The sequence below is a fragment of the Streptomyces desertarenae genome, from assembly GCF_042681365.1.
GTDB lineage: Bacteria > Actinomycetota > Actinomycetes > Streptomycetales > Streptomycetaceae > Streptomyces > Streptomyces desertarenae.
Genome location: NZ_JBHUFU010000013.1, coordinates 1 through 114185 on the forward strand (window position 1 = coordinate 1; position 114185 = coordinate 114185).

The 114185-nt window shown below is 74.0% G+C and carries 99 protein-coding genes and 7 pseudogenes (1 of these 106 running past the window's edge); 52 read left to right on the forward strand and 54 right to left on the reverse strand.

Going from position 1 to position 114185, the window contains the following annotated elements; all coding sequences use genetic code 11:
* Positions 1-143 precede the first annotated feature (143 nt).
* The 4 genes from ACFSJS_RS20735 (at position 144) to ACFSJS_RS20750 (ending at position 2989) form a co-directional block, all read left to right on the forward strand.
* Entirely contained in the window at positions 144-308 is a 165-nt protein-coding gene (locus tag ACFSJS_RS20735) for a hypothetical protein (RefSeq protein ID WP_380902895.1), read from the forward strand.
* Positions 309-436: 128 nt separating this feature from the next.
* On the forward strand, positions 437-1255 hold the full coding sequence (locus ACFSJS_RS20740) for an ABC transporter ATP-binding protein (protein WP_380902601.1): 819 nt from the start codon (positions 437-439) through the stop codon (positions 1253-1255).
* Positions 1242-2168, forward strand: coding sequence for an ABC transporter permease (locus ACFSJS_RS20745; RefSeq protein ID WP_380902603.1), 927 nt, complete (start codon positions 1242-1244; stop codon positions 2166-2168). Before ACFSJS_RS20740 ends, ACFSJS_RS20745 begins: the two co-directional genes overlap by 14 nt.
* Positions 2169-2176: 8 nt before the next feature.
* On the forward strand, positions 2177-2989 hold the full coding sequence (locus ACFSJS_RS20750) for a sirohydrochlorin chelatase (protein ID WP_380902605.1): 813 nt from the start codon (positions 2177-2179) through the stop codon (positions 2987-2989).
* Between the two features lie 123 nt (positions 2990-3112).
* On the opposite strand, the gene ACFSJS_RS20755 is transcribed toward ACFSJS_RS20750, so the two are convergent.
* Positions 3113-4366, reverse strand: a complete 1254-nt coding sequence (locus ACFSJS_RS20755; protein ID WP_380902607.1) for an SAV2148 family HEPN domain-containing protein — start codon at positions 4364-4366, stop codon at positions 3113-3115.
* A gap of 219 nt (positions 4367-4585) precedes the next feature.
* Here ACFSJS_RS20755 and glgX point away from each other — a divergent pair, with 219 nt between their 5' ends.
* Positions 4586-6700, forward strand: coding sequence for a glycogen debranching protein GlgX (gene glgX, locus ACFSJS_RS20760; RefSeq protein WP_380902609.1), 2115 nt, complete (start codon positions 4586-4588; stop codon positions 6698-6700).
* A gap of 129 nt (positions 6701-6829) precedes the next feature.
* Positions 6830-9277: a malto-oligosyltrehalose synthase gene (treY, locus tag ACFSJS_RS20765; protein WP_380902611.1), complete on the forward strand. Its 2448-nt coding sequence runs from the start codon at positions 6830-6832 to the stop codon at positions 9275-9277.
* A gap of 43 nt (positions 9278-9320) precedes the next feature.
* Here the strand turns inward: treY and ACFSJS_RS20770 are convergent, their stop codons facing one another.
* The gene (locus ACFSJS_RS20770) at positions 9321-9863 is read right to left on the reverse strand and encodes an FHA domain-containing protein (RefSeq protein WP_380902613.1); all 543 of its coding nucleotides are present in this window, start codon (positions 9861-9863) and stop codon (positions 9321-9323) included.
* Positions 9864-10215: 352 nt separating this feature from the next.
* Between ACFSJS_RS20770 and ACFSJS_RS20775 the strand changes: the two genes are divergently transcribed.
* Complete coding sequence (locus ACFSJS_RS20775) at positions 10216-11142, forward strand: GNAT family N-acetyltransferase (protein ID WP_380902615.1); 927 nt, start codon at positions 10216-10218, stop codon at positions 11140-11142.
* A gap of 101 nt (positions 11143-11243) precedes the next feature.
* Entirely contained in the window at positions 11244-12983 is a 1740-nt protein-coding gene (gene treZ / locus ACFSJS_RS20780) for a malto-oligosyltrehalose trehalohydrolase (protein WP_380902617.1), read from the forward strand.
* A 40-nt stretch (positions 12984-13023) separates the two neighbouring features.
* Here the strand turns inward: treZ and ACFSJS_RS20785 are convergent, their stop codons facing one another.
* From ACFSJS_RS20785 to ACFSJS_RS20805, 5 genes are all read right to left on the reverse strand, one after another.
* Positions 13024-13692, reverse strand: a complete 669-nt coding sequence (locus tag ACFSJS_RS20785; protein ID WP_380902619.1) for a LysE family translocator — start codon at positions 13690-13692, stop codon at positions 13024-13026.
* A gap of 144 nt (positions 13693-13836) precedes the next feature.
* On the reverse strand, positions 13837-14250 hold the full coding sequence (gene msrB, locus ACFSJS_RS20790) for a peptide-methionine (R)-S-oxide reductase MsrB (RefSeq protein WP_380902621.1): 414 nt from the start codon (positions 14248-14250) through the stop codon (positions 13837-13839).
* A 9-nt stretch (positions 14251-14259) separates the two neighbouring features.
* Positions 14260-15681: a UDP-N-acetylmuramate--L-alanine ligase gene (murC, locus tag ACFSJS_RS20795; RefSeq protein ID WP_380902623.1), complete on the reverse strand. Its 1422-nt coding sequence runs from the start codon at positions 15679-15681 to the stop codon at positions 14260-14262.
* Between the two features lie 286 nt (positions 15682-15967).
* A complete protein-coding gene (locus ACFSJS_RS20800) occupies positions 15968-16444 on the reverse strand; it encodes an indole-3-glycerol phosphate synthase (protein WP_380902625.1) in 477 nt (158 codons plus the stop codon).
* Between the two features lie 139 nt (positions 16445-16583).
* Entirely contained in the window at positions 16584-17480 is an 897-nt protein-coding gene (locus tag ACFSJS_RS20805; RefSeq protein WP_380902627.1) for a dihydrofolate reductase family protein, read from the reverse strand.
* A gap of 66 nt (positions 17481-17546) precedes the next feature.
* On the opposite strand from ACFSJS_RS20805, the gene zapE reads away from it, so the two are divergent.
* From zapE to ACFSJS_RS20820, 3 genes are all read left to right on the forward strand, one after another.
* Entirely contained in the window at positions 17547-18656 is a 1110-nt protein-coding gene (zapE, locus tag ACFSJS_RS20810; protein ID WP_380902629.1) for a cell division protein ZapE, read from the forward strand.
* A 179-nt stretch (positions 18657-18835) separates the two neighbouring features.
* A complete protein-coding gene (locus ACFSJS_RS20815) occupies positions 18836-20215 on the forward strand; it encodes an alkaline phosphatase PhoX (RefSeq protein WP_380902631.1) in 1380 nt (459 codons plus the stop codon).
* Between the two features lie 88 nt (positions 20216-20303).
* Entirely contained in the window at positions 20304-21434 is a 1131-nt protein-coding gene (locus ACFSJS_RS20820) for a polysaccharide deacetylase family protein (protein WP_380902633.1), read from the forward strand.
* Positions 21435-21487: 53 nt separating this feature from the next.
* Here ACFSJS_RS20820 and ACFSJS_RS20825 read toward each other — a convergent pair whose 3' ends face one another.
* The 3 genes from ACFSJS_RS20825 to ACFSJS_RS20835 form a co-directional block, all read right to left on the reverse strand.
* Positions 21488-21694, reverse strand: coding sequence for a hypothetical protein (locus ACFSJS_RS20825; protein WP_380902635.1), 207 nt, complete (start codon positions 21692-21694; stop codon positions 21488-21490).
* A gap of 63 nt (positions 21695-21757) precedes the next feature.
* Complete coding sequence (locus ACFSJS_RS20830; protein WP_380902883.1) at positions 21758-22426, reverse strand: ABC transporter; 669 nt, start codon at positions 22424-22426, stop codon at positions 21758-21760.
* A gap of 86 nt (positions 22427-22512) precedes the next feature.
* The gene (locus tag ACFSJS_RS20835; protein ID WP_380902637.1) at positions 22513-23433 is read right to left on the reverse strand and encodes an ABC transporter ATP-binding protein; all 921 of its coding nucleotides are present in this window, start codon (positions 23431-23433) and stop codon (positions 22513-22515) included.
* Positions 23434-23538: 105 nt separating this feature from the next.
* Here ACFSJS_RS20835 and ACFSJS_RS20840 point away from each other — a divergent pair, with 105 nt between their 5' ends.
* Positions 23539-24348 (forward strand): peptidyl-tRNA hydrolase, encoded by an 810-nt coding sequence (locus tag ACFSJS_RS20840; protein WP_380902639.1) that lies wholly within the window; start codon positions 23539-23541, stop codon positions 24346-24348.
* Positions 24349-24499: 151 nt separating this feature from the next.
* A pseudogene (locus ACFSJS_RS20845) lies at positions 24500-25856 on the forward strand (MbnB/TglH/ChrH family RiPP precursor modification enzyme).
* Positions 25857-25878: 22 nt separating this feature from the next.
* On the opposite strand, the gene ACFSJS_RS20850 reads toward ACFSJS_RS20845, so the two are convergent.
* Together ACFSJS_RS20850 and ACFSJS_RS20855 are read right to left on the reverse strand one after the other, a co-directional pair.
* A complete protein-coding gene (locus ACFSJS_RS20850; RefSeq protein WP_380902641.1) occupies positions 25879-26097 on the reverse strand; it encodes a DUF397 domain-containing protein in 219 nt (72 codons plus the stop codon).
* Positions 26094-26942, reverse strand: a complete 849-nt coding sequence (locus ACFSJS_RS20855; RefSeq protein WP_380902643.1) for a helix-turn-helix domain-containing protein — start codon at positions 26940-26942, stop codon at positions 26094-26096. Before ACFSJS_RS20855 ends, ACFSJS_RS20850 begins: the two co-directional genes overlap by 4 nt.
* A gap of 179 nt (positions 26943-27121) precedes the next feature.
* Between ACFSJS_RS20855 and ACFSJS_RS20860 the strand changes: the two genes are divergently transcribed.
* The 5 genes from ACFSJS_RS20860 (at position 27122) to ACFSJS_RS20880 (ending at position 33862) form a co-directional block, all read left to right on the forward strand.
* Positions 27122-27577: an ATP-binding protein gene (locus ACFSJS_RS20860; RefSeq protein ID WP_380902645.1), complete on the forward strand. Its 456-nt coding sequence runs from the start codon at positions 27122-27124 to the stop codon at positions 27575-27577.
* 189 nt (positions 27578-27766) lie between these two features.
* Entirely contained in the window at positions 27767-28171 is a 405-nt protein-coding gene (locus tag ACFSJS_RS20865; RefSeq protein WP_380902647.1) for an SseB family protein, read from the forward strand.
* Positions 28168-28809 carry a hypothetical protein gene (locus ACFSJS_RS20870; RefSeq protein WP_380902649.1) on the forward strand — a complete coding sequence of 214 codons (642 nt, stop codon included), beginning with the start codon at positions 28168-28170 and terminating at the stop codon, positions 28807-28809. The genes ACFSJS_RS20865 and ACFSJS_RS20870 overlap by 4 nt, the downstream gene beginning before the upstream one ends.
* Positions 28809-33515: a putative T7SS-secreted protein gene (locus tag ACFSJS_RS20875; RefSeq protein WP_380902651.1), complete on the forward strand. Its 4707-nt coding sequence runs from the start codon at positions 28809-28811 to the stop codon at positions 33513-33515. Before ACFSJS_RS20870 ends, ACFSJS_RS20875 begins: the two co-directional genes overlap by 1 nt.
* Positions 33512-33862 carry a hypothetical protein gene (locus ACFSJS_RS20880; protein ID WP_380902653.1) on the forward strand — a complete coding sequence of 117 codons (351 nt, stop codon included), beginning with the start codon at positions 33512-33514 and terminating at the stop codon, positions 33860-33862. Before ACFSJS_RS20875 ends, ACFSJS_RS20880 begins: the two co-directional genes overlap by 4 nt.
* Positions 33863-33875: 13 nt before the next feature.
* On the opposite strand, the pseudogene ACFSJS_RS20885 reads toward ACFSJS_RS20880, so the two are convergent.
* A pseudogene (locus ACFSJS_RS20885) lies at positions 33876-34213 on the reverse strand (transposase family protein); the annotation flags it as partial.
* A 78-nt stretch (positions 34214-34291) separates the two neighbouring features.
* On the opposite strand from ACFSJS_RS20885, the pseudogene ACFSJS_RS20890 reads away from it, so the two are divergent.
* From ACFSJS_RS20890 to ACFSJS_RS20910, 5 genes and pseudogenes are all read left to right on the forward strand, one after another.
* Positions 34292-34624 (forward strand): annotated as a pseudogene (locus tag ACFSJS_RS20890) (RHS repeat-associated core domain-containing protein); the annotation flags it as partial.
* A 327-nt stretch (positions 34625-34951) separates the two neighbouring features.
* Positions 34952-35542: a hypothetical protein gene (locus ACFSJS_RS20895; protein ID WP_380902655.1), complete on the forward strand. Its 591-nt coding sequence runs from the start codon at positions 34952-34954 to the stop codon at positions 35540-35542.
* 225 nt (positions 35543-35767) lie between these two features.
* Complete coding sequence (locus ACFSJS_RS20900; protein WP_380902657.1) at positions 35768-36109, forward strand: hypothetical protein; 342 nt, start codon at positions 35768-35770, stop codon at positions 36107-36109.
* 267 nt (positions 36110-36376) lie between these two features.
* Positions 36377-36794, forward strand: a pseudogene (locus ACFSJS_RS20905) (transposase family protein); the annotation flags it as partial.
* A 343-nt stretch (positions 36795-37137) separates the two neighbouring features.
* Positions 37138-37920 carry an SDR family NAD(P)-dependent oxidoreductase gene (locus tag ACFSJS_RS20910; RefSeq protein ID WP_380902659.1) on the forward strand — a complete coding sequence of 261 codons (783 nt, stop codon included), beginning with the start codon at positions 37138-37140 and terminating at the stop codon, positions 37918-37920.
* Positions 37921-38101: 181 nt separating this feature from the next.
* Here ACFSJS_RS20910 and hemQ read toward each other — a convergent pair whose 3' ends face one another.
* On the reverse strand, positions 38102-38818 hold the full coding sequence (hemQ, locus tag ACFSJS_RS20915) for a hydrogen peroxide-dependent heme synthase (RefSeq protein ID WP_380902661.1): 717 nt from the start codon (positions 38816-38818) through the stop codon (positions 38102-38104).
* Between the two features lie 34 nt (positions 38819-38852).
* Positions 38853-40232 (reverse strand): protoporphyrinogen oxidase, encoded by a 1380-nt coding sequence (gene hemG, locus ACFSJS_RS20920; protein WP_380902663.1) that lies wholly within the window; start codon positions 40230-40232, stop codon positions 38853-38855.
* Positions 40233-40424: 192 nt separating this feature from the next.
* Here hemG and ACFSJS_RS20925 point away from each other — a divergent pair, with 192 nt between their 5' ends.
* Positions 40425-41513 carry a DUF4349 domain-containing protein gene (locus tag ACFSJS_RS20925; protein ID WP_380902665.1) on the forward strand — a complete coding sequence of 363 codons (1089 nt, stop codon included), beginning with the start codon at positions 40425-40427 and terminating at the stop codon, positions 41511-41513.
* A gap of 76 nt (positions 41514-41589) precedes the next feature.
* Here ACFSJS_RS20925 and hemE read toward each other — a convergent pair whose 3' ends face one another.
* Entirely contained in the window at positions 41590-42666 is a 1077-nt protein-coding gene (gene hemE, locus ACFSJS_RS20930; RefSeq protein WP_380902667.1) for a uroporphyrinogen decarboxylase, read from the reverse strand.
* A gap of 63 nt (positions 42667-42729) precedes the next feature.
* On the opposite strand from hemE, the gene ACFSJS_RS20935 reads away from it, so the two are divergent.
* The 6 genes from ACFSJS_RS20935 (at position 42730) to ACFSJS_RS20960 (ending at position 49896) form a co-directional block, all read left to right on the forward strand.
* Complete coding sequence (locus tag ACFSJS_RS20935) at positions 42730-43398, forward strand: DUF3000 domain-containing protein (protein ID WP_380902669.1); 669 nt, start codon at positions 42730-42732, stop codon at positions 43396-43398.
* A gap of 184 nt (positions 43399-43582) precedes the next feature.
* Positions 43583-44251: a helix-turn-helix transcriptional regulator gene (locus ACFSJS_RS20940; protein ID WP_380902671.1), complete on the forward strand. Its 669-nt coding sequence runs from the start codon at positions 43583-43585 to the stop codon at positions 44249-44251.
* Between the two features lie 241 nt (positions 44252-44492).
* Complete coding sequence (locus tag ACFSJS_RS20945; RefSeq protein ID WP_380902676.1) at positions 44493-45764, forward strand: HRDC domain-containing protein; 1272 nt, start codon at positions 44493-44495, stop codon at positions 45762-45764.
* A 230-nt stretch (positions 45765-45994) separates the two neighbouring features.
* Positions 45995-47209 carry a thiolase family protein gene (locus ACFSJS_RS20950; RefSeq protein WP_380902678.1) on the forward strand — a complete coding sequence of 405 codons (1215 nt, stop codon included), beginning with the start codon at positions 45995-45997 and terminating at the stop codon, positions 47207-47209.
* Positions 47206-49332 (forward strand): 3-hydroxyacyl-CoA dehydrogenase NAD-binding domain-containing protein, encoded by a 2127-nt coding sequence (locus ACFSJS_RS20955; RefSeq protein WP_380902680.1) that lies wholly within the window; start codon positions 47206-47208, stop codon positions 49330-49332. Before ACFSJS_RS20950 ends, ACFSJS_RS20955 begins: the two co-directional genes overlap by 4 nt.
* Before the next feature lie 201 nt (positions 49333-49533).
* Positions 49534-49896 carry an NYN domain-containing protein gene (locus tag ACFSJS_RS20960; protein ID WP_380902682.1) on the forward strand — a complete coding sequence of 121 codons (363 nt, stop codon included), beginning with the start codon at positions 49534-49536 and terminating at the stop codon, positions 49894-49896.
* A 24-nt stretch (positions 49897-49920) separates the two neighbouring features.
* On the opposite strand, the gene ACFSJS_RS20965 is transcribed toward ACFSJS_RS20960, so the two are convergent.
* The 10 genes from ACFSJS_RS20965 to ACFSJS_RS21010 all read right to left on the reverse strand — a co-directional run bounded on the left by ACFSJS_RS20965 (position 49921) and on the right by ACFSJS_RS21010 (position 65669).
* Complete coding sequence (locus ACFSJS_RS20965; RefSeq protein ID WP_380902684.1) at positions 49921-51474, reverse strand: ArnT family glycosyltransferase; 1554 nt, start codon at positions 51472-51474, stop codon at positions 49921-49923.
* Positions 51475-51606: 132 nt separating this feature from the next.
* A complete protein-coding gene (dxs, locus tag ACFSJS_RS20970) occupies positions 51607-53544 on the reverse strand; it encodes a 1-deoxy-D-xylulose-5-phosphate synthase (protein ID WP_380902686.1) in 1938 nt (645 codons plus the stop codon).
* Between the two features lie 197 nt (positions 53545-53741).
* A complete protein-coding gene (locus tag ACFSJS_RS20975; protein ID WP_380902688.1) occupies positions 53742-55043 on the reverse strand; it encodes a sugar ABC transporter permease in 1302 nt (433 codons plus the stop codon).
* Complete coding sequence (locus ACFSJS_RS20980; protein ID WP_380902690.1) at positions 55040-55828, reverse strand: ATP-binding cassette domain-containing protein; 789 nt, start codon at positions 55826-55828, stop codon at positions 55040-55042. The genes ACFSJS_RS20975 and ACFSJS_RS20980 overlap by 4 nt, the downstream gene beginning before the upstream one ends.
* Positions 55829-55941: 113 nt before the next feature.
* On the reverse strand, positions 55942-57051 hold the full coding sequence (locus ACFSJS_RS20985; protein ID WP_380902692.1) for an ABC transporter substrate-binding protein: 1110 nt from the start codon (positions 57049-57051) through the stop codon (positions 55942-55944).
* Positions 57052-57411: 360 nt separating this feature from the next.
* Positions 57412-58632: an ROK family transcriptional regulator gene (locus tag ACFSJS_RS20990; RefSeq protein ID WP_380902694.1), complete on the reverse strand. Its 1221-nt coding sequence runs from the start codon at positions 58630-58632 to the stop codon at positions 57412-57414.
* 318 nt (positions 58633-58950) lie between these two features.
* Positions 58951-59937: a carbohydrate ABC transporter permease gene (locus tag ACFSJS_RS20995; protein WP_380902696.1), complete on the reverse strand. Its 987-nt coding sequence runs from the start codon at positions 59935-59937 to the stop codon at positions 58951-58953.
* 22 nt (positions 59938-59959) lie between these two features.
* Positions 59960-60988: a carbohydrate ABC transporter permease gene (locus tag ACFSJS_RS21000; RefSeq protein ID WP_380902698.1), complete on the reverse strand. Its 1029-nt coding sequence runs from the start codon at positions 60986-60988 to the stop codon at positions 59960-59962.
* 70 nt (positions 60989-61058) lie between these two features.
* Entirely contained in the window at positions 61059-62477 is a 1419-nt protein-coding gene (ngcE, locus tag ACFSJS_RS21005) for an N-acetylglucosamine/diacetylchitobiose ABC transporter substrate-binding protein (RefSeq protein ID WP_380902700.1), read from the reverse strand.
* Between the two features lie 357 nt (positions 62478-62834).
* A complete protein-coding gene (locus ACFSJS_RS21010) occupies positions 62835-65669 on the reverse strand; it encodes an aconitate hydratase (protein WP_380902702.1) in 2835 nt (944 codons plus the stop codon).
* 358 nt (positions 65670-66027) lie between these two features.
* Here ACFSJS_RS21010 and ACFSJS_RS21015 point away from each other — a divergent pair, with 358 nt between their 5' ends.
* The 9 genes and pseudogenes from ACFSJS_RS21015 to ACFSJS_RS21055 all read left to right on the forward strand — a co-directional run bounded on the left by ACFSJS_RS21015 (position 66028) and on the right by ACFSJS_RS21055 (position 71839).
* Complete coding sequence (locus ACFSJS_RS21015; RefSeq protein WP_380902704.1) at positions 66028-67557, forward strand: helix-turn-helix domain-containing protein; 1530 nt, start codon at positions 66028-66030, stop codon at positions 67555-67557.
* A 47-nt stretch (positions 67558-67604) separates the two neighbouring features.
* Positions 67605-68327 (forward strand): transposase, encoded by a 723-nt coding sequence (locus tag ACFSJS_RS21020; RefSeq protein ID WP_380902706.1) that lies wholly within the window; start codon positions 67605-67607, stop codon positions 68325-68327.
* Positions 68251-69000 (forward strand): transposase family protein, encoded by a 750-nt coding sequence (locus ACFSJS_RS21025; protein ID WP_380902708.1) that lies wholly within the window; start codon positions 68251-68253, stop codon positions 68998-69000. The genes ACFSJS_RS21020 and ACFSJS_RS21025 overlap by 77 nt, the downstream gene beginning before the upstream one ends.
* Before the next feature lie 9 nt (positions 69001-69009).
* A pseudogene (locus ACFSJS_RS21030) lies at positions 69010-69213 on the forward strand (tryptophan 7-halogenase); the annotation flags it as partial.
* Positions 69152-69544, forward strand: coding sequence for a flavin reductase (locus ACFSJS_RS21035; RefSeq protein ID WP_380902710.1), 393 nt, complete (start codon positions 69152-69154; stop codon positions 69542-69544). The pseudogene ACFSJS_RS21030 and the gene ACFSJS_RS21035, both read left to right, overlap by 62 nt.
* Positions 69541-69705, forward strand: a complete 165-nt coding sequence (locus tag ACFSJS_RS21040) for a hypothetical protein (protein ID WP_380902712.1) — start codon at positions 69541-69543, stop codon at positions 69703-69705. The genes ACFSJS_RS21035 and ACFSJS_RS21040 overlap by 4 nt, the downstream gene beginning before the upstream one ends.
* 51 nt (positions 69706-69756) lie before the next feature.
* Positions 69757-70872: a cation:proton antiporter domain-containing protein gene (locus ACFSJS_RS21045; protein ID WP_380902885.1), complete on the forward strand. Its 1116-nt coding sequence runs from the start codon at positions 69757-69759 to the stop codon at positions 70870-70872.
* Between the two features lie 5 nt (positions 70873-70877).
* The gene (locus ACFSJS_RS21050) at positions 70878-71162 is read left to right on the forward strand and encodes a chorismate mutase family protein (protein ID WP_380902714.1); all 285 of its coding nucleotides are present in this window, start codon (positions 70878-70880) and stop codon (positions 71160-71162) included.
* 95 nt (positions 71163-71257) lie between these two features.
* A complete protein-coding gene (locus ACFSJS_RS21055) occupies positions 71258-71839 on the forward strand; it encodes a hypothetical protein (RefSeq protein WP_380902716.1) in 582 nt (193 codons plus the stop codon).
* 81 nt (positions 71840-71920) lie between these two features.
* On the opposite strand, the gene ACFSJS_RS21060 is transcribed toward ACFSJS_RS21055, so the two are convergent.
* From ACFSJS_RS21060 to ACFSJS_RS21070, 3 genes and pseudogenes are all read right to left on the reverse strand, one after another.
* Positions 71921-72316, reverse strand: coding sequence for a response regulator transcription factor (locus ACFSJS_RS21060; protein ID WP_380902718.1), 396 nt, complete (start codon positions 72314-72316; stop codon positions 71921-71923).
* A gap of 97 nt (positions 72317-72413) precedes the next feature.
* Positions 72414-73229, reverse strand: a complete 816-nt coding sequence (locus ACFSJS_RS21065) for a hypothetical protein (protein WP_380902720.1) — start codon at positions 73227-73229, stop codon at positions 72414-72416.
* A 322-nt stretch (positions 73230-73551) separates the two neighbouring features.
* Positions 73552-73953: pseudogene (locus ACFSJS_RS21070) on the reverse strand (ATP-binding cassette domain-containing protein); the annotation flags it as partial.
* A 231-nt stretch (positions 73954-74184) separates the two neighbouring features.
* Here ACFSJS_RS21070 and ACFSJS_RS21075 point away from each other — a divergent pair.
* Complete coding sequence (locus ACFSJS_RS21075) at positions 74185-75135, forward strand: hypothetical protein (RefSeq protein ID WP_380902722.1); 951 nt, start codon at positions 74185-74187, stop codon at positions 75133-75135.
* A 32-nt stretch (positions 75136-75167) separates the two neighbouring features.
* Here ACFSJS_RS21075 and ACFSJS_RS21080 read toward each other — a convergent pair whose 3' ends face one another.
* The 8 genes from ACFSJS_RS21080 to ACFSJS_RS21115 all read right to left on the reverse strand — a co-directional run bounded on the left by ACFSJS_RS21080 (position 75168) and on the right by ACFSJS_RS21115 (position 82807).
* Entirely contained in the window at positions 75168-75830 is a 663-nt protein-coding gene (locus ACFSJS_RS21080) for a pentapeptide repeat-containing protein (RefSeq protein ID WP_380902724.1), read from the reverse strand.
* Positions 75831-75916: 86 nt separating this feature from the next.
* A complete protein-coding gene (gene argF / locus ACFSJS_RS21085) occupies positions 75917-76921 on the reverse strand; it encodes an ornithine carbamoyltransferase (RefSeq protein ID WP_380902726.1) in 1005 nt (334 codons plus the stop codon).
* A gap of 166 nt (positions 76922-77087) precedes the next feature.
* Complete coding sequence (locus tag ACFSJS_RS21090) at positions 77088-78329, reverse strand: arginine deiminase (RefSeq protein WP_380902728.1); 1242 nt, start codon at positions 78327-78329, stop codon at positions 77088-77090.
* Between the two features lie 64 nt (positions 78330-78393).
* The gene (mmuM, locus tag ACFSJS_RS21095; protein WP_380902730.1) at positions 78394-79314 is read right to left on the reverse strand and encodes a homocysteine S-methyltransferase; all 921 of its coding nucleotides are present in this window, start codon (positions 79312-79314) and stop codon (positions 78394-78396) included.
* Between the two features lie 12 nt (positions 79315-79326).
* Entirely contained in the window at positions 79327-80250 is a 924-nt protein-coding gene (locus ACFSJS_RS21100; protein WP_380902732.1) for an LLM class F420-dependent oxidoreductase, read from the reverse strand.
* Positions 80251-80416: 166 nt separating this feature from the next.
* On the reverse strand, positions 80417-80923 hold the full coding sequence (locus tag ACFSJS_RS21105; protein WP_380902734.1) for a DUF6099 family protein: 507 nt from the start codon (positions 80921-80923) through the stop codon (positions 80417-80419).
* Positions 80924-81095: 172 nt separating this feature from the next.
* Positions 81096-81521, reverse strand: coding sequence for a nucleotide pyrophosphohydrolase (locus ACFSJS_RS21110; RefSeq protein WP_380902736.1), 426 nt, complete (start codon positions 81519-81521; stop codon positions 81096-81098).
* Positions 81522-81568: 47 nt separating this feature from the next.
* The gene (locus tag ACFSJS_RS21115; RefSeq protein ID WP_380902738.1) at positions 81569-82807 is read right to left on the reverse strand and encodes an AAA family ATPase; all 1239 of its coding nucleotides are present in this window, start codon (positions 82805-82807) and stop codon (positions 81569-81571) included.
* Positions 82808-82961: 154 nt separating this feature from the next.
* Between ACFSJS_RS21115 and ACFSJS_RS21120 the strand changes: the two genes are divergently transcribed.
* Positions 82962-83375: a hypothetical protein gene (locus ACFSJS_RS21120; RefSeq protein ID WP_380902740.1), complete on the forward strand. Its 414-nt coding sequence runs from the start codon at positions 82962-82964 to the stop codon at positions 83373-83375.
* A gap of 159 nt (positions 83376-83534) precedes the next feature.
* Positions 83535-84557, forward strand: a complete 1023-nt coding sequence (locus tag ACFSJS_RS21125; protein ID WP_380902887.1) for a sodium:calcium antiporter — start codon at positions 83535-83537, stop codon at positions 84555-84557.
* A gap of 149 nt (positions 84558-84706) precedes the next feature.
* On the opposite strand, the gene ACFSJS_RS21130 is transcribed toward ACFSJS_RS21125, so the two are convergent.
* Positions 84707-85318, reverse strand: a complete 612-nt coding sequence (locus tag ACFSJS_RS21130) for a DUF4352 domain-containing protein (protein ID WP_380902742.1) — start codon at positions 85316-85318, stop codon at positions 84707-84709.
* Positions 85319-86035: 717 nt separating this feature from the next.
* Between ACFSJS_RS21130 and ACFSJS_RS21135 the strand changes: the two genes are divergently transcribed.
* Positions 86036-86590 carry a M23 family metallopeptidase gene (locus tag ACFSJS_RS21135; protein WP_380902744.1) on the forward strand — a complete coding sequence of 185 codons (555 nt, stop codon included), beginning with the start codon at positions 86036-86038 and terminating at the stop codon, positions 86588-86590.
* 93 nt (positions 86591-86683) lie between these two features.
* On the opposite strand, the gene ACFSJS_RS21140 is transcribed toward ACFSJS_RS21135, so the two are convergent.
* Entirely contained in the window at positions 86684-87706 is a 1023-nt protein-coding gene (locus ACFSJS_RS21140; protein ID WP_380902746.1) for a hemolysin family protein, read from the reverse strand.
* On the reverse strand, positions 87703-89043 hold the full coding sequence (locus ACFSJS_RS21145; protein ID WP_380902748.1) for a hemolysin family protein: 1341 nt from the start codon (positions 89041-89043) through the stop codon (positions 87703-87705). The genes ACFSJS_RS21140 and ACFSJS_RS21145 overlap by 4 nt, the downstream gene beginning before the upstream one ends.
* A gap of 447 nt (positions 89044-89490) precedes the next feature.
* On the opposite strand from ACFSJS_RS21145, the gene ACFSJS_RS21150 reads away from it, so the two are divergent.
* A complete protein-coding gene (locus tag ACFSJS_RS21150) occupies positions 89491-90312 on the forward strand; it encodes an inositol monophosphatase family protein (RefSeq protein WP_380902750.1) in 822 nt (273 codons plus the stop codon).
* Positions 90313-90391: 79 nt separating this feature from the next.
* Here ACFSJS_RS21150 and ACFSJS_RS21155 read toward each other — a convergent pair whose 3' ends face one another.
* From ACFSJS_RS21155 to ACFSJS_RS21170, 4 genes are all read right to left on the reverse strand, one after another.
* A complete protein-coding gene (locus tag ACFSJS_RS21155; RefSeq protein ID WP_380902752.1) occupies positions 90392-91078 on the reverse strand; it encodes a hypothetical protein in 687 nt (228 codons plus the stop codon).
* A gap of 487 nt (positions 91079-91565) precedes the next feature.
* Positions 91566-93482 carry a helix-turn-helix domain-containing protein gene (locus tag ACFSJS_RS21160; RefSeq protein WP_380902754.1) on the reverse strand — a complete coding sequence of 639 codons (1917 nt, stop codon included), beginning with the start codon at positions 93480-93482 and terminating at the stop codon, positions 91566-91568.
* A 170-nt stretch (positions 93483-93652) separates the two neighbouring features.
* Positions 93653-94216 carry an adenylyl-sulfate kinase gene (locus ACFSJS_RS21165; protein ID WP_380902756.1) on the reverse strand — a complete coding sequence of 188 codons (564 nt, stop codon included), beginning with the start codon at positions 94214-94216 and terminating at the stop codon, positions 93653-93655.
* A gap of 112 nt (positions 94217-94328) precedes the next feature.
* Positions 94329-95492, reverse strand: coding sequence for an NADH:flavin oxidoreductase (locus ACFSJS_RS21170; protein ID WP_380902758.1), 1164 nt, complete (start codon positions 95490-95492; stop codon positions 94329-94331).
* A 1863-nt stretch (positions 95493-97355) separates the two neighbouring features.
* Between ACFSJS_RS21170 and ACFSJS_RS21180 the strand changes: the two genes are divergently transcribed.
* The 3 genes and pseudogenes from ACFSJS_RS21180 (at position 97356) to ACFSJS_RS21190 (ending at position 99689) form a co-directional block, all read left to right on the forward strand.
* Entirely contained in the window at positions 97356-98192 is an 837-nt protein-coding gene (locus ACFSJS_RS21180) for an RHS repeat-associated core domain-containing protein (protein ID WP_380902760.1), read from the forward strand.
* Between the two features lie 677 nt (positions 98193-98869).
* A pseudogene (locus ACFSJS_RS28015) lies at positions 98870-98932 on the forward strand (hypothetical protein); the annotation flags it as partial.
* A 565-nt stretch (positions 98933-99497) separates the two neighbouring features.
* On the forward strand, positions 99498-99689 hold the full coding sequence (locus ACFSJS_RS21190) for a hypothetical protein (RefSeq protein WP_380902897.1): 192 nt from the start codon (positions 99498-99500) through the stop codon (positions 99687-99689).
* A 142-nt stretch (positions 99690-99831) separates the two neighbouring features.
* Here ACFSJS_RS21190 and ACFSJS_RS21195 read toward each other — a convergent pair whose 3' ends face one another.
* Both ACFSJS_RS21195 and ACFSJS_RS21200 read right to left on the reverse strand, forming a co-directional pair.
* Positions 99832-101223 (reverse strand): class I SAM-dependent RNA methyltransferase, encoded by a 1392-nt coding sequence (locus tag ACFSJS_RS21195; protein WP_380902762.1) that lies wholly within the window; start codon positions 101221-101223, stop codon positions 99832-99834.
* 67 nt (positions 101224-101290) lie between these two features.
* Positions 101291-103369 (reverse strand): APC family permease, encoded by a 2079-nt coding sequence (locus ACFSJS_RS21200; RefSeq protein WP_380902764.1) that lies wholly within the window; start codon positions 103367-103369, stop codon positions 101291-101293.
* A 118-nt stretch (positions 103370-103487) separates the two neighbouring features.
* Here ACFSJS_RS21200 and ACFSJS_RS21205 point away from each other — a divergent pair, with 118 nt between their 5' ends.
* Positions 103488-105134: an SDR family oxidoreductase gene (locus tag ACFSJS_RS21205; RefSeq protein ID WP_380902766.1), complete on the forward strand. Its 1647-nt coding sequence runs from the start codon at positions 103488-103490 to the stop codon at positions 105132-105134.
* On the opposite strand, the gene ACFSJS_RS21210 is transcribed toward ACFSJS_RS21205, so the two are convergent.
* Entirely contained in the window at positions 105019-105540 is a 522-nt protein-coding gene (locus tag ACFSJS_RS21210) for a MarR family winged helix-turn-helix transcriptional regulator (RefSeq protein WP_380902768.1), read from the reverse strand. The two genes, ACFSJS_RS21205 and ACFSJS_RS21210, sit on opposite strands and share 116 nt — an antisense overlap.
* Before the next feature lie 99 nt (positions 105541-105639).
* Between ACFSJS_RS21210 and ACFSJS_RS21215 the strand changes: the two genes are divergently transcribed.
* The 3 genes from ACFSJS_RS21215 to ACFSJS_RS21225 all read left to right on the forward strand — a co-directional run bounded on the left by ACFSJS_RS21215 (position 105640) and on the right by ACFSJS_RS21225 (position 109311).
* Positions 105640-107796: an MMPL family transporter gene (locus ACFSJS_RS21215; protein WP_380902770.1), complete on the forward strand. Its 2157-nt coding sequence runs from the start codon at positions 105640-105642 to the stop codon at positions 107794-107796.
* A 110-nt stretch (positions 107797-107906) separates the two neighbouring features.
* Positions 107907-108575, forward strand: a complete 669-nt coding sequence (locus tag ACFSJS_RS21220) for a potassium channel family protein (RefSeq protein WP_380902772.1) — start codon at positions 107907-107909, stop codon at positions 108573-108575.
* A gap of 49 nt (positions 108576-108624) precedes the next feature.
* On the forward strand, positions 108625-109311 hold the full coding sequence (locus ACFSJS_RS21225) for a potassium channel family protein (protein ID WP_380902774.1): 687 nt from the start codon (positions 108625-108627) through the stop codon (positions 109309-109311).
* A gap of 96 nt (positions 109312-109407) precedes the next feature.
* Here the strand turns inward: ACFSJS_RS21225 and ACFSJS_RS21230 are convergent, their stop codons facing one another.
* The 6 genes from ACFSJS_RS21230 to ACFSJS_RS21255 all read right to left on the reverse strand — a co-directional run bounded on the left by ACFSJS_RS21230 (position 109408) and on the right by ACFSJS_RS21255 (position 113470).
* Positions 109408-110181: a DUF3159 domain-containing protein gene (locus ACFSJS_RS21230; protein WP_380902776.1), complete on the reverse strand. Its 774-nt coding sequence runs from the start codon at positions 110179-110181 to the stop codon at positions 109408-109410.
* A 3-nt stretch (positions 110182-110184) separates the two neighbouring features.
* Complete coding sequence (locus ACFSJS_RS21235) at positions 110185-110595, reverse strand: OB-fold nucleic acid binding domain-containing protein (RefSeq protein WP_380902778.1); 411 nt, start codon at positions 110593-110595, stop codon at positions 110185-110187.
* Between the two features lie 133 nt (positions 110596-110728).
* Entirely contained in the window at positions 110729-111439 is a 711-nt protein-coding gene (locus ACFSJS_RS21240) for an ABC transporter ATP-binding protein (RefSeq protein ID WP_380902780.1), read from the reverse strand.
* A 117-nt stretch (positions 111440-111556) separates the two neighbouring features.
* Positions 111557-112336, reverse strand: coding sequence for a DUF3710 domain-containing protein (locus tag ACFSJS_RS21245; protein ID WP_380902782.1), 780 nt, complete (start codon positions 112334-112336; stop codon positions 111557-111559).
* A 1-nt stretch (position 112337) separates the two neighbouring features.
* Positions 112338-112889, reverse strand: coding sequence for a dUTP diphosphatase (gene dut, locus ACFSJS_RS21250; RefSeq protein WP_380902784.1), 552 nt, complete (start codon positions 112887-112889; stop codon positions 112338-112340).
* Positions 112886-113470 (reverse strand): PaaI family thioesterase, encoded by a 585-nt coding sequence (locus ACFSJS_RS21255; protein ID WP_380902786.1) that lies wholly within the window; start codon positions 113468-113470, stop codon positions 112886-112888. The genes dut and ACFSJS_RS21255 overlap by 4 nt, the downstream gene beginning before the upstream one ends.
* A 58-nt stretch (positions 113471-113528) precedes the next feature.
* Here ACFSJS_RS21255 and ACFSJS_RS21260 point away from each other — a divergent pair, with 58 nt between their 5' ends.
* Positions 113529-113984, forward strand: coding sequence for a DUF3093 domain-containing protein (locus ACFSJS_RS21260; protein ID WP_380902788.1), 456 nt, complete (start codon positions 113529-113531; stop codon positions 113982-113984).
* Between the two features lie 96 nt (positions 113985-114080).
* On the opposite strand, the gene ACFSJS_RS21265 is transcribed toward ACFSJS_RS21260, so the two are convergent.
* A protein-coding gene (locus ACFSJS_RS21265) for a hypothetical protein (RefSeq protein WP_380902790.1) crosses the window boundary here: on the reverse strand, positions 114081-114185 show its end. Its footprint extends 681 nt past the window's final position; only the last 105 of its 786 coding nucleotides appear in the window; its start codon lies beyond the right edge, outside the window — the gene reads right to left on this strand; it ends in the stop codon at positions 114081-114083.

Genomic DNA, 114185 nt, shown 5'->3' on the forward strand with positions numbered 1-114185 from the left:
ACCCTCTCCCGCCGCACCGGATCGTTCCTGCTGATCGACCCCGCCGACGGCGCCACCCTCACCGCCGGCATGTCCGGAGACGCCTTCGCCGAGGCCGCGAAGGCGGCCAAGGCCGCCGCGGAGGGCGAGACGGAGGACGACGGATGGGACTTCTGACCGCGCGGGGCACCGCGGCGGCGCACGCCGCCGCGGCCGCCCTCCCCGGCGGCGCCTTCGACGCCTTCTCCACCTTCGACCTCACCGGCGGCCGCATCGGCAGCGGAGCCCGGGGCAGCGGGCAGGGCGGACTGGCGGGCCGCCGCCGATGACCCCCAGGACCCTGCCGCCGCACACCGCTCGGTTCGCCCGGCACATCCCGTACGTCCCGGCCGTTCACGCCGGCTCGCCCCTGCCGTAGCCGCCCGCCCAGGGTGGCGAACCACGAGAGGACCCGACCGTGTCCACCGATCTCGCCACCCCCGCCCCGGCCCCGTCCGCCACCGGCGCCGGGACCGGGCAGCACCGCCCGTACGCGGTGCGGCTCGACCGCGTCTCGAAGTCCTTCGGGTCCTCCCCGCTCACCCGCCAGCAGGTGCTGGACGACATCGGCCTGACCGTGGCGCCCGGCGAGTTCGTCTGCCTGCTGGGCGCCTCCGGCTGCGGCAAGTCCACCCTCCTGAACCTGGTGGCCGGGCTGGACCGGCCCACCTCCGGCGAGGTGCGGGTGCCGCACGGCCGCCCGGCGCTGATGTTCCAGGACCACGCGCTCTTCCCGTGGCTGAGCGCGGGCCGCAACGTCGAACTGGCCCTGAAGCTGGCCGGGGTGCCCAGGGCCGAGCGCCGCGAGCGCGCCGAGGAGCTGCTGCGCCTGGTGCGGCTGCCGGACGCCTACGGCAAACGGGTCCACCAGCTCTCCGGCGGGATGCGCCAGCGCGTGGCGCTGGCCCGCTCGCTGGCGCAGGGCAGCCGGGTGCTGCTGATGGACGAGCCGTTCGCCGCCCTGGACGCCATCACCCGCGACCTGCTCCACGAGGAGCTGACCCGGGTGTGGCGGGAGCGGGAGCTGACCGTCCTGTTCGTCACGCACAACGTGCGCGAGGCGGTGCGGCTCGGCCAGCGGGTGGTGCTGCTGTCCTCCCGGCCGGGCCGTGTGGCCCGCGAGTGGGAGGTCGGCATCCCCTACCCGCGCCGCATCGAGGACTCCGCCGTCACCTCCCTCGCCCGGGAGATCACCGGCCACCTGCACGAGGAGATCGTCCGCCATGCCCGCCACTGACACCGAGGACTCCCGCCGGGACCTCCCGCGGTCCGCGGGCGGTGCCGGAAGCGGCTCCGGCGGTCCCGAGGGCTCCGACGAGATGGCCTCCGGGCTGGACGCCCTGGAGTCCTCCCCGTCCGCGACGGCGGCCACCTCGCGCCGGGTGCTGGCCAAGACCGCGCCGCCGCTGGCCGCGCTCGCCCTGGTGCTGGTGCTGTGGCAGGTGGCGTACGCCCTGGAGTGGTCGGCCTCCCTGCCCTCCCCCGCCGCCGTCGGGGACGAGCTGGCCGGCGCCTGGTCGGACGGCACCCTGCTGCCCTCCCTCGGCCACAGCCTGCTGCGCTGCCTGCTCGGCTTCGCCGCCTCCGTGGCCGTGGGCGTCCCGCTGGGGCTGCTGCTGACCAGGGTGGCGCCGCTGCGCACGGTGCTGGGCCCGATCCTGTCGGCCGTGCAGTCCCTGCCCGCCGCCGCGCTGGTGCCGGTGGCGGTGATCGCGCTGGGCAACTCCGAGGGCGCGGTGTACGCCGTGGTGCTGCTGGGCGCGGTGCCGTCCATCGCCGTCGGGGTGACGGCCGCCGTGGACCAGGTGCCGCCGCTGCTGCTGCGCGCGGGCCGGTCGATGGGCGCCACCGGGGTGCGCGGCGCCGTGCACGTCCTGGTGCCCGCCGCCATGCCCGGCTTCGTGGCGGCACTGCGGCAGGGCTGGACCTTCGGCTGGCGCGCCCTGATGACGGCCGAGCTGATCACGGCGACCCCGCTGCCCGGCATCGGCCGGATGCTGGACGCCGGCCGGCAGGGCGGCGAGATGAGCCTGGTGCTGGCCTCGGTGGTGCTGATCCTGGCCGTCGGCGTGGCGGTGGAGTCCGCGCTGTTCTCCCCGGTGGAGCGCCGCGTGCTGCACGGCCGCGGGCTGGCCGCGGCCCGGAGGTGAACGGACCCGTGCGCCCCCTCCGCCCGCGCTCCCCCGCCGCGCCTCCCGCCGCCGACGGCCGGCCGGCCCTGCTGGTCGTCGCCCACGGCAGCCGCGATCCCCGCCACGCGGCGACCGTGGCCGCGCTGTGCGCGCGGTTGCGGCGGCTGCGGCCCGGACTGCGGGTGGCCACCGGCCACCTGGACTTCAACGCACCGTCCGTGCCCCAGGCCCTCGCCGGCCTCCACGAGGAGGGCGCGCGGCAGGTGGTGGCCCTCCCGCTGCTGCTCAACCGCGCCTTCCACGCCAAGACGGACATCCCCGGGGTGCTGGGCGAGGCGACCGCCCGGCTGCCGCGGCTGTCGGTGCGCCAGGCCGAGGTGCTGGGCCCGGACCCCCTGCTGACCGCGGCCCTGGAGCGGCGGCTGCGCCAGGCCGGGCTGCGGCCCGGCGACGAAGGCTCGACCGGGGTCGTCCTGGCCTCGGCGGGCTCCAGTGACCCGGAGGCGATCGCAGTGATCGCAGAAACCGCGCGGGAGTGGCGGCTCACCACCGGTTGGTGCGCCGTGCGGCCTGCGTTCGCCTCCGCATCCCTTCCCCGCACCGCCGACGCCGTCCGGCGGCTGCGCGCGGAGGGCGTACGGCGCGTGGCCGTGGCCCCGTACGTCATCGCGCCGGGCTTCCTGCCGGACCGCATCGCCGCCGGGGCCCGCGAGGCGGGTGCCGACCTGCTGGCCCCGGTGCTGGGCGACGCCGCGGAGCTGGCGGAGCTGATGGGGCGCCGCTACGACGAGGCGGCGCGGCGGTGGCCGGCGTACGGGGACGTGCCCGTCAGCGCGTGACCCGGCGCAGCCCCGCCTCGATCAGGCCGGCGGCGCGGCGGGTGCCGCCCTCGGCGGCCGTCTCCTCCCGGGGCCGCCCGGCCGGTGCGCCCGTTTCCCGTCCCGCCGGTCCGCCGCCCCGCCTCAGGAGACCGGCCGCGAGTCCGACCAGACCGACTCGAACTCCTCCCGGTACAGGTGGAACAGCCCCTGCTCGCCGTCCTCCCCCGCCGGGCCGCCCTGGACCAGGTCCCGCCCGCCGCCGCGCAGCACGAACACCGGGGCCTCCATGCCGCGGGTGCGGCGCAGGTACGACTGGACCACCGCGATGCCGTCCGGCCCGTCGCCGTCGACGAGGTAGGCGGTGAAGCGGGGGGTCTCGTCGAAGACGTGGATCTGGAAGGCGTCGGTGTCGCGCAGCCGGGCGCGGACCCGGCGCACGTGGAGGATGTTCGTCTCCACCGAGCGGCTCAGCTCGCCCTTCTTCAGGCCCAGCTCCCGCTCCCGGCGCCGCACCGCGCTGCTGGCCGGGTTGAGGAAGAGCAGCCGCACCCGGCAGCCGTCCTCGGCCAGCCGCACCAGCCGCCGGCCGGAGTAGTTCTGGACCAGGAGGTTGAGCCCTATGCCGATGGCGTCCAGGCGGCGCGCCCCGCCGAACAGGTCCTCGGCCGGGAGCTGGCGCTGGAGGCGCACCCGGTCGGGGTGGACGCCGACGACGTCGGCGAAGCGGTCCCCGACCAGCTCCTCCACCGCGTCCACGGGCAGCCGGTGGGCCGAGGGGACGTCCCGGCCGGCGCCCAGCAGGTCCAGCAGCCGGGCGGAGATCCGCTCGGCCTGGGCGAGCACGGCCGGGGTCAGCGCGCGGTTGCGCGCCACGGCGCTGCGGGCCACCTCCAGCTCGTCCAGCGCCAGCTCCAGCTCGCGCCGCCCCTCGAAGTAGGGCTCGAAGCAGGGCCAGTGCTGCACCACCAGCTCGCGCAGCTGGGGCAGGGTGAGGAAGGACAGCAGCGTGTCGTCGGCCGGGTCCAGGAGGTAGCCCTTGCGGCGGCTGACCTCCCGTACGGCCACGGCCCGCTGCACCCACTCCTGGCCGGCCGGGCCGGCCGCCGCCACGACCCACTCCTCGCCGTGCACCGGCTCGTAGACCGGCCGCAGCACCGCCGCGACGACCGCGCGCAGCCGCTGCTCGACGAGGTTCAGCCAGATGTACGCCCGCCCCGCGCGCTGGGCGCGCTGCCGCACCTCTGCCCAGTCGGCGGCGTCCCACGCCAGGTCCGCCCCGATCTCCAGGGGACGGGCCAGGGACACCGTGCCGGGGGGCGCTCCGGGCGGATCGGCGGCACCGTTCCCGCCCCCGCCGCCCTCACCTGGGGGGAGCTCAAGCCCTCCCGAGCTCACCTGTGCACCGCCTTCCGGACCCGCTGTTCGATCAAGGAGCCTACTGCCCTCTCCGGCGGGACCGCAGCAGTATGCCCCGACCAAGTTCCTTTCCCCGTACGCTCATCCGGGGGAAGACAGATGGTGTGTTCGCCCTCGGCGTCCCACCTGCACGAGATCCTGCGCAAGGATTCAGCGAAAACGGGTAACGGGTACAAGACCGCGACAGGAAGAGTCGACATGCAGGTCTGGCCGGGACGGGCCTATCCCCTCGGAGCCACGTACGACGGGGCAGGCACCAATTTCGCCGTGTTCTCGGAGGCGGCGGAGCGCATCGAGTTGTGTCTGCTGCACGACGACGGGTCGGAGACGGCCGTCGAGCTGCGCGAGTCCGACGCGTTCGTGCGGCACGCCTATCTGCCGGGCGTGATGCCCGGCCAGCGGTACGGCTTCCGTGTGCACGGGCCGTACGAACCGGAGAAGGGCAGGCGGTGCAACAGCGCCAAGCTGCTGCTCGATCCCTACGCCCGGGCGATGAGCGGGGCGATCGACTGGAACGAGGCGGTCTACGGCTACCACTTCGACGACCCCGAACGGCGCAACGACCTGGACTCGGCGCCGCACACCATGGCGTCGGTGGTGGTGAACCCCTACTTCGACTGGGGGGACGACCGGCCGCCGCGCACGGACTACCACCAGACGGTCATCTACGAGGCCCACGTCAAGGGCCTGACCATGCTCCACCCGGAGCTGCCGGAGGACCTGCGCGGCACCTACGCGGCGCTCGGCCATCCGGCGGTGATCGAGCACCTGACGAAGCTGGGCGTCACCGCGCTGGAGCTGATGCCGGTGCACCAGTTCGTCACCGACCACCGGCTGGCCGACGCGGGGCTGGCGAACTACTGGGGCTACAACACCATCGGCTTCTTCGCCCCGCACAACGCCTACGCCTCCTGGGGCGACCGGGGCCAGCAGGTGCTGGAGTTCAAGCAGGCCGTCAAGGCGCTCCACCAGGCCGGCATCGAGGTGATCCTCGACGTGGTCTACAACCACACCGCCGAGGGCAACCACCTGGGGCCCACGCTCTCCTTCCGGGGCCTGGACAACGTCTCGTACTACCGGCTGGCGGACGACCCCCGCTACTACATGGACACCACCGGCACCGGGAACTCGCTGCTGATGCGGTCCCCGCACGTCCTCCAGCTGATCATGGACTCGCTGCGCTACTGGGTCACCGAGATGCACGTGGACGGCTTCCGCTTCGACCTGGCGGCCACCCTGGCGCGCCAGTTCCACGAGGTGGACCGGCTGTCGTCCTTCTTCGACCTGGTCCAGCAGGACCCGGTGGTCAGCCAGGTGAAGCTGATCGCCGAGCCGTGGGACGTGGGCGAGGGCGGCTACCAGGTGGGGAACTTCCCGCCGCTGTGGACGGAGTGGAACGGCCGCTACCGGGACACCGTGCGGGACCTGTGGCGGGGCGAGCCGCGCACCCTGGCGGAGTTCGCCTCCCGGCTGACCGGCTCCTCCGACCTGTACCAGGACGACGGGCGGCGCCCGCTGGCCTCGATCAACTTCGTCACCTGCCACGACGGCTTCACCCTGCACGACCTGGTGTCGTACAACGAGAAGCACAACGAGGACAACGGCGAGGGCAACCGGGACGGCGAGAGCCACAACCGCTCGTGGAACTGCGGGGCGGAGGGCGACACCGACGACGAGGACGTCCTGGCGCTGCGGGGCCGGCAGATGCGCAACTTCATCGCCACCCTGCTGCTCTCCCAGGGCGTGCCGATGCTCAGCCACGGTGACGAGTTCGCCCGCACCCAGAAGGGCAACAACAACGCCTACTGCCAGGACAGCGAGCTGTCCTGGGTGCACTGGCCCGAGCCGGGCGAGAAGCACCCGCTGTGCGAGTTCGTGCAGGCCATGGTGGGGCTGCGCCGCGACCACCCGGCCTTCCGGCGGCGGCGCTTCTTCCACGGGCGCCCGGTGGAGGGCACCCACGACGAGCTGTCGGACATCGCCTGGTTCACGCCCGAGGGCGAGGAGATGACGCAGCGGGACTGGCAGGAGGCGCAGGCCAGGGCGCTGACGGTGTTCCTCAACGGCAACGCGATCTCCGAGCCGGGCGAGCGCGGCGAGCGGATCACCGACGACTCGTTCCTGCTGATGTTCAACGCCCAGCCGACGTCGCGCGAGTTCACCGTGCCGGCCGACCACGGCAGCCAGTGGCAGGTGGTGGTGGACACCGCCCGGGAGGACGGGGTGCCGCCCGGCACCGGTCCCATGGTGGCCGCCGGGTCCCGCATCACCCTGGTGGACCGCAGCCTGACGGTGCTCCAGCGGCCCGCCTGACCGGCCGCGGCGGGGGCGGCCGGGCCGCCCCCGCTCACCCGTCCGGCGCAGCCGCCGCGGGACCGGGGCCGCCCGCGTCGCCCGACAGGCGGCGGGTTCGGCGTCCCCGGGCCGGGAACATGCTGCTGTATGACCTCCCCGCCGCCCGCCGTGCCGACCGCCACCTACCGGCTCCAGCTCCAGCCGGGGTTCCCGTTCGCCGCCGCCGAGGAGGCGGTGCCCTACCTCGCCTCGCTCGGCGTCTCCCACCTGCACCTGTCGCCGGTGCTGGAGGCGTCCCCCGGCTCCGCGCACGGCTACGACGTGACCGGGCACGCCCGGGTCCGCGAGGAGCTGGGCGGCGAGGAGGGGCTGCGGTCGCTGGCGCGCGCCGCCCACGGGCACGGGATGGGGATCGTCGTCGACATCGTGCCCAACCACATGGGCGTCCCCGCTCCCGAGGACCTCAACAGGGCCCTGTGGGAGGTGCTGCGCGACGGCCCCTCCTCCCCCTACGCCCGCTGGTTCGACATCGACTGGGGGGCGGGCGGCGGCCGCGTGCTGCTGCCGGTGCTCGGCGGGCGGCTGGGCGAGGAGGTCGGGGCGATGTCGGTGCAGGGGGGCACCCTGGTCTACCACGACCACCGCTTCCCGCTGCGCGAGGGCACCGAGCACCTGCCGCTGCCCGAGCTGCTGGACGCCCAGCACTACCGGCTGGCCTGGTGGCGCCTGGCCCGCACCGAGCTGAACTACCGGCGGTTCTTCACCGTCTCCGAGCTGATCGGCGTCCGCGTGGAGGACCCGGAGGTCTTCGCCGCCACCCACGCGTGCGTGCTGCGGCTGATGCGGGAGGGCGTCGTCCAGGGCCTGCGCATCGACCACCCGGACGGGCTGGCCGATCCGGGAGGGTACCTGCTGCGGCTGGGCGAGCGGACCGGCGGCGCCTGGACGGTGGTGGAGAAGATCCTGGGGCCCGGCGAGCGGCTGCCGGTCTCCTGGCCGGTCTCCGGGACCACCGGCTACGACGCGCTCCACCACGTCGACGGGCTCTTCGTGGACCCGGCGGGCCTGGCGGAGCTGGCCGACCGCTACCGCCGCTTCACCGGTGCCGCCCCCGACGCCGGCGGCGCCTGGGAGCCGACGGAGCGGCGGGCCGCGCGGGAGGTCGTCACCCACGACCTGGCCGCCGAGGTCGAGCGCCTGACCCGCACGGCGGTGGCCGTGTGCGCGGCGGCGCCGGACCCGGCCCTGCGCGACCACGCCCCCTGGGCGCTGCGCACCGCGATCCGCGAGGTGCTCGTGCGCATCCCCGTCTACCGGCCGTACGTCACCGCGGGCGGCCCGGTGGGCGCGGAGGACCGGGCGATGCTGGAGGAGGCCGCCGAGGGTGCGCGGGAGGCGTTCCGCGTGCCGGAGGAGTCCGCCTCGGTGGACGTGGTGCGGGACCTGGCGCTGGGCCGGCTGGGCGACGGCGAGGCGCAGCGCGACTTCTGCGCGCGCTTCGCGCAGGTCTGCGCGGCGCTGCGGGCCAAGTCGCAGGAGGACACCGCCTTCTACCGCTACACGCCGCTGCTGTCGGCGAACGAGGTGGGCGGGGACCCGGGGCGGCCGCAGGTGGCGCCGGAGGAGTTCCACGCCTACTGCGCCCGCCTCCAGCGCGACTGGCCGGCCACCGGCACGGTGCTGTCCACCCACGACACCAAGCGGAGCGCGGACGTGCGGGCGGCGATCGCGGTGCTCAGCGAGTGCCCCGGGCGGTGGGCGGAGCTGCTGGAGCGGGTGACGGAGGAGACCTCGCGCACCGCCGGGGTGGAGGCGCCCGACCCCCATCTGGCGTGGGTGGCCTGGCAGACGGCGTACGGGATGGGCTTCCCGTACCAGGAGCGGCTGGTGCCCGCCCTGCTGAAGGCCGTGCGGGAGGCGGGCCTGCGCACCACCTGGACGGAGCGGGACGCGGCGTACGAGGAGGCCGTCGAGCGCTTCGCGGTGGCCGGCCCGGGCGGGCCTCCGCTGTACACCGTCGCGGAGTTCGCGCGGGAGGTGGCGGGGGCGGTGCGGGCCAACGTGCTCGGTGCGGCGCTGCTGCACCTGGCCATGCCGGGCGTGCCGGACGTCTACATGGGCAGCGAGCGCCTCCACGTCGCGCTGGTCGACCCCGACAACCGGCGGCTGCCGGAGTACCCGCCCTTCCGGCCGGGTGCGCCGGAGAGCGCCGAGGGGCGCGAGGAGGCGCCCGACGGACTGTCCGAGCGCCTGTCGGAGGAGAAGCTGCGGCTGACGGAGGCGGTGCTGCGGCTGCGGCGGGAGCACCCGGAGTGGTTCGGGGCGGGGGCGTCGTACGAGCCGCTGCGGGCCGGGGGGCCGGCGGCCGGGCACTGCGTGGCGTTCGTGCGCTCCGGGGCGGTCGCCGCGGTGGCCACCCGTCTGTCGCTGCGGCTGGCGGAGGCGGGCGGCTGGCGGGACACGGCGCTGGAACTGCCGCCGGGCCGGTGGCGGGAGGTGCTGGGCGGGCGGAAGTCGGAGGGGCGCACCGCCCTGGCGGAGCTGCTGGAGGACCGCCCCGTCGCCCTGCTGGTGCGGGACCCGCTGCCCGGCTGACGCCCCGGCGGGCGAGGGGCCGCGGGGGCGCGGCGGGGACGGGTCAGCGGCCGCTCAGGCGGAAGCCGACCCGCCCGAACCGCACGTGGTCCCCCGGACGCACGCCCACCGCCCCGGTCACCCGGCGGCCGTTGACCCAGGTGCCGTTGGCCGACCCCAGGTCGCGCAGCACCCATCCCCGGGCCGAGCTGTGGAGCTGGGCGTGCGTGCGGGAGACCGTCTCGTCGGTGAGCCGGAGCACCGAGCCGGGTGCCCGGCCGATGCTCATCGGGTGCGGTCCGGGCGGCGGCAGGAGGAGCTCCGGCAGCCGGGCCGTCTGCCAGGCCCGCCGCAGCCGCCCCGGCAGTGCCGAGAACGCGCCGACGGCCCGCAGGACCGCCGGCTCGGGCGGAGCGGGCCGCAGGTCGTGGACCGCGGCCTCGATCTCGGCGGAGCTGCGGGCGGTGAGGACGGCCTCCATCCGGCGCTCGAACGTGTGCTGCGAGACCCGGCCCTCGGCCGCGCCGTCGCGCAGCACCTCCATGGCACGCTCCCGGTCCTCGTCCGACGGGCGCGGCGATACCGCCCGGAACTCCAGAGATGCCATGACCGGTCATTCTCCGGGCCCCGGCCGGGGCTGTCCAGAGCGGGCGGGGCCGCGCACCGCGACCGGGACACGACCGGTACGCGGGAGGGGCCGCCCCCGCTCCCGCGGGCCCGTGCGGTGCCGGAGGCGGCGGGGTGCCGCGGCTCCGCCGGAAAACCCCTGGCCCCCGCCGTCCCGCCCGGCTACGGTGGCGCTCCGACGCCCCGCCGCAGAGGGAGGTGAGAGCCGTGCGCGCCGTCAGTACGCACATCCGTGTGCCCATCCGCGCCGCCATGCGCTCCCGCCCCGTCCGCCGGGCGTCGTCCACCTGAACGGGAGCGCGGCGGTCCACGTCTCCTCCCGGAGGAACCCCATGACCGGTCAGGTCGCCTTCCGCGCACTCGTCGAGGACGAGGCGCGGGAGTTGTTCGCCTCCCTGCCCGACCCCACCGCCGCCCTGCTCGGGCGCTCCCTGCTGGGCCGCCCCTACACCACCGTCGCCGAGGGCGGCGAGTACCGTCCCGAGTGGACCTGGGTGGCCCTGCGCGACGGCGGCGTCGTCGCGCGCGCCGCCTTCTGGGGCGGTCCCGACGACACCGGACCGGTCGTACTGGACTGGTTCGACTTCACCGACGCGGACGCCGCCGCGGAGCTGCTGCGCCGCGCCCCCTTCCGGTGCGAGTACGAGCTGATGCTGCCGCCCGACTGGCGGGAGCGGGAGGACGTGCGCGCCGCCGCCGAGGCCCGGATCGAGGCCGCCCGGGCGGCCGGGTACGCGCTCCTGGTGGAGCGCCACCGCTACCTGTGGACCCCGGAGTGCGGGCTGCCCGAGCGGCCCGGACGGCTGGAGTTCCGCCCGGTGCCCGACGGCGGGGAGGGCGACGGGGCCGTCTTGGACGCGCTGCGCCGCATCCACTCCGTCACCCTGGACGTGCACGCCCGCCGCGCGATCGCCGAGGGCGGCGTGGAGCAGGCGGCGCAGGAGGAGCTGGACTTCTTCCGCTGGTGTCCCTCGCCGCGCTCGTGGTGGCGGCTGGCGTACGCGCCCGGCGGCGCCCTGGTCGGCCTCCAGGTCCCGGCGCGCAACCCGTCCGGCCCCTGTGTGGGGTTCATCGGCGTGGTGCCCGAGCAGCGCGGCCACGGGTACGCCTACGACCTGCTGGTGGAGTGCACCCACCAGCTCGTCGCCGAGGGGGCCGACCGCATCGCGGCGGCCACCGACGTGACCAACACGCCCATGGCCGCGCACTTCTCCCGGGCCGGCTACCCCGTGGTGCAGCGCCGCGTCTGCATGGGCTGACGTCCGGTCGGGGGCGGGCCGGCATCCGGTCGGGGGCGGGCTGAAACCCCTCGAAACGGGCATGCTGGGCCTGATGCGCCGTCGGCCGGAGGAGGGCACCAGTGCTGTTCGAGGTGTGGGCACCCCAAGCGCGACGGGTCGCGCTGCACGTGGAGGGCGAGGAGCACCCCATGGAGCGCGACCCGGAGCGCGGAGGGTGGTGGCGGGCCGAGGCGTCCGCCGCGCACGGGACCCGCTACGGCTTCTCGCTCGACGGCGGGCCCGTCCTCCCCGACCCGCGTGCGCGCCGGCTGCCCGCGGGCCCCGACGGCCCGGCGGCGGTGGTGGACCCCGGCGCGCACGTCTGGCGGCACGAGTGGGCCGGACGGGGGCTCGCGGGCGCGGTGCTCTACGAACTGCACGTGGGCACCTTCACCCGCGAGGGCACCTTCGACGCGGCGGCCGAGCGGCTGGGCCACCTGGCCGGCCTGGGCGTCACCCACGTGGAGCTGATGCCGGTCTGCCCGTTCCCGGGCGTCCACGGCTGGGGCTACGACGGGGTGGCACCCTGGGCGGTGCACGAGCCGTACGGCGGGCCCGAGGGCCTGCGGCGCTTCGTGGACGCCGCGCACGGCCACGGGCTGGGCGTGGTGCTCGACGTGGTCCACAACCACCTGGGGCCGTCGGGCAACCGGCTGCCGGAGTTCGGCCCGTACTTCACCGACCGCCACCACACCCCGTGGGGCGCGGCCGTCAACCTGGACGCGCCCGGCTCGGACGAGGTGCGGGCCTACTTCGCCGGCAGCGCACTGGCCTTCCTGCGCGACTACCGGCTGGACGGGCTGCGCCTGGACGCGGTGCACGCGCTGGTGGACGAGCGGGCCGAGCACTTCCTGGCCGAGCTGTCGGCCGCCGTGGACGCCTTGGCGCGGGAGCTGGGGCGGCCGCTGTTCCTGATCGCCGAGTCCGACCGCAACGACCCGCGCACCACCGCCCCGCGCGAGGCGAACGGGCTGGGGGTCCACGCGCAGTGGGACGACGACGTCCACCACGCCCTGCACACCGCCCTGACCGGCGAGGCGCAGGGCTACTACGCCGACTTCGCCCGCGCCCCGCTGGCGGCCCTGGCCAAGACGCTGACCGGCGCGTTCTTCCACGACGGCACCTACTCGTCCTTCCGGGGGCGCCGCCACGGCCGCCCGGTGGACCGCGCCGCCACCGGGACCCACCGCTTCGTCGCCTACGCGCAGACCCACGACCAGATCGGCAACCGGGCGCAGGGGGATCGGCTGGCCGCCCACCTCTCCCCCGGGCTCGCGGCGTGCGCGGCGGCGCTGGTGCTGTGCGGGCCGTACACGCCGATGCTGTTCATGGGCGAGGAGTGGGGGGCGCGCACCCCCTGGCAGTACTTCACCGACCATCCCGACCCCGAGCTGGCGGAGGCCGTCCGCCGGGGCCGGCGGCGGGAGTTCGCCGAGCACGGCTGGGCGGCCGAGGACATCCCCGACCCCCAGGACCCGGCCACCCGGCTGCGCTCCTGCCTGGACTGGGACGAGCCGCACCGCGAGCCGCACGCCGCCCTGCTGGCCTGGCACCGCGCGCTGATCGCGCTGCGCCGCGCCCACGTCCCGCCCCGGGCGCGGCTGGCGGACGTGCACGTCTCCTTCGACGAGGAGCGGCGCTGGCTGTACCTGCGCCACGGCGGGCTGCACGTCGCGGTGAACCTGGCCGGGGAGGGCACGGCGGAGATCCCGCTGACGGTGCACACGGCCGCCGAGCTGGCCTCCTGGGGCGCGTGCGAGGCGCCGGAGGGCGACGGGCTGCTGCGCCTGGGGCCGCACTCGGCGGCGGTGCTGCGGTAGGGGCGGCGGGGCGGGCCCCGCCGGTCCGCCGCCCGGCTCGTCAGCCCTCCAGGGCCATCCGTATGCCGAGGGCCACCAGGACGCAGCCGGAGACCTGCTCCAGGCGGCGGCGCACCGCCGCGCGGTCGACCAGCCGCCGCATCCGGTCCACGCCCCACACGTAGCAGGCGTAGTAGCCGGTCTCGAAGACCGCCCACAGCGCGGCCAGCGCCACCATCGAGGGAAGCTGGGGCGCCCCGGCGGGGACGAACTGCGGCAGGAAGGAGAGGGCGAACACCGCCGCCTTGGGGTTGGCGAGGTTGAGCGCGAGCCCGGCCCGGTAGGACCGCCGCAGCGGGCCGGCCGCCGCGGCGTCCCCGCCGGCGGGCGCCGCTTCCGCCCCGTCCTCGCGCTCCCCGCCCGCGCGCTCCCCGTCCGCGGTCTTCAGGCGCCGCGCCGCACGCAGCGCCTGGACGCCGAAGGCGACCAGCACCACCGCGCCCGCCACGCGCATCGCGTCGTAGGCGAGCCGGGAGGCGGTCAGCAGGGCGGTGAGGCCGAAGGCGGCCACCAGGCCCCAGACGAAGACCCCGGTCTCGTTGCCGAGCACCGTGGCCATGCCGTGGCGCCGGCCGGCCAGCGAGCGGCGGATGATCAGTACGGTGCTCGGTCCCGGCGACGCGGCGATCAGCAGGCAGGCGCCCAGGAACGGCAGCAGTGTCTGGTGCATGACCGCCATGATCCGCCCTGCCGGGCGCGGCGGGCCGGCGGGTTCCCCCTGCCCCGGCCGCCGCCCCGGGGAGCCCGGACGCGCGGGGAGCCCGGACGCGCGGGGAGCCGGGGCCCGTCCGGCCCCGGCCCCCCGCGCCCGCCCTCAGGCCCGGTCCTCCTCGGGGACCAGCCGCAGCGAGATGGAGTTGATGCAGTAGCGCTCGTCCGTCGGCGTCGGGTAGCCCTCGCCGCGGAAGACGTGGCCCAGGTGGGAGCCGCAGCGCGCACAGCGGACCTCGGTGCGGACCATGCCGTGGGAGCGGTCCTCCAGCAGTTCGACCGCCGAGGAGTCGGCCGGGTCGAAGAAGCTGGGCCAGCCGCAGTGGGACTCGAACTTCGTGTCGGAGCGGAACAGCTCGGCCCCGCAGGCGCGGCACTCGTAGACGCCGGCCGCCTTGGTGTGGTTGTACTCGCCGGTGAAGGCGGGTTCGGTGCCCGCCTCGCGCAGTACGTGGTACTCGGCGGGGCTGAGCTCCTGCCGCCACTGCTCCTCGGTCTTGTCGATCTCGTACCCCATGGTGCCTCCTCAGTTCGCCGGGCGGTCCGCCAGGCGGTCCAGGACGACCGCGCCGAGCTCGGTGACGTCGCCCGCCCCCATGGTCAGAACGAGGTCGCCGGGCTCGGCCATTCCCGCCACCAGGGCGGCGGCCGCCGCCCTGTCGGACTCGTGCCGCACGTCCGCGCCCGCGGCGCGGGCGGCGTCGGTGATGACGGCGCTGGTCACCCCGGGGATCGGGTCCTCGCGGGCCGGGTAGATGTCCAGCACGACCGAGGCGTCGGCCAGGGCCAGGGCCTGCCCCATCTCGGTACCCAGCTCCCGGGTGCGGCTGAACAGGTGCGGCTGGAAGAGGACCAGCACCCGGCCGCCGCCGGCGGCGCCCGAGATGGCCTCCAGGTCGGCGGCCATCTCGGTGGGGTGGTGGGCGTAGGAGTCGATGACCCGCACGCCGCGCGCCTCGCCCTTGGGCTGGAGGCGGCGGTTGACGCCGGTGTAGGAGGCGAGCGCGGCGGCCAGCCCGCCGGCCGGGACGCCCAGGGCCGCCCCGGCGGCGAGCGCGGCGACGGCGTTGTGGGCGTAGTGGCGGCCGGGGACGGAGACGGTGAAGGACGTCTCCGTGCCGTCCATCGAGACGGTGACCTCGCTGCTCAGCCCCTGCGGGACGGTCTTCAGGACGCGCACGTCGGCGTCGTCGGCCTCGCCGTAGGTGACGATCCGCAGGTCGCGGCCCTCCCCGGCGGCGCCGGCGCGGACGCGGGCGGTCAGCTCGCGGGCGCCGCCGTGGTCGGCGGAGACCACCAGGGTGCCGCCGGGGCGGATCCGCCGCACGAAGGTCTCGAACGACTCGTGGATCTCCTCCAGCGAGGCGTAGTTGGCGTGGTGGTCCAGCTCCACGTTGAGGACGATCGCGACCTCGGGGGCGTACTTGTGGAAGCTGCGGTCGCTCTCGTCGGCCTCGGCGACGAAGATCTCGCCGCCGCCGTGGCGGGCGTTGGTGCCGGGGCCGTCCAGGTCGCCGCCGATCGCGTACGAGGGGTCCAGGCCCATCGTGCCCAGCGCGACGGCGAGCATGGAGGTGGTGGTGGTCTTGCCGTGGGTGCCGGCCACGGCGATCGGCCGCAGGCCGTCCATGAGGGCCGCCAGGGCGTCGGAGCGGTGGACGACGGGCACGCCGCGCTCGCGGGCGGCGGCCAGCTCGGGGTTGTCCTCGCGGATGGCGCTGGAGACCACGACGGCGGTGGCGTCCGCGGCCAGGTGCGCCGCGTCGTGGCCGACGTGGACGGTCGCGCCGAGGGCGCGCAGCGCCTCGGTGGTGGCGGACTCCCGCGCGTCGCTGCCCGCGACCTCCGCGCCGCGCTGGGCGAGGATCTTCGCGATACCGGACATCCCGGCCCCGCCGATGCCGATGAAGTGGGGCCGTTCCATCGCGGGCGGCAGGGCGGGCGCCATGCGGTTTCCTTTCGGACGGGTCCTCGGGGCTCGGGCCCGGAGGGTCTTCGTGCTTGCCGGTGCGGTGTGCGCGCCCGCGGTGCGCGTCCCGGGCGGGGCGCCGGAGCCGGGCCGTGCCGGGCCGCGGGACCGCGCCGCGTGGTGCGGGACGCCCGCCGTGGGGGCGCGGCCCCAGCCTATGCGAGCGGGCCGGGCGCCCGCAGTCGGCGCCGCCGTGCCCGGGCGCCGCGGGAGGGGCGCCCGCAGTCGGCGCCGCCTCCCTCGCGCCCGCCGCCCGGGCCCGGCCTCACTCCCCGTGCGCGAAGAGCTTGAGCACCGGGACGCCGACCCTGTGGCGGGCCCGGGAGGCCCAGTCGCGGTGGAAGAACTCCTCGACCAGGTGCGGCGCCGTCAGCACGATCACCTCGTCGGCGCCGGTCTCGCGGACGACGGAGGTGAGCAGGTCGAGCGGGTGGTCCTGGACGATCTGGCCGACGGCCTCCGCCCCCGCCGCGCGCAGCGCCTCCAGGGAGTGCTCCAGGGCCCGCTCGGCCGGGGAGACCGGTCCGCCGCCCTCCTCCTCCCCCCGTCCGGCGGCCTCGCGCACTGCGTCGTCGAGCTCGCCCAGGGCCACGTCGTCCAGGGCGCGCAGCAACCGGTCCTGGTCGCCGCGGGGCTGCATCAGCACCACGAACGAGACGGACTCCTCACCGTGGAGCGTCGTGACGAGCTCCACGTCGGTGGGCACCAGCGGCTTCTCGATCATCAACACGGACGTGAACACGGCAGGTGCCCTTCCTCCTGGCGGGTCCGCCGACCCCTGTGGAAACCGACCCGCCCCGCACATGCGGGGCTGCGTATTTCACTCTGCGTATCTCATTTTGTGCATGTCACACCTTCTTGGCCCGAGCAAACGGTTTCAGTCATCCGGTCGCCGCCGTTCCGGCACGCCGGTAGCGCGTGAAGAGGAAGCCGTCCTCCTCCAGGAGCGAGATCAGCTCGTACTCGGCGGGCACCGCCAGGCCGGGACCGGCGACGATCCGTGACGCATTTCCGACGGTGATCCGGGGGGAGACCGTCAGGCACAGCTCGTCCAGGACGCCGGCCGCCGCGAACTGACCCAGCAGCCGGGGCCCGCCCTCGGTGAGCAGCCGGGTGTGGCCGTGCCGGGCCAGCACGCCCGGCACCCGTGCCGGGTCCACCCCGGTGCCCTCGCCCGCGTGCACCACGACCGCGCCCGCCGCGCGCGCCGCCGCCTGCCGGTCGGCCGGGGCCGCGGCACCGGTGAGGACCAGGGTGGGCACCAGCGGTTCGGTGAACAGCGGGAGGGAGAAGTCCAGGTCCAGCCCGGCGCTGACGACCGCGACGGCCGGGGCCGGGCCCTGTCCGGCCGCCGCGCGCCGGGCGGCGAACGCCTCGCGGGCGCGGGCGGGCCGGTACCCCTCCTGGCGTACCGTTTCAGCACCGACGACCACGGCGTCCGCCAGCGCCCGCAGCACCCCGAAGACCCGCATGTCGGCGTCCGAGGAGAGCGGCTGCGAGCGGCCCTGGTGGTGGGCGGCGCCGTCGAGCGAGGCGACCATGTTGCCGCGCAGCCAGGGCACCGGCCCGCCGGGGGCATCCGGGCCCGCCGCCGCGGGGTAGGCGTAGGCGTCGGCGAGCTCCTCCAGCGGCCACGGGGGGCCGGAGGGGCCCACGGTGCGGGCGGGCGGCGCCGGCTCCCCCGCCGGCCCGGCCGCCGCGGCGGCGGAGTCGGTCGTACAAGCGGGGGCGGTGGCGGCGTCCCCGGAGGGCGCCGGCTGGGGGAACAGGCGTCGCATACGGCGCAGTGTGGCACGGCTCACCGGCGCGTTCTCCACCCCGCCACGCCCCGTAGAGTGAGAAGGGTGTCCTCCTCCACTGCCTCGAAGCGCCCGATAGTCGACGGGAGCCGGCCGCTGTCGCTGTGCGCCCGCGAGCCGCACGTCCCCGCCGACCGGCTGGTGGCGGAGATGGTGCCCCCGCCCCGCTTCGACTCGGTCCGCTTCGACACCTACCTCCCCGACCCCGCCCAGCCCAGCCAGACCGAGGCCGTGAGGGTGCTGGAGGAGTTCGCGGCCGGGCTCGGCGACGGGCCCGCGGACGGCGCCGGGGGCGGCATCCGGCGCTGGTTCCGCCGCGGCGGCGGGAGCACGGGCCGCGCGGCGTCCGCCGGACCGCGCGGGGTGTACCTCGACGGCGGCTACGGCGTCGGCAAGACCCACCTGCTGGCCTCCCTGTGGCATGCCGCCGAGGCCCCGCCCGAGCGCAAGGCGTTCGGCACCTTCGTGGAGCTGACCAACCTGGTGGGCGCGCTCGGCTTCCAGCAGACGGTGGCCACGCTCGGCGGGCACCGGCTGCTGTGCATCGACGAGTTCGAGCTGGACGACCCCGGCGACACCGTGCTGGTCTCCACCCTGCTGGGCCGGCTGGTGGAGCAGGGCGTGGCGCTGGCGGCCACCTCCAACACCCTGCCCGGAAGGCTGGGTGAGGGCCGGTTCGCCGCCGCCGACTTCCTGCGCGAGATCCAGGGGCTGTCGGCGCACTTCCGCACGCTGCGCATCGACGGCGAGGACTACCGGCACCGCGGGCTGCCCGAGGCCCCGCCGCCCAGCGACGACGCGACGGTGACCCGGGTGGCGCACACCGTCCCCGGGGCCTCCCTCGACCACTTCCCCTCCCTCCTCGACCACCTCTCCCGCGTCCACCCCAGCCGCTACGGCGCGCTGTGCGACGGCGTGGAGGCGGTCTGCCTCACGGATGTCCGGCCGGTGCCGGACCAGTCCACCGCGCTGCGCCTGGTCGTCCTCGCCGACCGGCTCTACGACCGCGAGGTGCCGGTGCTCGCCTCCGGCGTGCCCTTCGACGCCCTGTTCGGGAAGGACATGCTCGAGGGCGGGTACCGCAAGAAGTACTTCCGGGCGATCTCCCGGCTCACCGCGCTCGCGCGCGACGCGCGCCGGCTGGCCGACGCCTGACGGACGGGGCCTGACGGACAGGGCCCTTCCGGCACCGGGAGCGCGTGCGGCGGCCGCCTCCGCCGTACGCCGGGCGGGTCGCGCGGTGCGGCGCACCGGGTCGCGCCTGGTTCCCGCCGGCCGGGCGCCGTGGTAGACCGTCCGGGACATCGTCCTGTCCGCCAGCAGGGAGTCGCCGTATGTCCGCAACGCGACGTCACGTCCTGGGGAGCGCCGGTGCCGTGGGGGCCGGCATCGTCTTCGCGGGAGCCGTCTCCGAACTGTTCACCGGCGCCGGGGCCGCCCGCGCCGCCGCGGGCGGATGGGGCGGCCACGGCCCCCTCGTCCCCGACCCCGACGGCCTGCTGGACCTGCCGAAAGGTTTCCGCTACCGGGTGCTCTCCCGCGAGGGCGACCCGATGCGCTCCGGCGAGGGCCCGGTGCCCAGCCGCCACGACGGCATGGCCGCCCTGCCCGGCCCCGGGGCCGGGCGCGTCCGGCTGGTCCGCAACCACGAGAACAGGCCGGACGGCGGCACGTACCGCGTCCCGGCCGTCGAGGGCCTGACGTACGACCCCGAGGGCCGGGGCGGCTGCACCCTGCTGGAGCTCGACCGGGACGGCGGGGTGCTGGACGAACGGGTCGGCCTCGCGGGCACCGCCGTGAACTGCGCGGGCGGCCCCACCCCCTGGGGCACCTGGCTGACCTGCGAGGAGACCGAGGACAGGGCCGGCACGAACGGGTACGCCAAGGACCACGGCTTCGTCTTCGAGGTCGGTTTCCGGCCGGACCACCGCACCGTCCCCGAACCGCTCACCGCGATGGGCCGCTTCCAGCACGAGGCGGTCGCCGTCGACCCGCGCACCGGCGTCGTCTACGAGACCGAGGACGCCTTCGACCACCCCTTCGGTCTCTTCTACCGCTTCCTGCCGGACCGGCCCCGCGGCGGTTTCGGCTCACTGCGGGCGGGCGGGCGGCTGGAGGCCATGCGGGTGCCGGGCGTACCGGACCTGTCGGCCGTCCTGGAGCCGGGCACCTGCTTCGACGGCGTCACGTGGGTGCCGGTGCCCGATCCGCAGGCGCGGCGGACGCCCATCCGCTTCCAGGACTTCGGCCGGGGCGGGATCACGCACGCGCAGAAGCTGGAGGGCTGCTACTGGGGCAGGGAGTCGGTGTACTTCGTCTCCAGCTACGCCCGCAGCTTTGAGGGGTCGGCCTCCGACCACTCCGGCCAGGTGTGGCGGTACGACCCGCGCGACCGCCGGCTGACGCTGGTGGTGGTCTTCGGCCCGGACACCGCCGTGGAACTGCCCGGCGAGGCGCCGGACAACATCTGCCTGGCTCCCGGCGGCGGCCTGATGGTCTGCGAGGACGGCGGGGGCGCCCAGCACGTGTTCGGCGTCGACCGCCGCGGCGGGGTCCACGCCGTGGCGCGCAACGCCCAGAACACCGGCACGCCCGAGGAGCCCCAGTACGGCGAGTTCGCGGGCGTGACCTTCTCGCCCGACGGGCGCACCCTGTACGTCAACTGCTACGACCCGGGGACCACGTTCGCCGTCACCGGGCCCTGGCGGCGCTGAGGGCCCGTCACCCCGACCGGTGGTGCCGGGTAGCCCGACGAGAGCAGCGCGCCGAGCGGCCGCACCGGATCCCCGTTACGTTCCGATCATGACCGTCTCCGTGCGCCGTACCACCGTTTCCCTGACCGCCCTCGCCCTGGTCACCGCCGCGGTGGCGGGTTGCGCCGGCCCGGGTGGGGACACCACCCGGGCCGGCTCGTCCCCGGCCGCGGCCTCCCCCTCCGGCGGTTCCCCCGCCCCGTCGGGCCCCTCGGCCTCCGGCGTCCCGGACGGCGAGGGGCCCTCCTCCGGGTACGCCGTGCTGCCCCCCTCCAACGGCGGCCGCGTCGCCGTCTTCCGCCACGGCCCGCGCACGGAGGAGGCCCCGAACGGCCGGGACGACGGCGGGAGCGGAGAGCGGACGGAGCGGGGGAACCGCGAGGAGCGGGAGAAGAACGACGACCGGGGCGACAGGGTGGTGGCCCTCACCTTCGACGCGGCCATGTCGCCCGAGGACGCGAAGCGCGCCGCGGGGACGGAGAAGACGGAGAAGACCGAAAAGGCCGAGGAAGCCGAGAAGGCCGAGAAGACGGAGGCGACCGAGAAGGCCGGCGGGGAGGAGGAGCGGGACGGGCAGCCGCGGAAGGCGGCGGCCCGCCACGACAACCCGGCGCTGCTGGCGACCCTGCGCCGCGAGAAGGTGCCCGCCACCGTCTTCATGAGCGGCGTGTGGGCCCGCGCCCACCGGGAGCAGGCGGCCGCCGTCGGCCGCGACCGGCTGTTCGAGGTCGGCAGCCTCTCCTACTCCCACCACCCCTTCACCCGCGACTGCGCCGGACTGGAGGGCCTTCCCGTCCTCGCCCCGGACAAGCAGCCCGGTGACGTCCGCAAGGGCCTGGAGGCCGTCCGCGAGGCGGGGGTGGAGGATCCCACCCCCTACTTCCGCTTCCCCGGCGGCTGCTTCGACGACCGGGCCCGCAGGGCGGTCGCGCCGGCCGGGGTGACGGCGGTGGCGGGTGACGTGGTCGCGCCGGACGCCGGGGCGACCGACGCCGGGGAGGTCGCCGACCGGGTGCTGTCGCAGGTCAGGCCGGGCTCCGTGGTGGTCATGCACTGGAACCGCGAGAAGGCCCCCGTCACGGAGAAGGCCGTCCGCCGGATCGTCCCGGAGCTGCGGGAGCGCGGCTACCGCCTCGTGCGCGTCTCGGAGATGATCGCGGCGGCCATGGGCCGCGGCTGACCCCGGGGACCGGTCCGGGGCGGCGGGGCCGGCCCGCGGACGCGGTCACGCCGTCACGAGCAGGCGCAGGAGAAGCGCTCGGCCTCCTGCCACTCGCACACCGGGCACAGCGTCGCCCCGCGCGTGTGCGCCGGGTACTCCGTCGGCTCGCCGCACATCACGCAGGCGGCGCGCTCCCCGCTCCCCCCGGGCCCGGTCCGCTCGCCGCCGGCGGGGGCGGCGGTGAGCTCGGGAGAGGTCCAGCCGGATACGAACTCCATGCCCCCGAGGCTACTCCCCACCGGCCGGGCCCGGCTCCGGCCGGCCGCGGCGGCCGCCCCCGATCAGCCGCGGCGGGCGGCCGCCGCACAGGCCGCCGCCACCGCCGCGGCGGCCACCACCACCGCCGCCGCGCACGGCAGCAGCGGTGGCGCGACGGTGGCGGTGCGGGACCCCTCCACCAGGGCGGCCGCCGCGGCGTTGGCGGGCGAGACGGGGGCCACCAGGGCCGCCACCGAGCCGAGCACCGCCGCGGGCACCGCCCGGCCCGCCCCGCGCAGCAGGGGCCGGCTGCACAGCGCGCCGACGGCCGTGCCCAGCAGCGCGCAGGCGAACGCCGCCGCCAGCCCGGCGGCGACGGCGGGCGGCAGCGGCACGGGGGTGGTCCGGTCGCCGCCGTGCGGGTCGCCGACCGCGGCCACCAGTGCCGCGCCGGCGGTCCCCAGGGCCGTCGAGGCGAGCAGCGCGGCCAGCACGGACGCCAGGTGGACGGCGACCGGTCCGGCCACCGCCGCTGCGCACCAGCGGGCGGCGCCCGGCTCCCCGGTGACGCACACCCGGGTCAGCCAGGCGGCGACGGGCAGCAGCACGGCGGCGGCGTAGCCGAGCGAGTCCAGAACCGGTTCCCCGCCCCGGACGCCGATCAGGAGGGCGGCCGTGTACAGCAGCAGCGGCGGCAGCCAGCGGCGCGAGCGCAGCAGCAGGGCCGTCTGGTAGCACACCAGGGCCGGCAGCGCCGGGACGGCTCCGGCCCGCGGTGTCCGCGCACGGCCCCCGGCGGCCGCGGCGGCGGTCGTGGCGGTCCGCTCCTTCCCGGCCCTCATCGGCCCTCGCTCCCGGTCCGGCTCCCGCCCGGCCCACCGCCCGCCGGCTCACCCGCCCCGCCGTCCGCCGGCGGGCCGCCCACCGACCGGACGTGCCAGGGAGGACGGGCGGTCAGCAGCGCGCGCAGCAGCGCGTCGGAGCACGCGGACGCCACCGTCAGCCGCAGCCCGCCCTCCGGCGCGGGGCCGCGGTCCGGGCGTCCCGGCAGGTCGTCCGGCAGCGCGGCGCCGGGCGGTCCCACCACCTCCACGACGGTGCGCGGCCCGGCCGCGGCGCAGGCGGCGCCCGCACCGCCTCCCGCCGGGCCCGCGGCGGGCACCAGGCCGCCGTCCTCGACCCGGTACGCGGCGTCCTGCGCGCCCGCCAGCCGGCGCGGGTCGTGGTCGACGAAGACGACCGTGCAGCCGTCCGCCACACGCTCGGCGACCACCCGGTCCAGTTCGGCGCCCGCCCGGTGGTCCAGACCCGTCCACGCCTCGTCCAGCACCAGCAGGTCCGGGTCGGCGAGCAGGGCCTGGGCGACGGCGACCTTCTGGCAGCCGCCCTTGGAGAGTTCGGCCAGCGGCACGTCGGCCGTTCCTGCCGCGCCGAAGCGCTCCAGCCAGTGTCCGGCGGCGGTGGCGGCGGGCCCGCGCCGCAGCCCCTGGATGCGCCCCAGGTGCGTGAGATAGCCGAGCGCGGTGAACGGCAGCGCGCCGGGGAAGCGCTCGGGGACGTACGCGGTGCGCGGGCGGCCGGTGATCCGGCCCGCACCGGGCGCGTCGATCCCCGCGATCAGTCTCAGGAGCGTGGACTTGCCGCCGCCGTTGGCGCCGTCGATCCGCACCAGGGTCCCCGGGCGCAGCTCCAGGTCCACGCCGCGCAGCACCCATGGTCCGCCGACGCGGTACCGGCGGCCGACTCCGTGCAGTCTCATACCGGCCGACCCTAGCCACCTTCCGGGCGCCCCGTCCCGGCCCCGGCGGACGGGAGTCGCCCCCAGCGGAGCGGGTGGCGGCGGGGCGGCTGGCAGAATGGCTTCGTGCCCGGCTCCGACACCACCGCCCCCACCGGCCCCTCCGCGCACACGGCGGCCCACCGCGACGCCGCGCCGCAGTTCGTGCTGCCGCTCGTCGTGCGGATCGAGCGCTCCGCTCCCCCGGGTCCGCCGGCCCGGACCGACGCCCTGCAGACGGCGGCGCGCGCCGTCCTCGTCCTGCTCTCGGACGCGCGGGTGGTGCGCGAGGAGGGCGAGTGGCACCAGGCGGTGCGCGACTGGCAGGACGGGCGCATCCGCAAGGTGGTGCGCCGGGCGCGGGGCGCGGAGTGGCGCCGGGCGTGCGCCCTGCCGGGCATCACCGTGACCGGGGACGGGAGCACCGGGCGCGAGGGCCGCGGGGGCGAGGGCTCCGGGGGCGGCGGGCGGCACCCGGCCGAGGTGCGGGTCTTCCCGCCCGTGCCGCTGGACGGCTGGCCGAAGGAGCTGGCCCGCCTCCAGGTCTCCGGCACCGACCTGGACGACCCCGCGCCACCCGCCGCGCCCGCGTCGGACGTCCCCGTGCTGTGGCTCAACCCGGAGCTGGAGATGTCCGCGGGCAAGGCGATGGCCCAGGCCGGCCACGGCGCCCAGCTGGCCTGGTGGGAGCTGGACGACGGGGCCCGCGCCGCCTGGCGGGCGGCGGGCTTCCCCCTGGCCGTCCGCACCGCGCCGCCCGGCGACTGGGAGCGCCTGACGTCGGCGGGGCTGCCGGTGGTGCGCGACGCGGGCTACACCGAGATCGCCCCGGGCTCGGCCACCGTCGTGGCCGACCACCCGGCGCTGCGCCGCTCCCGCCCGGCCGCCCGCGGCTGACGGGCGCGGCTGACGGGCCGCCGCCCCGGAGCCGCCCCCTCCGGGAAGGGGAAGCTCAAATGAACCTCTGAACCGGCCGGCCGGCGGTTGGCGGGCCCCGCGGGCGGAGAAGACACTGCCACGGGGAGGAGCCGTCGGACGGGGGGCGGGCATGGCACGGCTGGGCACGGGCATCGGCTGGCGTCCGGAGATCGCCGGGGAGATCGAGGCGCTGCCGGAGGTCGAGTGGGTCGAGGTGGTGGCGGAGAACGTCTGCCCCGACCACCTTCCTCCGGCGCTGGAGCGGCTGCTGGACCGCGGCGTCACGGTGGTGCCGCACGGGGTGGGGCTCGGGCTGGGGGGCGCGCAGCGGCCCGACCCCGGCCGGCTGGCGGCACTGGCGCGGCGGGCCGAGGCGCTGGGCGCGCCGCTGGCCACCGAGCACATCGCCTTCGTGCGAGCTGGGGGGCCGCCGACGGGCACGCCGGTCCTGGAGGCCGGGCACCTGCTGCCGGTGCCGCGCTCCCGCGACGCGCTGGAGGTGCTCTGCGAGAACGTCATGATCGCCCAGGACGCGCTGCCGGTGCCGCTCGCCCTGGAGAACGTCGCCGCCCTCTTCGGCTGGCCCGACGACGAGCTGACGGAAGGGCAGTTCCTCACCGAGCTGGTGGACCGCACGGGCGTGGGGCTGCTGGTCGACGTCGCCAACCTCCACACCAACCGCGTCAACCGCGGCGAGGACCCGCTGGCCGTCCTGGACGCCCTGCCCCTGGAGGCCCTGGCGTACGTCCACGTGGCGGGCGGTGTGGAGCGGGACGGCGTGTGGCACGACAGCCACGCCCACCCGGTGGCCGAGCCGGTGCTGGAGCTGCTGGCGCAGCTGTGCTCGCGCACCTCGCCGCCCGGGGTGCTGCTGGAGCGCGACGACGACTTCCCGCCCGCCGGGGAATTGGCGGCCGAACTGTTCGCGATCCGCGAGGTGTACGAGGCGTCCGCTCCCGCGCGGAGGGGAGGCACCCGTGTCTGACCGGGTCGGGGACGGCACCGGGGAGGGCGCCGGAGACTGCACCGACGCGGCCCGCCGCCGCCTCGCCCGGGCCCAGGCCGAACTGCTGGCGGCGCTGGTGGCGGACGGCCCCGCGCCCGCCGGCTTCGACCGCGACCGGCTGCGCGTCCAGGCCCGGGCGCTGGCCGCCAAGCGGGCCTCGGTCGTCGCCAGGATCGCGCCCGAGCTGCCGCGCCTCCTGGGCGGCCGCTACCGGCCCGCCTACCTCGCCTACGCCCGCGGACGCCCCCTGGCCGGCGGGTACCGCCCGGACGCCATGCGCTTCGTCGCCCACCTGCTGGAGACCGACCACTCCCTGTCCCGCTCCGAGCGGCGGCGGCTGCGCCGCTGGTACCGGGCACGCTCCGGCGAGGCTCCTCGGGGGTGGGGCCTCGCCGGTCTGCGGGCGCTCCTCGCCCGCCCCCTCCGCCTCCTCCTCCCGCCGCGCCGCGCGGCGCGGGAGGAGGCCGCGCCCACAAGCTGAGGCCGCTGCCTGCGCGACGCCGTCAGGCGGCGGCCCGGCCCGCTGCGAGCGCCACGAACGCAGCCCACCCGTCCCGACCGATCCGCAGCACCGGTCCGTCGCCCGCGGTCTTGGAATCCCGCACGTACACGGCCTCCGCGCCGACGGCCACCTCGACGCAGTCCCCGCCGTTCGGGCCGCTGTGGCTGCTTTTGACCCAGGACAGTCCATCAACCGCGTTGCCCTGCTGTTCGATGCTCATGTCTCCCCTGCCACCCGCCCGATGAGGTCAGCCGATTCCTCGGCGTTGAGGGCCTGTGAGCGCAGCATCCCATATTGGAGCCAGAACTCACTGACCTCGTGACAGTCGGATCGGACACTCACCACACCCTGCGATTCGATCACCACGAACCTCCGGCGCTCGACCGTCTCCAGCAGGACCATGGGACCGTTGAGCCCGCTGTGAGCGGCTCTGCTGCTCGGCATCACCTGGATGTCCACATGCCGCATGCGACGACACTCCAGCAGGTGGACCAGTTGGGCTCGCATCACCTGCGTCCCGCCCACCATCCGGTGCAGTGCCGCTTCCTCCATGATGAACGCGAAGACGGCACAAGGTGCTTTGCGCGTCAGGAGGGACTGCCGCGCGAGACGTGCCGCGACGCGCTGATCGATGATCTCGTCATCGAGTGGCGGGAAGTGGGCCCGGATCAGGGCACGGGCATAATCCTCCGTCTGGAGAAGCCCCGGGATCACGAGTTGGTCGTAGGAGAAGCGGCTCACGGCGTCCTGCTCCAGCGCCGCCACGTCCTGGAAGAAGGCGGGCAGTTGTGCGCGGTCCACGTCGTCCTGCAAGGCGCTCAAGGCCCCGTCGGCCTTCAGCACCCGTTCCGCCGCGGCGGTGAAGGCCGCCTTCGCGGGCCGCCGTCCCTGCTCCACCGAGGCGACCTGCTCGATGGAGTAGCCGATCGCGTCCGCCAGCGACTGCTGGGTGAGGCCCGCGCGTTCGCGGAAGAGGCGGACGAGTCTGCCGTAGGCGCTCCACGCCCCGGGACGGTTCCCGCCGCCGTCCGCGGCGGGCCTGGCGCGTTCGGTGTTCCGGCCCATCGCTTCCCCTGTCCTGCCGTCCTCCGCGGTGCACCCGCATGGCGAACCACGACGGCTCCGGCCGGGTCACGGGCACGGCCCGTACAACTCCCGTACGGCACCCGTACGGGGCGGACCTCCCCGTCGCGTACGGCCGTCCGACCTGGCCGCCTCCCCGCGCAGGACGGGACGGTTGCGGCATGCGACCGCAGAGTCCCGCCACCGGGCAGCCCACCGCCGTCCCGCACGTCACCGTCCGCCTCAGCGGCACCCGGCGGGGGGTGCGGCTGGCGCGTCGGCTCGCCGTCCAGCAGTTCACCGAGTGGACCGGTCTCCCCCACGACTGCGACGCCGCGCACGCCGTCGCCCTCGTCACGGGCGAACTGGCGGCCAACGCCGTCACCCACGGCAGCGTCCCCGGCCGGGATTTCCGGCTGGCACTGTTCCTCCCGCCCGAACCCGCCGTCGTGCGGGTCGAGGTGACGGACACCCGTCCGGAGCGCCTCCCCCGCCACCCCGCCGCCGAACCGGGCTCTCCCGACGCGGTGTCGGGGCGGGGGCTGCTCCTGGTCTCGGTGTACGCCAGGCGCTGGGGGTGCGAGGTGCGGGACGCGTTCACCAAGACCGTCTGGGCGGAGATCGCCCGGCCGTCCTGACCGCCACCGGCACGCGGGGCCTCACCGCACCAGGACGGGCGGACGGCGCGCCGGGCCGGTTGCCGTCCGCCCGTCTTGGTGCGGTGACGGTTGTCACGGTGCTGTTGCACCATGGGATCCGTCCGCCGGACGGTCCTATGGTGGTGTCCGGTTCGGGCGGAACCGGTCGTCGGGGGACGGGGGGACGAGGTGGAGTTGGCCGAGGGGATCGCCGCGGTGCGGGCGGGGAGGGGGAACCCGCAGGCCCTGCTGGGGGAGTTCCGGCGTGCGGCGGTGCTGGTGCCGGTGGTGGACGGCGGGTTGTCGACGGCTGCCTTCGGCGGGGTGCGGTGGATCCATGCGTTCACCGACGAGGCGGCTCTGGCGCGTTTCGCGCGGATGCGGGGCGCCGCGCCCGATCGTGCGTGGGAGTACGTGTCGGTGCTGGGTGCGCGGCTGCTGGATGTGGTCGTCCCCCGGATGGACGGTCCGGGAGGGGTGGCGGTGAACGTCGCGGACGGGGACGGTTCGATGCTGTTCCCGCCGGTGCGGGGGATCGTGCCGGACGCGGTGGCGGTGGACGTGGACACGGCCCGGGGGGAGGGTGCGCGGTGAGCGGCGAGGGGGATCTGAAGCTCTCCAAGGAGGCCCTGGATCTGATCGCCAAGGGTCTGAACGGGGCGATCGGCGAGTTGAAGCAGGTGGGTGCCTCGCCCACCGACTCCCTGCAGGGCGCCGGTTTCGGCGACATGGCGCTGAGCGCCATGGAGGCCGGCCACTCGGAGCTGGCCAAGGAGTTCGAGGGCTTCTGCGAGGACTGGGAGTGGGGCGTGCGCGCCCTGGTCATGGACGCCAACGGTCTGGCGGCCCGGCTGGGGCTGGCGGCCGGGATGCTCTACTCCGAGGAGCGGTACTGGGAGGGCACCTTCAAGGTCGCCGCCAACTCCTTCGTCGGCAACCCCCACCTGTCCGAGGACGAGGTCACCCGGCGGGAGTGGGGGGATCTGGTCTCCTTGGAGAACTACCGGCCCGACTACAGCGCCGAGTCGTTCCGGCAGGCCGGGCAGGAGATGGCCCAGACGTGGAAGGACACCGGCCGCAGCCTGGCGACCGAGGGCCAGGGCGGCTTCCTGAACGATCTGGCGATGGACGCGGCCGGGGTCGAGGACCACCAGCGCGAGCAGGTGCTGGACGCCGTGTACGGCCCCTCCCCGCAGGAGCGGGCGCAGCAGGGCGGCGGGGGTGAGGGCTGATGGGGTGGCGGGACTTCGTCCCCGACGTCATCGAGGACAAGGTCGAAGAGGGTGTCGAACTCGTCGGCGAGGGCATCGAGGAGGTGGGGGACGCCGGCGCCGGCCTGCTGGAGGAGGCCGGCTGGGAGTCCGGCGCGGACTGGGTGCGCGACACCTCCCGCTCCGCGGCCAACGCCCTGGGCGCCGACGTCGACGAACTCCAGCTCGGCCAGACCGAGGACCCGAAGAAACTGATCTACGGCAGTGCGGCCAAGCTGCGGTCGACCGCGAGCCACCTGCGGGACTTCCGGCGGGCGTTCGACAACGTCGGGCGGGGCATCAAGGGGCTGGACTCGGCGGAGTTGGAGGGCCAGGCGGCCGACGCCTTCCGGGCCAAGGCCGCGAAGGAGCCGCCGAAGTGGTTCAAGGCCGCCGACGCCTGCGAGAAGGCCGCCGGCGCGCTGGAGGACTTCGCCTCCACGGTGGAGTGGGCGCAGGGGAGGGCCAAGGACGCCGTCGAGAAGTACAAGGCGGCGGTCAAGGCGTCGCAGGAGGCGCTGAAGGCCCACAACGCCAAGGTCGACGCCTACAACAAGGACGTCAAGGCGTACAACGCCAAGGTGGAGGCGGGCGAGGACCCGGGCACGCCGCCGGTGTGCCCGGCGGAGTTCAAGGACCCGGGCCCGGCGAAGATGAAGGAGGCCGAGGAGGTCCTGGCCGAGGCCCGCAAGCAGCGCAACGAGGCCGCGGAGAAGGCCCGTACGGCGGTGCGGGCGGCCCGGGACGCGGCACCGGACAAACCGTCCTACGCCGAGCAGGTCCAGCACGGCGCGGTCGGCCTGCACCTGGACGCCTCCCACTTCCTGGGCGGAGTCGTCAAGGGCACCACCGGGCTGGTCTCCTTCGCCCGCAGCATCAACCCCGCCGACCCGTACAACCTCACCCACCCGGCCGAGTACGCCACCAACCTCAACAGCACCGTCGCCGGACTGGTCCAGGTCGCCAACGACCCCTGGGGCGCGGGCCGGCGGATGGTCACCGACTTCATGAAGGACCCGGCAGAAGGCTTCGGCCGGCTGGCCCCCGACGCGCTGCTGACCGCCGCCACCGGAGGCGCCGGAGCCGGCGTCAAAGCCGCCCGGATCGCCGCGGACGCCGCGGACGCGGCCAGCGACGCCAACCGCGCCCGCCGCGCCCTCGACAACGACGGCCCGGACCAGCACGGCAACGGGCCGGACGGCAGGAACTCCGGCGGCACCGACCCGGTGGACCTGGCGACGGGGAGGATGTTCCTGCCCCAGACGGACCTCTCCCTGCCGGGCGCCCTGCCCCTGGTCTTCCGGCGCCATGTGGAGTCCGGCTACACCGCGGGCCGCTGGTTCGGGCCGTCGTGGACCTCCACCGTCGACCAGCGCCTGGAGATCGACCCCGAGGGCGTGGTCTTCGTCGCCGACGACGGACGGCTGCTGGCCTACCCCCACCCCGCCCCGGGAGTGCCGACCCTGCCCTCGGCCGGGCCGGCGCGGATGCCGCTGGAGCGCACCGTCGACGGCGGCTACACCCTCACCGACCCGGAGACCGGCTGGGTACGGCACTTCGCCCCACCGGCCGGCGGCGGGGACGGCATCGCCCTGATCGAGCAGATCACCGACCGGACCGGGCACCAGATCGTCTTCGTCTACGACGAGGACACCGGCGCCCCGCTGCGGATCGAGCACAGCGGCGGCCACACCCTGTGCTTCACCGTCGAAGACGGCCGGGTCACCGCCCTGTCGCTGGGTGATCAGGTCGTCAAGCGGTACGGCTACACCGACGGCCACCTCACCGAGGTGGCCGACCCCCTCGGGCGGCCGCTGCGCTTCGAGTACGACGACGAGGCCCGGGTGGTGGCCTGGATCGACTCCAACGACCGGCGCTACGACTACGTCTACGACAACCTGCACCGAGTCGTCGCCGAGGGCGGCACCGAAGGCCACCTGCAGGTCCGTATCACCTACGACGGCACCGACCCGGACACCGGCCACAAGGTCACCACGCTCACCACCGCGGCCGGCCACGCCACCCGGCATGTGATCGACGACCGATTCCGCACGGTCGCCACCACCGACCCGCTGGGCCACACCACCCGCTTCCGCCACGACGACCACGGGCGCCCGGTGGAGGTCACCGATCCGCTGGGCCGGACCACCCGCTTCGCCTACGACGAACACGGCCGCGTGGTCGGAATCACCCGCCCGGACGGCCGGGAGGTCACCGTCACCCGCAACGACCTCGGCCTGCCCACCGAGGTGCGCGAGGCCGACGGATCGGTGTGGCGGCACACCTACGACGAGCGCGGCAACCGGGTGTCGACGACCGATCCGGCCGGCCACACCACCCGCTACGCCTACGACACCCGCGGCCACCTGACCGCCGTCACCAACGCCCTGGGCGAGACCACCTCCGTCCGCTGCGACGCCGCGGGCCTGCCCGTCGAGATCACCGATCCGCTGGGCGCGGTCACCCGCTACACCCGCGACGCCTTCGGCCGCCCCGTCACCCTCACCGATCCCCTCGGCGCGGTCACCCGCCTGGAGTGGACGGTGGAGGGCAAACTCACCCGCCGCGTCGGCCCGGACGGGGCCGAGGAGCGGTGGGAGTACGACGGCGAGGGCAACTGCGTCCGCCACACCGACCCGGCCGGCGGCACCACCTCGTTCGAGTACACCCACTTCGACCTGCTCGCCGCCCGCACCGACCCGGACGGGGTGCGCTACGAGTTCGCGTACGACGCCGAACTGCGTCTGACCCGGGTCACCAACCCGCAGGGCCTGACCTGGTCGTACGAGTACGACCCGGCCGGACGCCTGATCGCCGAGACGGACTTCGACGACCGCACCGTCACCTACGCCCACGACGCGGCCGGACAGCTGACCTCCCGCACCACCCCGCTCGGCGCCACCATCACCTTCGCCTACGACGAACTCGGTCACTTGGTTCGCAAGGACGCCGCCGGCACCGTCACCGAGTACGAGCGCGACCTCGCCGGCCGTCCGGTCCGCGTCGCGAGTCCCGACGCGGAACTGATCTACCACCGCGACCGGCTGGGACGGGTCAAGACCGAACTGGCGGGTGGCCGCCCCCTGTCGTTCTCCTACGACGCCCTGGGACGGCGCACCCGCCGCGTCACTCCCAGTGGAACGGTGTCGACCTACGCCTACGACGCGGCCGGCCACCGCACCACGCTGACCACCGGCGGCCACACGCTGGACTTCGCCCACGACGCCGCCGGACGCGAAACACAGCGCCGCATCGGCGACGTCACCCTCGCCCAGGTCTGGGACCCGGCCGGGCGGCTGACCGGCCAGACCCTCACCGGCCCGAACGCCCCCGGCCCCGTCCAGCAGCGCACCTACCACTACCGCGCCGACGGTTATCTCACCGGCGTCGACGACCTCCTGGCCGGTTCGCGCACCTTCGACCTGGACGCGGTCGGCCGGGTCACCACCGTTCGCGCCCAGGGCTGGACCGAGACCTACGCCTACGACGCGGTCGGCAACCAGACCTCCGCCGCCTGGCCCACCGACCACGCCGGCGCCGAGGCCACCGGGGAACGCACCTACACCGGCACTCTCCTCACCCGCGCCGGACGTATCCGCTACGAACACGACGGCGCCGGGCGCCTGGTGGTGCGGCAGAGGACCCGGCTGTCGAGGAAGCCGGACACCTGGCGCTACGAGTGGGACGCCGAGGACCGTCTCACCACCGTCACCACCCCCGACGGGACCGTCTGGCGCTACCGCTACGACCCGCTGGGCCGCCGCATCGCCAAACAACGCCTGGCCTCGGACGGCGAGACCGTGGTGGAGCAGATCGATTTCACCTGGGACGGCCCGGTCCTCATCGAGCAGACCACCACCGCCCCCGACCTCCCCCACCCGGTCACCCTCACCTGGGACCATGACGGCCTGAGGCCTATCGCCCAGACCGAGCGCCTCCTCGACCCCGAGGATCAGGCCGAGATCGACGCCCGGTTCTTCGCCATCGTCACCGACCTGATCGGCACCCCCACCGAACTCGTCGACGAAGGCGGCCACATCGCCTGGCGCACCCGCACCACCCTGTGGGGCACCACCACCTGGAACCGCGACGCCACCGCCTACACCCCACTGCGCTTCCCTGGCCAGTACCACGACCCCGAAACCGGCCTCCACTACAACTACTTCCGCCACTACGACCCGGCCACCGCCCGCTACGCCACCCCCGACCCCCTCGGCCTCACACCCGCCCCCAACCCCACCACCTACGTCCACAACCCCCACACCTGGACCGACCCCCTCGGCCTCTCGCCCGAGGAGGGCTGCGGCGATAAGAATTGGCGACGTGGAGCAGACGGCCCGGCAAATGTTGCGAACGGGGAAAGACTGCGGGAACAATTGCGCGAAGAGGCTGGCCCTGTCGGGTCGCTTCAAGGGGTAGATGACATCATGAACAATCCGCAAATTCTAGCGGGGGGTGTAAAACCAGAGGATGTTCGCGGTGCGCTGATAAATGAGACCGGCTGGAGAGAGGAGACCCTCGGAAGAGGAAGCCACGCTGGTCAAGGTTGGGTTTTGCGGGAGTACAACGAAAGAGGGGAACCTACGGGTCGTATGCTGCGCTGGCACCCGGGAGGTGGGCATCATGGGGAAGGAGCCTACTGGCGAGTGAAAGGGTACGAGGGAGATCTAGGGGGAATCATTCGATGAGTAGACAGGTCAAGCGAGACATACTTCTACGCGACCTTAGGAGGTCCCTGGAGCAACTATCCTGGAACGCCGAGCGGCAGTTCGCCTACGTGGACGACCTGGGCGTCGACGTGGACGAAATCGCATTGGAGTTCGACGACCTTTTCCGAATCGCCGAGTCCATGGCCACTCAAGGGCTAATTTCAGACAATTTTTTCACTCACCTGAAAAGCGTTGATTCACAGTTGTCGACGATGACCAGTAAGGGCACTGAAGTTTGGAGGCGGGAAAAGGTGAAGGATTCAGAGGAGTGGGAAACTTTGCGCAAACTCGCAATTGAGACGCTTAGAGTGGCTAATAGTGATTGAGGATTTTTCATCCTCAGTCTGAGCCGGCCAGATGTAGGCAGAGGACGGCTTGGACGAGGCCCGTGATGCGGATGGTCGAGCACCGCAATTTGCGGAGGAGCCGCCAAGACTTGAGGGTGGCGACGGCCCGCTCAACAGGGACAGGATCTTCGCGTGGGACCGATTGGCCGCCTGCTGGGCCCACGGGGAGTGCCTCCCAGCGGCCCCAGCACGGGACACGGACCGTTTTTCCGGCTCCTCGGCGCCCCTTGTCCGACCAGCTTTGACGTCAGCGTCCGCGAAGGCGCCGATGATGCCGTGCTCACGGGTGGCCCGGGCGTCGTGGACGGCACTGGGCAGAGCCGGCGAGGCTCAAAGCGGCCGACCGATGGGGGCACCTCCCGGCCGGAGGCCGGGGGAGGATCGGCCAGGATCTGCACGTTCATTGCCCGGTTCTTCGCCATCGTCACCGACCTGATCGGCATCCCCACCGAACTCGTCGACGAAGGCGGCCACATCGCCTGGCGCACCCGCACCACCCTGTGGGGCACCACCACCTGGAACCGCGACGCCACCGCCTACACCCCACTGCGCTTCCCCGGCCAGTACCACGACCCCGAAACCGGCCTCCACTACAACTACTTCCGCCACTACGACCCGGCCACCGCCCGCTACGTAACCCCCGACCCCCTCGGCCTGCAACCAGCTCCCAACCCCACCACCTACGTCCACAACCCCCACACCTGGACCGACCCCCTCGGCCTCTCGCCGTATCCGAACCAAATTCCGGAGAACTTGGCGCAAAAGTTGGCTGACGCGGAAAGGGTTGGAGTCAAGCCGCTGAAGGTCGGTGACAAAGGATTCGACGCTGTGGTGAACTCGGGAACTGTGAAGTGGGCCGTTGACGAGCAAGGTAACCTGTTTGTCATCCCGAAGTACGCGGAAGGCATTGAGCTGAAGCATCCCGTGATCACAGGGGGCGCCCAGTGCTCACCGCGGGCGAGGCGGAGATAGCTGGCTCTAGAGGGAGCTACTTCGGGATGGAGATCAATAATCAGAGCGGCCACTACAAGCCTTCCATGGAGAGCCTGGAAATAGGAAGAAAAGCCTTTGAGCGAGCCGGAATACATTTCCTCGACTGAGAAACTCGACGAGTGGACCGGCACCTTCAAGAGGGGACACCTAAAAGAAGTCTCCGCAGAGGAAGCCAAAAATATTCTCTCGACTCCCGCTGGTGAGGACCTCTCCGGTGCCATGCTGGAAGAATTGAGAGACATGAGCGTCGGAAAAATGCAGAGCTCGCTGCCGGGGAAGGAAGAAAGAATCTTATGGGGCGAGGTGGCCGTTCTATGCATTCACCGCAAAAATACCGGCGAGGGCGCCAATCCTCTCGCTTCTGCCGCTGAAGAGGCTCGCGTCAGGGCTTACATCATTTGCGAGTTCGGCGAGGTAAGCTGCGAGGCGCTTTGGAGCCTTGCGGGACTGTGCGAGTTCATCGTCGAATCGGTTCCTTGTTCACTTGAGGACGTGAGAGCGAAAGTGTCACACTGGCGGAGTCTGAGTCGTGAAGAAATTTTGCTTCTGCGGCGAGTCAAGAACTTGCTCAATGCCGCGGAAAGCGTCAAGGAGCTCTTCCGAGGAAAAGATGAGGCATGTGAAGCCCTCAAGGCATGGCTGGAAATTCGTCCCCAATTGCCCTGAACGACAGGCAACCGGCTCCTGCGTGCAGCCGAGCAATGGATACCAGTACTTCTTGCGGCAGGTGAACGAGGAGTGACGGACACGAACGAATCGTACCGCGATACACCGATATCAGACCGGGCCTTCCACTCCCTTACCCGGAACGAATCGGAAAGCATCGCTAGAAGGGACTCCCGCCAATTGTCATTGGAACGATCACGCAGGAGCCCAGAGGTCGCCGCAAAGATGACCGAACCTCTCCACTCCATCAGGAACATGATGCAGGAGTGGGAGCGTTTGGCGAATGCGCTGGAGTCCCAATGGGGAACAGTTGACTATTTCCCCCTGGACGACTACTTGTTCGCGCTTGACATGCGAGCTTCTCTTGAAGAAGCGATCAGCGAAATCGCTCCCGAACCGCCCACTCCCCTTCTTGCTGCCCTTGAAATCCTCGATACCCGGTTTCTCTCGCATACCGTAGAGGACGAGCAGGGACAGGAAGGGAAACTGCGGAGCTGGCTGAAACCGGTTTCCAAAAGACCGCCGGAGTGGCTATGGAATCGCCGACCACGCATCATGCCATGGTGATGACCAGATCACAGTCGCACTTTGCGGAAATCCTGAGGCCAACAGGAAGACCACCTCTGAAACGAGTGGAGGGAAACCACAATCCATCTTTTTTCGGAAAAATTTTCGACACCCATGAAACCCGGGTTGCTTCCTATTGAAATCGTAGTACTTACTATCACTCCGCTGAACCTCTTTCATCCTGGGACGCGAGGGTGAAACGGGCTGGTCAGTGGCTGTGGTGACGAGGCAGGGCCCTCGTCGTTGGCGCGGTGATTCCACTCGGAGCACCAGCGGCACGGCATGAACGTCCGGGTCATCGCGCGTCCGGACGGCACACCGTTGTGGTTTTCCCGCGCGATGCCGGGCCGCACCCACGACCTGACCGCGGCCCGCGCCCACTGGGGGCCGCCCCCTCCGGGGACATCGTCCAAGCCTGTCTGACCCGGCAGATCCTCGTGCTCGCCGACCGGGCCTACTAGGGCGCCGGCGCCGCCTTCCGCACCCGTACCACCACTACAGCGAACAGCCCGAGCACCACCAGCAGTTCAACCGGGATCGTGCCCGGCTCAGAGCTCCGGGAGAACGCGCCTTCGCACAGCTGAAGTCCTGGCGGCTGCTACGGCGAACCAGATGCTCCACTCGTCGCATCAGCATCATCGTCCAGGCCGTCCACACCCTGCTGACCTGCGGTTATTCAGGATGAAAAGGTTCACTGATAGGCGGGGTGATGAGCAGGGTGCCGGACGTCCGGCACCGATCGCGTACGACCGGGCAGGCCCCGCTCAGCCGGCGGGTGGGCCGGCGCAGGGCCGAGATCCTGCACCGGCTCGTCGTCCGTTTCCCGGCCGCCCCGCAGGGCGCTCCCCCGAAGCACTGTCACCACACCGATGAGTGGGGCGGTTCGGCGGGGAGGGCGGTCGTATTCCCGGGCCTGCCGGCCCGCGGACGTGTTTTCCTGGCTCCGCCCGCCCTCGCGCGCGGCCCAGGTCCCGATCGGTCACGCCCGCCGCTGTCGGACCGGCGGTGGAACATCCCAGGGAGACAACATGATCGACACCCGACTCGACGGCAGGAACGTCCTGGTCACCGGAGGCGCCGGGAACATCGGTGCGGCCATCGGCCGCGCCTTCGCGGCACAGGGCGCACGGGTCGCGGTCCACTACCTGGCGCAGGACCCTCCCGCTCCGGAGGGCACGGAGTGGGCCCACGCCACACCCGGTCCCGCGGAGGCCGAGGCGTTGGCGCGGGAACTCGGCAACGGCTCCTTCGCCGTCAGCGCGGATCTGGCCCGGCCCGACGCGGCGCGCCGGCTGGTGGCCGCCGTCGCGGAACGCCTCGGGACGATCGACGTCCTGGTCAACAACGCGGCCCACTGCGAGGCGCCGGACACCGTCGACACCCTGACCCCCGACTCGCTGGAACGGCACTACCGGGTGAACGCCATCGCTCCGGCGCTCCTCACCGCCGAGGCGGCACGCCTGCACGACGCCGGCCGGCCGCTGTGCGTCGTCAACGTCTCGACCGACGCCGCCAGGGCGTTCCCCGGGCAGATCGGCTACGGGACCTCGAAGGCCGCCCTCGAGGCCCTCACCCGGGCCACCGCGCTGGACCTGGCCGGGCAGGGCATCCGGGTGAACGCCGTCGCACCGGGACCGGTGCAGACCGGGTGGATGGGGGAGGACCTCGTCGCCCGGGTGACGCGGGCCGTGCCGATGGGCCGGGTCGGCGAGCCGGAGGACATCGCCGACGCCGTGGTCTTCCTGGCCTCGCACCAGGCCCGCTGGATCACCGGGCAGGTCCTCCAGGTCGCCGGCGGGCACGCCCTGTGACGTGCGGTCCGCTCCCCCGGGCGCGGCATCCGGAAAGCACCGGGAGACTCCGCCCCGGGCGGAGGGGCGCACGGACCGGCGCCCGCGGGCCGGGCGTCCCCGCGCCCGCCTCCCCGCCCCGCGGCGGCACGGGCGAGGCGGGCGCGGCGCGGGGCGGGTGCGCGGCGCGGGCCGGGTGCCGTCAGGCCAGGGAGGCCACCAGCTCCGCGACCGGCTTGCGGCGGCCGGTGTAGAACGGGACCTCCTCGCGGACGTGGCGGCGTGCCTCGGAGCCCCGCAGGTGGCGCATCAGGTCGACGATGCGGTGCAGCTCGTCGGCCTCGAAGGCCAGCAGCCACTCGTAGTCGCCCAGCGCGAAGGAGGCCACGGTGTTGGCGCGCACGTCCGGGAAGCCGCGGGCCATCTTCCCGTGCTCGGCGAGCATGCCGCGGCGCTCCTCGTCGGGCAGCAGGTACCAGTCGTAGGAGCGCACGAAGGGGTAGACGCACACGTAGGCGCGCGGCTCCTCGTCGGCGAGGAAGGCCGGGATGTGCGAGCGGTTGAACTCGGCGGGGCGGTGCAGCGCCATGTTCGACCACACCGGCTCCAGGGCGCGGCCCAGCCTCGTGCGCCGGAAGAGGTTGTACGCCTCCTGGAGCGCGTCGGCGGTCTCCGCGTGCCACCAGATCATCAGGTCGGCGTCGGCGCGCAGCCCGGAGACGTCGTAGGTGCCGCGCACGGTGACGTCCTTGGCGGCGAGCTGGTCGAACAGCTCCTGGACCTCGTCCGCGTACCCGGCGCGGTCCTCGGGGAGGGCCTCGCGCAGCCGGAAGACCGACCAGAGGGTGTAGCGGATGACCTCGTTGAGGTCCTTGGCCTTCTTGCCCGCGTTGGGCGTCTTGCGGGGTTCAGCAGTCATACGGCCATTCTCACGCGGACGCCCCGGCGTGCGGCTACCGGGTCCCCGCGGGCCGCAGCACCTGCTCGGCGGCGGCGCGGGCGCTCGCGACGCAGGCCGGGATGCCCACCCCGTCGTAGGCCGCCCCGCACACGGCCAGGCCGGGCAGCGTCCCGAGCCGGCGGCGGATCCGGGCGGTGCGCTCCAGGTGGCCGACGGGGTACTGCGGCAGGCCGTCCCGCCAGCGGGTGACGGCGGTGTCGACCGGCCGCGCGTCCAGGCCGACCGCGGCGCGCAGGTCGGCCAGGGAGGCCGCCACCAGGTCGGCGTCGTCCCGTCCGAGGACCTCCTCCTCGCCGTACCGGCCCAGGGAGGTGCGCAGGACGAACAGGTCCGGGTCCTGCTCGGCGCACCAGGTCCACTTGTTGCTCGAGAAGGTGGACGCCTTGATCGCCCGCCCGTCCACGGACGGCACCAGGAACCCCCGGCCCTCGGGCACGCGCGCGAGGTCGGCGCGGCGGAAGGCCAGGGTGACCAGTGCCATGGAGGCGTACTCGACGGCCGCCAGCTCCGCCGACGCGCCCGGCTCCAGGTCGGCCAGCAGCCGGGCGGCGGCGGGTGCGGGGACGGCGAGGACGACGGCGTCGGCGTGCAGCGCGCGGTCCCCCGCGGCCACCGTCCACCCCTGCGGAGTGCGGCGCAGCTCCGTCACGGGGGCGCCGGTGAGGATCTCCGCGCCCGCGGCGCGGCAGGCGCCGGCGACGGCGGCCGGCAGCCGGCCCATGCCGCCGGCGATGCCCGTGAAGACCGGTCCGTCCTGGCCGCGCGCGGCGGACCGCTCCTGGATGCCGCGCACGGCGGCGAGCAGCGAGCCCTCCTTCCGGGCCGCCTCGTGGAGGACGGGGACGGCGGCGCGCAGGGAGGTCCGGTAGACGTCCCCGGCGTAGACCCCGCCCAGCAGCGGTTCCACGAGCCGGTCCACGACCTCGCGGCCCAGGCGGGCGGCGACGTACTCGCCGACGGCCACGTCGCCGCCGATCCCGGCGGGCGGCAGTTCGGTCTCCCGGGCGGCGCGGGCGACGCCCTCGGGCGAGACCACCCCCTCCAGGACGGCCGGATCGCCGGGCACGCCCATGACGTGGCCGGTGGGCATCGGGCGCACCGCGCCGCGGGTCCAGATCGCCGCGGTGCCGGCGGCGGGCGGCTGGAGCGCGTCGCCGAGCCCGGCGGCGCGGGCCAGTTCCAGTCCCTCGGGGCGGCGGGCGAGCATCGACTCGGCGCCGAGGTCGACCGCGACGCCCGCGACCCGGCCCGCGCGCAGCTTGCCGCCGAGCCGGGAGGAGGCCTCCAGGACGGTCACCCGGGCGCCGCCTTCGAGCAGGTGGTGGGCGGCGGCGAGGCCGGCGATGCCGCCTCCGGCGACGATGACGTGCATGGCTCCACTGTCGCAGACGCCCTGCGGCGGCGGTGCGGCGACCCGGTGGGCCCGGTCCGCCGCCCGGCCCCGCCCGGTGTGATCCGACAGCGACCCGACCGTGGCCTCTTCGCCACCCGGTTCCGGCAACCGGTGCTCCGCGGCCTCCGTCCAACGGCCGGTACCGGACGACGAGGTGGGGGGAAGAGGCCGATGGTCGGAGCACGGTTCTTCGAGGAGCGGGGGCGCGGGGCGGCGCCCGGTTCCGCCGGACGGTCCCGCATGGCGGCCCCGGTCGCCGCACTGCTGGTCGCGGCGCTCGCGGTGGCAGGCTGCGGGGCGGGGGACGGCAGCGGGAGCAAGGCGGCGGAGCACGGCGCGGCCGCGCCCGGGTCCGTCGAGCGGGAGGCGGGGAGCGTCCGGGAGGACGCCGCAGCGGACGGGGAGGCGGGCCGGGAGGGGGCGGGGGCCGGGGCGGAGGAGGCGTCCGCCGGCGACCTGCCCGACCCCGCCGCCACCCACATCATCCGCACCGCGTCCCTGACGGTGGCGGCGAAGGACGTGCCCGGCGCGCTGGTCGAGGCCCGCGCGGCGGTGGAGGCCGCGGGCGGCTACGTCGCGGACGAGTCCACCGACCGCGACTCCGAGGGCCGCGACCGCTCCCGGGTGACGCTGCGGGTCCCGCCGCAGGAGTACGACGGCCTGCTCGAGCGGCTCTCCGGGCTGGGGAGGCTGGTGGAGCGGAAGGTCTCGGCGCAGGACGTCACCGACCAGGTGGTGGACGTCGAGAGCCGGCTCGCGACGCGGAAGGCCAGCGTGGAGCGGGTCCGGAAGCTGATGGACGAGGCGACGGCGCTCTCCGACGTGGTCTCCCTGGAGGCGGAGCTGAGCGACCGGCAGGCCGACCTGGAGGCCCTCCAGGCGCGGCTGAAGTCGCTGCGGGAGCGCACCGGGACGGCGACGGTCACCCTGTCCCTGCACGAGCCGGACGCGGAACCGGTGGAGGGCGGTGAGGTCCCCTCCTTCGGCGACGCCCTGGCGGACGGTTGGAACGCCTTCCTGACGGTGCTGCGCTGGATCGCCGTCGCCCTGGGCGCGGTGCTGCCCTTCGCCGCGGCGGGTCTCCTGGCGGCGGTGCTGTGGCGCCGGGTGCGCTCCCGGCTGCCCCGGCGGGCCGCGGGTGCGGGTGGGGCGGCGGTTCCGGTTCCGGCGCCTCCCGCGGCGGCTCCGGCGGCCGGTTCTCCGGCCGGGCCCGGGGACGGCGGGCCGGACGGCGGCAGCGGCGGCAGCGGAAAGGAGTGAGGAACCCGGCGCGCGCCGCGGCCCCCGTCCCGGGCCTCCTCCGGGTCGGGGGCCGCGGCGCGCCGGGCGGCGCCCGTCAGCGCGCGGTCTGCTCGTGCACGTACTCCACGAGCCGGGTGAGGGCGTCGGGGTCGGTGTCGGGCAGCACCCCGTGGCCGAGGTTGAACACGTGCCCGGGCAGTTCCCGGGCCGCGTCCAGGACCCGCCGCGCCTGGGCCTCGACGGCCTCGCGCGGCGCGAAGAGGACGGCCGGGTCGAGGTTGCCCTGGACGGCCTTGTCCGGGCCGATCCGGCGGGAGGCCTCGTCCAGCGGCACCCGCCAGTCCGCGCCGACGACGTCCGCGCCCGCCTCGGACATCGCTCCCAGCAGCTCGCCGGTGCCGACCCCGAAGTGGATGCGGGGGACGCCGTAGGAGGCGACGGCGTCGAAGACCTTGGCGGAGGCGGGCAGCACCGAGCGGCGGTAGTCCCCGGGGGCGAGCGCCCCGGCCCAGGAGTCGAAGAGCTGGACGGCGGAGGCCCCGGCCTCGATCTGCACCTTCAGGAAGGCGGCGGTGATGTCCGCGAGGCGGTCCAGCAGGTCGGCCCAGAGCTCCGGGGCGCCGTACATCATCGCCTTGGTGTGCTCGTGGTTGCGGGACGGCCCGCCCTCCACGAGGTAGCTGGCGAGGGTGAAGGGGGCCCCGGCGAAGCCGATGAGCGGGGTGGCGCCCAGCTCGGCGGTGAGCATGCCGACGGCCTCGGTGACGTAGTCGACGTCGCCCGGCTCCAGCGGGCGCAGCCGCGCCAGGTCCTCGCGCGTGCGGAAGGGGCGGTCGACGACGGGCCCGACCCCCGGCTTGATGTCCAGCTCCAGGCCGATGGCCTTGAGGGGGACGACGATGTCGCTGAAGTAGATCGCCGCGTCCACCTTGTGGCGGCGGACGGGCTGGAGGGTGATCTCGGTGACGAGGTCGGGGCGCATGCAGGAGTCGAGCATCCCGATGCCCTCGCGCACCCTGCGGTACTCCGGCAGGGAGCGCCCGGCCTGCCGCATGAACCACACCGGGGTGTGCGGCACCGGCTCGCGGCGGCACGCCCGCAGGAAGGCGGAGTCCGCGACGGCGGGAGCGGGGGCGGTGATCGGGGCGGAGGTGGTGTCGTCGGAGGTCACAACCAGAAGTCTCCCACGTGTCCCTACCCCCCGGCGGCACCCGCTCCGCCTACGCTGCGGCCCATGGCAGCGGCGCGAGCACACCTGACGGACGGTACGGAGGGTCCCGGAGGTGAGGAGACCCCGCTTCCCTTCCGCCGGGCCGTGGCGGCCCTGGCGGGGTTCCGGCCGCGGCCGGAGGTGCGGCTGGCCCCGCTTCCGGCGCCCCGGCGGCTGGCGCCGTTCGCGCACGCCCTGGAGGCGTCGGTGGAGGCGGACGGCGAGGAGCTGGCCGACGGCAGGTTCGTCCTGCTGCACGACCCCGACGGCCAGGAGGCGTGGCGGGGGGCGTTCCGGGTGGTGACGCTGGCCCGCGCCGAGCTGGAGCCGGAGATGGCGGCGGACCCGCTGCTGCCCGAGGTGACCTGGTCGTGGCTGACCGGCGCCCTGCGGGCGCGGGCCGCCGCGCACACCGAGGCCGGCGGGACGGTGACGCGGGCGGGTTCGGCGTCCTTCGGGACGCTGGCGGACCGGCCCGTGACGGCGGAGATCGAGGTCCGCGCCTCGTGGACGCCGCTGGACGCGCCCGAGGACACGGCCGGGGCGCCCGGCGCGGCGGGGTTCCCCGCCCTGGCCGGTCACCTGGGCGCGTGGTGCGACCTGCTGGCCCAGTGCGCGGGGCTGCCGCCGGAGAGCGGCGAGGGGGCCGCCGTCGTACCACTGCCGCAGCGTCGCGGCCCGCAGCCACTCTGACGGTTCCCCGGAACGGATTGCGCGTCCGGTTTGCCGGAAATTTCCACTCACTCATTCGTGATCATTCCCTAAAGCCGGGCGGGGCTCCTGCCGAAGGATTCTGTGACCCTCACACAGGGTTCACCCATCCCGACTTCCCCCCTTGAGTCGGCTTCCGTCCGCTCTCCACTCCCCAGGAGGCCCGGTGTCCGTTCTTCTAGAGCACCCCACAAGCCTGGTCGCCTACCGCCCGAACAAGCCGACGGCGATGGTCGTCGTCGCCGACCCCCGGGTCCGTTCCACCGTCACCCGCCACCTGTGGGCGCTCGGTGTCCGGGACGTGATCGAGGCGTCCTCGGTCGCGGAGGCCCGCCCCCGAGTGGCCAACCCGCGCGACATCTGCGTGGCCGAGGTCCACCTGCCCGACGGCTCCGGCCTGACCCTGCTCTCCGAGACCCGGGCGGCGGGCTGGCCCAACGGCCTGGCGCTGTCGGCGGCCGACGACATCGGCGCCGTGCGCAACGCCCTGGCCGGCGGTGTCAAGGGCTACGTCGTCACCGGCACCCGCGGCACCCCCGGCCACCACCCCGGACGCCCGGGCACCGCCCCCATCGGCGCCACCGCCGCCGCCCGCATGCACCGCCGCCCGCCGGGCGCGCCCGGCCAGCCCAGCGGCTACCGGGAGCTGTCCGGCCGGGAGATCGAGGTGCTGCGGCTGGTGGCGGAGGGCCAGTCCAACAAGGCCATCGGCGTCTCGATGGGCCTGTCCGCCCTGACCGTCAAGAGCCACCTCGCCCGGATCGCCCGCAAGCTGGGCACCGGCGACCGGGCCGGCATGGTCGCCGTCGCCCTGCGCACCGGCATCATCCACTGAGCCCCGGCTCCACCACCCGCCGGCCGCCCGCACCCGGGCCCGCCGGCCCGTCCCCGCCGGGTTCCGGCCCGGATCCACCCGACCCCCACTCCGCCCCTCACCGCCTTCCCTCCCCGCCGGCTCCGGCCCGGCCCCCTCAGGGGCCGGGCCGGAGCCGGCGGCGCGCGGGGCCGGCGCACCACGGGCGTGACGTTGCGTCGCCGGACGCCTCGCATTGCGTGCGCACAGCTACCCTTGTCGCGTGACCGACGCCCGAGAGACCTCCATAAGCAACGCAGATCGGCCTCCCCTCGCGGAGGCGGGCCCGGCGCCGGTCCCCCTGCTGGAGCCGCGCGAGGGCATTCCGCCCGTCACCGCCACCCCCGAGGCCCTCGCCGAGGTCGTGTCCGCCTTCGCCGCGGGCCGGGGTCCCGTCGCCGTCGACGCCGAGCGGGCGTCCGGCTACCGCTACGGGCAGAGCGCCTACCTCGTCCAGTTGCGCCGTGAGGGCGCGGGGACCGCCCTGGTCGACCCCGTCGGCTGCCCGGACCTGTCCTCCCTCGGCGAGGCGATCGGGGACGCCGAGTGGGTGCTGCACGCCGCCACCCAGGACCTGCCCTGCCTGCGGGAGACGGGGATGTCCCCGACGCGGCTGTTCGACACCGAGCTGGCCGGGCGGCTCGCGGGCTTCGCCCGGGTCGGTCTCGGCGCGATGGTCGAGAACGTGCTGGGCTACACCCTGGAGAAGGGCCACTCCGCCGTGGACTGGTCCACCCGGCCGCTGCCCGAGCCCTGGCTGCGGTACGCGGCGCTGGACGTGGAGTTGCTGGTGGACCTGCGCGACGCCCTGGAGGAGGAGCTGGAGCGTCAGGGGAAGCTGGAGTGGGCGCGCCAGGAGTTCGCCGCGATCGCCGCCGCCCCTCCCCCGCCGCCCCGCAAGGACCCCTGGCGCCGCACCTCGGGGATGCACAAGGTGCGCAGACGGCGTCAGATGGCGGCCGTGCGGGAGCTGTGGACGGCCCGTGACCAGGTGGCGCGGCGCCGCGACGTCTCGCCGGGGAAGGTGCTCGGCGACGCGGCCATCGTGGAGGCCGCGCTGGCCCTGCCCACCAGCGTGCAGGCGCTCTCCGCGCTGCCCGGCTTCGGGCAGCGGACGGGGCGCCGGCAGCTGGAGCAGTGGCTGGCGGCGATCCAGCGGGCCCTTGCGCTGCCCGAGTCCGAACTGCCCCAGCCCGCCCTGACCCCGGCCGGGCCGCCCCCGCCGAGGGCCTGGGCCGACAAGGACCCGGCCGCCGCGGCCCGGCTCACCGCCGCGCGCGCCGCGGTGACGGGGCGCGCGGAGGAGCTGAACCTCCCCCAGGAGAACCTGCTGGCGCCCGACACGGTGCGGCGCCTGTGCTGGGAGCCGCCGGAGGAGCTCTCGGAGTCCGCGGTCGCCGAGGCCCTGCGCGCCCACGGCGCGCGGGAGTGGCAGATCGAGCAGACGGCGCCGCTGCTGGCGGCCGCCCTGGCGGCCGCCCCGCCGGAGGGCTAGGGACGGCCGCCCCCGGGCCTCCCGCCCCGGCGCCGCGGGGAGTTGCGCCCGCCCGGCGCCGCGCCGCCGGGCGGGCCGGCTCCCGCGGAGCCGGCCCGTCCGGCGGACGGGAGTGTGACGTGCGACTCCCTCGGAGAGGGAACCGTCCCCCTGGGAGTTACCGGCAAGTAGCATAGGCTCCGGGAAGCGCGCCGTACGGCGTACCACCGCACCCCTGGAGGAGAGCCAACGTGCCTCGTACCGCTAGGGACGTCGTCTTCGTCGACGGCGTCCGGACCCCGTTCGGCAAGGCGGGCCCGAAGGGCATCTACCACGAGACCCGCGCCGACGACCTGGTCGTCAAGTGCATCCGTGAGCTGCTGCGCCGCAACCCGGGCCTGCCTCCGGAGCGCATCGACGAGGTCGCCATCGCCGCGACGACCCAGATCGGCGACCAGGGCCTGACCCTGGGCCGCACCGCGGGCATCCTGGCCGGGCTGCCGACCACCGTCCCCGGCTACTCCATCGACCGCATGTGCGCCGGCGCCATGACCGCCGTGACGACCACCTCCGGTTCGATCGCCTTCGGCGCGTACGACGTCGTGGTCGCCGGCGGCGTGGAGCACATGGGCCGCCACCCGATGGGCGAGGGGGTGGACCCCAACCCGCGCTTCGTCTCCGAGAAGCTGGTCGACCAGTCCGCCCTGTTCATGGGCATGACGGCGGAGAACCTCCACGACCGCTTCCCGCACATCACCAAGCGGCGGGCCGACGAGTACGCGGTGCGCAGCCAGGAGAAGGCCGCCAAGGCGTACGCCGACGGCAAGATCCAGGCCGACCTGGTGCCCGTCTCCGTGCGCCGCACCAACCCCGAGGGCGGCGAGACCGGCTGGGGCCTGGCCACCGCCGACGAGCCCATGCGCCCGGGCACCACCCTGGAGCAGCTCTCCGGTCTGAAGACCCCCTTCCGGGCCCACGGCCGGGTCACCGCGGGCAACGCCGCGGGCCTCAACGACGGCGCCACCGCCTCCCTGATCGCCGCCGAGGACGTGGCGCGGGAGCTGGAGCTGCCGGTCAGGATGCGTCTGGTCTCCTACGCCTTCGCCGGTGTGGAGCCGGAGGTCATGGGCATCGGCCCGGTCCCCTCCACCGAGAAGGCGCTGGCCAAGGCCGGGCTGTCGATCGGCGACATCGGCCTGTTCGAGATCAACGAGGCGTTCGCCGTCCAGGTGCTGGCCTTCCTGGACCACTACGGCATCGCCGACGACGACCCGCGCGTCAACCAGTACGGCGGCGCCATCGCGTTCGGCCACCCGCTGGCCTCCTCGGGCGTCCGCCTGATGACGCAGCTCGCGCGGCAGTTCGAGGAGCAGCCGCACGTCCGCTACGGCCTGACCACCATGTGCGTCGGCTTTGGCATGGGCGGCACCGTGATCTGGGAGAACCCCCACTGGGAGGGCAAGTGAGTACCGCTGAGCTTCTGAAGGGCGCCGCCGAGCTCTTCCCGGACGAGGTCGTCACCACCGCGCACGTCCGCCACCTCGACCTGCCCCAGGGCGCCGGCCGCTTCGCGCTGATCACCCTGGACAACGGCCTGGACCACACCAAGCCCACCACCCTCGGCCCGCAGTCGCTGGTCAACCTCGACAAGGCGATCGACCAGGTCGAGGCCGAGGCCGCCAAGGGCGAGATCGTCGGCGTCGGCGTCACCGGCAAGCCGTTCGTCTTCGCCGTCGGCGCCGACCTCAAGGGCGTGGAGGTCGTCAGGCGCCGCGAGGACGCGCTGGCCATCGGCAGGGGCGGGCACGACATCTTCAAGCGGCTGTCGTCCCTGGCCGTGCCGACCTTCGCGTACTACAACGGCGCGGCGATGGGCGGCGGTGTCGAGATCGGCCTGCACTGCGCCTACCGCACGGTCTCGCGGGCCATCCCGGCCTTCTCCCTGCCCGAGGTCTTCCTCGGCCTGGTGCCCGGCTGGGGCGGCTGCACCCTGCTGCCGAACCTGATCGGCGCCGACCGCGCGGTCTCGGTGATCATCGAGAACTCCCTCAACCAGAACAGGCAGCTCAAGGGCGAGCAGGTCTACGAGCTGGGCATCGCCGACGCGATCTTCGACGGCGCCGACTTCCTGGAGCAGTCCCTGATCTGGACCGCCTCGGTGCTCCGCGGCGAGATCGAGGTCGGCCGCCCGGACGTCGACCGCGGCGAGGCCTGGGACCAGGCCGTCGCCCGCGGCCGCGGCATCGCCGACTCCAAGGTGCACGGCGCGGCCCCGGCCGCCTACCGGGCGCTGGACATCATCGCGGCGGCCAGGAACGGCGACCTGCGCCAGGGCTTCGCGGCCGAGGACGAGGCGCTGGCCGACCTCATCATGAGCGACGAGCTGCGCAGCGGCCTGTACGCCTTCAACCTGGTGAACAAGCGCGCCAAGCGGCCCGTCGGCGCCCCCGACAAGTCGCTGGCCCGCCCGGTCACCAAGGTCGGCGTCGTCGGCGCCGGTCTGATGGCCTCCCAGCTGGCGCTGCTGTTCGCCCGCCGCCTCCAGGTGCCGGTCGTGCTGACCGACGTCGACCAGGAGCGGGTCGACAAGGGCGTGGGCTACGTCCACGGCGAGATCGACAAGCTCCTGCTCAAGGGCCGCGTCGACCAGGACAAGGCCAACCGCCTCAAGGCCCTGGTCACCGGCTCCCTGGACAAGTCCGAGGCCTTCGCGGACGCCGACTTCGTCATCGAGGCCGTCTTCGAGGAGATGGGCGTCAAGCAGCAGGTGTTCGCCGAGGTCGAGGCGGTCGTGCCCGAGCACGCCATCCTCGCCACCAACACCTCCTCGCTGTCGGTCACCGAGATGGCGAGCAAGCTCAAGCACCCCGAGCGGGTCGTGGGCTTCCACTTCTTCAACCCGGTCGCCGTCCTGCCGCTGCTGGAGATCGTCCGTGCCGAGCGGACCGACGACGCCTCGCTGGCGACGGCCTTCGCGGTCGCCAAGTCGCTGAAGAAGACGGCCGTCCTGGTCAAGGACGCCCCGGCGTTCGTCGTCAACCGCGTCCTCACCCGCTTCCTGGGCGAGGTGCTGCGCTCCATCGACGAGGGCACCCCCGTGGAGGTCGCCGACCGGGCACTGGCCCCGCTGGGCCTGCCCATGTCGCCGATCGTCCTGCTGGAGCTGGTCGGCCCGGCCGTCGCCCACCACGTGGCGGGCACCCTGAACGCCGCGTTCCCCGACCGCTTCGGCGTCTCGGAGAACCTGGGCCGCGTCGTGGAGGCCGGCAAGCGCAACCTCTACGTGTACGACTCCGGCAAGCCGGAGCTGGACCCGGAGGTCGCCGCCCTCTTCGGGACCGGCGACACCGTCCTGACGGAGGAGCAGGTCCGCGAGCGCGCCCTGAACGCGATCGCCGAGGAGATCCGGCTGATGCTCGACGAGGGCGTCGTCGCCGAGGCGCAGGACGTCGACCTGTGCCTGATCACCGGCGCCGGCTGGCCCTTCCACCTGGGCGGCATCACGCCGTACCTGGACCGCGAGGGCGTCTCCGAGCGCGTCACCGGCAAGCGGTTCCTCGAACCGGGCGTCGCCGGCGTCCCGCGGTGACCCGCCCCTGACGGCAGGCCCCCGGCGGCGCCCGTCCGCACCCCGTGTGCGGGCGGGCGCCGCCGCGTCCCGCGCCCGGCGCCGGCCTCACCGCCCGGCGGCGGGGACGGCGCCCCGGCGCGGCGGGTCCCGCTCCCGGACGCTTCGGCGCCCGCCGAGGCATCCGGGAGCGGGACCCGTCCGCCGTGGCACCCTGGGCGCATGCACGGACGTGATCTCCTGGTCGTGGACGGCGCCAACGTCGTCGGCTCGGTGCCCGACGGCTGGTGGCGGGACCGGCGCGCCGCCGCCGAGCGGCTGCGGGACCGCCTCGCCGCCCGCGCGGCGGACGGGGAGGAGGGCGATGAGGTCGTGCTCGTCGTGGAGGGCGCGGCCCGCGGGGTGGCCTCCGTGCCCGGGGTGCGGGTGGTGGAGGCGCCCGGCAGCGGCGACGACCGGATCGTGGAGCTGGTGGCCGCCGAGGGGCCGGGCCGCCGCTGCGTGGTGGTCACCGCCGACCGGGAGCTGCGCGAGCGGGTGACGGCGCTGGGCGCCGAGGTGGCCGGGCCCCGGTCGGTGCGCTGAGCGGCCCGCCCGGCGGGGACGGCCTCAGCCCTCCGTGCGGACGTAGACCACCGCGCCGTCCACCCGTTCCACCCGCTCGTAGTGCGACGCCAGCACGTAGCGCAGGGACGGCATCCGGGAGGGTGCGTACGGCTTGCCGCGCGAGTCGTCGACGATCACCTTCGGCGGGTCCTCGTCCAGCTCGGCGCGGAAGACCGGCCAGCTCCCCGCCACGCCGTACCGCTGGCCCACCCGGTGGCCGTCCCGCCCGCCGCTGAAGTTGGTCAGCAGCCCGGCCGTCAGGTAGCGGCTGGCCGGGGCGCGGTCGGCGAACCAGTAGCTCTCCGGGTGCATGCCCCAGAACAGCACCTTCTCCTGCGGCCCCGCGTACCGGCGCGCGGCGTCGGCCACCCGCCGCGCGTGGTCCAGCCCCGCGCTGCCGGCCACCGCGCTCCAGCCCAGGAACACCGTGCACGACAGCACGCAGCACAGCGCCGACCGGGGCAGCCAGCCGGCGGGCAGCAGGTGGAGGGCGCCGGCCCCCAGCAGGGCCAGCGGCGGCACCAGCTGGAGGTAGTAGTGCCCGAAGAAGTGGAAGCCGGAGAGCACCGCCGCCGCCGATGCCGCCAGCCACACCCACAGGTCGGCCGTCAGGACGCGGTCCCGGCCCGGCATCCGGGCGTGCACCACCGCCGCCAGCGGCGCCAGCAGCCCCGCGCAGCCCGCGGCCAGGATCGCGGTGTTGAGCAGTCCGCGGCCCAGCACGTGCAGCTCCGACCCGGTGAACGAGGCGTACGAGCCGGAACCGGTGACCGTCCAGAACAGGAAGCCGCGCCAGTCGGTGACCACCGCCACCACCGCCACCGGCAGCAGGAAGCAGGCGCCGAGCCGGGCCAGCGCCACCCGCCGCCGTACGCCCGGCGGCACCGCGCGCCACAGCAGGAACACCGCGGGCAGCAGCACCGCCCCGCCGGTCTGCTTCACCAGGAAGGCCCCGGCCACCGCGAGCCCGGCGGCCCGCCAGCGCCGCCGGTCGGCGCACCAGACGGCCGCCGCGGTGAACGGCAGCATGAAGACCTCGAAGTTCGCCGCCTGGGCGTCCTCGGGGTTGAGGCCGATCGAGGCCGGCACGAACAGCACCCCGGCGATCCATCCGGCCCGCTCGCCCCAGCGGCGGCGGGCGGTGGAGGCCAGCAGGGCGGCGGTGGCCGCCACGGCCAGGACGGCCGCCGCCTTCAGCGGCCACAGCGATCCGTCGCCGAAGACGGCGAACGCGCCCTGGTAGAGCCAGGGCAGCAGGGGCGGTTTGCGGTCCACGACGGTGTCGTAGAGCACCCCGCCGTCGGCGAGCATCCGGGCCTGGGTGGCCAGGAAGCCCTCGTCGGGGTTCCACAGCGGGCGCCGGAAGGACGGGATCCGGGTGAGTGCCGCCAGCAGCACGAGCACCGGGAGCAGCAGCGGCCAGAACGGGCGCGGCCGGGCGGTGGGCACCGACGGCAGCAGCCGGCCGCGGGGCCCCGGCACCCGCACGGCCCCCGGCGGCGCCGTGCGGGAGGCCGGGACCCGTGCGGACCGGAGGGGATCGGAGGCGGTCGGCATGGGCTACAACCTATCCGGCCCCTCGGGCGCCTCCGCGGGCACCGGGGCCGGCGGCGGGCGTGTCACGGTGTCCGCGCGGCACCGCCGGGCACCGGGGGCCGCCCGAGGGGCTCCCGGCGCCCGGGGACCGCGTCAGTCGCGGGCGGCCCCGGCGGTCCGCTCCGCGGTGCCCTCGGAGCCGTAGCGGCCGTCCAGCCGGGCGACCAGGCCGGTGACCTGGCGGGCGATGTCCGGGGCGGTCAGCCCGATCTCCGCCAGGACCTCCTTGCGGGAGGCGTGGTCGAGGAACCGCGGCGGGATGCCGAAGTCGCGCAGCGGGACGTCCACGCCCGCGTCGCGCAGCGCCTGGGCGATCGCGGAACCCACGCCGCCGGCCCGGCTGTTGTCCTCCACGGTGACCACGACGCGGTGCCGCTCGGCCAGCGCCGGCAGCGCCTCGTCGACCGGCTTGACCCAGCGCGGGTCCACCACCGTGGTGGAGATGCCCTGCCGGTCGAGGAGGTCGGCGACCTCCAGGCACATCGGGGCCAGCGCGCCGACGGAGACCAGCAGCACGTCGGGCCGCCCGCCCTCCCCGGCGGCCGGCTCGCGCAGCACGTCCATGCCGCCGACCGTGCCCACGGCCGCGACCGCCGGACCCACCGCGCCCTTGGAGAAGCGGACGACGGTCGGGGCGTCGTCGACCTCGACGGCCTCGCGGAGCTGGGCGCGCAGCTGGTCGGCGTCGCGCGGCGCGGCGATCCGCAGGCCGGGGACGACCTGGAGGATCGACATGTCCCACATGCCGTTGTGGGAGGCGCCGTCGGTGCCGGTGATCCCGGCCCGGTCCAGGACGAAGGTCACCCCGCACCGGTGCAGGGCGACGTCCATCAGCACCTGGTCGAAGGCGCGGTTGAGGAAGGTGGCGTAGACGGCGAACACCGGATGGAGCCCGCCGGTGGCCAGGCCGGCCGCCGAGACGGCGCCGTGCTGCTCGGCGATGCCCACGTCGTAGACGCGGTCGGGGAAGGTCTCGGCGAACTTCTGCAGGCCCACCGGCTGGAGCATCGCGGCGGTGATGGCGACGACGTCGGGGCGCTCGTGGCCGAGCCTGACCATCTCCTCGCCGAAGACCGAGGTCCAGTCCAGGCCGGCGGCCGCCACCGGCAGGCCGGTGTCGGGGTGGATGACGCCGACGGCGTGGAAGCGGTCGGCCTCGTCCTGGACGGCGGGCTGGTAGCCGCGGCCCTTCTCGGTCAGGCAGTGGACGATGACCGGGCCGCCGAAGCGCTTGGCGCGGGTCAGCGCGGACTCCAGGGCCGCTATGTCGTGGCCGTCGATGGGGCCGACGTACTTCAGGCCCAGGTCCTCGAACATGCCCTGCGGGGCGATGACGTCCTTGATGCCCTTCTTGGCGCCGTGCAGGGTCTCGTAGAGCGGCCGGCCGACGACGGGGGTGCGGTTGAGCAGCTCCTTGCTGCGGGCCAGGAAGCGCTCGTAGCCGTCGGTGGTGCGCAGGGTGGCCAGGTGGTTGGCCAGGCCGCCGATGGTGGGCGCGTAGGAGCGCTCGTTGTCGTTGACGACGATCACCAGGGGCCGGTCCTTGGCCGCGGCGATGTTGTTCAGCGCCTCCCAGGCCATGCCGCCGGTCAGCGCGCCGTCGCCGATGACGGCCACGACGTGGTCGTCCCGGCCCAGCACCTGGTTGGCCTTGGCCAGGCCGTCGGCCCAGCCCAGCACGGTGGAGGCGTGGGAGTTCTCGATGACGTCGTGCTCGGACTCGGCCCGCGAGGGGTAGCCGGAGAGACCGCCCTTGGCGCGGAGCCGGGAGAAGTCCTGCCGCCCGGTGAGCAGCTTGTGCACGTAGCTCTGGTGTCCGGTGTCGAAGAGGACCTTGTCCTTCGGCGAGTCGAAGACCCGGTGCAGGGCGATGGTCAGCTCGACGACGCCCAGGTTGGGGCCCAGGTGGCCGCCGGTCTTCGAGACCGCGTCGACGAGGAAGGTCCGGATCTCCCCGGCGAGCCGGTCGAGCTGTTCGGGGGTGAGCCGGTCGAGATCGCGCGGTCCCGTGATGCGGGTCAGCAGAGCCACCCGTGCCTCCTTGCTGGTCGAGCCGTACGGGCTTGTGCCGATCCGACGAGTCTAGTGTTCCGTCCGCCCGGCCGTGCGGGGACCACCGCCTTCCCGGCGGCCCGGTGGGGGCGGGGCCGCAGCGCACGGCGGTGCCGGGCCCCTCGGCGAGGAGGGGCCCGGCACCGGGGAGTCGCGCCGGGATGCCGGTCGGGGCGTCAGGTGCGGCCCGCGGACCGCTGGGTGCGGCGGGAGACCGAGTCGACGACGGCGGCGGCCAGCAGCACCGCGCCGGTGATCATGTACTGGATGGCGGCGGCGATGCCCAGCAGCGCCATGCCCGAGGCGATCGAGCCGATGACCAGCATGCCCAGGAGGGCGGACCAGACCGAACCGCGGCCGCCGAAGAGGCTGGTGCCGCCGATGACCGCCGCGGCGATGGCCTCCATCAGCAGGTTGCCGGTGCCGGCGCCCTGGTTGGCGGCCAGGATGCGGGAGGCGATCATCAGGCCGCCGAAGGCGGCCATGGTGCCCGCGATGGAGAAGACCGAGATCCGGATGGCCGTGACGTTGATGCCGGCGCGGCGGGCCGCCTCGGTGTTGCCGCCCAGCGCGAAGACCTTGCGGCCGTAGGAGGTGCGGCGGAGCAGGAAGTCCATCGCCACCAGCACGATCAGGAAGATCAGCAGCGCCAGCGGCATGCCCTTGTACTGGTTGAGCATGAAGGCGGCGCCGAAGGCGAGGACGGCCAGCAGCCCGGTGCGCACGGCGATCTCGCCCATCGGGCGGGAGGGGATGCCGGCCGCCGCGCGGCGCCGGGCGCCGATGAACTGGGCGGCGAAGAAGGCGCCCACCGCCACGGTCGCGGTGCCGTAGGCGACGGCGACGTCGGTGAAGTAGTGGTTGGACAGGGTGCCGACGACACCGTCGCTGTCGAGGTTGATGGTGCCGGTGGTGCCCAGCACCCGCAGCATGAAGCCGTTCCAGAACAGCAGGCCCGCCAGGGTGACGACGAAGGCCGGGACGCCGATCTTCGCGAAGAAGAAGCCGTGCAGGGCGCCGATGAGCGCACCGGTGACCAGGGCCAGGGCGACCGCCAGCCACTCGTTGACCCCGTTGTTGACGGCCGCCACGGCGAAGACGGCGGAGGCCACGCCGCTGACGGAGCCGACCGACAGGTCGATCTCGCCCAGCAGCAGCACGAAGACGATGCCGACGGAGATCAGTCCGGTGCCGACGATGTAGATCGACAGGTTGGAGAGGTTCTCCGCGGAGAGGAAGGCCGGGTCCATCAGCTGGAAGATGGCCCAGATGACGATCAGTCCGACGACGACGGGCACGGAGCCCAGCTCGCCGCTGCGCAGCTTCCTGCCGAAGTCGCTCAGATAGCCGGCCAGGCCCTCCTCGCGGACCAGCAGTCTGGGGTCGACGGCGGGCGTGGCGCCCTTGGCGGCGCCGCCGTCGGCCGCACCGGTCCGGCCGGTCTCGGCCGGTGCCTTGGAAAGGTTGGTCTCACTCACGGTCGGCTCCCCGCGGTACGCGCCCTGCGGCGGGTCACGGCGTTGTCCGTGGCGCCGGTGATGGCGGAGATGATCTCTTCCTGCGACGTGCTCGCGACATCGAAGACGCCGTTGTTGCGGCCGAGTCGGAGCACCGCCACCTTGTCGGCGACCGCCTTGACGTCCGCCATGTTGTGGCTGATGAGGATGACGGCGAGGCCGCGCTCGCGCAGCCGCTCCACCAGGTCGAGCACCTGGGCGGTCTGCTCGACGCCGAGGGCGGCGGTGGGCTCGTCCAGGATGACGAGCTTGGGCTCGCCCAGCATCGAGCGGGCGATGGCGACGGTCTGCCGCTGGCCGCCGGAGAGCGAGGCGACCGGGATGCGGACGCTGGGGATGCGGATCGACAGGGTGTCGAGCAGCTCCCGGGCGCGGCGCTCCATCTCGATCTCGTCGAGCACTCCGGAGCGGAGGATCTCGCGGCCGAGGAACAGGTTGCCGACGACGTCCAGGTTGTCGCACAGAGCGAGGTCCTGGTAGACGGTGGCGATGCCCAGCTCCTGGGCGTCGTGGGGACGGTTGACCTCGACGGGGGTGCCCTCCCACTCGAAGACGCCCTCGTCGGCGGGGCCGACGCCGGCGATCGTCTTCACGAGGGTGGACTTTCCGGCGCCGTTGTCGCCCACCAGGGCGACGACCTCGCCGGCGTGGACCTCCAGCTCGACATCGGTGAGCGCCTGGACGGCTCCGAATCGCTTGGAGATTCCGCGCAACGCCAGTACAGGCGTAGCGGACACGTGAACCAACTCCTAGGACAAAGCGGGGTGGTGAGCCGTGCGGTGCCCGCGCCCGGGGCGGGGGGCCGAAGGGGGCGCGGGCACCGACGGCGGGGCCGGAGGGGAGGAGGCGGCGCGGGCCGTTACAGCAGGCCGGCCTTCTCGCACGCCGCCTTGTACTTCGCCGTGCAGATCTCCTCCACCGTGTAGAGGCCGTCCTTGACCACGGTGTCCTTGAGGTTGTCGACCGTCACCGAGATCGGCTTGATCAGGGTGGCGGGCACGCCCTTGGTGGTGGCGCTGTCGACGGTGGTCTCCGCCTTCGGGTCCTCGCCGCGTCCGAGGGCCACGGCCATCTCGGCGGCGGTGTAGGCCTCGGGCTGGAACGGCTTGTAGACCGTCATGAACTGCTCGCCGGCGACGATGCGCTGGACACCCGCCAGCTCGGCGTCCTGGCCGGTGACCGGCGGCAGCGGGTCGACGCCGGCGCCCTTGAGCGCGGTGATGATGCCGCCCGCCATGCCGTCGTTGGCGGAGTAGACGCCGACGATGTTCTCCTTGCCCAGGGAGGCGATGGCGCCGTTCATGTTCTTGTTGGCCTCTTCGGGCTTCCAGTCGGTGGTGTCGTAGGACTTGCCCACCTTGACCTTGCCGTCCAGGACGGACTTGGCGCCCTTCTTGAACATGGCGGCGTTGGGGTCGGTCGGCGACCCGTTCATCATCACGATCTGGCCGTCGTCGGCCTTGTCGCCCAGCTGCTCCAGCAGGGCGGTGGCCTGGACCCGGCCGACCTCCTCGTTGTCGAAGGAGGTGTAGGCGGAGATCGGGCCCTCGGCGAGGCGGTCGTAGGCGACGACGGGGATGCCGGCGTCGTCGGCCTTCTTGACCGATCCGGCGATGGACTTGGAGTCCACCGCGTCCAGGATGATCACGTCCACCTTCTTGGTGATCATCGAGTTCATCTGCTGCTGCTGCGTCGAGGCGTCCTGCTTGGCGTTGACGTAGCTGACCTCGCAGTCGGAGCACAGCTCCTTGATCCGCTTCTCTATGAGCGGCCTGTCGAAGTTCTCGTAGCGGGCCGTCTGGTCCTCCGGCAGCAGCAGGCCGATGGTGAGCGGTCCGTCCTTCTTCTTCTCGCCGGCGCCCGAGCCGTTGTCGCCTCCGGCCTCCTTGGCGCTGCCGCACGCGGCGAGCGAGACGGCCATCGCGGTCGCGGCCACGGCCACGGCGGCACGACGCAGATGCGTGTTCATCCAGAACCTCCCTGACGAGGCCGCGTCACTGCGGCCGAGGTGGCTGGAAGTCAACTCGGAGCGACACCTGTCGTCAAGAAGTAAATTCTTAACGAGACCGCAACGATGCCATGCGTGAACAAGATGAACGCAGAGTGGCTGAGTGTCCGCCCCATGACGGCCGTGCGACGACCGCGCCAGGGCCCGGAAAACCCCCGCAGGAGCCCTGGGAGCGCTCTCCGGGGCCGGATGGGACGGCCGGCCGCCGCCGGGGCCGCCCCGGGCCGACGGCCGGCCGTGTTCCGCCGTTCGCCGTCTCTTCGTTTGTTTTCCACTCCCGGCCGGACGAGGAGCCGCCGGGGCCCGCACCGGAAGGGGCGCTCAGACTCCGGCCGGAGCCGCGAGTGCGGGGGCCGGCGCGGCCGGGGAGAGCGCGCCGTCCAGCAGCGTGGAGTCGCCCATCTCGCTCAGCACCAGCGCCAGGGCGCCCAGCACCTCCGCCCGGCCGCCGAGCGCGCCGGGCACCACCGTCAGCCGCCGGGCCGCGCTGGGGATGGCGTAGCGGGAGACGGAGTCCCGGATCGGCCCCAGCACCAGCTCCCCGGCCTCCGCCAGATCGCCGCCGAGCACGATCCGGCTGGGGTTGAGGAGGTTGCACAGGTTGGCCACGCCGCTGCCCACGTGCCGCCCGACGTCGGCCACCACCCGCCGGCAGCCCAGGTCGCCGGTCCGGGCGAGCTTCACCATCTCGGTCATGGTCAGGTCGGGGCCGTGGCTGGAGTGCAGCAGCGGCAGGACGTAGCGGGCCGCCGCGAACGTCTCCAGGCAGCCGCGGTTGCCGCAGCGGCACACCGGTCCGGACTCGTCCAGGGTGATGTGGCCGATCTCGCCGGCGGTGCCGCCCGGGCCCCGGTAGATCCGTCCGTCGATCACCAGGCCGGCGCCGACGCCGCTGGCGACCTTGATGTAGGCCAGGTCGCGCGCGCCGCGCCCGCTGCCCCACACCAGCTCGCCCAGCGCGCCGAGGTTGGCGTCGTTGTCGACGTGCACCTCCACGCCCAGCCGGGCGGCCATCTCCTCGCGGGGGTTGGCCCCGGCCCAGCCCGGCAGGATGGCCGTGGAGCCCAGCGCCCCGGTCTCCACGTCGATGGGGCCGGGAACGCCCAGGCCCATGCCGATGACCTTCTCGCGACTGAAGCCGGTGACGCCGATCAGCCGCTCGACGAGCTGCTCGGCCCGGTCGAAGCCCTGGGAGGCGGAGGCGTCCACGTCGATCGGCTCGGCCTCCTCGGCGAGCACCTGGTGGGCCAGGTTGCCGATGGCCACCCGCAGGTGGGAGTGGCCGAAGTCGACGCCGACGACAATCCCGGCGTCACCGGAGAGCGAGACGCTGCGGGCCCGGCGCCCCCCGGCGGAGGTCGGGGTGACCTCGACGGTACCGTTGTCCTTCAGCTCCCGGACGATGTTGGAGACCGTCGCGGCCGACAGTCCGGTGGCACGGGCGATCTCCGCCTGGGTGAGCGAGCCCGCCATGCGCACGGCTCGTACCACCCGCTCCAGATTGGCCCGGTGCAGAGAGGACTGCGACCCCGGAGTCTCCACGACTCAACCACTCCCGCCTCAACGGGCGGCACGACGGCTCGCCCGTTCGGCCGCACCCGCCCACTCGGGCGCGGCTTGTCTCCAATACGTGAACTCCAAGGACAGCCTGAACCGTTATCTCCCGTCAAGACCTTGAGCGGGGTGGGCGCTCAGATGTTCCGCGCTCACCCACGGTGACCATACGCCCCGGGGCGGTGGCGCGGGAGTGGCGCGGCGGTGACGGCACGGTGGCGCGGGAGGTGCGCGGAGGCGGCCGCCGCGGACGTGCGGCGGCCGCCTCGGGGCGGTGCGGTCGGCGGGGCCGGCGGACGCGGCCGGCTACTTCAGGGCGCCGGCGGTCAGGCCCGCCTGCACCTGCCGCTGGAAGACGACGTAGACCACCAGGATGGGCAGCACGGCCAGGGTCAGGCCCGCGAACAGGCCGCCCCAGTTGCCGCGGTAGCCCGTCTGGGCCGCCAGGTTGGCCAGGCCCTGGGTGAGGACGTACTTGTCGGGGTCCCCCACGTGCACCACCTGGGGGATCAGGTACTGGTTCCACTGGCCCAGGAAGTTGAAGATGCCGACGCTGATCAGGCCGGGCTTGGCCATCGGCAGCATGACCCGGAAGAAGATCGCGCTGTGGGAGGCACCGTCGATCTCCGCCGCCTCCGCGATCGAGGTGGGCAGGGTGCGGAAGAAGGCCGCCATGAAGAAGACCGTGAACGGCAGCGAGTAGGCGATGTAGACCAGGATCAGGCCGTGGTAGGTGTCCAGGAGCGCGAAGTTCTTCATCACGAAGAACAGCGGCACCAGGGCGACGATGATCGGGAACGCCATGCCGCCGACGAACAGGAAGTAGATCACCCGGTTGCCGGGGAAGTCGTAGCGGGCCAGGACGTACGCCACCATCGAGCCCAGCAGCATGGTGCCCACCACCGAACCGAGCACCACGATCGCCGAGTTGATCGTGTACTGGCCGATGTTCGCCTGGTTCCAGGCGAAGGACCAGTTGTCCCAGTGCAGCTTGGACGGCAGCGACCAGGGGTCCTCCAGGATGGCGCCGGAGGACTTGAAGGAGTTCATCACCGCCCACAGCAGGGGGCCGGCGGCCATCACGGCCCACAGGACCAGGAAGGCCTGCGAGAAGACGTTGAGGGTGCGCCCCCCGCCGCTGTCCGCGCCCCCGCGGCCGGGCCGCCCCTTCCCGGCGGGGGCGCCCTCACCCGGGGCCTTCGGGCTCTCGTCGCCGGCGCCCCGGGTGAGGGCGGCGGCGGTCTCCTCGGGGTCCCCCGGGCGGAGCGAGGGGGAGGGTCCGGCAGTGGTCATGGTTGCTTCTCCCGCTCGTCCTTCAGAACTCGATCCGGTCCTTGTTCCGCCCCAGCGCCATCGCCGCCACCGAGAAGATCATGGTGACGATCAGCAGGGCCACGGCGACGGCGGTCGCGTAACCGGCCTGTCCGTCCTTGAACGCCTTGTTGTAGAGGTAGACCGGGGTGACGATGGTCGAGTAGGCGGGACCGCCCGCGTTCACCGTCAGGATGTGCACCACGGCGAAGGCGTCGAGCGCCATGATGCCCATGTACACCCAGCCGGTCTGCACGGTGTCGCGCATCAGCGGCAGCGTGACGCGGAAGAACGTGGTCACCCGGCCGGCGCCGTCCAGCAGCGCCGCCTCGTAGATCTCCTTGGGGATCGAGCCCATGGCGGCGGAGAAGAGCACGACGTAGAAGCCGACGTTCGCCCACACCATCACGACCACGACGCACCAGAAGGCCAGCCGCGGGTCGCCCAGCCAGCTCTGGTGCCACTCCTCCAGGCCGAAGGCCGTCAGCACCCCGTTGAGCAGGCCCCCCTGGGGGTTGAAGATGTACTTCCACAGCACCACGACGATGGCGATCGACAGGGCCTGCGGGAAGAAGTAGACGATCTTGTAGAAGTGCGAGCCGCGGACCCCGGTGGCCGCCTCCCCCCTGTTGTGCCGGCCGCCCACGTTGAGCATGAAGGCGAAGAACAGGCCCAGGCCCAGGGTGAGGACGGGCAGGATCAGCAGCAGCAGGACGTTGTGCCACAGCGCCTTGTGGAAGATGTCGTCCTCCAGCAGGCGCTCGAAGTTGTCGAGGCCGATGAAGGCGAAGTCGCTGCTCAGACCCGTCCAGTCGGTCAGCGAGTAGTAGAACGTCTGGAAGAAGGGTGACACGACCAGGGCGCCGTAGAGCACCAGCGGCACCGCGAGGAAGCCCGCGATGAAGCGGTACTTGACGTACGTCCGGTAGTGCGGGGACGTCCTGAAGCCCCCCCGGTTCCCCCCGCCGGGCACCGGCGGGGGTGGTGCCGGCCTTCCGGCGGTCTTGTCCACCGCGGAGCTGTCACTGGCCATGCCGCCTACGTCCTATCTCCGTTGTCCCGGCTGTTCCGGCTGTTCCGGCGGGTCTGCGGCCGGGCCCGGCTCAGGCGTGCTTGTACTTCTTGACGGAGTCGTCCTTGGCCGTCTTGTCGGCGTACTCCTGGCACTTGTCCATGGCCTCCGCCGGCTTCATCCGGCCGGCCATCAGCTCGGCGACCACCGAGCCGATCTGCTCCCGGTGGAGGGTCGGGTACCAGTCGAAGATGCGCGGGTTGAGCACGTTGTCCCCGGCGTCCTTGAGCGCCTGGTTGGCCGAGGCCAGGCCGGGGGACATCTCCATGCCGTCGGTGGCCCCGGCCACGCAGCTGAGGGACTTCACCAGCCGGGAGAAGTTCTGCGCGGACTGCTTGCTCAGCATGATGCGCAGGAACTCCATGGCGCCGGCCGGGTTCTTGGCCTGCGCGGGCACGATGAACGGTTCACCCGCCTGGGCCCACAGGGTGCCGAAGGGCATCTTGTCGGAGCCGTCCAGTCCGGTGACGGGGCCGACGGCCATGTCGAAGTCCGCGGGCGTGGTGTCGGCGGCCTCGTTCTCCACCCAGGAGCCGTTGGGGATGAAGAGGCACTTGCCCTTGGTCCACTGGGTCTGGGACTGGATGTGGTCCAGGCCCGGGGTGCCCTTGAGGATGTAGCCCTTGGCCGCCAGCTCGTGGTAGGCCTCGAAGGCGCTCTTGACCGCGTCGTGCTTCCAGGCGTTCGGCTCCAGGTTGTCGATGCTCCTGATGACCTCCGGGCCGCCGATCTTCCCGATGAACGGGTAGAGGGTGAAGGGGATGTAGTACGGGTGCTGGCCGGCGTAGGTCCAGCCCGCGATGCCCTTCTTCTTGGCCTTGGCGCACAGGGCGAGCATCTCGTCCCACGTCCGGGGGTACTCCCAGCCGTTGTCGGCGAGGAGCTTCTTGGAGTACCACTGGCCGTAGACGGTGTAGGCGTAGTTCAGGCGCCAGACCTTCTCGTCACCGTACTGGCCCATCTCGATGGTGCCCGGCAGGAGGGTGTCGCGCACCGGGGTGCCCGGGTCGTCGACGGAGGGCGCGTCCAGCAGCGGGGACAGCTCGGTGAGCTGCCCCTTGTCGATCAGGGAGGCGGCGTCCATCTCCTCGGCGCCGGAGTTGTCGACGAGGTCCGGCGGGTTGCCGCCGACCATGCGGGGCTGGAGGAGGGAGCGGATCTTCTGGGTGGCGGTGAGCTTGACCTTGCCGTAGTTCTTCTCGTAGATCTTCGCGGCGTCCTTGCCGTACTGGGTGCCGAAGCCTCCGTCGAAGATCACGAAGTCCAGCTCGGCGTCCTTGTTGACGCCGAGCGGGTTGTCCTTGGTCTTCTCGCCCTTGGCGACCTTGCTGTCGTTGTCGCCCCCGCCGCTCGCGCAGGCGGAGAGCGCGCCCAGGGCGGGAGCGGCGATCAGACCCGCCGCGGCGGCCCTCTTGATCAGATCACGACGGTTGACATCGGTGGATCCCATGCTCAAGTCCTCGCCTTCTCCAGGACTCTGGCGGTAGCCCCGAACCGCCGGGTACCGCTGGTGAGTTGAAGCTGAGTTGTACGGGATGTACGCCGGGTCTGTGGTTGTGCAGGGCCTCCCCGATGCCCGCCCTCCCCCGGGCCCACGGTCTTCTCATATGACCGCTCGGACGCCGACAGGTATAGTCCACTTCCCTTCTCAGGGGCAAGATCAGGGCGCGTTCGGGTGCCAGTCTTTCCCGAGTTGAGACCTGGGGGAAACGCGGCGGCGCCGCACCTCCCACCAAGGGAGGTACGGCGCCGCCGTCACGGGCCGGACGCGCTCCCCGGGCCGCGCGGGGCACCGGGGGCGCGGGCGTCACTTGCGGATCAGGGACCGCAGGACGTACTGCATGATTCCGCCGTTGCGGTAGTAGTCCGCCTCGCCCGGGGTGTCGATCCGGACGGTGGCGTCGAACTCCACGCCGGTGTCGGTGGCGACCTTCACGGTGCGCGGGATGCCGCCCTCGTTGAGCGCGGTGATGCCGCTGATGGAGAAGGTCTCCTCACCCGTCAGGCCCAGCGACTCGGCCGAGGCGCCCTCGGGGAACTGCAGCGGCAGCACGCCCATGCCGATGAGGTTGGAGCGGTGGATGCGCTCGTAGCTCTCGGCGATGACGGCCCGGACGCCCAGCAGCGCGGTGCCCTTGGCGGCCCAGTCGCGCGAGGAGCCGGAGCCGTACTCCTTGCCCGCCAGGACGACCAGCGGGATGCCGGCGGCCTGGTAGTTCCGGGAGGCGTCGTAGATGAAGGAGACCGGCCCGCCCTCCTGGGTGAAGTCGCGGGTGTAGCCGCCCTCGGTGCCCGGCGCGATCTGGTTGCGCAGCCGGATGTTGGCGAAGGTGCCGCGGATCATGACCTCGTGGTTGCCGCGGCGGGAGCCGTAGCTGTTGAAGTCGCGGCGGGCCACGCCGTGCTCGGTGAGGTACTGGCCGGCCGGGGTGTCGGCCTTGATGGCGCCGGCCGGGGAGATGTGGTCGGTGGTGACCGAGTCGCCCAGCTTGGCCAGGACGCGGGCGCCGGAGATGTCCTGCACCGGCTCCGGGTCCATGCCCATGCCCTCGAAGTACGGGGGCTTGCGGACGTAGGTGGACTCCGGGTCCCACTCGAAGGTGTCGCCGGTGGGCACCGGCAGCGCCTGCCACTGGGCGTCGCCGGCGAAGACGTCCTGGTAGGAGGCGGAGAACATGTCCTCGCCGATGGCGGAGGCGACGACGTCCTCGACCTCCTGCTCGGAGGGCCAGATGTCCTTCAGGAAGACGGGGTTGCCGTCCTTGTCCGTGCCCAGCGGCTCACGGGTGATGTCCACCTTCATCGAGCCCGCGATGGCGTAGGCGACGACCAGCGGCGGGGACGCCAGGTAGTTCATCTTGACGTCGGGGTTGATGCGGCCCTCGAAGTTGCGGTTGCCCGAGAGCACCGAGGTGACGGCCAGGTCGCCCTCGTTGACGGCCCGGGAGACCTCCTCCGGCAGCGGGCCGGAGTTGCCGATGCAGGTGGTGCAGCCGTAGCCGACGAGGTTGAAGCCCATCTTGTCGAGGTACGGCGTGAGGCCCGCGCGGTCGTAGTAGTCCATGACGACCTTGGAGCCCGGGGCCAGGGTGGTCTTGACCCACGGCTTGCGGGTCAGGCCCTTCTCGACGGCCTTCTTGGCCACCAGGGCGGCGGCCACCATCACCGACGGGTTGGAGGTGTTGGTGCAGGAGGTGATCGCGGCGACGGTGACGGCGCCGTGGTCCAGCTCGTAGGTCGTGCCGTCGGGGGCGGTGACGGTGACCGGGTTGGAGGGGGCGTCGTCGGCCGGGCCGTCGGCGTGCTGCGGGGCGCCCGAGCCGTTCTCCTGGTGGCCGTAGGCCGGGGCGTCGGAGGCCGGGAAGGACTCGGCGCTCGCCTCGTCCACCGGGGAGGCCACGCCCTTGGGCTGCTCCTGCGCCGGGACGCCCGGCTTGCGGGCGTCGCCGCCGGTGACGCCGGCGGAGACGTAGTTGCGGACGTCCTTCTTGAACTGCTCGGCGGCCTCGGCCAGCACGATGCGGTCCTGCGGGCGCTTGGGGCCGGCGATGGAGGGCACGACGGTGGAGAGGTCGAGCTCCAGCTTCTCGGAGAAGTCCGGCTCGGCGGCCGGGTCCAGCCACAGGCCCTGCTCCTTGGCGTAGGCCTCGACGAGCGCGACCTGCTGCTCGGAGCGGCCGGTCAGGCGCAGGTACCTCAGGGTCTCGTCGTCCACCGGGAAGATCGCGGCGGTGGAGCCGAACTCCGGCGACATGTTGCCGATGGTGGCGCGGTTGGCCAGCGAGGTGGCGGCCACGCCCTCGCCGTAGAACTCGACGAACTTGCCGACGACGCCGTGCTCGCGGAGCATCTCGGTGATGGTGAGCACCAGGTCGGTGGCGGTGGTGCCGGTGGGCAGCTCGCCGGTCAGCTTGAAGCCGACGACGCGCGGGATGAGCATGGAGACCGGCTGGCCGAGCATGGCGGCCTCGGCCTCGATGCCGCCGACGCCCCAGCCGAGCACGCCCAGGCCGTTGACCATGGTGGTGTGCGAGTCGGTGCCCACCAGGGTGTCGGGGTAGGCCCTGCCGTCGCGGACCATGACCACGCGGGCCAGGTGCTCGATGTTCACCTGGTGGACGATGCCCGTGCCGGGCGGGACGACCTTGAACTCGTCGAAGGCGGTCTGCCCCCAGCGCAGGAACTGGTAGCGCTCGCGGTTGCGGCCGTACTCCAGCTCCACGTTCTGCTGGAAGGATTCCGGGGTGCCGAACTTGTCGGCGATCACGGAGTGGTCGATGACCAGCTCGGCCGGGGCCAGCGGGTTGATCTTGGAGGGGTCGCCGCCCAGCTCCTTGACGGCCTCGCGCATGGTGGCCAGGTCGACGACGCAGGGGACGCCGGTGAAGTCCTGCATGATCACGCGGGCCGGCGTGAACTGGATCTCCCTGCTGGGCTGCGCCTGGGAGTCCCAGCCGCCCAGGGCCCGGATGTGGTCGGCGGTGATGTTCGCGCCGTCCTCGGTGCGGAGGAGGTTCTCCAGGAGGACCTTCAGGCTGTACGGGAGGCGAGCGGAGCCCTCCACCTTGTCCAGCCGGAAGATCTCGTACGACTCGTCGCCCACCTGCAGCGTGCTGCGGGCGTCGAAGCTGTTCGCCGACACGACAGTCTCCTTCGGTGCATGAGTTTCGCGCGTACCACCGTGATCCTGCCGCCCGGGGCCGCGGCCCCCTCGCTCAGGTTCACCTAACCCGGACGGGCCGGTGGACGCTGCGGCGGTACGTCTCTCGGTAGATATCTCGATGTCGAGATAACTCTAGTACATGGCCGCCCCGCGGTCATGCCCCGCCCGGCCCCGGGACGCCCGCCCCCGGGGCACGGCGGCCGGGCGGGGCGGCGGAACGGCGGAAAAGCCGCGTTCCCCGGGCGCGTACCCGGCAAAAGGGTGAAAGTAAGAAGAAAACAGGGAAACACCACCCCTCCAGCGATTGACATCTCATATCTGAGATAACATCACCCTCATGACCGACGACTACCTCATGCGTATCGGCAAACTCATCCGTGACGCCCGCCAGCACCGTGGCTGGACACAGAGCCAGCTGGCGGAGGCGCTGGCCACCAGCCAGAGCGCGGTCAACCGCATCGAGCGCGGCAACCAGAACATCAGTCTTGAGATGATCGCCCGTATCGGTGAAGCCCTCGACAGTGAGATCGTCTCGCTGGGCTACTCGGGGCCGATGCACCTGCGCGTCGTCGGCGGCCGCCGCCTGTCGGGCGCCATCGACGTCAAGACCAGCAAGAACGCCTGCGTCGCCCTGCTGTGCGCCTCCCTGCTGAACTCCGGGCGCACCGTGCTGCGCCGGGTGGCCCGCATCGAGGAGGTCTACCGGATCCTGGAGGTGCTGGGCTCCATCGGGGTGCGCACCCGCTGGATCAACGACGGCGCCGACCTGGAGATCGTCCCGCCGGCCGAGCTGAACCTGGACGGCATCGACGCCGAGGCCGCCCGCCGCACCCGCAGCATCATCATGTTCCTCGGTCCGCTGCTGCACCGCATGGACCACTTCCGCATCCCCTACGCGGGCGGCTGCGACCTGGGCACCCGCACGGTGCAGCCGCACATGAGCGCCCTGCGCCACTTCGGCCTGGAGGTCACCGCCACCGAGGGCATGTACCACTCCGTGGTGGACCGCTCCGTCCGCCCCGCCCGTCCCATCGTGCTGACCGAGCGCGGGGACACCGTCACCGAGAACGCGCTGCTGGCCGCCGCCCGGCACGAGGGCACCACCGTCATCCGCAACGCCTCCCCCAACTACATGGTCCAGGACCTGTGCTTCTTCCTGGAGCAGCTGGGCGTGCGGATCGAGGGGGTGGGCACCACCACGCTGACCGTGCACGGCGTGGCCCACATCGACCGGGACGTGGACTACTCCCCCTCCGAGGACCCGGTGGAGGCGATGAGCCTGCTGGCCGCCGCGGTCGTCACCGAGTCGGAGCTGACGATCCGCCGGGTGCCGATCGAGTTCCTGGAGATCGAGCTGGCGGTGCTGGAGGAGATGGGCCTGGACCACGACCGCGGCGCGGAGTACCCCGCCGACAACGGCCGCACCCGGCTGGCCGACCTCACCGTGCGCCCGTCCAAGCTGGAGGCGCCGATCGACAAGATCCACCCGATGCCGTTCCCCGGCATCAACATCGACAACGTGCCGTTCTTCGCGGCCATCGCCGCCACCGCCCAGGGCAAGACCCTCATCCACGACTGGGTCTACGACAACCGGGCCATCTACCTCACCGACCTCAACCGGCTCGGCGGGCGCCTCCAGCTCCTGGACCCCCACCGCGTCCTGGTCGAGGGCCCCACCCGCTGGCGGGCCGCCGAGATGATGTGCCCGCCCGCGCTGCGCCCGGCGGTGGTGGTGCTGCTGGCGATGATGGCGGCCGAGGGCACCTCGGTGCTGCGCAACGTCTACGTCATCAACCGCGGCTACGAGGACCTGGCCGAGCGGCTGAACTCGGTGGGCGCCCAGATCGAGATCTTCCGGGACATCTGAGCGGCGGCTTCCGGGACGTCGCCGCGCCCCTTCTGACCTGCGATGCAATGGGTCAGGAAGGGCTGCGGCGGCGTCTCTGGGACTTCTCTGGGACTTTGAACCTGCGGCGCGCTACAGGCCACGCTCCGATCTTGGTGCGGGAGCCGCGGAGCGTCTTGCCGTCGACCGCGATCACCGGCCGACGGCTCTGTCCAGGGCATCACCATCCGCGGCGGCCAGGACGAGACGGACGGTCAACGGTCGTGACGCGCGGCAGACGTATAAGGCCGGTGGGGGTACGGCACCCTGTGCACCGCAGCAAGGCGGTCCGGGCCTGGCTGGAGGCCAACGCCGACCGCATCGAGTTGCACCTGATGCCCGGTTACAGCCCCGAACTCAACCCCGATGAGCCCCTGAACGCCGACCTCAAACGGCACACGTCCACGCCTCGCGTGCCCGCTCAGTGGACGACCTCGCCTACGAGACCCGACGATTCCTCCACCGCCGCCAGCGCCAACCCCACATCATCTGCGGCTACTTCCACGCCCGACACGTCCGCTATACGACCAGGTAGGCAACTCGACTGTTCCGACTCAATGAGCGTTTTCAGAGTGGCCACCGGTCGGGTGACGGGGTGGCCTCCCGCAACGCAGGAGGCCCCTGTGCCGTTGAGAGAGGTATTCGACGTCTCAACTCATCGGCACAGGAGCCTCGTTGGTTCCGTATCCTGCCTTACTCGACCTGCCTCACACCCTGGTCGAGTGGGTAACCATGCTCATCGTCACCCGTGAGGGTGACCGTCGCTGCAAGCTCCCGCCTCACCAGCGTGCTCTCGTCGGCCTGGTCTACCTCCGCCGGCACGACACGCTCGCGCAGATCGCCACCGGTTTCGGCATATCCGTCGGCACCGCCCACGCCTACGTCACCGCCGTCGTCGGCCACCTCGCCCGCCGGGCACCCGGGCTGCTGCGGGTCCTGCGAGAGGCGGATCCCGATCACGTCCTGCTCGACGGAACGCTCGCCGAGTGCGACCGGGTCGGTGACAGCCGGGGCGACTACTCTCACAAGCACCGCCGCCACGGCGTGCACGTGCAGGTCGCTGCCGATCCTGCGGGCAAGCTCCTGTGGATCTCGCCCGCACTGCCTGGCCGCACCCACGACCTGACCGCGGCCCGCACCCACCGCATCATCCGGATCTGTGAACGCCAGGGCGTGCCCATCCTCGCCGACCGCGCCTACATCGGGGCCGGCTCCTGGGTGACCACGCCGATCAGACGTCTTCCGCACCAGGACCTCACCGCGACCCAACGGACGATCAACCGGGCCCTGTCAGCGGCACGAGCACCGGTCGAACGAAGCGTCGCGAGACTCAAGTCCTGGCGCGTCTTCCGCAGAGCCCGCTGCAGCCCCAACCGCATGACGGTCATCACCGCTGCCGTCCTCACCCTGGAACGTCAACGCTGAAAACGCTCACTGTTCGCGCAGGGCCTCGACGGCTCGCTCGGCCGGTCCACGCTCGACGAGCAGCGCGCGCAGTTCCCGTACGCCTACCACTTCGACGCGGGCCTGCTCGCGCAGTTCCTCACCAAGTACGGCACCGACCGCGGCGTCCGCCATGTCGTGGACGACGTGGTGGAGGTGTGCACGGACGAGCGCGGCTGGCTCACCGAGGTCCGGGCGAAGAACAGCGGCGTGCTCGCCGGCGACCTGTTCATCGACTGCACGGGCTTTGTTCGCCCGGCCCGCCGAGAACCGGTTCGGGCAGGTAACCTGGCGGACCTCGCCCGGCGCCGGGCTGCCGTGGCTCGCGGACGACGCCTTCGCGGTGGCGGAATGCACGGTTTCGAATCTTTCGGAAATCGCCGATCATACTGCGGTCATCGGTGAAGTGACCGGTGTCGCTCAGGAGCCGGGTGTCCCCCTGCTCTACGGGGCACGGGGGTTCGCCGCCTGGCCGGGCGGCACGGTTCCGGGGTCGCTCGCGGCGCCCGAGGGGGTGGCGTCGTGAGCGGCTTGCACGCCGATCCGCTCGCCCGGTTCCTGCTCGCGGCCGCCCTCGTCGTCCTGTTCAGCCATGTGCTCGGCGTGCTCGTCGGCCGGCTCGGGCACGCCCCGGTGATCGGCGAGATCCTCGGCGGCCTGCTGCTCGGGCCGTCCGCGCTCGACTGACTGTGGCCGCAGGCCCACGCGTGGCTGCTGCCGCAGAGCGTCACCTCGGCCCTGTCCACCACGGCCCAACTAGGCCTCGTCACCTTCATGTTCCTGCTGGGCTGCGAACTGCGCCTGGGCAACACCCGGGCGAGCGGCACCACGGTCGGCGCTATCGGTGCGGTCGTCGCCGGCGGCATGGGGCTGCCCTTCCTGCTCGGCGCCGTCCTCGCCTGTGCCGCACCCGACGTGCTGCGCGGCGACCACGCCTCGGGCGGCGCCTACCTGTTGTTCTTCGGCCTCGCCCTGTCGGTCACGGCCCTGCCCGTGCTGGCCCGGATCCTGGTCGACATGGGCCTGGACACCACCCGCACCGGGGTGTTCGCGCTGCTGTCGGCGGCCGTCGGCGACGGCATCGCCTGGCTGGTGCTCACCGCCGTCCTCGCGGTCAGCCGCACCGGCGGCACCGGACCGGTCGCTCTGACCCTGACGCTGGTCGCGCTGCTCGTGGCGGTCACGTACCTGCTGGTGCGCCCGGCGCTGGCGGCGCTGCTGCGGCGCGTCGAGGCGGGCGGGCGCGGCGAGCGGCTGGTCCTGCCGCTGCTGCTGGCCGGGGCGCTCGGTTACGGCGGCCTGACCGAGATCATCGGGCTGCACCCGGTCATCGGCGCGTTTCTGTTCGGCACGGCCGTGCCGAACGGCTCGTTCATCGTGACGCGGCTGCACCAGCAACTGCAGGGTTTCACCCAAGCGGTGCTGCTGCCCCTGTTCTTCGCCGGCGTGGGGCTCACCGTGTCCCCCGGCACGCTGGGCACCAGCGTGTGGCACTGGTGCGTCCTGCTCGGCGTCATCGTTGCGGCGGCGGCCGGCAAGCTCGCCGGTGCGGGCGCCGCGGGCCGGCTGATCGGCCTGAACCGCACCGAGGCGCTGCGGCTCGGCGTGCTGATGAACTGTCGCGGCGTCACCGAACTCGTCGTCGGCGGCATCGGCTGGCAGGCCGGCCTGATCAGCGACGCCGGACTCACCGTGCTCGTCGTGATGGCCCTGGCGACCACCGCGATGACCGGCCCGCTGCTGAAGCTGACCGGCGTCCCAATGCCCATCCCCGCTCCGCACACCGATCCCGAACCGTCCCCGTACCGGCCGGTGCCCGAACGCACCGCCCAGAGCACTTCCGTGGAGGTCTGACACCCATGTCCCCGATCGATTCCGCACGGATCGCCGAACGCAGGCAGCGACTGCAGGCCATCGACCAGGACATCATCGGACTGATCCGGCAACACCAGGAGGTCGTCCTGCAGTTGAGGACGCTGCGCCGGCTGGCGGGCCTGCGCGAGTTCCAGCTGGCCCAGGAGAACGAGGTGCTGAGCCAGTACCACGAGGCGCTGGGCGGCACCGGCACCGCGATCGCGCTGCGACTGCTGTCGCCGACCCCTCCCGGAGCCGCCGGCGAGCGTGTCGCGCCGAACGCCGCCTGACCCCCGTCACCGGGGCCAGCCACCGGGCCGGCCCCGGTGACGGCGTTCCCCGCCGGCTGTTTCCGACCGCCCTCAGGAGAGGAAAGAAACCCACCGTGACCCCAACGACCCACACCCGAACCGTGCCGCGTCGCGGCCTACGGGGACTGCTGGCCCTGCCGTTCCGCGGCGACACCTGGCGGCACCTGCTGTACGCGCTGCTGGTGCCGCTCGTCGCCGGTCTCGTGCTGGCCTTACAGCCGCTGATCAAGTCCTCGCAGGACAGTGGGAAGCAGGGGCTCGGCCCGCTGACGCTGTTCCTGGCGCTGGTGGTCGCCGCGGTGGCCGGGCCCGCCTTCGAGCGCATGCGGCTGCGCGTCTTCTTCGGCGAGCGGCTGGCCCCGTGCCGCTCCGGACGCGTCGCGGGCGCCGTCCAGCTTTTCTTCGTCAACATGGTCCTGGCGACCCTGTCCTTCGCGGCGACCGTCGGCTGGGTCATCGTCTCGGCGCGCAACCTGACCTATCCGATCTGGGGCTGGGAGCCCTACCCCACCGACGCCTGGGGCGGGCCGACCCCGGTCGGCGCGGTCGCGCTGCACTTCTTCTCCGGCGTGGTGGCCTTCTTCGTGCTGCCGTGGGTGGTCGTGCGGGTCACCGAGTGGCAGCGGGCCGCCGTACGCCGGTTCGCCGCCGGGTGACGCCGGGCCGTACGCATGCGGCCGTGCCCCCGGGGGAGGAATCCCGCCGAGGACACGGCCGTTCGCGGTGCGGGCCGGGCCTCACGCCGCCCTGGTCAGGTGCGGCCGCCGCGCGGTGCGGACCTCGGGAGCCGGCACCGCGCCCTGGCCCTGCGCGGACAGCAGCCGCAGTACGGAGAGGACCCGGCGGTTCTCGCCGTCGCCGCCGTTCAGGCCCAGCTTGGTGAAGATCGCCGCGACCCGCTTCTCCACGGTGCCCGGCGACACGCACAGGTCGCCGGCGATGGCGCTGTTGGTGCGGCCCAGCGTCATCAGCCGCAGGACGTCCCGCTCGCGCGGGCTGAGCGAGGCGAGCCCCGGGTCCGACCAGGCGGAGTCGCCGGGGTGCGGGCCGCAGGCGACGGTGAGCACTCCGACGGCCCGCGGGTCGGCAATCGTGGCGCCGGCCGCGATCCGCTCCAGGGCCGGCAGCAGCACCTCCGCCTCGATGACCTGCTCCAGCAGCAGGAACGTCGTCCCGGGGCGCCGTGCCCCGAGCAGGCGGGCCGCCAGGGCGGGGGCGGGACGCGGCGGGTCAGCCGAGCTTCTCGGTCTGGGCGTCGATGACCTCGGTCGGGAAGGCGAAGTCCTTGCCGCCGCCGGCGGCGGCGAAGTTGAAGGAGGAGAAGACGGCCAGGGTGTCGCCCTTGCGCACCACCGCGAGCTTGAGCGGGACCGACTCGCCCTCCTGCTCCGTCGTCACCGTCCAGGCGAAGGCCTCATCGCCACCGGTGACCTTGTCCTCCTTCGTGATCCCGGTCACCTTCTGCGGCTCGCCCCGGACGCCGCCGGCGAATCCGCCGGAGCACGCCTCGGCGGCGGCGCTCAGGTCGGCCGCGGCCTTCTCCGCTCCCCCGGAGCCGTAGGAGGACAGGGAGAGCATCGTGGCCGTCACGTCGAAGGACGACTCGATCGCCTCCTCGAAGTCCTTGATGTCCTCCTCGGTGATCTCGCCGGAGCCTGCGGTGCCGGTCTCCTGCGGCTTCTCGGGCTCCTGGGTGACCATGCGCTGGACGGTCGCCGCCGGGTCGCCGATCGGCACACCCAGCTGCGCGTACGCGATGGGCTCGCACTCCTTCTTGTCGGCGGAGACGTCCTTCGCGGGGGTGCTGTCGCCCGGGCCCAGCTCCTCGACCTTGTGGCCCTCGACGTCCCCGGTGGCGAGCACGAGCTTCTCCAGCTCGGCGGGGGTCTTCGCCGTGTCCGCCGGTCCGGTGGAGGCCGTCGCGCCGGCCTTGGGCTTGTCCTCGGCTCCGCCGCCTCTCTCCGAACCGCCGCAGGCGGCGGCCAGCAGGGCCAGGGAGGCCGCGCAGGCGGCGAGGGCGGTACGGCGGACGGCGGTGGGTCGCATGGGTGTGTGTCTCCGCTTCGGTGAACGAGTGCTCCGTCACCAGGGCAGGCGGCCGGGGAAGCGTCGGCGCTCCGGTCGTCGCGGGCCCTGGGACCGGCCAACTCTAAGCTCTTGTGCAGAAGTTGTGGCCGTGGACCGCCAATCCGCCTCCGATCGTGATCACCGCGTGATCGTTCCGGTTCGCCGCGCGGTCCTCCGGCCGGATGGGGCCCGCCCGCGGCGGGGCGGGCGGACCCGCGGGTCACCGGCGGTTGTACAGGCGCATGGTGGCCGTGCCGAAGACGGCCGTCAGCATCGCGCCCCACCCCAGCGAGCACCCCGGGGCGCCCGCCTCGAGCCGGAAGCCCAGGAGCAGGCCGAGGGCGAGCATCACCGCGCAGGCGATCACGTAGCGCAGCACGTCGCCCAGCAGGACCAGGTTCTCCGTGCCGGTCAGGTCCTCGTCCACCGAGGCGTACTGCCCGGTCAGGCTCACCCGGCCGCGCACGGCGTCGGCCTCGTGCAGCACGTCGTGGCCGAAGACGCGGGCCTCGCCCCCGTCGGGGCGCAGCAGGGTGGCGAGCATCTTGACCGTGGTGGTCTTGCCCGCGCCGTTGGGGCCGAGCACCCCGTAGACCGTGCCCGCGGGCACGGTGAGGTCGACCCCGTCCACCGCGCGGGTCCCTCCGAACACCTTCACCAGCCCCGACGTCTCGATCGCCGGGCCGGATGTGCCGTCCTTCATGGTTCGCGCCCTCGTTCCCCTCGTGTCCGCCGTGTGTGGTGTGGCGCGCCGCTCCGGCCCGCGCGAAACGCGCCGGGTGCCTGCGGGGCTCGCCACGCCCCTGTGGACCGGCGGCGGGGACCGGACTCATCGCTCCCGCCCGGTCCTCCCGGCGGCCCACCCCCGCGCGCCGCGGCCCGCCGGGGGGGCCGGACGGGAACCGCGGCCCGCCCTCCGCGCGTGGTCCACGGGGTGACCTCGCAGACACGCGCGCGGGGCGGCACGGGACGGGTGCTCGCGGCCCACCTGGCGGTGCTCGCCCTCGTCGGCACCGCCTTCGCCCACGTCCAGCTCCACGCGGTGTTCCTGGCGCTGCTGTTCTCCGAGGGGGCGGCCGTCGCGGTCGTCCCCGTCGCGGCGGTGGCCGGGGGGACGGCCCTGTTCACCGCCGTCGGCGGCCTCTTCCGGCAGTTCGCCCCGATCACCGGACGGGCGTCCGGCAGGTGGGTGTGGGGGGCGGGGGTCTACACACTGGGCACGGCCGGCGTGCTCGCGGTCCTGGTGGTGGACCGGCAGGGGCCGGGGCTGGGGCCGGGGGCCGACGTCCTGCTCCACCCCTTCGGGGGGCTGTGCCACGCGCTGGGTGCCGTGCCCTTCCTGGCGGGGGCCAGGGTCCGCCTCGCAGCCCTCGCCGGTGCGGCGGTGCTGGCGGGCGGCTGGGCCTACGGCGTCTGGGAGAGTTCCCGGCCGCTCTCCCCGGAGGAGTGGCTCGCGGCCAACCGCGTGGACCGCGCCCTGCTGCGCGTCGGCGACCCACCCCCCGGGTACGCGCTGGACGTGGCGCACGCGAGCGCCACCGCCTTCGGCGCCGGCTACACGCGCGGCGACACACGGGCGTTGCGCCTGAGCGTGGAGCGGCCCGGTACCGGCGCCGGGCCGCGCGTCGACGCGCGCGGCTGCCCCGTCCCGCTGGGCGGGACGGCCGTCCGCTGCACGGACGACGGCGGGGGACGGCTGCTGGTGGCCTACGCGGACGGTCACGAGCGGCGGGAGCTGCGGCTGCTGCGCGACGGCCTGCTGCACGTCGTCGCCCTGGAGGGTCCCCGCTCCGATCCGGCCGCGGCCCGGCACGTCCTGTCCACCCTCCGGCCGGCGACCGGCGCGGAGCTCGCGCCCCTGGCGGAGCGGTCGGCGCCGCGGTGACCCCCGCGGCCTCCGGCGTCCCCGGGCGCCCCTCAGCCGCCCCGCACCGTGATGCCGAGCTCCCGGGCCAGGGCCGGGGCCAGGTCCAGCAGCTGCGCCCCGCCGACCGTCGCGCCCCGGAGGGAACCGTGTCCCGAGGCGATGCCCAGCGCGGCCGCACCGCGCAGGTCCACCTCCTTCATCCGGGCACCGTCGAACCGCGCGCCCTCCAGGACCGAGCCGGGGAAGGAGACGCCGGACAGGGAGGCGCCGGAGAAGTCCGCGTCCCGCAGCAGGCAGTCGGTGAAACGCACCTCCCGCAGGGTGGCCGCGCGGAGGTCGACCGAGTCGAGTTTGCAGTCGAAGAACGCCACGCGGCGCATCACCGAGCCGTGGGCCTCCACCCCCGCGAAGATCCCGGCGACGGCCTCGGCGTCCGTCCAGCCCGTCTCGGCCAGGTCGGTGCCCACCCAGCGCACGGTGTGGAACCACACGTCGTCGAACCGGGCCCGGCGGCAGCGTCCGCCGGTGAAGGAGACCGAGGTGAAGGCGCACTCGGTGAAGCCCGCCCCGCCGCAGTCGGCGTCCTCGAAGCCCCGGCCGTCGAAGTGGAGGGTGTCGTAGGTCAGCTCGCGCTCCGGCACGCCGTCGAACGGTTCGAGGTACTGCGCGTACGGCAGGTCGTCGAGGCCGCGGGGGGTCTGGGCGGGGGGCATGGCGGGCCTTCCGGCGCGGGGGCGGGTCGCGCGCACCCTACCCGCGGCCACCGACAACGGCGGGCGGGACGCAGCGGGCCGGGCGCTCAGGCTCCCGCGAGGGTGGCGACCATGACCGCCTTGATGGTGTGCATGCGGTTCTCGGCCTCGTCGAAGACGACCGAGTGCTCCGACTCGAACACCTCGTCCGTCACCTCCAGCGACCGCAGGCCGTACCGCTGGTGGATCCTGCGGCCGAGGGCCGTGCCCAGGTCGTGGAAGGCCGGCAGGCAGTGCAGGAAGCGGACGTCCGGGTTGCCGGTGGCGCGCAGCACGTCCATGGTGACGGCGTACGGGCGCAGCAGCTCGATGCGCTCCTCCCACACCTCCTCGGGCTCGCCCATCGACACCCACACGTCGGTGGCCACGAAGTCCGCTCCCGCCACGCCCTCCTCGACCTTCTCGGTGAGGGTGACGCGGGCGCCGGTGCGCTCGGCCAGGGAACGGGCCTCGGCGACCACGTCCTCCTCCGGCCACAGGCTCCGGGGGGCGGCGACACGGACGTCCATGCCCAGCAGCGCGCCGGTCACCAGGTAGGAGTTGCCCATGTTGTTGCGGGCGTCGCCGAGGTAGGCGTAGGCGGTCTCCGCCAGGGGCCGGGCGCAGTGCTCGGTCATGGTGAGCACGTCGGCGAGCATCTGGGTGGGGTGCCACCGGTCGGTGAGCCCGTTGTAGACCGGGACGCCGGCGTGGGCGGCCAACTCCTCGACGACCTCCTGGCCGCTGCCGCGGTACTCGATCGCGTCGTACATCCGGCCCAGCACCCGGGCGGTGTCCTTCACCGACTCCTTGTGGCCGATCTGGGAGCCGGACGGGTCGAGGTAGGTGGTGTGGGCGCCCTGCTGGGCGGCGGCGACCTCGAAGGCGCACCGGGTGCGGGTGGAGGTCTTCTCGAAGATCAGCGCGATACTCCTGCCACGCAGCCGCTGCTCCTCGGTGCCCGCGCGCCGGGCCGCCTTGAGCTCGGCGGCCAGCTCCACCAGCCGGCGGAACTCCTCGGGGGTGAAGTCCAGCTCCTTGAGGAAGTGGCGGCCCGTGAGGTCGATCGCCATGGTGGCTCCTGGAGAACGGTCGGGGACGGCGGAAGACTCGGAATAGTATACGGCTGCCCGCATCAGTATGCGGTCGGGTTCCGCGCTCCGGCCGTATCCTCGCACCGCGCCGCAGGCTCCGCCGTGCGGGCGCCGCCGCCCGCCGCGGCGCGCACCCCGGCCGGACCTACACCGCGTCCCGTTCGAACGGGCAGCTCATGCAGCGCGGTCCGCCGCGCCCCCGGCCCAGCTCGCTGCCGGGGACGGTGATCACCTCGATCCCGTGCTTGCGCAGGTGGGTGTTGGTGGTGACGTTGCGCTCGTAGGCGATGACGACGCCCGGCTCGACGGCCAGCACGTTGCAGCCGTCGTCCCACTGCTCGCGCTCGGCGGCGTGCACGTCCTGGGTGGCGGTGAGCACCCGGATGCCGTCCAGACCGAGCGCGGCGGCGATGGCCCGGTGCATGTGCTCGGGCGGGTGGTCGGTGACCTTCAGCTCCTTCTCCGAGGCGCCCGGCTCGATGGTGTAGGAGGGCAGCATGCCCAGGCCCGCGTACTGGGTGAAGGTGTCGCCGTCGACCATCGTCATCACCGTGTCCAGGTGCATCAGGGCCCGGCTCTTGGGCATGTCCAGCGCCACGATGGTGCGGGCCGAGCCCGCCGCGAACAGCCCTCGGGCGAGGGTCTCCACCGCCTGCGGGGTGGTGCGCTCGCTCATCCCGATGAGCACCGCGCCGCTGCCGATCACCAGGACGTCCCCGCCCTCGATGGTGGAGGGGTGGTCCCCCTGCTCCCCGGACCACAGGTGGAAGCCCCGCTCCCCGCCCTCGCCCGCGGGGGCGAACAGCGGGTGGTGGCGGTAGATCGCCTCGAAGTGGACGCTCTCGCGCCGGCGGGCGGGCCAGCGCATGGCGTTGATGGAGACCCCGTCGTACACCCAGGCCGAGGTGTCCCGGGTGAACAGGTGGTTGGGGAGCGGGGCGACCAGGAAGTCGTCGGGCTCCATCACGTGGAAGCGGACCGAGACCGGCTCCGGATACCGCTCCAGGTACTCCCGCTTGGTCATGCCGCCCACCAGCGACTCGGCCAGCTCCGCGCCGGACATCCCGTCGAAGACGGCCCGCAGGTGGTCGGCGGCGAGCGGACCGTACTCCTTCTCGTGGAAGGTCCGGTCCAGCACGAACGCGCGGGCGGCGGGCACCTCCAGCACCTCGGCCAGCAGGTCGCCGAAGAGGTGGACCTCCACGCCCCGGTCGCGCAGCACGTCGGCGAAGCCGTCGTGCTCCTGCCGGGCCCGCCGCACCCACAGCACGTCGTCGAAGAGCAGGTCGTCCCGGTTGGACGGGGTGAGCCGCTTCAGCTCCAGGTCGGGGCGGTGCAGGATGACGCGCCGCAGACGCCCGGTCTCGGAATCGACGTGGAATCCCATGACCCCATCCTGACCACTTCGGCGCTTTGTGAACCTCACCGCGGCCGAGCGGGCATCCGCCCCGTCACCTCCGCTCCCCCACCTCCCGCACCAGCCCGGCGATCGCCTCCGGACCCACCCGGCAGCAGCCGCCGACCAGCCGGGCCCCGTCGCGCACCCACCGCCGCGCGTCGGCGGGGTCGAAGGCGGCGGGGCCCGCCCAGGCCCGGTCGCGGGCGTTCCACCCCTCACCGCTGTTGGGGTAGACCACCGCCGGTTTCCCGGTGGTCCGGACGGCCAGGCGCACCGCCGCCGCGGCGTCGCGGGGATCGCAGCAGTTGACGCCGACCGCGATCACCTGCCGGTTCCCGGCGGCGACGGCGAAGGCGTCCCGCAGCGGCTGGCCGGCGCGGGTGCGTTCCCCGACGACGGTGTACGACAGCCACACCGGCACCCCGCAGCCCTCGGCGGCCCGCAGGAGCGCCTCGGCCTCGTCGGCGTCCGGCACCGTCTCCAGCGCCAGCACGTCCGGGCCCGCCGACGCCAGCGCCTCGACGCGGGGGCGGTGGAACCGCTCCAGCTCGGCGGTGCTCAGCCCGTACCGGCCGCGGTACTCGCTGCCGTCGGCGAGCACCGCCCCGTAGGGGCCCACCGAGGCGGCCACCCACACCGGCCCGTCCGGGGCGACGCGGCGGGCCGCGGCGCGGGCCAGCTCCACGCTGCGGCGCAGCAGGGCGTCGGCCTGCTCCCCGCCCAGGCCCCGCCGGGCGAAACCCCGGCGGGAGGCCTGGTAGCTGGCGGTGATCAGAACCCGCGCCCCCGCTCGCAGGTAGGCGGTGTGGGCCGCCTCGATCTGCGCGGGGCCGTCGGCGAGCAGCCGGGCCGACCACAGCTCGTCGGACAGGTCGCAGCCCTGCGCCTGGAGCTGGTTGGACAGGCCGCCGTCCAGGACGAGCGGACCGCGGGCGAGAGCGCCGGCGAGGGAGGGCGCGGGGTCTGCCGCCATGCCGTCACACCGTCACGCCAGCTGGCTCTGCACCTGGGAGGAGATCAGCTCCAGGTGGTCCAGGTCGTGCAGGTCGAGGATCTGCAGGTAGATGCGGGAGGCGCCGATCTCGGCGTAGCGGCCGATCTTGTCGACCACCTCGGCCGGGGAGCCGGCCAACCCGTTCTGCCTGAGCTCGTCCACCTCGCGGCCGATGGCGGCGGCACGGCGGGCGACCTCGGCGTCGTCCCGGCCCACGCAGGCCACCAGGGCGTTGGAGTACACCAGGTCGTCGGCCCGGCGGCCGTGCTCCTCGGCGGCGGCCCGCACCCGCCCGAACTGGCGCTCGCTGTCCTCGACGGAGGCGAAGGGGATGTTGAACTCGTCGGCGTAGCGCGCGGCCAGGGCCGGGGTGCGCTTGGCGCCCATGCCGCCGATGAGCACCGGCACCTTCTTCTGCGCGGGCTTGGGGAGGGCGGGCGAGTCGGTCAGCCGGTAGTGGGTGCCCTCGTAGGTGAAGGTCTTGCCCGGCTCGGTGCCCCACAGCCCGGTGACGATCTCCAGCTGCTCCTCCAGGCGGGAGAACTTCTCCCGGGGGAAGGGGATGCCGTACGCGGTGTGCTCGGCCTCGAACCAGCCGGCCCCCAGGCCGAGTTCGACGCGCCCGCCGGACATGGCGTCGACCTGCGCCACCTGGATGGCCAGGACGCCCGGCAGCCGGAAGGTGGCCGCGGTCATCAGGGTGCCCAGGCGGATGCGGCTGGTCTCGCGGGCGAGGCCGGCCAGGGTGATCCAGGCGTCCGTCGGGCCGGGCAGTCCGTCGACGTCGCCCATCTTCAGGTAGTGGTCGGAGCGGAAGAAGGCGTCGAACCCGAGGTCCTCGGTGGCCTTGGCGACGGTGAGCAGGGTGTCGTAGGTGGCGCCCTGCTGCGGTTCGGTGAAGATGCGCAGATCCATGCCCTCCATCCTGCACCGCTGCCGCTCCGGACCGCTCCCCGGCCCGGGCTCTCCGGGGCTTCCCCTTCCCCCCTCCCTCCGGCCCACCGCCTCCTCCGGCGCGCCCGCCGGTGTGCTCCCGGCCGCGGGTGTCCCGCCACACCGCCCGCCCCGCGCCCGGGGCCCCTCACCCCTTCCGCCGCGCCACCGCGCCGGCCGCCCCGGGGAGCGGGGGCGCCCGGTGGGAGGGCCGGCCGCGCCGCGCCAGGCGCCGCATGATCGCCACCACCCTGTCCCCGCACTCGTCGGCGGCGTCTATGCCCTCGATGCACCGCCAGTACACGCCCTCCTCCTCGGCGTCGACCGCCACCCGCACCAGCGCGCCCCCGATCTCGTCCAGCAGCCCGCCGAGGTCGTGCAGGGCGGCGAACAGGTCGCGGACCTCCGTCAGCCGGGCGGCGCGGGACCCGTCGGCCGACCGCCCCGCACCCCGCAGCGAGCCGCAGGCACGGCCGCTGGCCTCGCGCAACCCGCCGGCCTGGACCCGCACCTCCGGCGGGCCGGCCGTCACCAGGTGCGTTCCGACCGCTTCCGCGAGCGCCTGCCCCTGCCACGCCTCGGTAAAGACGTCAGCGACTTCCTTACTGTGCGCGAGCGCCCGGCGCGTGTCCTCAATGAGTGATAGCGCATCCATCCACCTTTTCCCTCCGTAACCGTCCACTACCCAGCGTGATACCCGTGGGAGGTTCTGGCTAGTGCCCCGGGGAGGACTGTGGAGAAACTCGACACTGTGGAAACCGCGACCACTCCGGAGGGTGACGATTGGCTCGACTGGGAGGACGGTCGGAGCCGTCCGTCTCACTCCCTCATCCGAGACCACCGTCACTCTCCGCAACCGGGAAGCGGTGCTCGTTCCGCTCGATCTTGGCCGCCAGCGCCTCGGTGGCGTCGATCCCCAGCACCTCGCAGAGCTGGAGGAGGTAGGCGAGGACGTCGGCCACCTCGTCGGCCACCCTCGCGGCCCGCTCCGGATCGTCCATGACCCGCACCGACTGCTCGGGCGTCAGCCACTGGAAGATCTCGACCAGTTCGGCGGCCTCCACGCTCAGGGCCGCGGTCAGGTTCTTGGGGGTGTGGTACTGCTGCCAGTGCCGCGCCGCGGCGAACCCGGCGAGCCTGCGCTGGAGTTCGCCCAGCCGCCCGCCCGGCCGTCCCCGCCATCCCGGCCGCTCCGGCCGTCCTTCCGTCCGGCCGTCCCCGCGCCCGTCGCCCTCCGCGCCACCATCGTCCATGCCCCCAGGTCTACCAGCCGCCGCCCCGGACCCGCGCGGCGGCCGGATCACGTCCCCACGCCCACCGGGCCGCCCGCGGTCCCCGCCGCCGCGTCCCGCGCGGCGTCCGGCGCCTGCCGCTGCCGCTCCGCGCCCAGGTTCACCAGCCGCACACCGGGCACTCCGCAGACCCCGGAGGCGTCGTACACCGTTCCCAGCAGCCGGATGTGGCCGCGCTCGCACATCCGCGCCGCCAGGCCCAGCAGTTCCCGCCGCTGCCGGACGTCCAGGCAGCGGTCGAGCCCGTCGGCCAGCACCGTCAGCGCCTGGTGCGCCTCGGGCACCTCCCGCACCGGGTCGACCTCGAGCACGCCCGGGCCGGTCAGCAGGACCAGGGCGAGCGCCAGGTAGCGCAGCTCCCCGTCCCCGAGGCGGTCCACCGGAGTGGGGTCCAGCCCGTCGCCGTGCTCCACCAGCGCGCGGACCAGCCCCGTGCGCCCGTGTTCCGCCCACGGTTCGGTCACCAGGTCCGCCACGGGGAGGGCCAGCCCCGCGCGCACCGCCGCCACCAGGGCCGCGTGCCGGGTGCGGCACTCGGTGCGGGTGCGCGCCAGGACCGCGGCGAGGTTGCCGCAGTCGCCGCGGAGCAGGCCCTCGGAGGCGGGCGCGGGCGCGCGCACGGCCCCGGGCCGGGGGTCGCAGGCGAATCCGGCGCGCAGCGCGGGCACCACCTGCTCGACGGCGGCGAGCACCCCGCGCTCCCCCTCGGTGGCGCCCGCCACCCGCAGCGGCAGCAGGGCGGTACCGAGCCGGTCGTCCGGCAGAGGGGCGCGGGAGGACCGGCCGGCGCCCCCCGCGTACCACTCGGCCCGCACCGCGCGCCGCGCCGGGTCGCGCAGGGCGGTGGACAGCAGGGCGCGGCCGTCGGCCCCGGTCAGCCGTTCGCCCGCGATGCGCAGTTCCGGTTCGGCCTGGACGGCGACGTCGAGCCGGACCGGGCCGGCGGGGCCGTCCACCGTGCAGCCCAGCCGGAAGCCGCGCCGGCCCTGCGGATCCCGGGGGGCGCCGCGCGGCACGCAGGCCGACGGCCCGCCCGGCACCGCGCCGAAGACCTCCTCCAGGCTCTCCCCCGCGGCGAGCCGGGCCAGCACCGTGCACGCCTGGAGCACCGTGGACTTCCCGCTGCCGCCGGCCCCGGCCAGCAGGGTCAGGGGTCCCAGCGGCAGCCGCAGTCCGCGGTGGGCGCGGAAGGCGGAGAGCCGCAGCTCGGTGACGACGGGCCGGCGAGGGGCCCCGCTCTCGGTCATGCCCGGACGGTAACGGTTGCGCTCCGCGCCGAACCGTTACAGCTGTCCGTCTTTCCTACGATCAGGCGACACCGTCCCGTCCGGGTGACCGCCGCGGGACGCGGAAGCAGCCGTTCCCCTGACGGGCGGCGCCTCGACCCCCTAACGTACGCGCATGCCGCACCCCGCCGACCAGTACTACGCACCGAACCGGCCCCGCGACGAGGTACGCGCGCAGCTCCGCCGCGACCAGCTCCGCCTGCGCGCCTGCCAGGCCTCCCTGGGCCTGGTGGGAAGGGACGTCCTCGGCCTGGCGGTCGAGCCCCGGCAGGACGAGGTCGTCCTCCACGCCGCCGTCGTGCGGGAGACGCCCGAGGCGGTCCGGGACCTGCACGACATCGCCGCCGAGTTGAAGCTCCTCCTGGTGGGCGGGCCGGACGACCGGTCGGACATCACCACCCAGGTCCACGTCGGACTGCCGTGTCCCGCCACCTGGCCCGGGCACGACCACGCGCTGGTGTACCTGGCCAAGTGGGACGAGGTGGCCGCGGTCGACGCGGAGCGGGAGCGGGAGCGGGCGGAGGTGTAGGGCCCGGGTCCGTGCCCGGCGGGCGCGGGACGGACGCGGGCGGGCGCCACGTGTCCGGCCGTCGGCGCAGGGTAGGCGGGTGGCGCCGCCCGGGACCGGGGCGGCGCCACCTGACCGCCGCTACCCGACGCGTTCGGGGGGAGGGAGCCGGTGTCCTCGGTGCTGACCGGGAGTTGGGACCTGGGCTGGAGCGTCGGGATCTTCGTCGTGGCCGCGGCCGTGACAGTGGTGTGCAGTGTGCGGCTCGCCGCGCTGGGGGACACGCTCGCGGACCGGACGGGCTGGGGGGAGGCGGTGTTCGGCGCCGTGTTCTTCGGCCTGATCACCTCCCTGTCGGGGATCGTGATGACGGCGGTCAGCGCCGCGGCCGACCGGCCCGGGCTGGCGTACGGCAACGCGGTGGGCGGGATCGCGGCGCAGACCCTGGCCGTGGTGGTGGCCGACGCCTTCCACCGGCGGGCCAATCTGGAGCACGCCGCGGCGTCGGTGTCGAACCTGCTGTTCGGCTGTCTGCTGACGGGGCTGCTGGGAGTGGCGCTGCTGGCCTCCTTCAGCCCGGAGGTGACGGTGTGGGGGGTGCATCCGGCGTCGGTGGTGCTGGTGGCCTTCTACTGGGGCGGCCTGCGGCTGATACAGGACCACGACGAGCCGATGTGGCGTGCGGTGCGCACCCGGGAGACGGTGCCGGACGTGCCCGACGAGGAGCCGGCGCGGCACGGACAGCTGCGGTTGTGGGCGGAGTTCGCGGGGATCGCCGGGCTGGTGGTGGTGGGCGGCTGGGCCGTCGCCCGGGCGGCGGGCGGCCTGCTGGACGCCACCGGGCTGGAGGCGGGTCTGGTGGGCGCGGTGCTGATGGGCGGGGTGAACGCGCTGCCCGAGACGGTGGCGGCGGTCGCCGCGGTGCGGCGCGGGGCGGTGACGCTGGCGGTGGCGGCGATCGTGGGCGGAAACTGCCTGGACGTGCTCAACCTGGTGGTCGGTGATCTGGCGTTCCGCGGCGGCTCCCTGTACCACGCGGCCGGCACGGACCAGCTCTTCCTGACCAGCGCCTCCCTGGTGATGACGACGGTCCTGCTGGGCGGTCTGCTGGTGCGTCAGCGGCGCGGCTGGCTGGGGCTGGGGTTCGACGGGGCGCTGCTGGTCTCTGTCTACCTCGGCAGCGTGGCCGTCCTGGCGTTCTGACCCCGCGTCGGCGGAGCGGCGCACGGCTCCGCCGGGGCGCACCGCGTCGTGCCGGAGAGCGGGCCGAAAGGGCGGCGCGCCCCCGGCCCCCGGGTGCCGGAGGGGGCCTCCGGCACCCGGGGCCGCGGACCGGTCCGCGACCGGTGCGGCTACCGCGCGACCCCGGCCGTGACCGTCTCCCCGAAGGGGCCGTTCGTGAAGGCGACCGATGCCGGCTCGACGGCTCCCCTGACGGTGACGGTGCCGGTGGCCTTCTCGCCCCTGGCCAGTTCGACGGTGTCGATCTGGCGCTCGTCCGCGGCGAGCTCGACGTCGTACTTCGTGCCGTCCGAGCCCGTGACCTCGAAGTACAGCGGATTGACGGCGACCTTCTCCGCGCCGTTGTTCACGACCGTGACCAGCACGGAGGTGTGCTGCCCCCGTGCGAGGACGGTCGGCCGGAAGCCGGTGGCCTGCGCCGTGACCCTGATCGGCGGCTCCGCGGCCGCCTGCCCGCCGGGCTCCTCCCGCGGCCGCTCCCGCCCCGCCCCCTCGGCGCCGGAGCCCTCCGGCACCGACGACGCGGCCGGCCTGCTCCCCGCGCCCTGGTCCCCGCCTCCGCCGAGCGCCGCGGCGACGGCGCCGATCACGACGAAGAGGACGACCACGCCGAGGCAGCCGAACCCGATCGCCTTCCCCGCGCCGGACCTCCCGGGCGGCGGCGCGGGCTGCTGCGGCGTACCGGGACCCCACTGCCGGGGACCTGGATTGTGCTGGGTCATCGAACCCCCCTCTTTCCTGACGTCCGCCTCCGGATCCCGGAGGCACGGCACCCGGCCGGGGACCGGACCCCGTCGAACCCCCGCCGGACCGATCCGGCCGACGGCACTCCGTGTACCGGCCGAGCACCTTCTTCATGACAACTTAGTTCACAGAGGAACAGTTGATTGATACCACATGCGCCGCCACATCGCACACGACAGGGTCAACGAAACACTCCGGGAGGCGCCGGCCGCGGGGAGCGGCGACCGGTCCGCCCCCGGACCGGGGCCGGAGCCCGGACCACACCTTCCACCCGGCATCCCTTTACTGCCGCTTTAACCTTGCCGAGTCGTTTTCTCCTCGACTTCCGCGATGCCCCGAAAGGGCACGCACATTTGCCCCCAGACAGGCCCGACAGAGCGGGTGGGACGAATGCGGGCTGGTTCCGACATTGGCCGGACCTTTGACGGAGAAGGGATGAAAGCCCTCGGGAAGAATGCTCCGAACGCCGCTAAAAACCCCGCGTGAACAGGACTTACTACGCTCTGCTACCGGCTCGTACACTCCCCCGGCATTCTCGCCCGGAAATCAGGAGGCGCCAGTTTCATTTGCCACCTTGTACGACGGCCGACAAAAGCCGATCATGGCAGCGGATCTGATCACCCCTCAGGCCCCTCCGATGCCGTCGACGACTTCGGAGTTCAGTGCCGGTCCAATTTCCAGAACGGAGACAGAAGGTGAACAGAGCGAAGAAGGTTCTGCGCGGACTCGCCGCGGCGGCGAGCGCGACCCTGGCGGCCGCGGGCATCTCCCTGGCCGGAGCCGCTCCGGCGTCGGCTGCGAACTACTACTACGAGCTCCCCTACCCGGCCGGCGAGTCCTACCAGGTCACCCAGGGCCCCGAGGGCACGTTCTCGCACTACGGCCCGTACAACGAGTACGCCTGGGACTTCGGGCTTCCGGCGAACTACGAGGTCTCCGCCGCCCAGGGCGGCACGATCCTCATCTCCAACTGGTCGCCCTACGCGGGCAACGGCATCGAGGTGATCATCCGGCACTCCAACGGCCAGTGCACCCACTACGCGCACCTGAACCGGGCGATCTACAACACCGGCGACTGGGTCCCGCAGGGCCGGATCATCGGCTGGTCGGGCAGCACGGGGAACTCCACCGGGCCGCACCTGCACTTCCAGGTGATCGACTGCAACACCCGGGTGGGCCTGCCCGCCACGCTCCAGGGCTGGACGCCGCCCACCGGCTCCTGGCCGGTGAGCGTGAACACGCGCGCCTGACCCCCGCTGCCCGGGAGCCGGCCCCGCCGCACCCGCTGGAGCCCTGCCGCGCGGATCCGCGCGGCAGGGCTCCAGCGGGTGCGGCGGGGCCGGTCAGGCCGTGGCCGGGGCCGGACCCACCAGTTTCTCCAGGACGTCCTCCATGGTGACGAAGCCCAGCAGCGCGCCCTGGGCACCGGTGACGGCGGCCAGGTGGGTGCCCGCGGCGCGCATGGTGGTCAGGACGTCGTCCAGCGGGGTGTCCTCCCCTATCTGGACGACGGTGCGCAGCGCCTCCGGCGGGAAGGGCCGGTCGCGGTGGAGGACACCGATGGCGTCCTTGACGTGCAGGTATCCCAGCACGGCGCCGCCGGGTCCGGTCACCGGCAGCCGGGAGAAACCGGCCGTGGTGGCGGTGCGCTCCAGTTCGTCGGGGGTGACGGTGCAGCCGACGGTGTGCATCTCGGCCAGAGGCACCAGGACCTCGCTCACCGGGCGGTGCCCCAGCTCCAGCGCCTCGCGGAGCCGCTCGTGACCGCCGGGCTCGATCAGGCCGGCCTGGCTGGCCTCCTCGGCCATGCGGGCCAGCTCGGCGTCGGTGAAGATCGAGGCGACCTCGTTCTTGGGCTCCACCCTCAGCAGACGCAGCAGGGTGTTGGCGAAGGCGTTGATCCCGAAGATCACCGGGCGCAGGGCCCGGGTGAGGGCGACCAGCGGCGGCCCCAGCAGCAGGGCGCTGGGCACCGGGGCGGCCAGGGCGATGTTCTTGGGCACCATCTCGCCGACGAGCATGTGGAGGTAGGTGGCCAGGGCCAGGGCGATGACGAAGGCGATCGGATGGATCAGCGCTCCGGGGACGCCGGCCGCCGCGAAGGGCGGCTCCAGCAGGTGGGCGATGGCCGGTTCGGCCACGGCTCCCAGGACCAGCGAGGAGACGGTGATGCCCAGCTGGGCGGTGGCCATCATGGCCGAGAGGTGCTCCAGGCCCCACAGCACCGTGCGGGCGCGCTTGGAACCCTTCTCGGCGTGCGGCTCGACCTGGCTGCGGCGCACCGAGATCAGGGCGAACTCGGCACCCACGAAGAAGGCGTTGGTCAGCAGCGTCAGCAGACCGATGGCCAGTTGCAGGGCGGTCATCGCAGGGCCTCCTCGCGGACCTCGCGGACGGCCGGGGCCGGGGCGGTGAGCCGTATCCGGTCGGCGCGGTGGTGGTCGACGTCCAGGACGTACAGCTCCCAGCCGTCGACCTCGACGGTGTCGCCGACCGCGGGGATGCGCTCCAGGCGGGTGGCCAGCAGTCCGGCGAGGGTCTCGTAGGGGCCGTCGGGCGCGGTCATCCCGATGGCGGTCAGCTCGTCCAGGCGGGCCCCGCCGTCGGCCTCCCAGCGGGCGCGCCCGTCGGCGCCGGCGTCCAGGGGGCGCAGGTCGGGCTCCTCGTGGGGGTCGTGCTCGTCGCGGACCTCGCCGACGACCTCCTCGACGATGTCCTCCACGGTGGCGACGCCCGCGGTGCCGCCGTACTCGTCGATGACGACCGCGAGGGTGCGGCGGCTGCGCAGCCGCTCCAGGAGGCGGTCGACGGGCAGGGTCTCGGGCACCAGCAGCGGCTCGGTGAGCAGCTCGGTGACGGGAGTGGCGGGGCGGCGGGCGGCCGGGAGGGCCAGCACGTCGCGGATGTGGACGGTGCCGATCACCTCGTCGAGGGTGTCCCGGTAGACGGGGAAGACCGACAGGCCGGTGGCCAGGGTGAGGTTCTCGGCGTCGGCGGCGGTGGCGCGCGCCTCCAGGGCCTTGACGTCCACGCGCGGGGTCATGACGTTCTCGGCGCTGAGTTCGCTGAGGTGGAGGGTGCGCACGAACAGCTCCGCGGCGTCGGCCTCGATGGCGCCCTCCCTGGCGGAGCGGCGGGCCAGGGCGACCAGCTCGTCGGGGGTGCGGGCGGACTCCAGCTCCTCGGCGGGTTCCAGGCCGAAGCGCCGCACCAGGCGGTTGGCGGTGTTGTTCAGGTGGCGGATGAGGGGGCCGAAGACGGCGGTGAAGCCCCGCTGGGGCCCGGCGACGACCTTGGCGACCGCCAGAGGGCTGGAGATGGCCCAGTTCTTGGGGACCAGTTCGCCGACCACCATCAGCACCACGGTGGAGAGCGTCACGCCGAGCACGGTGGCGGCGGTGGGGACGGCTCCGCCGGGCAGCCCGGCGGCGGTGAGGGGGCCGCGCAGCAGCACGGCCAGGGAGGGCTCGGCGAGCATGCCGATGACCAGGGAGGTCACCGTGATGCCCAGCTGGGCGCCGGAGAGCTGGAAGGTCAGCTGCCTGGCCGCCTTCAGCGCGCTCGCCGCGCCGCGTTCCCCTTCGCGCGCCGCGCGCTCCAGTGCGCCCTTCTCGACGGTGGTCAGGGAGAACTCGGCCGCGACGAAGACGGCACAGCCCAGGACCAGCGCGAGGGCCACCAGCAGAAGCAGGACTTCGGTCACCGTGCCACCTCCGTCCCCTGGCTCGTCGCAGGGCGGCCGCGGGTGGCACGGCTGGTACTGGGAGGTTCACCCATGGTGGGCTCTGTGCTCCTTCTCGTCGGGCCGGTCGGGTGTCTCGTGCCTCGAGGGGAACCGGCTCATTTCAGGCCATTGTAAAGGTGCGGCAAAACACTCCTGAAGGGCGAACGCCACAACCGTGCGGATCGGTTCCCGGCGGGGCCGGCCCCGGTGAGGACGACGCCGGTGAGGACGACGCCGGTGGGCTCGCCCACCGCGGCCCCGGACACCACCGGCTCCCGTGCGGTCGCCCCGTCGGGCCTCCCCCGCGCGACCGTGGCCGGCCCGGCGGACCGGACCCGCCTCCGCCGCTGCGCGCCCTCCGCCCCGCTCGCCCCCTTTTCCGGCCGGAGAGGTGAGAAGGGAGGCCTTCGCGGAAATGCGGGGGGAATGCGCACTGGAGTATCCGCCGTGGAGCCGGGCCGCGAGTTGTTCACCGCCGCCGGGGAGGCCGTCGACGCCGGGGCCGGGTGGCTGGACCGGGCCGGGGAGGAGTGGTCCCGGCGGAGGTTCAAGTCGTCGGGGGAGGAGGTCACCGACGCCGACGAGGAGGTCGAACGGCGGGTGACCCGGGTACTGCGGGAGCGGTTCCCCGGCATCCCGGTGGTCGGCGAGGAGACCGCCGGGCAGGCCGGCGGCGAACCGCTGCCGTCGCGCTGCTGGTTGCTGGACCCGATCGACGGCACGATGAACTTCATCCGGGGTGCCCCGCTGTACGCCGTGTCGCTGGCGCTGGTGGAGGACGGGCGGCCGTCGTTGGGGGTGCTGCACGCCCCGGCCCTGGACCGCCGCTGGACCGTCGGGCCGGACGGCCGGCCCCCGGGGATCCCGGCCGTCGAACCGCCCCGCGGCGCGCGGGAGGTGTCCCGCGCGGTGGTCGGCGTCACCGGGGCGGGTTCCACGGCCTCGCGTTCGGGCCGCTACCTGACCCGGCTGCTGGACGACGCGTACCGGGTGAGGCTGCACGGCTGCATGAGCCTGGACCTGGCGGCGGTGGCCGAGGGCTGGCTGGACGGCTGCGTGTGCCTGACGCCCAAGCCGTGGGACGTGGCCGCCGGCGTCGCGCTGCTGCGCCGCCGCGGCGTGGCCGTACTGGGAGAGGACGGCGGGGATTTCACCTTCGACTCGCCGCTGCTGGCGGCCGGTCCCGCTCCTCTGGCGGAGGAGCTGGTCGCCCTGTGGGGCGCGGTCGCGGCCACTTCCGGCACGTGACGGACCCGGCACGTGCCGGAAGCGGCGCCGGCGCTGCTCCGGCGGGGCGGGGCCCGGCCGGTCCGCCGTCCCGCCCCGGTCACCGCGGGAGGGCGGGCGCGCCCGCCCCCCGGCGCGGTACCGGCGTGCCGGAGCGGGGCGCGGACACCCAGGGCGGGGGCTGGTGGGGCCACCGCACGTAGGTGAGCGGGGGGCGGCCCGGGCGCGGCGGCGTCACGCCCACGGGCCAGGCCCGCAGCGCGTACGTCCCGGTGTGGTCGGCGGTGGTGAGGCGGAAGGAGAGCCCCTCGGCGAGCCGGGCGGACGCCGCCTCCTGCCGTTCCCCGTCCTCGCACCACCGCCGCAGTTCCGTGGGGACGTCGGCCGGCTGCCCCGGCAGGTGGACGAGCGTGCCGTCGCCGGCCCAGCGGACCGCCGGGTCGGGGTCGAGCCCGTCGGCGATCCGGCGGGCCTGCTCCCGCAGCCAGCACAGCACGAGGCGGCGGCTGGGCGCCTCGTGCCGGCCGAGCAGCACGGCGACGGTGGTGCCGTTGACCGGCCCCCGTGCGGTGACGTCGGCCCGGTACGCGCAGGCCGTGCCGTCCTCCTGCCCGGCGGCACCGCCCCGGTCCGCGCGGGCGGGAGCGTGCGCCGGGTCGGGTGCGGCCGGCCGTCCGACCGGCCACGGGACGTACCGGGTGTGCAGGGTGTGCGCCACGTGAGGGGCGTGGGCGACGCGGAGGGCAGGCCGGTCGATGCAGGTGGTGGCGTCGGGGTGGTTCGTCACGCCTCCACGGTGACGTCCATCACGGAGAGTGGCAAGCGGTAACGCAGAGCACATGCGGTTGTTGTGGGCGCCGAGGGTGGTGTGGTGCGCGGCGCGCGCCCTGCCCGGTGGGCAGCGCCGGTGCGGCCGCCCCCTTCCGCCGGCCGGGTCGGCCTCCGGCAGGGGCGGGGCGGCGCGTTCCCCCGCAACGCGCCGCCCGCGGAAGCGGCCGCCGCGGGCCGGGCCGGTGATCCCCCGTCATCCCTCCGGTGCGGCAGCCGCTCCACGGCGGCGGGCCCGTGGCACGTCCCCCGTCCTCACGGTGCGCCGCCGTGCGTGCTGCGGATGCGGCGGCAGCACGCTCCCCTGCTCCGTCCGGTCGGGCACCGGACGTTCAGAAGGCTAGGCGGAGATCACCGGGGGCGCGTTGTGCATGTGCGGCGGCGCGTTGTGCATGTGATGCGCGGTGTTCCGTTTTCCGTTCCGGGTTGCCGCGGTAACGCAGCCGTCATGCGGGGCGGGGGCCGTCGGCGACCGGGTCGTGGACCGCCTCCGGCGGAAGCTCCCCGGTGAGCAGGAGGGCCCACAGCAGGTCGTGGCAGCCACCCCCGGGCTGCGTGAGGACGCGGCCCACCAGCGCCCCGGCCCTCTCCAGGCGCTGCGACAGGCTGTTGCGGTGCATGCCCAGCGCGGGAGCCGCCCGTCCGATCACACCGTCGGCCGCGATCCACCGCACGAGCAGGGCGCGGGTGGCGGCGTCGAGGGGCGCGAGGAAGCGCTCCGCCTCCTGCCGGGCCTCGTCGCTCCGCGCCAGGAGGGCGCACAGGTGCGGGGGCCGGCCGCCGGAGACCTCCGGGACGCCGGAGGGGCCCGGCGCGCGGAGGCGGTCGCCGAGCTGGAAGGCGAGGTCGAGCACGGCGCGGTCGGCCAGGCGGGCGCGGCCGAGGCCGACCTGCCGCATGACGAGGGCCAGTCGCTTCCCGGCGGTGGTGCGGTCCACACCCACCAGGCGGGCGGTGGACGCGGCTCCGTAGGACAGCGTCAGGCGGGCGGTGTGCACGAGCTGGTCGCGCTGCTCCCGGGGAAGGCCGTCCAGGGGGCCGAGCAGGGCCTCGGCCCAGCGGCGGGCCGCCTCGGGCAGGAACGCCACCAGTGGACTGCCGCCCTCCTCGACGGCTGTGCGCCGCGGGGCCCGGCGCGCGGCGGCCAGGGCGCGGACCGCCGAGTCGTAGCAGTGGGCGGTGCGGTACCACGGCCCGGGGGAGCCGATCCCGGCTGCCATGCCGGACGCGCGCACGACGGGCGCCAGCAGTTCGGCGGTCCCGTCGCCCCCGCCGCCCCCGGCCCCGGGGCCGTCCCCGGTCCGGTGCGGGAGGATCACGATGACGTGCCGGTCCACGGCCGGGCAGAGCACCACCAGCGACCGCCTCCCCAGGGCCTTCTCGCACTCGCGGACCACCGCGGGGCGGTCGCCGGGGGAGGCGCACTCCACCACGGCCACCCGCCCGCTGTCCGCGGTCAGCACGCCGGGCGCCAGCGGCTCGGCCGCCCGCACCGCCGCGGCCACTCCCCCGACCATGAGGTACTGCAGGATCGACACCTTCAGCGTCATCTCGGTGTGCCACAGCCGCCGTTCGGCCTCGCGCCGCTCCGCCGGGCGGTGCAGCAGGCCGAGCTGGCCGGCCGCCAGGGCCGGCAGGGTGCGCAGCCGGCGGGGCCAGGGCTCGGTGCGGACCGCGGCGAGCACCGGGTGCGGGGGCGCGGATCCCACCGCGTGCAGCAGGACGTGGCGCCCCTCGGCGGAGAGCGCGGCGGTGTGCATCCGCCCGCCGTGCACCTGGGCGAGCAGGTGCCGGTGCCCGTCGAGCACCTCCCACCCCGCCGGGGCGCCGGGGGCGATCAGCCGGACCTCGGCGCCGCACTCGTCCTCCAGGTGGCGCAGGAGCCGCCCGGGGCCCTCGTCGTGGCGGTCCAGCCGGGCCGTGAGCCGCAGCAGGCGGTCGCGCTGGCCGACGCCCTCGCGCAGCACCCCGGCCAGCCGGTGCAGGACGCGCGCCTGCACCTCGGCCGCCCCGTACGGGAGGACGGGCTCCAGCAGGGGCAGCCCGGCGGCCCGGGCCGCCGCCACCGCGCGGTCCCGCCCGGGCCCCGGGGCGGCGGCCGGGCCGGTGAGGACCACGGCGGTCACGCCCCGCTCGGCCAGTCCCCGCAGCGCGGCCGCGGGGTCGTCCGGCGGCGGCACGTCCCCGGGCACGACGACCAGCAGGTCGCGCGCCCGCGTCACGCTGCCGGGAAGCCGCCAGCCCCCGTCGCACACCTCCACCTGCTCCACCGCCCGCCCGGGGCGCGGGCGGACACCGGCCGCCGCTTCCACGGGGCGCAGCATCGGATTCTCCCCGGTGGTCAGGTCGTCCATGGTCAACATCGCGCAGCTCCCCCGCACAGGCTGTGTCCGCCCGTCGATCCTGACCCATCGGGCGGAGGCGGCCAAGCATCGGCCCGGGCCGCCGGGTTCGCACGGCTCCCCGGGCCGCCGCGGTGGCCGGTCACCGCCCGCACGTCCCGCGGCCCCGCGCGGAGCCGGACCGCGGCGTGTCACCGCCAGCCGGCCCCCCGGAGCACGGCGTCCGCGATGTCGGCGGCGGAGCCGTGGCCGGCATCGACGCCGAAGTCCTCGACCCGGGCCCGGTCGAGGATCCGGTCCAGCTCCCCCACCCTGTCCAGGTGCCAACGCAGCGCACCGGGGCCGGGATCGTTCTCGTGGCGGCGGACGAGCCGTCTGCGCACCGTGGGCAGGTGGACCCGCAGCCGGCACACCGCCAGGTCGGTGCCGACAGCCTCCCGGTAGCGCTCGCGGTGGCTCCGGCTCTCGGCCACCCCCGCCAGGACGATCCGGACCGCTCCGGCGTCGAGGTGGTGGCCCGCCACGCAGCGCAGGTTCCGCAGCAGCAGCGCGGCGTTGAAGGGGTCCCCCGCGGGGCTGGGCCACAACCGGCACAGCGCGTCGAGGTCGACGACCGCGTTGGGGACCCCGTCGTCGGTGAGCAGGTCGCCGGCGACGTGGGCCACCGTGGTCTTGCCGGCACCGACGGTGCCGGTGATCAGCAGGGCTTCGGGGGTCGGCCGGGGGGCGGGTGACGGTCGGGGGCCGGAGTCCATGCCGCGGATCCTACGGGCCCCGCACCGCCCGGCCCACGGGAGCGGGGCGGGGGCCCGGCACGCGCCCGCCTTCCCCTTCGGCCGCGGACCGGGGCAGGCCGGGCGGTGCGCCTCAGTGGAGGGAGGCCAGCCGCGCCGGGTCGAAGGGCGCCAGCTCGCCGAAGCGGCCGTCCAGCACCTTCGCGGCCCACTCGGGGTCGGCCAGCAGGGAGCGGCCGACCGCCACCAGGTCGGCCTCGCCGCGCTCGACCGTCTCCAGCAGCCCGTCGAGGGCCGCGACACCGCTGCCCCTGCCGGAGAAGGCGTCGAAGAACTCCCCGTCGAGGCCGACCGATCCGACGGTGATGACGGGCCGGCCGGTCAGCTTCTTCGCCCAGCCCGCCAGGTTGAGGTCCGAACCCTCGAACTCCGGGAGCCAGTAGCGGCGCGTGGAGCAGTGGAAGACGTCCGCCCCCGCCTCCGCCAGCGGGGCGAGGACGGCCTCCAGCTCCTGCGGGGTCTCCGCCAGCCGGGCCCGGTAGTCGCTCATCTTCCACTGGGAGGTGCGGAAGACGATCGGGAAGGCGTCGGAGACGGCGGCGCGGCAGGCGGCCACGATCTCCGCCGCGAAGCGGGTGCGGGAGGCGATGTCACCGCCGTAGGCGTCGGTGCGCCGGTTGGTGCCGGACCACAGGAACTGGTCGACGAGGTAGCCGTGGGCGCCGTGGATCTCCACCCCGTCGAAACCGCGGGCCTCGGCGTCGGCGGCACCGGCCGCGAAGGCGGCGATGACGTCGTCGATGTCCTGCAGCGTCATCGTCCGGCCCGGCTCCGTCCCGTCCAGGGGGATGCCGGAGGGCCCCATCCGGGGCGCCTCGGGCACGGGCGGGGCGCCGGGGGCCCGCACCATGCCCACGTGCCACAGCTGCGGCACGATCCTTCCGCCCGCGCGGTGGACGGCGTCGGCCACCGCCTCCCAGCCGGCGAGAGCGTCCTCACCGTGGAAGCGGGGCACCCGGTCGCTGGTGCCCGCCGAGGGGTGGCCGACGTAGGTGCCCTCGGTGACGATCAGGCCCACCTCGGCGGCCGCGCGCCGGGCGTAGTACTCCGCCACATCGGGGCCGGGTACGCCGCCGGGCGAGAACTCGCGGGTCATCGGCGCCATCACGATCCTGTTGCGGACGGTGAGGCCCCGCACGGAGAAGCCTCTGCCGAGCACGTCCCGGGCGCGGGCGCCGGCTTCCCCCGCGGTGTCCGCCGCGGCCGCGGTCGTGCCGTCGTTCGTGGTGCTGGTCATCGGGTTCCGCCTCCGGTCGTGGGACGGCCGCGCCCGGACGGGCACGGCCCGCTCCGTGCAACCGGCGCCCCGGCCCGCCGATTCCCGGCCGCGGCCGCGCGGCCGGCCGCCGCCGCGTACGGACGGCGGACGAGGGCCCCTGCGCGCGGTGGCGCCCGGCGGCGTTCCGACCCGGGGGGAAGGGGGCGGAAAACCCAATCTCCAAAGGCACCGGCGCACAACCAGCGCACGCCAAGAACCCGTACGGCACCTGTGCGACCGGTCCTCGCGGACGGCACCTCAGATGTGGCTCAAATCACTGGCTCCGAACCAGCCAACGGCGGGACGATTCCCCCGGCGGTTCCGGTCGGTCGGCCAACCGGTCGCTCCCTTCGGGGAGTCGACGCGCCCCGGCCGGGACCGGACCGCGGGCGCGGTGGCCGGTACGGGGGTACGGCCACCGCGCCGACCCGTCCGCCGCCCGGCGCCACGGCGCGGCCGGCGGCCACGGACGAAAGCGGCTCCGGTCGGCCGTCCGCCACCGCGGGTGCTCCGCGAACTCCCCGTTCCCGTCGTCCCGTTCGGTGTTTCCCTGCCGCTCCCGACCACCCGGTGTCTCCACCCACCTGCCGAATCGGATCGCTTGGCACACTTTTTTTGGCACATCGCGGACGGGGCGCCCCCGGCACCTCCGGTGCGCCGTCCGGCAGGGCCGGGTCGCCGGCGATGTCCGCGGTGAACCCGCGGAGGACGGAAGGGGTCGATTCGGCCGTCGGGCGACACCGTAGACGCTCCGGCACGGGGGCGCTCCACCAGCCCGCTCCGGCGGAACGAACCCGCTCACGACCGGCACGGGATCGGACGGCCCCGCCCCGCGCTCCCCATGTGACCGGAACAAGACCTTTCGAACGAACCGGATTCCCCTTCCGGCAGGGCATGTCGTCTGGCGCGGCGGGAAGTCCACCTGCTCCGCGGTGCCGCCAGGCGGCCGCCATCCGCTCGCCGCCCCTTCTTCCCCGCCTCCCGAACTCGCCTGACCTGCGAGGACGAGGCGACGTCACGGCCTTGGCAGCCATATCCGATGTACCGGGAAAGGAGGCCATGCCCGACAGGGACCCCAAACGGCGCGTTCCCTGCGACCACCCCTCAACGGGGCGGGATCTCGTTTTTCGCCGTTCTGTCAACAAGGCCGATTCTGGCCCGTTCGCTTGGCGATCTTCGGGGAAGCCCTCGTCGCCCCGTGTGGCGATCGTGTGGAAGTGCGAGTGCCGCGGCGGCCACCGGGGCCGCTGACCAGCGTCGACGCGATGGGCACCGTCCCGGAGGACGGCAACGCCACCTCCTTCTCCTGCGACGACGCCTTCAACCCCACCTCCGCCACCATCTCCACCGGTGCGCAGGCGACCATGAGCCGGGTGAAGCGGGCCGGCGGGCACTATCCCGAGACGCTGACCTCCGCGAGCGACGAGAAGGTCACCAACGCCTACGACACCTCCGGCAACCTGCTGTCCCGGACCGACTCCACCTCCGGCGGCTCCTGCGCGCGGTGGACGTACACCTACAACCCCGAGTCGGGCGAGGTGGACTGCGGCGGCCTCCCCGGCCAGCGATGCACCGCCGCCGACCCGCGCGGCAGGAAGACCACCTTCTCCTACGACGGCAAGGGCAACCTCACCAAGGTCACCCCGCCCGCCCCGCAGAAGCCCGTCACCTACACCCACGACGCGCTCGGCCGCACCGAGACCGTCACCGACGGCCGCGGGATCACCACCACCTACGGCTACGACGACCGCGACCGCGTCACCAGCCAGAAGGCGGGAGACGACACCGCGACGTTCACCTATGACGAGGACGGCAACCTGATCCGCCGCCAGACTTCCGAGGATGTCTGGGTGTTCACCTACGACGAGCGGAACCGCAAGCGCGTCCGCACCCTGCCGCCTGCCGGCCGGCGGCACCACCTCCGGCACCTACGACGCGGTCGGCAACACCGCCACCGACGCCGCGGGCACCGGCAACGTCCACCGCCTCATCCGCGACGGCACCGTCCTCACCCACAGCGCCGTCGGCATGTCCCGGCAGACCGCCCACTCGGGCGCCGCGACCGGTTTCGTCCGGAAGTCCTCGGGCAGTCTGGTGGCCATGCGGACCGGGGGCGGCAGCCACTACTACCTCTCCGACGTCCAGGGCAGCGTCATCGGCCTGGTGGACGCCTCCGGCAAGCGGGGCGCCACCTACGCCTGCGGCCCCTACGGCGAGGAGCGCACCGCCGCCGGCCAGCCCCACCGGTACACGGGCACCTACCTGGACCCGTCCGGGCTGTACACGGTGGGCGCCCGCTCCTACGACCCGCACCCGGGCCGCTTCCCCCAGCCCGACCCCTCGGGCCGGGAGGCGAACCCCTACGCCTACGCGAGCGGCGACCCCGTCAACCGCACCGATCCCATGGGCACCGCATCGTTCCTCGGCGGTGTCAGCACGCTGCTGGACGTGAAGTCCCTCGGTGAAGGGGCTCAGGCTCTCTCCGAAGGTGACTGGAACGAGGCCGCCGGTGTCGCGGCCGGCTGGGCGGCAGGAGCCGTGACCGAGGCGACGTGCGGCACCGCCGCGGTGGCCGCCGGCCTGCCCACGGCTGGAGCCGGAGGCTTCCTCGTGGGAGCGGGATGCCTGGCAGCGGGGGAATTCGTCGGCTCGCAGGTCGAGAAGGCGGTGTCCGGGTGATGACCCGCGGAAAACAGGAGAAGGGAAAGCGCACATGCTCTTGGCTGAAACTTCAGGGCGCTACGACTACTTGCCCGCTGCGGGCTGGGTGATCGGATTCATTGTGGTCTGTTTCGTCCTCGCTTTCCTCATCAAGATGAGGAAAGGACGCTGACGGAACCCACGAGGTCTCCCGGCCCGCGCTCCACAGGCCGGGAGACCTCATGGGTCCGGCGGGGAGGCAGCCGGCCTGGTTTCCGCGACGTGTGCCGTGCGCCCGGGAGGCGAGCCGAGAAGGGGGAGCCGCACTTCGAGGGAGGAGCGGATCGCAAACCGCCGCCGCAGGGACGGTGCGCTCGGGCAGCGGGAAGGCCGGAGTGGGAGCGAAGCTGCTCGGAGCTTCCGAGGCCATGGACGCGGGAGCAGGCCCGGGCCACCGGGGACTGGGGCGGCGGCCGGGCTTGCGATGCAGGAGGGAGGATGTGGAGTCCGGTGAGATCCGGAGCCGCGCCGGGCGCTCCCTGGCAGTTCGTCCTGGTCCTCTTTGCGATCGGTGTGATCGCCTATGCGACCATCCTGCGCAGGGGGAAGAAGCAGCGGAGAACGCTTGACCCGGTGCTCTCGGTACGGTGCCGGTGCTTTCCCGCCGCCTGTGCGAAAGCACCGGCGTCTGCCTGGCCCCGTCGGAGCCGTACACGATGGGCGCCCGCTCCCACGACCCGCACCCGGGCCGCTTCACCCGGCCCGACCCGTCGGGCCGGGAGGCCAACCCCTACGCCTACGCGGCCGGCGACCCCGTCAACCGCACCGGCCCCGCAGGCACCCTCTCCCTCGACACCGGCGGAGAGGTGTGTTCCTGGATGTGCCTCGACGGTGGCGTGAACACCACCGAGGACGGCAGCCCGCACGGCTGCCTCGGAGTGGGGCTCGGAACCCGGGCGCCGGCATCAACGGGGGTCTGGCCTCCGGTTCGGCGGAACAGGGGTGGGCCGGGGAGATCGCCTGCGGTATCGGCCCCGCGGGGCTCTCGGTCGCCACGGACGCCCCGGCAGGCGTCGATACCGGCGGCACCGGCGGCACGTGCTCGGCCTCCGCCAAGTACACCCTCCAACGCGGCGGCAGGAAGGAGGAACACCATGCGGGAACTCCTGCACCTGGCCAACGAGAGGCCCGACGGGCCGTCCTGGTCGCCCTACCTGATCATCGGTCTCTTCATCGCCGCTGCGATCGCCATCGGCATCCTCTACAGCAGGCGTCGCGGGAACCGGTGGAGAACACCGGGGGCGCCGAACCGGCGCCCCCGGCCCCCTACGGAAGGAGAAGCGTGTGCGGATCGTCGCGGGCGCGCTGATCGCCCTCCTCGGCCTCGCCCTGGCCCTTTTCGGCCCCGGGTCCTCCGCCGCGGCCGGAAGCCGGGCAGGCCGGCGGTTCCAGTCCTCCGACACCCCGGCCTTCCGCCTGCTCGGCCCGGTCCTCGTGGTTCTCGGCCTGCTGTACGCGGCCGGCCTCCTCGGGTGAGCGGGACCCGGCACGCCCCCTCCCGCCACGGCACGGGTGGAGCAGGCCCGGCGGCGACGCGCTCCGCAGGTGGAGCAGCCGTTTCGCGCGGTGGTTGCCCGGGAACAGGTCGAGCACCGTTCCCGGGCAACGAAGCCGCAGGTCAGGCGCTCTTCTCCGCGGGCTTGAGGATGGCGACGCACTCCACGTGGTGGGTCATCGGGAACAGGTCGAAGGCCTTCGTGAAGTGCGGCACGTAGCCGGCCGCGCGGAAGTAGGCCAGGTCGCGGGCGAGCGCCGCCGGGTCGCAGGCGACGTAGGCGACGCGGCGCGGGCCGAGCGCGGCCACCTGCTCCACCGTCCTGCGCCCGGCGCCGGAGCGCGGCGGGTCCATCACGACGATGTCGGCCTCGGTGATGCCGGTGCGCGGCAGGACCTTCTCGACCGTGCCGCGCTCGATGCGGACCCGGTCGAGGTCGGCCAGGTTGTGGCGGGCGTCCTCCACCGCGCGCTTGGAGGACTCGATGCCCAGCACCGCGCCCTTGGGCCCGATCCGGTCGGCCAGCGCCCCGGCGAACAGCCCGGCGCCGCAGTACAGGTCGAGCGCCATGTCGCCCTTGTGGGGGGTCAGGCCGGTCATCACCGTCCGGACCAGCAGGTCGGCGGCCATGGGGTGGACCTGCCAGAAGCCGCCCGCGCTGATCCGCCAGGTCCGCTCGGCGGCGCGCTCGCGGACGTAGGGGCGGCCGTGGACGCGGTGCACGTTGCGCTCCCCGCCCCGCGCGCCCCGGCCGCCGGACTGCTCCTCCTCGACGCGCAGCACCGACACCGGCCGGTCCAGCTCCACCAGGGGCAGCCGCCCGCCGGGCACCGGGGTGATCAGCACCTGGCGGTCGTTGGACCCGGTGGCGGCGACGGCCTCGACGGAGGCGGTCTGCGGCCAGGCGCGCTTCTCGACGCCCAGCTCGCTCACGCCCGGCGCGGCGATCAGGCAGCGGTCGATCGGCTCGATCTCGTGGGAGCGGTGGCGGCGCAGCCCGGCGCGGCCCTCGGCGTCCACGGCGTACTGCACGCGGGTGCGCCAGGCGGGGACCTCGCCCCGGGGCACCTTGTCGCCGGGGGCGGGCTCGACGGTGCCGTCCCAGCCGGCGTCCTCGGCGCTCATCCCGGCCAGCCGCTCCAGCTGCTCGGCGATGACGGACGCCTTCAGCCGGCGCTGGGCGCCGGGCGCGGCGTGCTGCCAGTCGCAGCCGCCGCAGCGGCCGGGGCCGGCGAACGGGCAGGGGGGCTCGACGCGGTCCTTGGAGGCCTGGAGCACCTCGACGGCGTCGGCGCGCAGGAAGCGGGAGTCCTCGCGGCCCTCGGTGACCCGGACCACGACCCGCTCGCCGGGCAGCGCGTGGCGCACGAACAGCACCCGGCCCTCGTCGGTGCGGGCGACGCAGTGGCCGCCGTGGGCGACGGGGCCGATCTCGACCTCGTACTCCCGGCCCACGAGGGAGGCGGGGGCGGTGTCGGAGGCGGCGTCGGGGGCGGGGGGTGTTGCGGGGGGCATGGGGAGCGGCTCCAACGGACGGCGGTGCGCATGGACGGCAGCCGTCCAGCCTACCGGACCGGCGAGGTCACCCCCCGCGCCCGCCGGTCCCGCTCTCCCGGCCCGCGGGGCCGGCCGGGTCCGCGGGGCCGACGGACCCGCGCCGCACCGCGCCGGGCGCGCTCCACTCCGAGCGCCTGCGCGCCCGCAGCCTGGCCCGCTCGGAGGACTCCAGCTGGTAGGGCACGGAGGTCACCATGACCCCGGGAGTGAACAGCAGCCGCCCCTTCAGGCGCAGGGCGCTCTGGTTGTGCAGCAGCTGCTCGTACCAGCGGCCGACGACGTACTCGGGGATGTAGACGCTGATCACGGCGCGCGGGTTGCTGCGGCGCAGGCCCTTGACGTACTCCACGACGGGGCGGGTGACCTCGCGGTAGGGGGAGTCGAGGGTCTTGAGGGGGACGTCGAGGCCGCGCCGGTTCCACTCCGCGCGCAGGGCGCGGGTCTCCTCGGGGTCGACGTTGACGCTGAGGGCCTCCAGGACGTCGGAGCGCACCAGCTTGGCGTAGGCCAGCGCCCGCAGCGTCGGCTTGTGGATCTTGGAGACCAGGACGATGGAGTGCACCCGCGAGGGTTTGGCCATCTCCTCGCGCCCGGCGTCGCGCGGCAGCGCCAGCTCCTCGGCCACCCGGTCGTAGTGGCGGCGGATGGCGGTCATCATCGCGTAGAAGAGGGCCATGCCGATGAGGGCGACCCAGGCGCCGTGGGTGAACTTGGTGGCCAGCACCACCACCAGGACCAGGCCCGTGAAGAAGGCGCCGAAGGCGTTGATCGCACGGGAGCGGATCATGCGGCGGCGGGCGGCGGGGTCCCTCTCCTCGGCCAGGTGGCGGTTCCAGTGCCGCACCATGCCGGTCTGGCTGAGGGTGAAGGAGACGAAGACGCCGACGATGTAGAGCTGGATCAGCCGGGTGGAGTCGGAGCCGTACGCGTAGACCAGCGCCCCCGCGAAGACCGCCAGCAGCACGATGCCGTTGGAGAAGGCCAGCCGGTCGCCGCGGGTGTGGAGCTGGCGGGGCAGGTAGCGGTCCTGGGCGAGGATCGAGCCGAGGACGGGGAAGCCGTTGTAGGCGGTGTTGGCGGCCAGGAAGAGCACCAGCGCCGTGATGGCGGCCAGGAAGAGGAAGGGCAGGGAGTCGTTGCCGAAGACCGCCGCGGAGACCTGGGCGATGACCGGGTCCTGGTGGTAGTCGGGTCCGGCGGGACGGCCGTCGATGAGGATGTCCTTGGCCGGGGTCTCGGACATCTTCACGTCGGTGGCCAGGGCCAGGGCGATGATGCCGCAGAACATGGTGACGGCCAGGGCGCCCATCAGGGCCAGGGTGGTGGCGGCGTTGCGGCTCTTGGGGCGGCGGAAGGCGGGGACGCCGTTGCTGATGGCCTCCACGCCGGTGAGGGCGGCGCAGCCGGAGGAGAAGGCCCGCAGCAGCAGGAAGACCAGGGCCAGCCCGGCCAGGTCGCTCTGCTCGGCCAGGACCCGGTAGTCGGCGCTGGGGGCCTTCATGTCGTCGCCCAGGATGAACCACCGGAAGGCCCCCCACGCGATCATGCCCAGGACGCCCGCGACGAAGAGGTAGGTCGGCACGGCGAAGAGGGCGCCGGACTCGCGTACGCCGCGCAGGTTCATCACGGTCAGCAGCGCGATGATCGCCAGTGCCGTGCCGACCTTGTTCTCGGAGACGAACGGGATCGCCGAGCCGAGGTTGTCCACCCCGGCGGCGACCGAGACCGCGACCGTCAGCACGTAGTCCACCAGCAGCGCGCTGGCGACCGTGCGGCCGGCCCGGGGGCCGAGGTTGACGGTGGCGACCTCGTAGTCGCCCCCTCCGGAGGGGTAGGCGCGGACGTTCTGCCGGTACGACGCCACCACGGTGAGCATGAGCACGACAATGGCGAGAGTGATCCACGGACCGAAGTGGAACGCCGAGAACCCCGCGATCGACAGCACCATCAGCACCTCGCCCGGCGCGTAGGCGACCGACGACAGGGGGTCGGAGGCGAAGACGGGGAGGGCGATGCGCTTGGGCAGGAGCGTCTCGGCCAGTCGGTCGCTCCGCAGCGCACTGCCGATCAGGATCCGTTTGGACACATCGGTCAGCTTGGACACGCAGAGGATCGTAAGCCGTGCCTCCCCCGGCGGCCCAACCGCTTCCCCGCCCGCCCGAACCACCCCCCCTCGGCCGGGTGCGGTTGCGGCGCGGGCGGGGCGGGCCAAGCATGGCCGCATGGGCGAAGGCAACGGCACCCGGCACGGCACGGCGGCAGGCCGGCCACTGAAATGCCTGGTCACCGGGGCGACCGGCTACATCGGCGGCAGGCTGGTGCCCGAGCTGCTGGCGGCCGGTCACACCGTGCGCTGCATGGCCCGCACCCCCGGCAGGCTGCGCGACCACCCCTGGGCCGGACGGGTCGAGGCGGTCCGCGGCGACGTGACGGACGCCTCGTCGGTGCGTTCCGCCCTGGAGGGGATGGACGTCGCCTACTACCTGGTGCACGCCATGGGCGGCGGCCGCGGCTTCGAGGACGCCGACCGCGAGGCCGCGAGGGCCTTCGGCGAACAGGCCCGGGCGGCCGGGGTGGGCCGGATCGTCTACCTGGGCGGGCTGACCCCGGCCGGCGTGCCCGAGGAGGAGCTCTCGCCGCACCTGCGCTCCCGGGCGGAGGTGGGGCGGCTGCTGCTGGAGTCCGGAGTGCCCACGGCCGCGCTGCGGGCCGCGGTGGTGATCGGGTCGGGGTCGGCGTCCTTCGAGATCCTGCGCTACCTGACCGAGCGGCTGCCGGTGATGGTCGCCCCGCGCTGGGTGCGCACCCGGCTCCAGCCGATCGCCGTCCGCGACGTGCTGCGCTACCTGGTGGGCTGCGCCGGGCTGCCGGCGGAGGTGAACCGGACCTTCGACATCGGCGGTCCGGAGGTGCTGACGTACCACGAGATGATGCGGCGCTACGCCGCGGTGGCCGGACTGCCCAGGCGGGTCATCATCCCGGTCCCGGTGCTCTCGCCGGGGCTGTCGAGCCACTGGATCGGGCTGATCACCCCGGTGCCGGCCGCGATCGCCCGGCCGCTGGCGGAGTCGCTGCGGCACGAGGTGGTCTGCACCGGGCACGACATCGCCCGGTACGTGCCCGACCCGCCCGGCGGGCCGATGGGCCTGGACCGGGCGCTGCGGCTGGCCCTCAGGCGGATCAAGAACGCGGAGGTGGCCACCCGCTGGTCCTCCGCGTCGGTGCCCGGCGCGCCCAGCGACCCGCTGCCCACCGACCCCGGCTGGGCCGGCGGCAGCCTCTACACCGACGTGCGCGAACGCCGGGTGGCCGCCCCGCCCGAGGCGCTGTGGCGCGTGGTGGAGGGCATCGGCGGCGAGCACGGCTGGTACTCCTCCCCCCTGGCCTGGGCGGTCCGCGGCCGGCTGGACCGGCTGGTGGGCGGAGTGGGGCTGACCCGGGGGCGGCGGGACGCCGAGCGGCTGCGTGCGGGCGACTCCCTGGACTTCTGGCGGGTGGAGGAGATCGAGCCGGGCCGGCTGCTGCGGCTGCGGGCCGAGATGCGGCTGCCGGGCCTGGCCTGGCTGGAGCTGGCGGTCGCGCCCGGACCGGCCGGAGGGTCCGTCTACCGGCAGCGGGCGGTGTTCCATCCGCGCGGACTGCTGGGCCAGGCGTACTGGTGGGGCGTTTCGCCGTTCCACGCGGTGGTATTCGGGGGCATGGCGCGCAACATCGCCTCGGCGGCCGAGGCCGGCGCCCCGGCCGGCGGGTCCGCTACGGCTCCGCGGGCCGGGGTGCGGTCCTCCCGCCGGGGTCGTGGCGCACCGCGGCCAGTTCCTCGTTCATGGCTGCCAGGAAGGCCGCGGCGGCGCGGAGTTCGGCGTCGCTGAAACGCCGCCGGGCGGCCTCGGTGGCCTGCGCGAGGGGACGGAAGTGCTCGCGGGCCGCCTCCCGGCCCCGAGGGGCGTAGTGGAGGTGGACGATCCTGCGGTCGGCCGAGTCGCGGACGCGGCGGATGTGCCCCGCCCGCTCCAGCCTGTCCAGGCAGGCGGTGACCGCGCCGGAGGTGAGCCGGAGCCGCTCGCGCAGCGCCCCCGGGGTCACCGGCCCGGCGTCCTGGGCGTCCAGGAGCTCCGCCAGGGCCCGCACGTCGGTGGGGTGGAGCCCCTGGGCCCGGGCGAAGTCGTGTGTCGCCTGTGCGAGTTCGCCGTTCAGCCGGCGCAGCAGCACGGCGAAGGCGCGGAGCCCGGTGGGGTCCTCCGCCGCCTCGCCCGAGGAGTCGTCCGATGTGGTCACTCCCCCACGATATACAGTCTCGATCGTAAAGTTTCTCGACCGTAAAGATTTCTGCCCGTCCGGGCGGGAGCCGCATCCTTCGTCAGTCCAGGGGAGTCCATGACGTCCACACCACGCTTCCTGCGGTGGCTGGTGCCCGCCGTGCTGATCGCCGTCTGGCTGGCGGTCGGCGGCGCCTTCGGCTCGTACGCGGGGAAGATCGGCGAGGTCGCCGTCAACGACCAGGCCTCCTTCCTGCCCGAGAGCGCCGAGTCCACGCGGGTCATCGGGGAGCAGGAGGCCTTCCAGGAGGCCGAGACCATTCCCGCCGTCATCGTGTGGGAGGCCGAGGACGGCGGGATCAGCCGGGCCCAGCGCGAGCAGGCCGGCGCCGTCCTGGCCCGGCTGGCCGGCACCGAGGGCGTGGAGGGCCGCCCCTCCCCCGCCGTGCCCTCCGAGGACGGCCGGGCCCTGCAGGGCGTCGTCCAGCTCTCCCCCGACCTCGACGAGGAGTTCCCCGAGGTGGTCGACTCCCTGCGCGAGGCCGCGGGAGCGGTCGAGGGCACCTCCGCCCACGTCGCCGGACCCGCCGCCACCCAGGCCGACCTCTCCGAGGCGTTCGCCGGGATCGACGGGCTGCTGCTGGCCGTCGCGCTGGGCGTGGTGCTGCTGATCCTGCTCCTGGTCTACCGCAGCGTGCTGCTGCCGCTGGCCATCATCCTCGGCTCCGTCTTCGCCCTCTCCCTGGCCTGCGCGGTCGTCTACTTCCTGGCCGAGGACGACGTGGTGCGGGTCGACGGCCAGGTGCAGGGGATCCTGTTCATCCTGGTCATCGGTGCCGCCACCGACTACGGGCTGCTGCTGTCCGCCCGCTTCCGCGAGGAACTCGCCGTACGCGGCGACCGCTTCGCCGCCGGCCGGGCCGCGCTGCGCCGCTCCCTGGGGGCGATCACCGCCAGCGGTGCCACCGTCGCCCTGGCCCTGCTGGCGCTGCTCCTGAGCGACCTGCGCAACAACCGGGCCCTGGGCCCGGTGGGCGCCATCGGCATCGCCTGCGCCATGCTCAGCGCCCTGACCTTCCTGCCCGCCGTGCTCGTCGCGCTCGGGCGGGCCGCGTACTGGCCCGCCCGCCCCAAGCCCCCCGTCGACCCCTCCGCCCCGGAACCGACACCCGGCGTGTGGGGCCGGGTCGCCGCCGCGGTGGACCGCTCCCCGCGCCGGGTGTGGACGGTCTCGGCGGTGTGCCTGGCGGTCGCCGCCGCGTTCTTCCCGACCCTCTCCTCCCAGGGCGTGCCGCTGAGCGAGACCTTCGTGGGCGGCGCGCAGTCCGTCACCGCCCAGGAGAAGCTGAGCGAGCACTTCCCCGGCGGGTCCGGGAACCCCGCGGTGATCATCGCCGACGCCGACCGCGCCGGGCAGGTGGCCGCCGCCGCCTCCGGCACCGAGGGCGTCGCCTCGGCCGCGCCCGTCACCGCGTCGGGCCGTCCCGGCGGAGGCGAACCCAAGGTCGTCGACGGCCGGGTGAGCATCCAGGCCACCCTGTCGGACGCGAGCGACTCCGAGGCCGCCCTGCGGACCGTGGAGCGGCTGCGCACGGCGGTGCACGCGGTGGACGGCGCGGACGCCCGGGTCGGCGGCTACACCGCCCAGCAGCTCGACAGCCGGAACACCGCCCGGGAGGACCGGGCGCTGATCATCCCCGTGGTGCTGGCCATCATCCTGGTGATCCTGGTCGGCCTGCTGCGCTCGCTGGTGATGCCGGTGCTGCTGGTGGCGACCGTGGCGCTGAACTTCCTGGCCACGCTGGGCGTCTCCGCCCTCGTCTTCGAGCACCTGTTCGGCTTCGGGGGGACGGACCCCTCCATCCCGCTGTACGGCTTCGTGTTCCTGGTCGCGCTGGGCGTGGACTACAACATCTTCCTGATGACCCGGGTCCGCGAGGAGGCCCGGCGCCACGGCACCCGGCTGGGCGTGCTCAAGGGGCTGGTCGCCACCGGCGGCGTGATCACCTCCGCCGGCGTGGTGCTGGCCGCGACCTTCGCCGCGCTGGTGGTGATCCCGCTCTCCTTCCTGGTCCAGATCGCCTTCATCGTCGCCTTCGGCGTCCTGCTCGACACCGTCGTCGTCCGCTCCCTGCTGGTCCCGGCCCTGGCCCGGGACATCGGCCCGGCGGTGTGGTGGCCGAGCGCGCTGGGCCGGCACGACGGCGGGCCGCGGCCGCGACCCGGGGACGGCGGACGGGACCGGAAGGGGCCCCCCGCGCCGGATGCCGGGTAGCGTTACGGCCGGAAGGCCACCTGGCAGGTGCCCCCGAGAGGGGCGGGAAGGATGATGCGCGATGCTGTCCCGGGTCGTAACGGCAGCGGAAGGTACGGGGTAGCGGCCTCATGCACATCGTCATCATGGGGTGCGGGCGCGTGGGCGCCGCGCTCGCCCAGACCCTCGAGCAGCGGGGCCACACCGTGGCCATCATCGACCGGGACCCCACGGCGTTCCGCCGGCTGGGGTCGGCCTTCGGCGGGCGCCGCGTGGAGGGGGTCGGCTTCGACCGGGACACCCTGCGCGAGGCGGGGATAGAGGAGGCCGGGGCGTTCGCCGCCGTCAGCAGCGGCGACAACTCCAACATCATCGCGGCCCGGGTGGCACGCGAGATGTTCGGGGTGGAGAACGTGGCCGCCCGCATCTACGACCCGCGCCGCGCCGAGGTCTACCAGCGTCTGGGCATCCCGACCGTCGCCACCGTCCGCTGGACGGCCGACCAGATGCTGCGGCGGCTCCTGCCCTCGGGCGCGGAGCCGCTGTGGCTGGATCCGACCGGCGGCGTCCAGCTCGCCGAGGTGCAGGCCTCCGCCGCCTGGGTCGGGCACCGGATCAGCCGGCTCCAGCAGGAGACGGGAACCCGGGTCGCCTTCATCACCAGGCTGGGCGAGGCGATGCTGCCCACCTCCGAGACGGTGATCCAGGAGGGCGACCTGGTCCACGTGATGATGCGCTGCGACCAGGTCGGCGACGTGGAGGCGGCGTTCTCGCGGGGCCCGGAAGGGGAGCACCGGTGAACGGCACACGCGCGGGCGGACAGGCCCACGAGGCTCACGAGGAGGCACTGTGAGGGTCGCGATCGCCGGAGCAGGGGCGGTGGGGCGCTCCATCGCCGGTGAGCTGCTGGAGAACGGCCACGAGGTGCTGCTGATCGACAAGTCGCCCGCGGCCATCGCGGTGGAGCAGGTGCCGCAGGCCGAGTGGCTGCTGGCCGACGCCTGCGAGATCACCTCGCTGGACGAGGCGGCGCTCCAGCGCTGCAACGTCGTGATCGCCGCGACGGGCGACGACAAGGTGAACCTGGTGGTGTCGCTGCTCGGCAAGACCGAGTACGCCGTGCCGCGGGTCGTGGCGCGGGTGAACAACCCCAAGAACGAGTGGCTGTTCAACGAGTCCTGGGGCGTCGACGTGGCCGTCTCGACCCCGCGGCTGATGTCCGCGCTGGTGGAGGAGGCCGTCAGCGTCGGCGATCTGGTGCGGCTGCTGCGGTTCAGCCAGGGCGACGCCAACCTGGTGGAGCTCACCCTGCCGCCGGAGTCGGCGCTGGCCGGAACACGGGTGGGCGACGTGAGGTGGCCCGAGGACACCGCGCTGGTCACGATAATCCGGGGCAGCCGGGTGCTGACGCCCGGCGCCGACGACTCCCTGGAGGCGGGGGACGAGCTGCTGTTCGTCGCCGCGCAGTCCCGCGAGCAGCAGCTGGAGGAGCTGTTGTCGGAGCGGCACGAGCCGGAGGGCCCGGAGCGTTCCTAGGGGCCTTTCACCGCCCGTGGCGGGGGCGGGGGCCCGGCCGGGCCCCCCGCGCCCCCGCCGCTCCCCCGCCCGCCGCACGTCCCGCGGGCGGGCGGGTCAGGACTCCGTGCGCGCCGCGGCGCCCCTGCGTGCTTCCTCGCGCTCCTTCTCGGCGGCCTCCTCGGCCTCCATCTCGGCGATCACGTCGATCGGCGGCGGGGCCTTGGCCAGGAAGACGTAGGTGAGGTAGACGCACAGCAGCAGCGGCGGGATGCCGAGCGCCACCTTCACCCAGCCGAGCTGGGTGACGTCGCCCCAGAAGTAGATGGGGAACAGGATCGCCGACTTGCCCAGCAGGATCAGGCCCCAGGCCCAGGTGGCCTTGGTGTACGCCTTCAGCCGGCCGGGGTTGCGGGTGCGCCAGGAGAGGTTCTCCCGCATCAGCGGCCCCAGCAGCACCCCGATCAGCGGGAAGCGCAGCAGCGCCGAGAGGCAGTAGGCCACCGCCAGGCCCAGGGTGTAGAGCATGCCGGGCAGGTAGAAGTCCTTGGCGTCGCCCGACATCATCGCGAAGACGGCGCCGACGGCGACCCCGAAGACGCCGCTGAAGGCGTGCTTGAGGGTCTCGCGGCGCACCAGGCGGACCAGGGCGAGCAGCACGCTCAGCCCGAGCGCGGCGACGGCCGCCGTGTGCAGGTCCCGTCTGACGGTGTAGACCAGGACGAAGACCAGCCCGGGCACGGTGGTGTCCACCATGCCGCGCACCCCGCCGAACGCCTCCATCAGGGCCTTGTCCGTCAACGTCGGGGCGGACGTCCCGCTCCCGGGTCCGTCCGCCGCCCCGTTCCGGGGCTCGTCCCCGCCGTCGGCCGGCCTGTCGAGAGAGGTCACCCGCTACTCCTGTCCGCTGTCCTGTCCGATGGGGCGCAGTTCGTACTTGGGGTTGAACAGCACCGGACGGCCCCGGTTCATCGCGATCCGTCCGGAGGCGATCAGCCTGCGGCCCGGCTCTATGCCCGCGATGGAGCGGCGGCCCAGCCACACCACGTCCAGGGCCGCGGAGCCGTCGAACAGCTCCGCCTCCAGTGCGGGCACACCGGCACGGGGACGCTGCGTCACCGTGCGCAGCGTACCGGTCACCTTGACGATCTGCCGGTCGCCGCAGTCGCAGATGCGGGTGCAGCCGCTCTCCTCGGTGTCCTGCCGCAGCTCGGCGGAGAGCAGGTCCTCCTGCGAGGACGAGAGTCGACCGAGGAGGCGGCGCAGCCGGCCGCTCTGCCTCTCGACTCGGGTAGCGCCACTCATGTGGCCAGCGTACCCGCGCCCCCCGACCGGGGTAATGCCCTTCGGGGCCCGGATCGGGGGATGTGGCAGGAGGCACGCCGCCGACCGCGGCCGCACGCCTCCCGGGCCCCCGCCCGCCCCCGCGAACGGCACCCTACGGGGAGGCGGGCAGGGTACGGAGGTCCGTCCCGGCCTCGCGCAACCGCCCGTCGCGCAGTTCCAGCACGCGGTCGGCGCGGGCCAGCAGCCACGGGTCGCGGGTGGCCACCAGCGCGGTGGCCGACCGCCGCCGCACGGCGGTGTGGAGCAGCTCCGTCAGGGCCCGGCCCTCGTCCGCCCCGAGCAGCACGGGGGGTTCGTCGACGACGAGGAGCACGGGGCGGACGGCCAGGGCGCGGGCGAGCGCGGCGCGCCGGCGCCGGGCGTCGCCGAGCCCGTCGGGCCGCCGCCCGGCCACGTCGGAGAGGCCGACCTCGGCCAGCAGGGCGTGCACCCGCTCGTCGCGCTCGGCCTCGGGCACGTTGCGCAGCCGCAGCGGCACACCGACGTTCTCGGCGACGGTGAGGACCGGCAGCAGGCCCGGGGAGGGGAAGACGACGCCGATGCGGTCGCGGCGCAGCCGGAGGCGCTCCTGCTCGCCCAGCCCGTCCAGCCGCACGCCCCCGACGGTGATCCGGCCGGAGACGGGTGTGTCGAGTCCGCCGACGAGACCGAGGAGGGTGGTGCGGCCGGCGCCGGGGCGGCCGGTGACGGCGACGAGTTCGCCCTGCCGGACGGTCAGCGACAGGCCCCGCAGCACGGGGACGGCCTCCGGCCCGTGGCCGTAGGAGTGGTGCAGATCCTCGACCTCGACCACGGCACCCATCAGGTCTCCCCCTTCCGGAGCGCTCCGGACGCCTCCGAGCCTAGTCCCCGGCGGACGTCCCCGCCGGGGAACGGCCGCCCGCCCCGGTGCCCCGCGGCGGGCCGGCAAACCGGCGGGTCAGCGGACCTCGGTGATCTCCGGGCCCCGCTGGAGCTTGTCGATGCCCCCGGCGAAGCGGGAGCCCTCTTGGGCCTGCTCCTGCTGCACGCCGTCGGGCACCATCTGGGCGTCGTTGGGCAGCTTCAGGACGATCGGGTCGCGGGGGGCCATCGGGGCGTCGCCGCGCACCACGACCGTGTCGCGGAAGATCTGCTCCAGCAGCCCGGCGGCCTGCGGCTGGACCGCTCCCTGGCCGGAGATGACACCGCGCAGGAACCAGCGGGGGCCGTCGACGCCGACGAAGCGCACGACCTGCATGCCGCTGTTGCCGTCCGGGAGCCTCACCGGGACCTGGGCGCGCAGCTCCCAGCCGAGCGGGCCCTCGACCTCGTCGATGATGCCGCCCTTCTGCGTGATGCCCGAGGCGATCTCCTCGCGCACCTCGTCCCAGATGCCCTCGCGCTTGGGCGCGGCGAACGCCTGGAGCTGGATGGCGCTGTCCTTCAGCACGATCGTGGCGGCGACGATGGCGTCACCGGCCACCTCCACCCGCAGCTCCATGCCGGGCACGCCGGGCACGAACATCCCGCCGAGGTCGACGCGGCCCTCGCCGGGCGCGTGCAGCTCGCTGACGTCCCAGGGGCCGTCCGGCCGGGGGGCCGGGGGCAGCTTCACCCGGGTCTGCTCACCGCCGGCGGACCCGTCCGGCGCGCCGGCGGCCTCGTCGGAGCGTTCCGTCTCGAACTCGTCCGAGGCGCCCTCGGGCCCTGCTTCCTTCTTGCGACGACGTCCGAACACGTCACTGTCCCTTCAGGTCGGCAGCCTCGTCGGCCGCGACCGCAGCGTAATGGTTGTGCTGTGCGGCACGCTCCCGTGCCGCACGATCCTGTGCGGCGTGGCCGCCCGTGGAGCCGAAGCCCCCCGCCGCTCGCGCCGAGCCGGGCAGCTCCTCCACCTCGTGGAAGCGCACCCTCTCGACCTGCTGGACGACGAGCTGGGCGATGCGGTCGAACCGCTCGAACCGCACGTTCTCGCGCGGATCCAGGTTGGCCACGATCACCCTGATCTCTCCACGGTACCCGGCATCGACGGTTCCGGGCGCGTTCACGAGGCAGACCCCGCAGCGGGCGGCCAGACCGGATCTCGGGTGCACGAAGGCGGCGTACCCGTCGGGCAGCGCGATGGAAACCCCGGTGGGCAGGACGGCGCGTTCGCCGGGGGCGAGATCGGCGGCCTCGGTGGTGACCAGGTCGCAGCCGGCGTCGCCGGGGTGGGCGTAGGAGGGGAGGGGCACCTCGGGGTCGAGGCGGCGGATCAGCACGTCGACGGGGCGGCGGGCGGCCTGGCTCACGGGTTCACCTCGAAGGCCCGGGCGCGGCGGACGGTGTCGGGGTCGGCCATGGCCGCCTCGATCTCCTCCCGGCGGCCGTTGTCGACGAAGTGCTCGACCTTCACCTCGACGAAGAGGGCGGCGGCGCGGACGGCCACCGGTCCGCCGGGGCCGCCGATGCGCCCGGTGGCGGTGCAGTAGATCTTGCGCCCGTGGCGGGCGTCGGCCCGCGCCGTCAGGTGCAGCACGGCGCCGACGGGGACGGGCCGCACGTAGTCGGTCTCCAGCCGTCCGGTGACCGAGATGGTGTGCATCAGCCAGTTCAGCGAGCCCAGGGTCTCGTCCAGGGCGGCGGCCAGCAGCCCGCCGTGGGCGAGGCCGGGGGCTCCCTGGTGCTCGGGGCGGACGGTGAACTCGGCGGTGACGCTGACCCCTTCGCCGGCCCGCGCCGTCAGGTGCAGCCCGTGCGGTTGCTCGGCGCCGCATCCGAAGCACTGCGCGTAGTGGGCGCCCAGGAGCTCGCCGGGCGCGGGGGCGTCGGGGTGGCGCACCGGCGGGACGGCGTCCTCCGGCGGGATCAGGGAAGTCTCGGTCGCACTCACGGTTGCTGACCTTACCGCCGGGTCGGGGGGCCGGTCCCGGGCGTGCCAAGCTGGTCCCATGCTCTCCCCTGGCGTGCTGTACGACGAGCGGCTCACCGCGCCCCGCTCCTGGTGGCTGATCGCCGCCCTGATCGGGGTCTCCGCGGGCCTGATCCTCTTCCCGCTGGGCGTCCTGCCCCTGCTGGGAGGTCTGGTGGTGGGCACGGCGCTGGCCGCGGCCGCCGTCAGCTCCTACGGTTCGGCGCGCATCCGCGTGCTGGGCGACTCGCTGGTCGCCGGGGACGCCCGGGTGCCGCTCGCCGCGCTGGGCGAGGTGCGGGTGCTGGAGGCGCAGGAGGCGCTGGCCTGGCGCACCCACCGCGCCGACCCGCGCGCGTACATGCTGCTGCGGGGCTACGTGCCCACGGCGGTGCGCGTCGAGGTCGCCGACCCGCAGGACCCCACCCCGTACCTGTACCTGTCCACGCGGCGGCCCCGGGCCCTGGCGGACGCCCTGGAGGCGGCCCGCCGGTAGCGGGGCACCGGGCGGGCCCGGCGGCTCCGCACACCGCGGGCCGGCGAGGAGCGCGGGCGGAGGGGGGACGCCCGGCCGCTCCCGTCGTCCCTCGGGTCAGTCCCCGGACTCCGGGGCACGGCGCCCGGCGGGGGGAAGGGCCCCGGCGGCTCCGGCCTCCCCGTCGCCGGGCTCGCCGGCCGGGAGGGCGTCCCAGGAGAC

Coding starts and splice junctions, on each gene's coding strand:
- ACFSJS_RS20805 (WP_380902627.1), bottom strand. CDS start 17,480: ATGCGACGCCTGTTCCCCCAGCCGGCGCCCTCCGGGGACGCCGCCACC.
- ACFSJS_RS21170 (WP_380902758.1), bottom strand. CDS start 95,492: ATGACCAGCACCACGAACGACGGCACGACCGCGGCCGCGGCGGACACC.
- treY (WP_380902611.1), top strand. CDS start 6,830: ATGACCTCCCCGCCGCCCGCCGTGCCGACCGCCACCTACCGGCTCCAG.
- hemG (WP_380902663.1), bottom strand. CDS start 40,232: ATGCACGTCATCGTCGCCGGAGGCGGCATCGCCGGCCTCGCCGCCGCC.
- ACFSJS_RS20900 (WP_380902657.1), top strand. CDS start 35,768: ATGACCGAACCTCTCCACTCCATCAGGAACATGATGCAGGAGTGGGAG.
- ACFSJS_RS20855 (WP_380902643.1), bottom strand. CDS start 26,942: ATGGGCCGGAACACCGAACGCGCCAGGCCCGCCGCGGACGGCGGCGGG.
- hemQ (WP_380902661.1), bottom strand. CDS start 38,818: ATGACTGCTGAACCCCGCAAGACGCCCAACGCGGGCAAGAAGGCCAAG.
- ACFSJS_RS20995 (WP_380902696.1), bottom strand. CDS start 59,937: ATGACCACTGCCGGACCCTCCCCCTCGCTCCGCCCGGGGGACCCCGAG.
- ACFSJS_RS20850 (WP_380902641.1), bottom strand. CDS start 26,097: ATGAGCATCGAACAGCAGGGCAACGCGGTTGATGGACTGTCCTGGGTC.
- ACFSJS_RS20935 (WP_380902669.1), top strand. CDS start 42,730: ATGGCAGCGGCGCGAGCACACCTGACGGACGGTACGGAGGGTCCCGGA.
- ACFSJS_RS20835 (WP_380902637.1), bottom strand. CDS start 23,433: ATGAGACTGCACGGAGTCGGCCGCCGGTACCGCGTCGGCGGACCATGG.
- ACFSJS_RS21140 (WP_380902746.1), bottom strand. CDS start 87,706: ATGACCGCCCTGCAACTGGCCATCGGTCTGCTGACGCTGCTGACCAAC.
- ACFSJS_RS21000 (WP_380902698.1), bottom strand. CDS start 60,988: ATGGCCAGTGACAGCTCCGCGGTGGACAAGACCGCCGGAAGGCCGGCA.
- ACFSJS_RS20820 (WP_380902633.1), top strand. CDS start 20,304: ATGACCGTCTCCGTGCGCCGTACCACCGTTTCCCTGACCGCCCTCGCC.
- ACFSJS_RS21215 (WP_380902770.1), top strand. CDS start 105,640: ATGACGTCCACACCACGCTTCCTGCGGTGGCTGGTGCCCGCCGTGCTG.
- ngcE (WP_380902700.1), bottom strand. CDS start 62,477: ATGGGATCCACCGATGTCAACCGTCGTGATCTGATCAAGAGGGCCGCC.
- ACFSJS_RS20875 (WP_380902651.1), top strand. CDS start 28,809: ATGGGGTGGCGGGACTTCGTCCCCGACGTCATCGAGGACAAGGTCGAA.
- ACFSJS_RS20925 (WP_380902665.1), top strand. CDS start 40,425: ATGGTCGGAGCACGGTTCTTCGAGGAGCGGGGGCGCGGGGCGGCGCCC.
- ACFSJS_RS21035 (WP_380902710.1), top strand. CDS start 69,152: ATGTCGTGGACGACGTGGTGGAGGTGTGCACGGACGAGCGCGGCTGGC.
- ACFSJS_RS21180 (WP_380902760.1), top strand. CDS start 97,356: ATGTCTGGGTGTTCACCTACGACGAGCGGAACCGCAAGCGCGTCCGCA.
- ACFSJS_RS20825 (WP_380902635.1), bottom strand. CDS start 21,694: ATGGAGTTCGTATCCGGCTGGACCTCTCCCGAGCTCACCGCCGCCCCC.
- ACFSJS_RS20745 (WP_380902603.1), top strand. CDS start 1,242: ATGCCCGCCACTGACACCGAGGACTCCCGCCGGGACCTCCCGCGGTCC.
- ACFSJS_RS20965 (WP_380902684.1), bottom strand. CDS start 51,474: ATGCCGACCGCCTCCGATCCCCTCCGGTCCGCACGGGTCCCGGCCTCC.
- msrB (WP_380902621.1), bottom strand. CDS start 14,250: ATGGGGTACGAGATCGACAAGACCGAGGAGCAGTGGCGGCAGGAGCTC.
- ACFSJS_RS20815 (WP_380902631.1), top strand. CDS start 18,836: ATGTCCGCAACGCGACGTCACGTCCTGGGGAGCGCCGGTGCCGTGGGG.
- ACFSJS_RS21105 (WP_380902734.1), bottom strand. CDS start 80,923: ATGGATGCGCTATCACTCATTGAGGACACGCGCCGGGCGCTCGCGCAC.
- ACFSJS_RS21090 (WP_380902728.1), bottom strand. CDS start 78,329: ATGGGATTCCACGTCGATTCCGAGACCGGGCGTCTGCGGCGCGTCATC.
- ACFSJS_RS21235 (WP_380902778.1), bottom strand. CDS start 110,595: ATGAGTGGCGCTACCCGAGTCGAGAGGCAGAGCGGCCGGCTGCGCCGC.
- ACFSJS_RS21150 (WP_380902750.1), top strand. CDS start 89,491: ATGCGCACTGGAGTATCCGCCGTGGAGCCGGGCCGCGAGTTGTTCACC.
- ACFSJS_RS21260 (WP_380902788.1), top strand. CDS start 113,529: ATGCTCTCCCCTGGCGTGCTGTACGACGAGCGGCTCACCGCGCCCCGC.
- ACFSJS_RS21165 (WP_380902756.1), bottom strand. CDS start 94,216: ATGGACTCCGGCCCCCGACCGTCACCCGCCCCCCGGCCGACCCCCGAA.
- ACFSJS_RS20775 (WP_380902615.1), top strand. CDS start 10,216: ATGACCGGTCAGGTCGCCTTCCGCGCACTCGTCGAGGACGAGGCGCGG.
- ACFSJS_RS21240 (WP_380902780.1), bottom strand. CDS start 111,439: ATGGGTGCCGTGGTCGAGGTCGAGGATCTGCACCACTCCTACGGCCAC.
- ACFSJS_RS21065 (WP_380902720.1), bottom strand. CDS start 73,229: ATGCGACCCACCGCCGTCCGCCGTACCGCCCTCGCCGCCTGCGCGGCC.
- ACFSJS_RS20770 (WP_380902613.1), bottom strand. CDS start 9,863: ATGGCATCTCTGGAGTTCCGGGCGGTATCGCCGCGCCCGTCGGACGAG.
- murC (WP_380902623.1), bottom strand. CDS start 15,681: ATGGCGCCCGCCCTGCCGCCCGCGATGGAACGGCCCCACTTCATCGGC.
- ACFSJS_RS20985 (WP_380902692.1), bottom strand. CDS start 57,051: ATGAACACGCATCTGCGTCGTGCCGCCGTGGCCGTGGCCGCGACCGCG.
- ACFSJS_RS20785 (WP_380902619.1), bottom strand. CDS start 13,692: ATGCACCAGACACTGCTGCCGTTCCTGGGCGCCTGCCTGCTGATCGCC.
- ACFSJS_RS21220 (WP_380902772.1), top strand. CDS start 107,907: ATGCACATCGTCATCATGGGGTGCGGGCGCGTGGGCGCCGCGCTCGCC.
- ACFSJS_RS21195 (WP_380902762.1), bottom strand. CDS start 101,223: ATGCCCCCCGCAACACCCCCCGCCCCCGACGCCGCCTCCGACACCGCC.
- ACFSJS_RS21205 (WP_380902766.1), top strand. CDS start 103,488: ATGGGCGAAGGCAACGGCACCCGGCACGGCACGGCGGCAGGCCGGCCA.
- ACFSJS_RS21160 (WP_380902754.1), bottom strand. CDS start 93,482: ATGTTGACCATGGACGACCTGACCACCGGGGAGAATCCGATGCTGCGC.
- ACFSJS_RS21115 (WP_380902738.1), bottom strand. CDS start 82,807: ATGACCGAGAGCGGGGCCCCTCGCCGGCCCGTCGTCACCGAGCTGCGG.
- ACFSJS_RS21100 (WP_380902732.1), bottom strand. CDS start 80,250: ATGGATCTGCGCATCTTCACCGAACCGCAGCAGGGCGCCACCTACGAC.
- ACFSJS_RS21015 (WP_380902704.1), top strand. CDS start 66,028: ATGACCGACGACTACCTCATGCGTATCGGCAAACTCATCCGTGACGCC.
- ACFSJS_RS20735 (WP_380902895.1), top strand. CDS start 144: ATGGGACTTCTGACCGCGCGGGGCACCGCGGCGGCGCACGCCGCCGCG.
- ACFSJS_RS21080 (WP_380902724.1), bottom strand. CDS start 75,830: ATGCCCCCCGCCCAGACCCCCCGCGGCCTCGACGACCTGCCGTACGCG.
- ACFSJS_RS21110 (WP_380902736.1), bottom strand. CDS start 81,521: ATGGACGATGGTGGCGCGGAGGGCGACGGGCGCGGGGACGGCCGGACG.
- ACFSJS_RS20860 (WP_380902645.1), top strand. CDS start 27,122: ATGCGACCGCAGAGTCCCGCCACCGGGCAGCCCACCGCCGTCCCGCAC.
- ACFSJS_RS21120 (WP_380902740.1), top strand. CDS start 82,962: ATGCCGCACCCCGCCGACCAGTACTACGCACCGAACCGGCCCCGCGAC.
- ACFSJS_RS20880 (WP_380902653.1), top strand. CDS start 33,512: ATGAGTAGACAGGTCAAGCGAGACATACTTCTACGCGACCTTAGGAGG.
- ACFSJS_RS21130 (WP_380902742.1), bottom strand. CDS start 85,318: ATGACCCAGCACAATCCAGGTCCCCGGCAGTGGGGTCCCGGTACGCCG.
- mmuM (WP_380902730.1), bottom strand. CDS start 79,314: ATGGCGGCAGACCCCGCGCCCTCCCTCGCCGGCGCTCTCGCCCGCGGT.
- ACFSJS_RS21020 (WP_380902706.1), top strand. CDS start 67,605: ATGGGTCAGGAAGGGCTGCGGCGGCGTCTCTGGGACTTCTCTGGGACT.
- ACFSJS_RS20960 (WP_380902682.1), top strand. CDS start 49,534: ATGCACGGACGTGATCTCCTGGTCGTGGACGGCGCCAACGTCGTCGGC.
- ACFSJS_RS20910 (WP_380902659.1), top strand. CDS start 37,138: ATGATCGACACCCGACTCGACGGCAGGAACGTCCTGGTCACCGGAGGC.
- ACFSJS_RS21050 (WP_380902714.1), top strand. CDS start 70,878: ATGTCCCCGATCGATTCCGCACGGATCGCCGAACGCAGGCAGCGACTG.
- glgX (WP_380902609.1), top strand. CDS start 4,586: ATGCAGGTCTGGCCGGGACGGGCCTATCCCCTCGGAGCCACGTACGAC.
- argF (WP_380902726.1), bottom strand. CDS start 76,921: ATGGCGATCGACCTCACGGGCCGCCACTTCCTCAAGGAGCTGGACTTC.